This is a genomic window from Prevotella scopos JCM 17725, from assembly GCF_018127785.1.
Classification (GTDB): Bacteria; Bacteroidota; Bacteroidia; order Bacteroidales; family Bacteroidaceae; genus Prevotella; species Prevotella scopos.
Genome location: NZ_CP072390.1, coordinates 1,557,124 through 1,672,466, shown reverse-complemented (window position 1 = coordinate 1,672,466; position 115,343 = coordinate 1,557,124). Strand labels below are relative to the sequence as shown.

Sequence of the window (115,343 nt, the reverse complement as noted above, 5' to 3'; positions counted from 1 at the left end):
CAGGAGTGCGAAAAGTTAGGTGATTATGTTGTCAATGTTGTTGAGGCTCGTATGGGTGTTCGCCAACAGGGAGCATAAAATTGAGTATGATAAAACAAAATAAAGGCAGGGACATGAATGCGTGTCCCTGCCTTTAATATATCATGACTTCCTCTTCTTGAATGCTTATCGTTTTACCACTTGAACAATTCTAACATTCTTGAAAAGCTATTTACTCCTCGCTACTCAAAGCATAGAAACAGGAACGCCATGTGTGTTCTTTGTTTCGTCAATGACGAAGATACTATGTAAACTTCCTATACAATTAATTGTTCCAAGGGTATTGAGCATGAATTGTTGATAGCTTTTCATGTCGCGTGCATATACTTTAATTAGGAAATCATAGTCGCCACTGGTGTTGTAACATTCTGTGATTTCCTCAATATTCTGCACTACATCCATAAATTCTTGTATGAGTTCCTGAGAGTGTTGCTTGAGTCGGATATTACACATCACCATAATACCATTACCAACTTTATGTGGATTTACCACAGCCATATATCTTTCTATAAAGCCATCACGTTCTAATCGCTTCTGTCGTTCAAAGGTGGGAGAGGTGGAGAGATGGAGCTTTGCAGCTAGTTCTTTTACTGTTAAGTGTGAGTCACGTTGCAGAATACGCAGTATCTTGCGGTCTGTTTCATCTAAACTTTCAATATTGCTCATTTTGTTAAGTTCTAATTATGCAGAATGTTATTCTGCTAAATATTGTAAATATAGGGCAAAAGTAGCACATTTTTCTGAATATATCAGTATATTTTGTTAGTAAATTATATTGTTATAACTTTGCAATCGAATTCTATTGGTAATAAATATATAAGGATATGAAAAGAAATCTTGAAACTATATGTATTCATGGCGGATGGAAACCATCAAAGGGTGAGCCTCAGCAGCTACCTATTTATCAGAGTACTACATTCAAATATGAAACCAGTGAACAGATGGCACGTTTGTTCGACTTGGAGGATAGTGGTTATTTCTATACACGTTTGGCTAACCCTACGAATGATGCTGTTGCTAAGAAGATTGCTGCTCTTGAAGGTGGCGTTGGTGCTGTGCTAACGTCTTCGGGTCAAGCTGCCAACTTCTATGCAATCATAAACCTTTGTGGAGCAGGAGATCACTTCGTGACAACTAATAATATCTATGGTGGAACGTTCAATCTTTTTGGTGTAACGCTGAAGAAATTGGGGATTGAATGTACCTTTATTGACCCAGAATGGGATGATGATAAGATTGAAGCTGCTTTCCAGCCAAATACAAAATGTGTTTTTGGTGAAACTATATCAAATCCTGGGGGTAAAATCTTTGATATCGAACGCTTTGCAAGAATTGCACATAAACATGGTGTGCCATTGATTATTGACAACACGTTTGCTACTCCAATTAATTGCCGTCCTTTTGAATGGGGATGCGATATTGTAACCCATTCTACGACAAAATATATGGATGGTCATGCCACACAGGTGGGTGGTGCCGTCGTTGATTCTGGTAACTTTGATTGGGAAGCATATAGTGATAAGTTCCAAGGCTTGACAACTCCAGATGATAGTTATCATGGACTTATATATACAAAGTCATTCGGGAAACTGGCTTACATCACCAAACTTGTTACTCAGTTGATGAGAGACCTTGGTAGTATTCCTGCACCACAAAACTCTTTCTTGCTTAATATTGGGCTTGAAACCTTACATCTTCGTATGAAGCAGCATTGTGAGAATGCGCAGAAGGTGGCTGAGTGGTTAGAAAAGAATGATAAGGTGGCATGGGTGAATTATTGCGGACTTCCTTCTGATAAGTATTATGCTTTGGGTCAGAAGTATCTTCCAAATGGCTCGTGTGGTGTTATCTCCTTTGGCTTGAAAGGTTCACGAGAAGATGCTATCAAGTTTATGGATCGTCTTGACTTCGTTTCTATCGTAACGCACGTAGCAGATGCACGTACTTGTGTACTGCATCCAGCAAGCCACACTCATCGTCAGTTGACAGATGAACAACTTCGTAAGGCTGGTATTGCACCTGACTTAATCCGTCTTTCTGTTGGAATCGAAAACGTAGATGATATCATTGCCGACCTTGATCAAGCTTTGAAATAATCAACCTTAAGGACATAAAAAAGGACACTCTGCAATGGAGTGTCTTTTTTTGTTGTATAATTTTATGAAATATTCTTATCTCCTGAATAAAACTCAATTTGTGTTTCGAATAGTATTTTTTACATTGATAACTTTCTGTCTTTATTCTTTCTGGGGTATCTCAGTTATTACTTCCTTCTCCATTCCAGAGAGAGCGAGGGTAAGACTGGCTCTATAACGTATTGTATGGTTCTTGTGTTGATATTCCACTGGTTTGGTGCGGGTGCTTAGCACATGTGGTGCTGGTGCTTAACACTAGTGGTGCGGATGGTATGCACCATGTGTGCGAAGGGTTAACACCATTGCTATATGTGGAAGGGTAGGGATTTAATGTGAGTTAAGCGTATTGAGCCTAAGGTCAATTTAGAGTTGTGTTTAGTTGGAGGCTATACTTTTTGACAATATTTTAGGCTCTATGACGAATCACCCACATGATTCATTATAGAGCCGTGAGACGTTTTTCTTTTCTGTATGTTTTAGGGGTGAGGCTCTATCACCCTCATCACATTCACGGACCTATCAAGCCAATCTTCCATTTTCTTATAATCTTTCTTTTCCCATACATTCTTGAAGTCTATAAACTCGTGAGCCAGGCGACTCTCGTAAGCATTACGGCGATAACTGGTTAGCTTTCCTTGTTTCATTATCTCTACACTACCAAACTCGTTGGCTGGTGTTGGGATGTGTATCCATCCCTTTTCTCCTTGTATGAGAATGAATGATGAACTACTTGAATCCTTCGCTGCGGTACAGGTTGCCGTCATTGTAGGGTAGGAGAGTACCATTACGCCTGAGGTGTCAATGCCATTATGCCCACGGTTGGCAAAATACTGTGTAGCAGTGGGTTGTCCGAATAGTCCGATAACAACATTGATGTTATAGACATTGAGGTCATTCAGCGCACCACCCCCTAAGTCGGGATTGAAGGCAGGGGCAATATCTCCTTGTAAATAGCGTTCGTACTTACTTGAATATTGTGAGAAATTACACTGTACAAAGTGAATGGGACCAATCTTCTTTAGGCTATCTTTGACCATGTGAAAGTTGGGCGTATGTAGGGGAGAGATAGCTTCAAAGAGGTATAAATTTCGCTCTCGTGCCATCGCTGCTAATTTCTCAGCTTCGGCAACTGTGAGGGTAAAAGGTTTCTCAACAATCACGTTTCTACCTGCCTCTAATGCTTTACGAGTAAATTCGTAATGGATGCTATTGACTAAGGCTATATAAACGAAGTCGGCTTTGTCTTCCTTAAGTAGCTGATCATAATCGGTATAAATCCTGTCGATATGATTCATCTTTGCAAGGAATTCAGCTTTTTCCTGATTGCTATGTGAAAATATACTGGTGATTTCTATCCCTTTTACTTCTGTCTTTAGTAGCGTGATAACTTCAGTTGCTATCATTCCTGTTCCTATAATGCTAATCTTCATCTTTCTTATTGCTTTTTAAGCGTGTGCTCTATAGGCTGTTTTAATGGGTAACGACTATAGAATATGCTTTGTTACTTTCCTGATGCAACAAAAGTAGGGAATGTTTTGCAATTAAAGTAGGAAATGACTATTTTTGTTGTCTCTTAACAAGCATTAGACAGTATGAATAATAAAAGTTTTTTATTCCTTTTAGCATCTCTTTTATTTATTACTCTTATAGCTGGATGCAAAGTTGAGAAAGTATCAGCTGTCGATAAGGTGAAGGATTCTGTGGCTTCTTCTTCTGTTGTTTCTGACTCTGTTGTTTCTGACTCTGTTGTAGTGGAGAAAGATGTTCCCTTGGTAGTTGATTCTATTGGTAAATCTTATAGTACAAATAAGGGATTTGTTGATTTGGCTTGTTCTTTTCCGAAGTCTGGTCCGCAACCACTGGTTGATTCGATTCGTGCTTACCTCTCGTCTGAGATGAAAGGTGCTGCAGATAATTTTAGGAAAGAGGACTCACAGACTAAATCTTTTACTAAGCTTGCAGACGGTAAGGATATGATAAACTATTATGCGAAGCTTGCATATGAAAATTTGAAACGTTGTTTTGATGATATTGACTATTCCAATTCTGAATTCCCACCAGAACTTTCTATGTCGGTGTTGAAGAAAAATGAAACGGATCGTTATGTTACGTATCTTTCTTCTTTTTACACATATGCGGGTGGTGCGCATGGATTGTATTCTGAGCATGCGGTTAACTTTGACAAGAAGACAGGTGTTATATTGCGTGATATATTGAACCGCAAGGATGTAAAAGCGTTACAGTCTATCCTTAGAACAGGACTTGAAAGCTTTTTCAGAAAACCTTATGTTGCTGTTGGAGAAAAGAATGTAGAGGATGGTGTTAAGTCTGATATGAACGATCTCTTTATTGAGAATGGAATTATCCCACTACCAAAGAATGGCGTTTATCTTTCTTCAGAGGGTGTTGTCTTTATTTATGGACAATATGAGATTGCTCCTTATGCACTCGGAATGCCTACCTTTACTGTTCCTTATAAGGAGATCGGGAAGTTCCTTTCGCCTGAGGCACGACACCTTGCGGGGATTAAGTAATCTCTCTTAATTCTGTAAATTGGATTAAATTATATTTTGCTTTGAAGTTTGGATTTAATAGCTTTTTCACTGACTATTCTCTTTCTTGAAGGGAATAGTCAGTGTTTTTATTGGTGCATCAACCAAACAAAGCCTTTGGCAATTCTGACTCCGTTGTCTTGGAAATGGTTGCCTTCATTCCATTCCATCTTGCAGTTAACGTTTTTTTCTTTGAAGATTTGTTCTTGGCGTAGGATGTCTTTACTGATAGTTGATATCAATTTTGTTTTTGTTTTCTCTTCTTTGTCGCCAAGGCTGAGATATACGTGTTCTACTTGTGGTTGATGGGTGTCAGCATAGTCTAACCATCCTATATACCATGCAGAAGGGGATGCTGAGACGATTCCATGGAAAGGAACGTTCTGTTGATAGCCTGCCCAAAGGGAGAAAAGCCCTGCTAATGAATATCCGCCTAAGATAATATTGCTTTTATGGAGTTCCATAGCATATCGCATCTTTAAGGCGGGGATAAGTTGTTCTCTTATATATAATAAGGTGGAATGAGCACCATCTCCAAAAGGAATCTTTCCAAATACTGGGGGAGCAGGCCAAGGGGTAAGCTCGGCATTCCATTTGTTTACACGAATAGCAATATGGATGAAAGGTGTTTGCGAGTTTTCTTCTATATAGGTGATTTGTCTCTCCAACTCCTCTGTGTCATTACTATCAACGGGCTGAATGATGAAAAAAAATGCATTCTCTTCGCTATGTAGGATACATGTGTGTTCTCCTATCTCAACAATCTCCTTTTTATGTCTCATACTTTTTAAGTCTTATTTCAATGTGCAAAAATAATCATTTTTAAGCAAATTAGTTGATTTGAATCAATTTTAAGTAAAAAAGTTCATTTAGTTGAAAAATAATCTTCAAAACATTTGGTAGTATTCAAATTTCTCTATACCTTTGCATCCGCTTTACAAAACAAGCCATCTGGCAAGTTGATTAAAGCAATAAAGAAAGAGTTCTTTGAAAAGATTTACATAAACAGAGAAGTAGTACAAGAAGCGTCTGTTTGATTTTATATCAAATGGATGGGTAAAAGAAACGAACCGATCAATTCATTGTTCTTGCTTTTGAGGCACCGCCTCAAAACAATTAAGAAACAAGCGAAGAGGTGCTTTTTACTTGATACTTTTAGGATAAGCGTTCTGAAACAGAGATTACTCGGTGACGTGTTTGGAAGTAGTGGTATTTATTATCACCTATTATCCATCATTTATCACCAACAGATATTTTACAATGGAGAGTTTGATCCTGGCTCAGGATGAACGCTAGCTACAGGCTTAACACATGCAAGTCGAGGGGAAACGGCGGAGAGTGCTTGCACTCTTTGGACGTCGACCGGCGCACGGGTGAGTAACGCGTATCCAACCTTCCCATTACTGTGGGATAACCTGCCGAAAGGCAGACTAATACCGCATGGTCTTCGATGACGGCATCAGATTTGAAGTAAAGATTTATCGGTAATGGATGGGGATGCGTCTGATTAGCTTGTTGGCGGGGTAACGGCCCACCAAGGCAACGATCAGTAGGGGTTCTGAGAGGAAGGTCCCCCACATTGGAACTGAGACACGGTCCAAACTCCTACGGGAGGCAGCAGTGAGGAATATTGGTCAATGGACGTAAGTCTGAACCAGCCAAGTAGCGTGCAGGATGACGGCCCTATGGGTTGTAAACTGCTTTTTTATGGGAATAAAGTGAGGGACGTGTCCCTTTTTGCAGGTACCATACGAATAAGGACCGGCTAATTCCGTGCCAGCAGCCGCGGTAATACGGAAGGTCCAGGCGTTATCCGGATTTATTGGGTTTAAAGGGAGCGTAGGCCGGAGATTAAGTGTGTTGTGAAATGTAGACGCTCAACGTCTGACTTGCAGCGCATACTGGTTTCCTTGAGTACGCACAACGTTGGCGGAATTCGTCGTGTAGCGGTGAAATGCTTAGATATGACGAAGAACTCCGATTGCGAAGGCAGCTGACGGGAGCGCAACTGACGCTTAAGCTCGAAGGTGCGGGTATCAAACAGGATTAGATACCCTGGTAGTCCGCACAGTAAACGATGGATGCCCGCTGTTGGTACCTGGTATCAGCGGCTAAGCGAAAGCATTAAGCATCCCACCTGGGGAGTACGCCGGCAACGGTGAAACTCAAAGGAATTGACGGGGGCCCGCACAAGCGGAGGAACATGTGGTTTAATTCGATGATACGCGAGGAACCTTACCCGGGCTTGAATTGCAGGAGAACGATACAGAGATGTTGAGGTCCTTCGGGACTCCTGTGAAGGTGCTGCATGGTTGTCGTCAGCTCGTGCCGTGAGGTGTCGGCTTAAGTGCCATAACGAGCGCAACCCCTCTCTTCAGTTGCCATCAGGTGATGCTGGGCACTCTGGAGACACTGCCACCGTAAGGTGTGAGGAAGGTGGGGATGACGTCAAATCAGCACGGCCCTTACGTCCGGGGCTACACACGTGTTACAATGGCCGGTACAGAGGGATGGTGTAATGCAAATTGCATCAAATCTTGAAAGCCGGTCCCAGTTCGGACTGGGGTCTGCAACCCGACCCCACGAAGCTGGATTCGCTAGTAATCGCGCATCAGCCATGGCGCGGTGAATACGTTCCCGGGCCTTGTACACACCGCCCGTCAAGCCATGAAAGCCGGGGGTGCCTGAAGTCCGTGACCGCAAGGATCGGCCTAGGGCAAAACTGGTGATTGGGGCTAAGTCGTAACAAGGTAGCCGTACCGGAAGGTGCGGCTGGAACACCTCCTTTCTGGAGAGGATGCTTTTTAGTTGACAAGTTGACAAGTTAAAAGTATTGTAAAGATAAAAAGAACCTTGGTTCGTTTTTCTTCTTGTACTCACTGCACTCTGTATTATATAAATGTAGGAGTTTAGAGTTTAAGGCTCACATAAAGGTTCAAGTCCTTATTCTCCACTTAGCTGTCCACGCTTCTGAGGCACTGCCTCAGAACAATCAAAGTAACAGCATAAGATCTTTGACATATTGACACAAGCAAGACTGTAAAGTAGAACTATTCTTTCAATGATTGGAAGAATTAGTATTCTAAACAATGAGGTTTAAACTTCATTTTTTTAGAATCACACAACAGCTGAAAGTATGAGCTACATTTCTTGTTGTCAACAACGAGAAAGGCGAAGAAAGTAAGAAAGGGCGCATGGCGGATGCCTTGGCTCACGGAGGCGATGAAGGACGTGATAAGCTGCGATAAGCCTTGGGTAGGTGCAAATAACCTTTGATCCAAGGATTTCCGAATGGGACAACCCATCAGGTTGAAGACCTGTTATCACTACATAAGTAGTGAGGCGAACGGAGGGAACTGAAACATCTTAGTACCTCTAGGAAGAGAAAATAAATAATGATTCCCCTAGTAGTGGCGAGCGAACGGGGAATAGCCCAAACCTGCTTTGTGGCAACGCTTAGCAGGGGTTGTAGGACCACGCTGTCGTACTTAGATTGTGAGAAGAATGTTCTGGAAAGAACAATCATAGAGGGTGATAATCCCGTATTCGAAGCATGACGAGACGTAGTGGTATCCTGAGTAACGCGGAACACGTGAAATTCTGCGCGAATCAGCCGGGACCATCCGGTAAGGCTAAATACTCCCGTGAGACCGATAGTGAACGAGTACTGTGAAGGAAAGGTGAAAAGCACTCCAATAAGGAGAGTGAAATAGTTCCTGAAACCATGCGCCTACAAGCGGTCGGAGCTGCTTACGCAGTGACGGCGTGCCTTTTGCATAATGAACCTACGAGTTACCATGTCTGGCAAGGATAAGCGTCATGAGACGCGCATCCGCAGTGAAAGCGAGCCTGAATAGGGCGTCGAGTCAGATGGGGTAGACGCGAAACCAAGTGATCTACACTTGCCCAGGTTGAAGTCCGGGTAACACCGGATGGAGGACCGCACGGATAAGCGTTGAAAAGCTTCCCGATGAGGTGAGTGTAGGAGTGAAAGGCCAATCAAACTTGGAGATAGCTCGTACTCCCCGAAAGGCATTTAGGTGCCGCGTGCGATGATCTCCATAAGAGGTAGAGCGACCGATAGGTCAAGAGGGCTTCACCGCCTATCGAGACCTGACGAACTCCGAATGCTTATGGACCGCAATCGTGCAGTAAGGGGGCGGGTGCTAAGGTCCGTCCCCGAGAGGAGAAGAATCCAGACCGCCGTCTAAGGTCCCGAAATTCTGTCTAAGTTAGTCTAACGAAGTCTGGTCCCCGTGACAGCTAGGATGTTGGCTTGGAAGCAGCCATTCATTCAAAGAGTGCGTAACAGCTCACTAGTCGAGGGTCCGGGCATGGATAATAATCGGGTATAAGTCAGATACCGAAGGCGCGGGATAGTAATGTATATTAAAAGTATCGGTAGGGGAGCATTCCATTGGCGTTGAATGGTGAGGGTAACCGATCCTGGAGCTTATGGAAAAGCAAATGTAGGTATAAGTAACGATAAAAAGGGTGAGATTCCCTTTCGCCGAAAGACCGAGGTTTCCCGGGCGATGCCAATCAGCCCGGGGTTAGTCGGGTCCTAAGTCTCAGCCGAACGGCGAAGGCGATGGCAGATGCGGTTAATATTCCGCAACTCGCTATTACAGTGATGTGGAGACGGAGCAGTGACACTGCCGCGCCCTGACGGAATAGGGCGTTTAAGTGCGTAGGCTATGAGGAAGGCAGGCAAATCCACCTTCCGAGCTGAACCATGAAAGTACAGGTAATCCTTCGGGATAACTTGAGTGCAGGTAATCATACTTCCGAGAAAATCCGCTAAACTTAATGTAATAGCGACCCGTACCGCAAACGGACACACGTGGTCGGGTAGAATATACTAAGGCGTTGAGAGATTCATGGTTAAGGAACTAGGCAAATTGACCCCGTAACTTCGGAATAAGGGGTCCTCATAGCAATATGAGGCGCAGAGAATAGGTCCAGGCAACTGTTTAACAAAAACACAGGGCTGTGCTAACTCGAAAGATGATGTATACAGCCTGACACCTGCCCGGTGCCGGAAGGTTAAGAGGAGATGTCACCAGCAATGGGAAGCATTGAATTGAAGCCCCGGTAAACGGCGGCCGTAACTATAACGGTCCTAAGGTAGCGAAATTCCTTGTCGGGTAAGTTCCGACCTGCACGAATGGTGTAATGATCTGGACGCTGTCTCAACCATGAGCTCAGTGAAATTGTAGTATCGGTGAAGATGCCGATTACCCGCGATGGGACGAAAAGACCCCGTGAACCTTTACTACAGCTTAGCATTGACCTTGGTCATCCGATGTGTAGGATAGGCCGGAGGCTTCGAAGCGGGTGCGCCAGCATTCGTGGAGCCATCCTTGAAATACGGCCCTTTGGCTGTCTGAGGTCTAACGCGCCTGTGGTGCGGACACTGCTTGGTGGGTAGTTTGACTGGGGTGGTCGCCTCCAAAAGCGTAACGGAGGCTTCCAAAGGTGCCCTCGGGCCGATTGGTAACCGGCCTTATAGAGTGCAATGGCATAAGGGCGCTTGACTGGGAGGCAGACATGCCGAGCAGGCAGGAAACTGGGGCATAGTGATCCGGCGGATGTGTATGGAAACTCCGTCGCTCAAAGGATAAAAGGTACTCCGGGGATAACAGGCTGATCCCCCCCAAGAGCTCATATCGACGGGGTGGTTTGGCACCTCGATGTCGGCTCGTCACATCCTGGGGCTGGAGAAGGTCCCAAGGGTTGGGCTGTTCGCCCATTAAAGTGGCACGCGAGCTGGGTTCAGAACGTCGTGAGACAGTTCGGTCTCTATCTATCGTGGGCGTTGGAGTTTTGCGTGGTGCTGACACTAGTACGAGAGGACCGTGTTGGACAGACCTCCGGTTTACCAGTTGTGCCGCCAGGTGCACCGCTGGGTATCTGAGTCTGGATTGGATAAGCGCTGAAAGCATCTAAGTGCGAAGCCAGCCGCAAGATGAGAACTCCTCATAAGGGTCGTCATAGACGATGACGTTGATAGGGTGTAGGTGTAAAGACGGTGACGTCAAAGCCGAGCACTACTAATTGCCCGAAACTTTCTTCGGGTCTCCCGCCTCTAGATATTGGAGTGCGGGGACCAGTGACTCAGACTTTGAGCTGTGTATTCTTCTAAAGTAAGAAGAAAAGTTCTAATATGTTTTGCTTGTGGAAATACGTCACCTTATACGGCTGACAAGTCAGTAGACGAGTTGACAAGATAACGAGTTAACAAGTAAACAAGTTATTAGTTCTATGGACAATATTTAATAATGGATCTACTGATAAGAAGACAGAAAGAAGACAAGAATAATGACAAATAACTGGTCAACTTGTCAACTGTGAACTAGTCAACCGAGAGAAATATCAGGTGGTTATTGCGTCGGGGTCCCACCTCTTCCCATTCCGAACAGAGAAGTTAAGCCCGACTGCGCCGATGGTACTGCAATGCAATGCGGGAGAGTAGGTGGCCGCCTTCTTTTACGAGAGCCCTGAAGAGAAATCTTCAGGGCTTTTTGTGTTTATGGAGGTCAAGCTTATTTGGCTAATAAGCCTACTAGAGCTAATAAGGCTAATAGGAGTAATAAGGATAATTGGACTTAATAGGACAAATATTTATATTTAGAGACCAATGTCTTATGTTAATGATGAGTTTATTTTTTCTTAGACTATCGTTTTATAATTTGCTGTCACTACTGTCATCCATATTAGCTTGCTAATTAGTTTGGTTACAGGTACTTTTACGAAGTGTTAATAATGACAGCAACTAAATGTAAAACTAAAATTGATTATTTTAATAGGCTTTTATAACATTGTAATTTTATTTTAAAGGTAATAAGGAACTTAAATTGATGAAAGTTTTTATGATAATATTTTATGTGTTTAATCGTTATAGTGTTTAGATTATTATTGTTTGATTTTTAATTTATTGATTATGATGGAAGGAAAGAGCATAATAGAGAATGAGTCGTTTTTTAATGCTAATGATACTTTAATGGGGCAAGATGGAGGTATTGCTCATGACAACTCTAACTCTCTTAACGATGAAATAGTTTCTTTTGATAAAGGTAGTGATACATTTAATAGTAAAGATGAAGTACGCCGACAAAGAAGGGAGAATGAAATCCATGAATTAAAAGCATCGAAGGCTTACAAGTTTATTAGTACGGTAACAACTTTAGCAGATAGATATTTCTTAGATGCCCTTTTGGGTTTAGTTCCATCAGTGGGAGACCTTGTTTCATCAATTTTTGGTTTGCCGTTTATATATGTTACTTTATTTAAAGTCAAGTCTATTCCGCTTACATTGGCTGTTATCTATAACTATTTAGTAGATATTTTGTTGGGCAGCATCCCTTTTTTTATAGGTGATGCCATAGATTTTTTCAGCAAGGCGCATGTCAAGAACCTAGATTTAATTACACGCTATGTAGAAGGAGATAAGAAAACAATACGTAAGGTGAGATCGAAAGCATTGATAACAGCTTTACTTATCCTCATTCTTAGTGTAGTTATTTATTTTGTCTTTAGGTTATTGATAGGTGTCACGGCATGGACGTGGACTTTAATAATCGACATGTTTAAATGGTTGGCAGGACTATTCTAACTAATTAAGATAGTTTAGAAGGATAATATTTGAAATTCAATTATAAAAGTAGCCCCTACTAATGAGCATCTATTTGTCATTAGTAGGGGCTACTTATGCAACCTTGAAAAACGTGATTATTTACAATAGAAGTTTAAATCCTTTGGAATTTTTACCCACTTGTTATTGACAACAATCTTCATCGTGCTCCCTTCAAGTCGAGTCAGTGTATAAGTCCCATCCGAATTGCGTTTTAGTACGGCTTTCAGGTCTTCACTGCCATAGTCATTGATGATCGTTAGTAGTGCTTTTTTACCTTTTATGGTAGCATCAGAAATGATCCACTTGCGCGTATCACGTACTGCTCCAAAGTATCCTGGTACCTCTCCGAAGATTTCTTGGCGTGGCACGGTGATATTATTATGATAGAAATCAATATCCATCCATACTTGAAATTCATCATTGACGAGATGCGTCTTGAATATGGAGTCATTCGTATGTATAAGCTTACCATTTTTAGATGAGGATGTTTCATTCTTTGTAGTGGGTAAGTTGTCTTGCGCTAATATGTTGGTTGAAAAAGCCAACATAGCCATTATTGTCAGTATAATCTTACGTTTCATATCTATAAATATTTGTTATTTACAAAGTTAATGATTTTAATTAATTAATTCCATGTGTTCCTTAAAAATCTGCAGATTAAATTGTTCCTTTCCTTATTTTATATTACCTTTGTGCCGATATATATCAAATATTTAAAGGAGAAGATGTTGTTTCCAGATTATATTTTTGAGACCAGCTGGGAAGTTTGTAACAAGGTCGGAGGAATTTATACTGTACTTTCTACTCGTGCAAAGACATTACAAGATAAGATAAAGGATCGTATCATTTTCCTTGGTCCTGATTGCTGGCAAGAGAAACCGTCCCCTTATTTCAAGGAGGATAAGAAGTTGTTTGCTGCATGGCAGCAGAAAGCAGCCTCCGAGGGATTGTCTATAAAAGTAGGTCGTTGGGAGATTCCTGGCGAACCGATTGCTATACTTGTTGATTTTCAATTATTTTTTGCTCACAAGGATGAGTTTTATGGTAAGCTTTGGGAGTATTATCGTGTTGATAGTCTTCATGCTTACGGAGATTATGACGAGTCAGCAATGTTTGCTTATGCTGCGGCACTTGTCGTAGAGAGTTTCTATAGATTCTATCTTAGTGAGAAAGATAAGGTTGTCTTCCATGCAAACGAATGGCAGACAGGCTTTTCCGCCCTCGTATTGCAGCATCGTCTGCCACAGATAGCAACGATATTTACAACTCATGCAACCGGTATTGGTCGCAGTATAGCGGGCAATAACAAGCCATTGTACGAATATCTCTGGGCTTATAATGGTGACCAGATGGCTTCGGAACTCAACATGGAGAGCAAGCATTCTATTGAGAAACAGGCAGCACATCATGTTGATTGCTTTACAACTGTGAGCGATATTACTGCAACAGAGTGCAAAGAATTGCTAGATAAACCTGTCGATTTAGTTCTCCCAAACGGCTTTGAGAACGACTTTGTACCAAAGGGCGCAACCTTCACAAAAAAGCGTAAGGCAGCACGTAAGCGTTTGCTTGATGTAGCCAATGCACTGACAGGTGATGGTATACAAGATGATGTGTTAATCGTTTCAACTAGCGGACGATATGAGTTCCGCAATAAAGGTATTGATGTGTTCATAGAGTCAATGAACCGCTTGCGCTTTGATGAGAACCTGAAGAAGCAGGTTGTAGCTTTCATTGAGGTACCAGGATGGGTAGCAGGACCACGTCAAGACCTTATAGAGCGCCTCGATAGTGGCAAGCAATTTGACACTTCATTGGAGAAGCCTGTCCTTACACATTGGCTCCACAATATGGACCATGACAATGTACTCAATATGCTCAGTTCGCTTGGTATGAATAATGCAAAGGGCGATAAGGTAAAAGTCATATTCATTCCATGTTATCTGACAGGTGATGACGGCATAATGAACATGAGCTATTATGATCTTGTATTGGGCAATGACCTCTGTGTCTATCCGTCTTATTATGAGCCATGGGGCTATACCCCATTAGAGGCAGTAGCCTTTAAGGTTCCTTGTATTACAACCGACCTTGCAGGCTTCGGCTTGTGGGCAAATACAGAACGAGGAAAGTATAGTGAGATAGAAGATGGTGTAAAGGTATTACATCGTACAGATTATAATTATTCAGAGGTAGCTGATGGTATTAAGGATACCATAGCCCAATACTCTAGCTTTACAAAGGTGGAGGTGAACAAGTGTCGTTCAAATGCTGAAAAGCTCTCCCGTAAAGCCCTTTGGAGTGAGTTTATCAAGTATTATGAGCAGGCTTACGACATAGCATTAAAGAAAGCAGCTGCACGAAACAACCGATAACTGCTTTAGTTCCAAAATAAAGAAATAACAGTCAAACTATAATAAGTTATGAAAATTAAATCAGATTATTCCAACGAACCTCAGTGGAAAGAGGTAACTGTAAAGTCAACTCTGCCAAAGGAATTGGCATGTCTTGATGAGCTTGCTCACAATATGTGGTGGGCATGGAATTACGAAGCACGCAACATGTTCAAAGCTCTTGATGAGGAACTCTATGAAGAGGTTGGACATAATCCTGTTCAGCTCCTTGAGCGTCTTAGCTATGACCGCAAGGAAGCTATCGTAAAGGACAAGAAGCTGATGAAGCAGGTGAATGATGTCTATAAGAAGTTCCGTATTTATATGGACGTTAAGCCTAATAAGAAGCGTTCTTCTGTAGCTTATTTCTGTATGGAGTTTGGTCTTAACCAAGCTTTGAAGATTTATTCTGGTGGTCTTGGTATATTGGCAGGTGACTACATTAAGGAGGCTTCTGACTCTAATGTAGATTTCTGTGCTGTAGGTTTCCTCTATCGCTTTGGTTACTTCACACAGAGTCTTTCTATGGATGGACAGCAGATTGCTAAGTATGATGCACAGAACTTCAACTCTCTTCCTATTGAGCGTGAGCTTGATGAGAACGGAAATCAGGTTGTTGTTGATGTTCCTTACCGTAACTATATGGTACACGCACTTGTATGGCGTGTAAACGTTGGACGTATTAAGCTTTACTTGCTCGATACAGACAACGATATGAACTCAGAGTACGATCGCCCTATCACTCACTCACTCTATGGTGGTGACTGGGAGAACCGTTTGAAGCAAGAGATTCTGCTCGGTATCGGTGGTATTCTTACCTTGAAGAAATTGGGTATCAAGAAGGATATCTATCACTGCAATGAAGGTCACGCAGCTCTTTGTAATCTCCAGCGTCTTTGCGACTACATTGAGAGTGGCTTGACATTTAATCAGGCTATGGAGCTTGTACGTGCTTCATCACTTTATACCGTTCATACTCCTGTACCAGCAGGTCACGACTACTTCGATGAGGAACTCTTCGGTAAGTATATGGGTGATTATCCTGCAAAACTCGGTATTTCTTGGGATGAGTTCATCGGTATGGGTCGTACCAATCCTGATGATCACAGCGAGCGTTTCTGTATGAGTACCTTCGCTTGTAACACCTGTCAGGAGGTCAATGGTGTATCAAGACTTCATGGTTGGGTAAGCCAGAAGATGTTTGCTCCATTGTGGAAGGGTTATTTCCCAGAGGAGAATGCTGTAGGTTATGTTACCAATGGTGTACACCTCCCAACATGGACAGCAACAGAGTGGCGTAAGGTTTACGATAAGTACTTCGATGAAAGTTTCATGAGCGACCAGAGCAATGAGTCTATCTGGCACGCAATCTATAATGTTCCAGATTCAGAAATCTGGGAGACACGTATGGCATTGAAGCAGAAACTTATCAAGTATATCCGTGATAAGTTCACCAAGCAGTGGCTCCGCAATCAGGGTGATCCAGCTAAGGTTGTATCTATCCTTGAGCGTATTAACCCTAACGCATTGATGATTGGTTTCTGTCGTCGCTTTGCAACTTACAAGCGTGCACACTTGCTCTTCACCGACCTTGAGCGTTTGGAGAAAATAGTAAACAACCCAGAGCGCCCAGTTCTGTTCTTCTTCTCAGGTAAGGCACATCCTGCTGATGGTGCAGGTCAGGGACTTATCAAGCGTATCTTCGAGATTTCACGTATGCCACAGTTCCTCGGTAAGATTATCTTCCTTGAGGATTACGATATGCAGTTGGCTCGTCGTCTCGTATCAGGTGTTGACATCTGGATGAATACACCAACTCGTCCACTCGAGGCAAGTGGTACATCTGGTGAGAAGGCAGAGATGAACGGTGTTGTTAACCTCTCAGTACTTGATGGCTGGTGGGTTGAAGGCTACCGTGAGGGAGCTGGATGGGCATTGCCAGAGAAGCGTACCTATCAGAATCAGGGTTATCAGGACCAGCTTGATGCAGCTACTATCTACGGTCTGCTTGAGAATGAGATTGCTCCTCTCTACTTCAATAAGAATCAAGAAGGCTACTCAGAGGATTGGGTTAAGGTTGTAAAGAACTCTATTGCAACTATTGCCCCTCATTATACAATGAAGCGTCAGCTTGACGACTATTATGACAAGTTCTATGAGAGTCAGGCTAAGCGTTCTCATAAGCTTGAGGCTAATGACAATAAACTTGCTAAAGAGATTGCTCTTTGGAAGGAGTCTGTTGCTGAGCGTTGGGACAGCATCTATGTTGTATCTAAGGACGAGGATGCTTTGCAGGATATTTCTACAGGTCATAAGATTAAGGTTACTTACGTTATCGACGAGCAGGGCTTGAACAATGCTGTAGGTCTTGAGTTGGTATTCTTAAAGAATGCACCAGTTGATGACGTTAACATCCACAAGGTAATCCCATTCAAGATGGTGAAGACAGAGGGTAATCACTATACTTTCGAGGCTACTTTCGATGCAACAGAGGCAGGTGCTTATAAGTGCGCTGTTCGTATGTATCCTAAGAACGATCTCCTGCCACACCGTCAGGACTTCGCTTACGTGAAGTGGATTGGATAAAAATAGTCTGAGGACTAATCAATAATAAAAAGCCATTCCTAAACTCTGTAAAGGGTTGGGAATGGCTTTTTTGTGTTTATATGCTATTGAATTATCGCTGGACTTAATCTATTTTATAATGATAATGTGCCATTTTTGTTAATGTGTTTACCATTTGGTTACAGTCTTCTACTTACGCCTTTTTATACATCTTGCGATAACGTGAACCTATGTTGATGATTTTCTTCTCATGTTCTAACTGTGCTGTAAGTTGATAGGCGTAGGTTGTAGAAAGGTTCAGACGGCGACGGAGGTCGTTAACGGTGATTATCGGATTCTCTTCAAACAACTCTTTCAGTGCAGCGTTAACGGTTGATTTTATAGGAAGTGTGGATGTACCGTCTTTGTAGGTTTTGTTTTCAAAAATCATCTTTCCTAACGCTTCGTGAAAATCCTTATCGGGGCGGAATCTAATTTTGCGCACAGCAACATTACGGAGTTGGTGACGATGCGTCTTAGGGTCTTCGTACATGTCCCCTTTAAGGGCAAGTGAGAAGAATCCAATGCCCGGTAGATGAACTGTATTCCCACTTTTTAGCTCCTCTGCTAATTCTGTTTTTAATGCCGAGATAGTACCGAGAATGTCGGCTGTTGTAAGCGTTGTTGCTTGTTGGATATGCTGACAGATTCTCTCTATTCCCGTGACATCTTTCTTGATAGGTACGATTCTTAGTGCTTTACGTTGTGCGAGTTTACCGCTTGTTCTTAATAGTTTGTAATTTACAGTCATAGCTTTACGTTTGTAATAAGGGTTAATAATCATCTTTTCCGTGAGCCGTTAGTGTGTGAAACGAGTCTCTATAATCACATACTTTTAGCTTAGGCAGAATTCTTTTCACGAAAGAAAGAAATTATTTACGTGAAAATAAATATTTCTTTTCATGAAGAAAAATATTTTCTTTCATGAAAATAATTCGTAATTGCTGCTGCAAAGATACTGGTTCGTTGTCCGCTTTGCAAGGATGAGCTATGTAGTAATCTGTATATTTGTGCTATTTTGCGTGGGTGTAGTTTTGGGATGGGTAGGTAAAAGGGTAAAAGAAAAGCTCTCAGACCAATGAGGGGTATGGTCTGAGAGCTATGGTTTGAAAGTAACCCCCTATTGATTTACTTTCCGAGTGTACTTTATAGAAGGGGGATGATAAATATATGTAATGATATAAAATACTTTTTTACCACACGAACTTGTATTGATGGCTACCGCTTGTCATTGCAGTTGGGAAACCATTATTATTGACAGTCCACGTAAAGTTGTTTTTGTTGCCGTTCTTATCAATAAGCTGTACAGGCAAGTTCTTAGTTGCTTTTCCAAGCAATCCTGCATAGTAGGCGTATTTCATTGCGCCAATGTCAATACCAAACGTTGTATTGAAGAGCATAATGTTACCCTTGTTCACTATAGGAGTAGGGGTTGTATCTGAGGTATAAGCAACTTTATAAGTGTCTTTTTTTCTTGTTGTTGTTTGTGAAACGATAGTTTTTGTCTCTATTTCAGAGATGTTGCTATCTTTATAAGTCAAAGTAAATTCTTTGTAGTCATCTGCTGAATGGATTATATTAATTAGTTGGTCATTATCGTTATAAGTGAACCTCCATGTATCTTCCTTTGTATTTCCCTTTTGCTGTATCATGCATTCTCTAACAAAACCGTTGTAGTTCAGATACATTCTGTAGAACGTTGTATCTCCATTACATTCTACTTTCATGAAGACATTTGGGATTACAATAGCACGTGTTTTTGTGTTATTGTATTTGAAAGATACCGTTTCATCCTTAGTCTTAATGCCTGTAACCAATCCTCTGTCATCTGTTTGGATAGTCATACTATCCGCCTCTTTAGGTATGCCATTAGTGAATACCTTTGAAAGGTCAATTGTTACAGGATCTGGCCAGCCGTCAATAATCAAGTCATCATCGTTTTTGTTACTGCATGATGAAAAAAAAGATGTTGCACCTATTACTGCTGCAGTAAGAAGTGCGATTGTAATAGTTTTTTTCATTGTCCTTTTTTGTGTTATAATTAGTAATTGGCACGTTCTTGTCAACTCATTGGCTTGTGCTTTTGATCTCTGTTGCAAATATATAAAAAACTTTCTTCAATGACCCGTTTCTATACTATGATTTTATTAGTTTAGGGTGAAAAAGTCAGCAATTAGCTTTATATCATAGCTTCGCTTTTTTCTGTGTTTCTTTTAGAACATTTCCTTTCGATAGTCACCCGTCAATAATTCCTGTTGTAGAAAAGCGTATGTATAGCCCGGACTTTGATAATACAATCCTGTTGATTGGTCCTGAATACGGTTGTAAGTGTCAGAGTTATAGAGCATATCAATAGCTTCAGACATAGTACAATGTCTGTCTTTCATCAATAAGGCTATAAGTTCTGCACATACATCCTCTTTCATCATATTAATCTGTTCGTCAGTTAGTTTCATAATTTCTTTAGTTTTGATATTGCTAATTCAGTTCCGAAGTAATATTGAAATGTTATACCTTGTGAGTACTTCAGTTCGTTGACGAGTTGTTCCAGACTTATCATCCCTGTTTTATATCGTCGTAGTTGAAAGGTTACACCATCATCAGCGATAGGTCCATAAACAATATCATAGTTATGGCAAGGTTGTTCTATGTTGATGTCTCTGTTCTTAAGAACAAAATTAGCCCATTCCTTGCTGTATTTTCAAAGCGCAGAATCTTTAAGCTGTTATCATCAAGTATTGTCTCATCAAATTGGTATTTATTGAGTGTAGGCTTTCCTTCAAGTAAGATTGATGTTCTTTGTTCTGCCATGCGTTGTGCCTGCTGCTTATCGGCTGACAGATAAAAGCCTTTGCCAAAGTCCTTGTATGGTTGGGACTTTGTAAGATCAATCTTGTCAATATCAATATTAGAACCATGATAGAGAATCATAGGCTTTATCATTTTAGCGCACCACCATTCCTCTCACAGATGATAGTTATGTCATGAATAGCATCTTCGAAGGATTGTGTGTGTAGGACATCGTAAAAGGACATCAAGTAGTCTATTCCCTTAAAACGCTTAAGGTAATTGTATGCCTGTCGCTGACCAAGATTAAATTTCTTGGCAAACTCTGCTATTAAAGCAATGATGTAGCGTATTTGATTTGTTTCCTCTCTTGACATACTTTGTTCATTATATTCACGACAAATATATGAATTATTTTCCGAAATACTACTATCTGTCTACGAAAAGTTTATAGCAATGCGGGTTAATTGGCTTGGTTGATAAGGTTCACCACTACCTTTACCATTATATCCTTTTCCTCTGTCTTGCTCTCAGCAATCATTAGGGTGAGGGCAACGAGGGTGTTGTCAGCAATTCGCTTGGTGCCATCAGGACGATAGAGGATGGCATTGTTGTTCATAAACCATAGGAAGAGAGTGGCTGCAATGCGCTTGTTTCCATCACTGAACGAGTGATTCTTAGTGACAAGATAGAGAAGCATAGCTGCTTTCTCCTCCACACTTGGATAAAGTTCCGTACCATCAAAGGTCTGATAGATTTGTCCGATAGAACTTTTGAAGGACTCATCCTTCTCATTACCAAAGAGTACCGAACCACCAAACTTCTGTCGAAGAACATCTATCTCGTGCATAGCATTCTCGTATGTGGCATGGAATGGCTCTTCTTTGGTAGTCTTGGCGATATGTAATCGCTGGTAATCATAGTTGTCGAGTGTGTCGAGTGCGTAGGTATAGTCTACAACGACGTCAAAGAGTGCATTGCTTTCGTCCGTCGTCTTTGCAGGTTGTTGCTGGATGGCTCTGCCTAATACTTGTATGAGTTGGCGTAGTTCTGCAATCTGATGTTTGCGAATGTTCTCGTTGATAGCATAGCCTTTGACAAGATATTGCTTGAGAACTGAGTTTGCCCATTGGCGGAAACGAACGCCCCTTTGGCTATGTACTCGGTAGCCTACAGATATAATTACATCAAGAGTATAATATGGGACAGGCTTTTTTATACCATTAACGTGCAAAAAATGCACGTTATTCTCTCGTGTTAGTTCTGCTTCTTTAAAAACATTGTTTACGTGTCTTCGTATGTTTGACTCTTCTTTGTCAAAGAGTTCTGCCATTTGCTTTGTACTTAGCCACACGGTCTCTCCTTCCAACTTCACATCAAGTTGGGTTTTACCATCTTCACTTTGATAGATGATAATTTTGTCGTTTAGATTCTCAGTCATGTTATTTAGGTTTATAGTTGTTAGTCGATAGGCGAGGGATAGTTTAATCCCTCGTCAGTTTACGACTCATATAACGTACAGGATACCACACAGAAAGCCAGCCAACAAGGATAACTGTGAGGAAGATAGTGATGATATCTTCGGGGTGAACACTGATTGGATAAGCATTGACAACGAAGTTTCCTGCTTGATCACCGAGCTGTACAAGTCCGTATGTCTGTTGCAACCAGCAGAGTAATAAGCCGAGTGCAATACCGATAACAGCCCCCGCTGCAGATATCATTCGACCTTCAAAGAGGAAGATACGACGTATCTGACCATCTGTTGCACCGAGGTTGCGCAGGGTAATAACGTCATTCTTCTTGTCAATGATGAGCATAGAGAGCGAACCAATGATGTTAAAGCACGCCACCATAAGGATAAACGTGAGGAAGACGTAGGCAAAGAGTTTCTCAATACGCATGATATTAAACGTATCAGCCTGCTGTTCATAGCGGTCTAATACCTTGTAATTGTCACCGAGAAGGGTTTGTATTTCTTCCTTAGCTTTGTCAATATCGACACCCGGTTTCATGCGTAATTCAAGTGAGGTAATCTCTCCCTGTCGGTTGAAGACACGGCGTGCGAACTCGAGAGAGGTGATAATGTACCCCTTGTCATACTTCATCTGCTTCACTTGGAAAAGTACTCCAGGGGATATCAATGAATCCTTTACGAAGGCATCGGTAGGATTAGATGCATCGTACTGTCCCTCTCGTTGTGGTGCATAGATGTGTAGATAATCCTGCCATTCTACCCCAGTACCGAGGTCTTGTGCCAATCTGATACCAAGAACACCGTATTGCAGGTTGGCAGTGTGAAGTCTGAAGTCACCTTCACCATAGAGAATATTACTGATATGCGTCAGCGAGTCGAAGTTGTCTTCTACTCCCTTCACGTTCACCATCGCCTGTCTGTCATGATAGACAGCCAATGCTTGGTCTTCTACGCACTCTGTAGCAACTTCTACCATAGGCAGTTTCTTAACCTTTAAGAGCAATGGGTCGTTAGCTGACATAGCCTTACCCTTGGCTGCCTCAATCTTTATTTGTGGATCGAAGTTGGTGAAAAAGGATGCGACAAGGTCAGAGAAACCATTGAATCCGCTCAATACAACGACCAACGCCATTGTCGCCACAGCCACACCGAGTACGGAGATAAGACTGATAACGTTGATGGCATGTGTACTCTTCTTTGAGAAGAGGTAACGGCGGGCAATGTAAAAAGGGAAGTTCATGATGGATGTTGGGTGTTGGTTGTTGAATGTTGGGTGATGATGGGTAGGGGATAGGTGTTGAATGATGGGTGTTTAAGATTTGTGGGGTGTTAATACATTTTATAGAAATCATCAACACCCATCATTCAATACCCATCACCTAACAATCTACTTCTTTAGCAACTCATCAATGCGCTCCAAATAGTCGAGGGAGTCATCAATGAAGAAGCGAAGCTCGGGGATGATGCGTACTTGGTTGCGTATGCGTTGTCCTAAGTCGTAGCGGATAGTCTTCTCATTGGCATTGATGTTTTTTAGTATTTCGTCTCCCTTTTCAGATGGAAAGATACTGAGGTAGGCAGTACAGATACTGAGGTCTGGGCTTACCTTTACACGCGTTACACTGACCAAAACACCATGCATCATACGTGTCTGTGTTTGGAAAATACTTGCTAACTCCTTTTGAAGAAGTCGTGATATGCGGTTTTGTCTTGTCTCTTGCATTGTCTGTTCTATTTTGTTTTATATTGCAAAGGTACTGAAAGTTTGAGAAACCCACAAACATTTTTGCCCTTTGCCTTTTGTGTTGTTTTAGTAATTGCGCCCCTTTTTACCAAGATAGAGTAGGGCATGGTTTCTCGTTTCTCTTTTTGGTAATCACTGCTCTCTCTTCGGGGGAGGAGGTAGCATGGCACTATGTAGCTTTTATTTCTTTCTAATCAATGTCAATCCATCGCGTAAAGGGAGGATAACCTTCTCAATGCGGTCGTCTTTTGCAATAAAGTCATTGAAATGTCGGATGCCAATTGTTTGTTGGTCGTGATCGTAGGCAGGGTCAATGACGTGCCAGTCCCACAATGTGTTGTCAGCGAGGATATAACCACCGGGACGGATGATGGGCAATAACTTCTCATATACTTCTGTATAATTGCGTTTGTCACCATCAACGAAAGCCATGTCAAACATAATCCCTAACTTTGGTGCCTCCTCTGCAGCGTCACCGATACGGAAGTCAATCTTATCCGCAACAGGCGACCCTTCAATCCAAGGGCGGGTGAAATCCTCCATCTCGTCATTGATTTCAAAGGTATAGAGTTTGCCTCCTTCCTCTAATCCCTCAGCCATACAGATAGCCGAATAGCCACTGAAAGTACCCACTTCCAGAATATTCTTAGGACGTATCATTTGTACAAGCATCTTCAGGAGACGACCTTGCAGGTGTCCGCTTGTCATACGTCCGTGAATTGTATGAATATTTGTGGCACGATAAAGGCGGTAAAGATAATCGCCTTCTGGGTCGATATGCGAAGCAAGATAGGCATCGCAGCCTGCTTCATCGGTGAGAGAAGTATAGGTGTTGGTTGTAGGCATGGGTTATAATGGTGATGATGAGCGTTGAAAGGTTATAGGAGTGACAAAGCTTCCATAGCCAACCTGTAACTGTTAAGACCAAAGCCCTGAATAGTTCCCTTGCAGGCAGGGGCAATCATAGAGTGTCGACGGAAGTCCTCACGGTCGTTAACATTACTGATATGTACTTCAATCACTGGTGTTTGCAGAGAACGGATGCAATCCAAAAGCGCAATACTTGTATGCGTATAAGCCCCAGCATTGAGGATGATACCATCATACGAGAATCCGGTTTCCTGCAGTTTGTTGATGAGTTCGCCCTCAACATTACTTTGGTAATAGTCAATGGTACTGTTAGGATAGCTCTCACGCAGTTGTGAAAGAAACGTGTCCATAGACAAACTACCATATATTTCAGGTTCACGCACCCCTAAGAGGTTCAAGTTAGGACCATTAATAATGATTACTTTCATATCTCTTTCTTCTCAAATATCGTTTTTTGATGTATCTTTGCACGTAAATTGCAGTATGCAAAAATAAGAAATTAAATGGAAACAGGCAAGAATTCAAAGGATATTGTCAGCCGTTACCGTCGTTATCTGAAGTTAGAGAAAGGCTACTCGGCTAATACGTTGGATGCTTATATGCGTGATGTGGATAAGCTCTTGCGCTATCTTGCTGTTGAACAGGTTAATGTCTTGGATGTGAAGTTGGAAGACTTGGAACATTTTGCAGCCTTTATCTCCGATCTTGGCATTGGTCCTCGCTCTTTGGCTCGTATTCTTAGTGGTGTGCGGCAGTTCTATCGTTTCCTCGTTATTGATGGTTATTTAGAAGTTGACCCGACTGAGTTGTTAGAATCGCCAAAGCAACCTGACCACTTACCAGAGGTTCTTTCCACGGCAGAAGTAGACCTCTTAGAGCAGGCAATAGACCTTTCAAAGTGGGAAGGGCACCGCAATCGTGCCATTATCGAAGTCTTGTTCTCTTGTGGACTGCGTGTGTCAGAACTTATAAACCTCAAACTTTCCAACCTATATATTGAAGAGCAGTATGTCCGAGTGATGGGTAAAGGCTCGAAGGAACGTTTGGTTCCTATCTCACCACGTGCCTTGGACGAGCTAAGTTATTGGTTTGCGGATCGTAATGTGATGAAAATCAAACCCGGAGAGGAGGATTATGTCTTTCTCAATCGTCGTGGACAGCATCTTACTCGTACGATGATTCTTATCATGATTAAGCGTTATGCGGTTGAAGCTGGCATCAAGAAAACGATTTCTCCACATACACTTCGCCACTCCTTTGCCACCTCCTTGCTCGAAGGTGGTGCCGACTTACGTGCTATTCAGGCAATGTTAGGACACGAAAGTATCGGTACAACAGAGATTTATACCCATATAGATACCTCAACATTACGGCAAGAAATACTAGAACATCACCCCCGTAATATCCTATATACAGAGCGTCAGCAAATGGATTTATCAACAGAATAACCTTTATTGACGTTTTGACAACATATAAAAAAGAAAAAAATCGGATTGCGTAACGGATTTTTATGTATCTTTGCGCCATAAAACTAATATTAAAATTACAAACAACGTTTAAGATGAAAATCAAACATTTATTCTTAATCGTCTTACTTTTTGTTACTGGAATGGTCTCTGCACAGCAGATGGGACCTATCCCTGTGAATAAGAATGTAAGACAAGGTAAGCTCAGCAATGGCTTAACTTACTACATCCTTCACAATGAGTGGCCAGAGCACGTTGCTAACTTTTACATTGCGCAACGTGTTGGTTCTATTCAAGAGAACGATAACCAGCGTGGTTTGGCTCACTTCCTTGAGCACATGGCATTCAATGGTTCAGAGCATTTCCCTGACTCAACGCTCCTCGAATTCACCCGTTCACTCGGTGTTGAGTTCGGTAGTAACTTGAATGCTTACACCAGTATCGACCAGACGGTCTATCGTATCTGTGACGTGCCTACAGCCCGTCAGACTGCGCTCGACTCTTGTCTGTTGATTCTTAAGGACTGGTCAAATGGCTTGACATTGGCTGATAAGGAGATAGATAAGGAGCGTGGCGTTATTCATCAGGAGTGGCAGCTACGCCGGTCACCAGTGATGCGTATCTATGATGACGTGTTACCGAAGTTTTATCCTAATTCTAAGTATGGTCATCGTATGCCAATTGGCTTGATGAGCATTGTCGATAAGTTCCCTTATCAGGACCTTCGCGACTATTATAAGAAATGGTATCGTCCAGACAACCAGTGTATCATCGTTGTTGGTGATGTCGATGTAGACCATACTGAGAACGAGATTAAGAAGCTTTGGGCTAACGCTACTGTTCCTGCTAATGCTGCACAGGTTGTAGAAGAGGCTGTGCCTGACACGAAGGATGCTATCTACGTGTTTGGTAAGGACAAGGAGTTGCCTTACAGCCAGGTAGGTTTCAGCATGAAACATGATGCCTTCCCTGACGCACAGAAGGGCGATATGTACTACTATGTTGACTCTTATGCAAAGAACATCATCACTATGATGCTCAATCAGCGACTCGCTGAATTGGCACAGAAAGCCGACTGTCCTTTCACAGGTGCTTATTCAGAGGATGGCGATTACATGCTTTCAAAACCAAAGGCTGCCTTCAGTATGGCTGCAGATGCTAAGGAAGGTAAGGACCTCCAAGCTCTTGCTGCTATCTATCGTGAGGCACAGCGCGTTCGTCTTTATGGCTTTACAGCAGGCGAATACGACCGTATGAAGTCTGAATACCTCTCTCAAATTGAGTCGGCTTACGTCAACCGCAATAAGGTGAAGAACGCTCAGTATGGTGATGAACTTCGTGATCACTATCTTGCTAACGAACCAATCCCAAGCAAGGAGGACGATTATCAGATTATGAAGCAGTTGGTTGAGATGCCTGCATTGAACGTTGATGTTATCAATAAGTATGCACAAGAACTCATTACTGATAAGGACAGCAACTTCGTAGTATATATCTTCGCACAGGATAAAGCGGGTGCTACTTACCCAACAGAGGCTCAGATGGCACAGACAATCAATGCTGTACGTGCTGAGAAGATTGAACCTTACGTTGACAACGTAAAGCAGGAGCCGCTACTCGACGAGAAGAAGCTACCTAAGGCAGGTAAGATTGTTAGCGAGAAGGAGAATAAGGTGCTTGGTTATAAGGAGTTGACACTGAGCAATGGCGCACGTGTCATTCTGAAGAAGACCGACTTTAAGGATAATGAAATTCAGTTCCAGGCTTTAGCGAAGGGCGGTAAGGGGCTTTATGGCAAGGCCGATTTCAGTAACTTACAGCTTTTTGAGGCTGTCATCGGTTATAGTGGCTTGGGTAATTTCTCACGTCAGGAACTGCAGAAAGCACTCTCTGGTAAGCAGGCTTCAATGAGTTGTGGTTTGTCAAACTACTATCAGTCAGTAGGTGGCTCATGTGTTCCTAAGGACATAGAGACGATGATGCAGTTGCTTTACCTTAACTTTACGAATGTTGCAAAGGATGAGGCTTCTTACAAGGCAATGATGGCACAAATGGAGTTGGCACTTAAAAACAAGGACCTCTCACCTGAGAGCGTGTTCAGTGATTCGCTTAGTTTGACCATTTTTGGCCATGAGGCACGTTTCGCTCCAATGACGTTGAACACATTGAAGAACGTTAACTACGACCGTATCTTACAGATTTGGAAGGAGCGCTTTGCCAACCCGGGTCAGTTTGTTTACTACTTTGTAGGTAATTTCGATGAGTCTTCTCTGCGTCCATTGATAGAGAAGTACATTGCATCTCTGCCTAAGGGCAAGGCTGAGAACTGGAAGGACGTTCCAAGCTATGTGAATGGTAAGGTAGAAAATAAGTTCACTCGTAAGTCGGAAACACCTAAGGCGATTGCTTTTGAGTTCTGGCATGCGCCAATGGCTTATACCCTTGAGGGCGATGTTCTTACTGATGCTGCAGCTCAGGTTCTCTCTATGGTTTACCTGAAGAGTATTCGTGAAGACGCCAGTGCAGCTTATTCTGTAGGCGCAGGTGGTAAGTTACGTCGTCTTGGTAATAAGGCTGTGGCTATCGTTCAGAGCTACTGTCCAATGGATCCAGAGAAAGCTGACCTTGCTGTTAAACTCCTTGCTGAGGGCATGAAGGACAACACTGTCAAGATGGATGCCGATAAGGTTCAGAAAGTTAAGGACTTGATGCTGAAGAATGCAGAACTTTCTGCTAAGACTAACAGCTATTGGATGGGTATTCTCGACGACTATATCTGGTCAGGTGTAGACTTCCATACCAACTATAAGAAGACTGTTGAGGCAATCACCCCAGCTAAGCTTGCAGCTCATTTGAAGCAAATCTTGGCAGCAGGTAACCATGCAGAGGTGGTAATGACACCAGCAAAATAATAAGTATTCTATGTTTGAAAAAGGACTCTCATGGGTCCTTTTTCATTTAACAAACTACCAACAGCGAATTATTTTCATGAAAATAAATATTTTTTGTCGTGAAAATAAATATTTCTTTTCATGTAAATAAATCTTTTTCTTCATGAAAAGAATTTGTAGGAGATAGCTTTTTATCATTTAAAAGAAAGAGAGTCCATTTGTCATTTCTGGCAAATGGACTCTCTTTCTTTGGTCGATAAAATGCTTGTAGAACCTGTCGATTTTACGATGTCTACTTTTTATGCACACGGAACTATCATATTCCTTTGTATTCATATACTTTATTTGCATAGATAGAGAGTTATCACTCTTTATTGTCGGCAACCATATACGAACAGTATTTATTGAGTAAATCATTCAATAACAAATCACCTTTCTGATAACGATCAGCGTCAAGCTTTGTAACTCTTTCGCATATAGGCTTCTTAGTCTTAAATAAAGCATGAAGATATGGTACGCCATTTTCCTCTGTTATGTTCACGTCCGTGAAGAATTGAGTTAAATCTTCTTTGTCATAAACGATGGAATAGCTTGGTCGTTTTGCGCCAGGTATACTTTCTACAAGGATATTCTTGTCAACAAGATCTTGGATGTCACGAATGGCAGTGTCCTTCGAACATTTTGCTAACGTTGCCCATGTCTTTGATGTTATCTTTGCCTCATAGCCGTCAAGAAATAGATTGAGCATTTGTGTTTGTCGTTCTGTCAGTGGTATAGCCGATGCTTTCTGCCAGAAGAAACTCTTGTTTAAGATTGTTGTGATGGTGGCACCAGCTTCGTCAAGTGCATCCACCAATTTCTGCATATACCACACTAACCACTCCGTAACGTCTCCATCTCCACGTTGCATTCGTTCGAGAATGTCGTAGTAGTGCTTCTTATCCTTGTTTATCTGTGATGAAATATTGTAGAAACGGAACCTACTTTTCTCGCCACGTGCTAAGAGCATATCTGAAAGAATACGTGCTAATCGTCCGTTTCCATCCTCAAATGGATGAATGCTTACAAACCAGAAATGAGCAATGGCAGAACGTATGACACTACTTACAGGTTCTTCTTTATTAAACCATCTGAGGAACTTTTGCATTTCTTCTTCAATACAGTCTGGAGAAGGAGCAATATAGTGAATTTTCTCGCGTCCAAACATTCCACTGACTATATGCTCCTCGTTCGTTCGATACTGTCCAATTTCTATCTGACTACCTTCACTGTAGCCAGAAGGGAAGAATGCAGCTTGCCAAGCATATAATCTTTCTTTTGTGAGAATCATATCATAATGCTGTACTGCTTCGAGCATTACGTTGACAACAGAGTCAACATAGTGAGATGGTGCAGTATGTTTTACGTTCTCAATCCCAAGTTTTCTTGCTATGGAAGAACGGACCTGATCCACATTGAGGCGGATGCCTTCAACTTCTGAAGAATACACTATATCATAAGTAAGGTTCTCTGCCATAGCATGTATTTTGCTGTCAAAGCCCAATGAAGCCAATCTCCCGTAAAGCAAACCCTGTTTACGGAATATCTCTTCTTGGAGTAGTTCCACCTTTGAAGTGTCCCAACGGAAGTCAGTCCAATTGTCTCTTTCGTGTATATACATCATCCTTTTATATCATTTATGCGACAATTTGCGTCTTGTATCGTCGCAAATTATGCGACAAAAATACTTAAATAATGCCGAAACTCCAAATAATTTCTCAAATAACGCATATTTTGCGACGTTCTTGGAGAGTAAATGTAGGATAGCTATATCGTCATCCTCCATCATTTAACACCTAATATCTGCTGTTCATTACCACCCAATATTTGGCTCTTCCGTTAAATATGTAGATTGTTAATAGAATGAGATTAATCCACATACATGATAATCTTACCTCCAATTAGATGGTTTTATAAAGGGAGATAAACTACATGATAAATGTAATTAGGTGCGATGTCTATCTGTCATCTACAACCTGCTTATTCCCTTGTTAAATTATATTTGTAAATTATTTTCGTACAACTCAAATCCAACACATGCTCTTTTGGCTTCTAAAAGACGCCCTTTTGGGTTGCAAAAGATGCTCTTTAAGGCTCTTATTAACGCCCTTTTGAAGTCTTATTAAGCACCTTTTACTTTACTACTTGATAACTGCTTGACTTTCTGTTTATTGCAAACCTGCTTCTTATGTGTGTTTTTGCCGTTAGTTATAGATGTTTTCTTTGAAATTATGTAATGTTTTTTCAAAACTCTTGTCTGCACTAGAAAAAATCAAGGTGGTAGACATGATCCCTCAGACAATGCACGTGGAGACTGTAGTATTGATGTCAAGAAAATAGAATAACAAGCTATAAAACTTATAAAATCAATGGCTTATAGGATTTTAAAAGAAATCGGCTTATGTGACAAAAGTGTGCTTATTTTAGCGTCGTTTTCTCTTATGTGACAAAAATGTGCTTAAAATCTCCCATTCCCCTTTTATTTCTTAGGAGAATGGGACTTTATAAAGTCTTGGATGAAGATCTTTCTTCTTTCCATACTGATCCCCTTGTGTAGGTTCAATTTTGTCTTTAAATCTGCATTGAGTGATTCAATGGCATTGTTTGTATTTGGCATCTTCAATTCAGGGTAATCATAGTATGTCCACAATGACGACATATTCCTTTTAAGGCTCAAAAAAGCACTACGTAGAGCTTTATGAGTATAATGTGATTTTCCATCTTCTGTTGTTGTCCGTTCCTTAAGAAAATCCTCCCACTTGGTGTACCATTCCTTTAAAGCCCCAATAAAGGACTCCTTGTCCGTATGACATAACATCTTGGATAATTCAAGCAGTTCTTTTGAAGCCTCAAGCTTGGGTCTTGAAGTTAGTTTTGTCTTTATAGTCATTACTTGATGGAACTGGCATAATTGGAATTTATAATTGGGAAAAGCTTGCCTAAGTCCCTTAAAACCATCGCATACAAGCCCTTGAATGGTATACCCAAGTGACTCCAAGTAGCTTATGCCCTCCTTATAGTCTTCAAGACGTTCATGCCTATTGATAAACTTAAACCAAAGTACATCACCAGACAATGAATCCTTCATGATAACGACACCAAAATTACGTCCCCAATAGGTGGCATCCATTAAAACCACTACAGGGCGAACAAGAAGGTTGGGAAGTTCTTCTTTATAAGATTTGGTGAGTTTTCTATAAATTGTCCTGGTTGAAACTCCGTACTCCTCTGATAGATCTTTGACTGTTAGATTACCCTTGGAATAACGATTATTGACAATGGTATTGGTAAGGCGATTATGTCCAACAAAGCTCCTCTTACAGCACTTACAATACCAGCGTTGACTACCATTAAGATGACCACGTTTTATAGTCGATTTTGAGCCACAATAAAAGCAGATTTTTTGCCATAAAAATATAAATAAAACAAAGATAATGATTATTAGATAGTTACAAGGATTTTAAGCACATTTTTGTCATATAGGCCAAGAAATCAGTTTTATAATAAATTAAAAATCGTGTTGGTAGAAAAATCGTCTACTTCTACCAACACGATTTTACAAAGAGCCAGTACTTACATCTCTTTTTCTCCTGTAAAACTATTGTATATTGATACTTTAAGGAGTTTCAATCATTCGATCTGTTAACCGTTATTTTTTGGATCTAAACTTAATAACATAGCATTAATGGCGACGATGACTGTTGACACAGACATTAGGATTCCTCCTAATGCAGGGCTTAATGTGATACCAATAGGAGCCAAAATTCCTGCAGCTAGAGGGATAGCTATAACGTTATAACCAGCTCCCCAAAATAGGTTTTGTTTCATTTTACGAGTTGTTTTGTGTGCTAATTCAATGAATGATGCAATATCTCCTGGATCGGATTGAGTCAATATGACATCAGCTGAATCCAATGCAACTTGAGTTCCAGCACCTACAGCTATACCAACATCTGCTAAGGCAAGAGAAGGAGCATCATTTACACCATCACCTACCATGATAACTTTCTTTCCTTCATCTTTAAGTGTTTTAACTAACTCATATTTGTCTTGTGGAGATTGATTTGATCTATATTCAATCCCTAAAACTTCTGCCGCGCCTTGAGCCGCTTTTTCATTATCACCTGTTGCCATAATTGGTTGAATATTGTTCTTTTTAAGAGCTTTAATTAACTCTTTACTCGTTGGTTTTAATTCGTCCCCTAAAGCTACAGCACCAATGGCATCATCGTTTTCTACTAAGACACTAAGAGTTGCTCCTTTTGGAATATCCATATCAAGATTACGTCCATAGGCTTTTTGACTGATTAATTGGTAACGGTGCCCACCTGCTTTACCCTCTACTCCAGCACCGGAAATCACATCAATCGAATCAAAAGATGCTGGACGTATACCTTGCTGCTCGGCGAACCTTATAATTGATTGAGCAATTGGGTGGCTAGATCCTCCTTCAATACCTGCCAATAAGGCAATGATTTCCTCTTTTGTATATTTGTCATTAAGAAGTTTTACATCTAATACTTTAAATTCACCAGTTGTTAAAGTACCCGTTTTATCTAAAATTATCACATCTGCATCTTGAGCTATTTCTAAGGCTTGGCGGTCTTTTACTAGTAAGCCACGGCTAGCTCCTAAGCTTGTGCTACGGGCAGTTACCAATGGAATAGCCAGACCCAATGCGTGCGGACAAGCAATAACTAATGTAGTAATAGTAAATATAACTGCCGTTGGCACATCTTCTATAACCATCCATGTTACAAAAGCAATTAGCGCGACAATAACAGCAATATAGAAGAGCCATCCTGCAACCTTTTGAGCAATATTTTCTGCTCTGGAAGGCTGACTTTGAGCTTGGCTGATTAAATTCTGAACTTGAGATATAAAGGATTGATCACCTGTCTCATTCACTTTAATATAAAGAACCCCTTCTCCATTTGTTGAGCCTCCGATTACTTCATCGCCAGGACCTTTTTTAACTGCTTTTGATTCTCCAGTTAGAAGAGCTTCATTTAAACGTGATTCGCCACGCTCGATAGTTCCATCTGCTGGCACATTTTCTCCAGCTTGAACTCGAATTAAATCACCTACCTTTAAGTCAGCAACTGGTCGTGTTTCAATTGAATCGTCTTCTAATACAACGTGAGCATCTTTCGGCACTAATTTAGCCAATGCTGCTTGTGCGTCTCCTGCTTCTCCAATAGCTTTCATCTCAATCCAGTGACCTAATAGCATGATTAATAGTAATGAAGCAAATTCAAAGAAAAAGTCCATCACGTGTTCACCCGTTACGTAGGTAATGATCACAGCATAAATACTGTATAAATATGAAACACTTAAACCTAAAGAAACGAGTGCCATCATTCCAGGTTTTTTTTGTTTAAATTCGTTAACTGCACCTTGATAGAATGGACGTCCACCATAAATAATTAATATAGTAGATAAAATAGCTACTACAATATCATAATATGGAAAAGTAAACTGGAATGGTAGTTTAAATCCATGTATAGGGGATAAGAGCATAATAATGATTCCTAGTGGCAATGACTTTAAGAAAAGTTCCTTAAAGTTTCCGTGATGATGGTGATCATGCCCACTGTGCCCGCTGTGGTCATGCCCACTGTGCCCGCTGTGATCATGCCCAGCATGATGTTCTTGATGTTGATCCTTATAGTCTCCATGTTCTTCCGTGCTTCCGTGCTCATGTTTTGAATGATCCATGTCGCCATGATTATGGTGACTGTGGGATAAATGTTTGTTGTAATTGTTCATTTTAAATTTCTCCTTATACTTAATAATGATGTAAATGACATTTGCATTGTCTATGCGATTCCTGAAAAAAGTACACAGTTGATTGAATATTACTGGGACTATATACCGGTCATTGGATTAAGACCTGAGAGTGTACACACCCGAAACGGGTTAGGTGCCAACTCATATGCAAAGGTACATATATTCTCTCGTTTGGCAAAATCCGACTTTGCACAGAAACGATCTGTGGCGTCCCTTTCGGAGTTCTTATATTATATCCATTGCTGAGGTTTTTACTATATTTATTTACAAATGCAGCGGCATTTGTGTTGTCATATACATCTTTTGTTATGGAGAACACGGTTATACCTTTTTCTGCACTGATTTCCTCTGCAGCTAAGAATACTTTAAGATTAGGATAAGTTATCTTGCATTTAGGCAAATCAACAAGTCGAAAATCGCATATTCCTTCTATTCCGCTTAGATTTATTTCTTTAAGATTTTTCAAAGAAAGAAATTGTATTTTCGAAGTCTTAAAACGAAAAGATTTTAATGACAGAGAATAATAATAGGATAGATAGTAGACTGTCGTAGCCATGTTTTTGTTTAATGAGTAGCTATGGTTCTTCTGCTAAAGCAATACGAAAAGCGTCCACACATTTAACAGAAGAATCATTTTATGCTACGATTTAAGGTTTATATCGTCGCAAATTATGCGACAATAATACTAAAATAGTTCCGATGTAATTATTGACTTCTCAAATAAAGTGGATTTTGAAAGGGTAATCTTTGATTGTATTTTCTTCATCATTCATCTTTTAACACCGAATACTACTAATCATCACCACCCAACATTCACCACCCATCACCCATCATCTATCACCCAATAATGTATAAATCTTACTTATTTATTTTGTTATCCCGCTAAGTTGCAGTAACTTTGCATTCTTAAACAGAGAGTTAGTAATAAATACAAACATAAAAAGTAGATAAATATATGGCATATTTGTTTTCATCGGAATCAGTATCTGAGGGACACCCAGATAAGGTTGCCGATCAGATAAGCGACGCATTGCTCGACCAGTTCTTGGCATACGACGAGGATGCACGTTGCGCTATAGAAACCTTTAACACTACTGGACAGGTGGTGGTTATGGGTGAGGTAAGGTCTAAGGAATATGTTGACCTTCAGACAATTGCTCGTAGGACAATTAACAAAATCGGTTATACAAAGGCTGAGTATCAATTTGATGGTAATAGCTGTGGCGTGCTTACCGCTATTCATGAGCAGAGTGATGACATCAATCGTGGTGTTGATAATGGTGATACAGAGAACCAGGGAGCTGGTGATCAAGGTATGATGTTTGGTTATGCATGTAATGAGACAGACAATTATATGCCTGTGACACTTGACTTGGCTCACCTTCTTATGACCACTCTTGCTGATATTCGTAAGGAGGGTAAGCAGATGACTTATCTCCGTCCAGACTCAAAGAGTCAGGTGACAGTAGAGTACAGCGATGACAATATCCCACAACGAATTGACACTATCGTTGTTTCAACACAGCACGACGACTTTATCAAGCCTGCTGACGACTCACGTGAGGCACAGTTGAAGGCTGATAAGGAGATGGTAGAGCAGATTCATAAGGATGTACTTGAAATCCTTATGCCACGTGTAAAGGCACAGATAACATCGGAGAAAGTACTTGCCTTGTTCAACGACAATATCAAGTATCTTGTCAATCCAACGGGTAAGTTTGTGATTGGTGGTCCTCATGGTGATACAGGTTTGACTGGTCGTAAGATTATTGTTGATACTTACGGTGGTAAAGGCGGTCATGGTGGTGGTGCCTTCTCTGGTAAGGATTCAAGTAAGGTAGACCGTTCTGCAGCCTATGCTACACGCTATATCGCAAAGAATATGGTGGCAGCTGGTGTGAGTGATGAGATTCTCGTACAGTTGGCTTATGCCATTGGTGTTGCCGAGCCTATTAGTGTTTATGTGAATACCTATGGTCGTTCACACGTGAAGGCTACTGATGGTGAGATTGCAGAGATGGTGAAGAAACTGTTTGATCTTCGTCCAAAGGCTATTGAGAAGACACTGAAGCTTCGTCAGCCAATGTATCTGGAGACAGCTGCTTATGGTCACATGGGGCGTCAGAATGAGGTTGTTAAGAAAACCTTCGAAAGCCGTTATCATGAGACAAAGACGATTGATGTTGAACTCTTCACTTGGGAAAAGCTCGACAGAGTAGAGGATATTAAAAAGATATTCGGACTCTAATAGATAATGCCGACAACTGATTCTATTGTTCGCCCTTCTCTACTGCTAAAGTCAACATTGGCAGCAGGGAAGAAGACGAGTGTAAATTCTGTGGCAAAGGCGGGTCAGAAAACTGACTCGTCTATCTTGTTGCGCCCTAAAAAACAGAAGAAGTTTCAGCTGACGGACTTCAAATTTGCAGAAGAAGGCTACTTTAAAGGGAATAAGTTTTTCAAGTTAGAACGAGGAAACAATTATGCTGATGGAGTTTCGGGCGTTCTTGCTCCTTATGCTGTAAGCAATGATAATGTTATTGCAGCAATGCTCTTAGGTTGTTTTGTGATGGCGATGGTGGCGTTTTCTCTATCGAGAAACTTCATAGAACGGCAGGTAAAGAGTTTCTTTCATGTAAGTCGTAGCAAGGAGTCGATGGTTGAGGCAGATGGTGAGTTGCGTTTTCAAACAATCTTGGTTGCACAAACCTCTTTACTATTCAGTATTCTCTATTATTTCTTCGTGCATGAATTGAGAACCGGAAAGCTTTCTAGTGGGTCGCAACTTGGAGCGATAGGATGCTTTTTTGGTGTTTTTATTGCTTATTTCCTGTTTAAGAATCTCATCTATGGATTTGTAAATTGGGTGTTCTTTGATAGGAAAAATAATGGACAATGGCGGCGCATGCAGGTCTTCCTTTCTTCTCTTGAAGGGGTGCTTTTGTTCCCTATAGTACTCTTACAGGTTTATTTCTCTTTATCACTTCAAGCAGCAATGATTTATACACTATTTGTTATATTATTTATCAAAATGCTTGCTTTTTATAAGAGTTATACCATCTTTTTTAAGAGAATGGGTGCCAGTCTGCAAATAATTTTGTACTTTTGTGCGCTCGAATTGATGCCGCTGATGGTATTGTGGGGCGTTTTGTTCATAACAGATAACTATTTGATTATAAACTTTTAGGACACGATGATAAAAAAGATCTTGGTTTCACAGCCAAAGCCGTCAAGCGAAAAGTCGCCTTATTACGACATCGCAGAAGACTTAGGGGTGGAGCTGGTTTTCAGACCTTTCTTTAAAGTGGAAGGACTCTCAGCGAAAGAGTTCCGTCAGCAGAAGATAAACTTGTTGGATTATACAGCTGTGGTATTTACTTCTCGTCATGCTGTAGATAATTATTTTAATCTCGCTAAAGAAATGCGTATCACTATCCCAGAGGATATGAAGTATTTCTGTGTGATTGAAACGATTGCACTCTATATCCAGAAGTATGTACAGTACCGCAAACGTAAGGTGTTCTTTGGTAATACGGGAAAAATAGATAGTCTTATCCCTACAATGACAAAGCATAAGACAGAGAAGTACCTTGTTCCGCAAAGTTCTGTTCATACGGATGCACTGACAAAGCTGTTGGATGCTAATAAGCTCAAGCATAAGGAATGTGTGATGTATCGCACAGTGAGCAATGGACTGACTGAGGAAGAGGTTAAGAACTTTGATTATGATATGCTTGTCTTCTTCAGCCCAACAGGTGTGAAGGCTTTGAAGGAGAATATCCCTAACTTCGAACAAGGTGATATCAAGATAGCAGCCTTTGGTCCTGCTACTGCGAAGGAAATTGAGGCACAAGGTTTAAGACTTGACTTGCAAGCTCCGTCTCAGGAATACCCTTCTATGACAGGTGCTTTGCGTGCTTTCTTGGAGAAAGAGAAAAATAAATAAGAATAACGGCTTCTTCCTCATCTAAAAGGATGGGGGAGGAGCCGACATCAGTACCGGATATACGGTAAATAGACCAATAAGGAATGGGAAAGCATGAAGAAAGATTCAGCAAGAGAGAACGTCTATGTAGTAAGAAACTCATAGATACGCTCTTTGGACCTGGTAGAAGTCATGCGATGACAGCATTCCCTTTGAAGGTTGTTTATAGACTGGTTGATAACGTTACTGAGACTACTGCATCGGCAGGAGCCGTTACGGAGACGAATGTACAGGTGTTAATCAGTGTTCCAAAAAAGCATTTCAAACGTGCTGTGAAGCGCAATAGGGTGAAACGGCAGGTGCGTGAGGCTTATCGAAAACACAAGAGTTATGTGACTCTTCGTGTGAAAGAGTTAACAGATAAGCAGTTACTGATAGCTTTTATATGGCTTTCAAATGAATTGACAGACTCTGTTACTGTTGATCAGCGGGTTTATAACCTGCTTCAAAGAATAGGAGAACGGATATGATGGAAGAGAAGGGGAGAAACAAACTTGTGTCAAATGAGCAACATTCTCAAAATGTTTTTGCTAAATTGTGGCGACTTTTCACTCGTGGTTTATCGTGGTTGTTGATACTCCCGATACTCTTTTATCGCCAGTTTATCTCACCTTTTACGCCACCCTCATGTCGCTTTACCCCTACCTGCTCGGAGTATGGTAGGCAAGCAATCCTGAAGCATGGTCCGTTTAAGGGACTTGCACTTACAATTTGGCGTATATTAAGATGTAATCCGTGGGGTGGAAGTGGTTATGACCCTGTACCCTAACGATGCTCACAATAGAATATTAATACAGAGTTGAGGCTTATGAAGAAAGGATGCAATGCCTTTAAGGTCTTCAATCCCTTGACTCCTTAAAGTATAAAGACATAGATGAAGAACTTTGTAGAAGAACTCCGTTGGCGTGGTATGTTGGCACAGATAATGCCAGGTACTGAGGAATTGCTTCAGAAAGAGATGGTTTCAGCTTACTTGGGTACTGACCCAACAGCTGACTCACTGCACATCGGACACCTCTGTGGTATCATGATGTTGCGTCATTTGCAGCGTTGCGGACATAAGCCTTATCTCCTCGTTGGTGGCGCTACAGGTATGATTGGTGACCCTTCTGGCAAGAGTCAGGAACGTAATCTCCTTGATGCTGAAACGCTCTATCATAACCAGGAGGCTATCAAGAAGCAGGTAAGTAAGTTCCTTGACTTTGATGGCAATGAGCCTAACAAGGCGGAGATGGTTAACAACTATGACTGGATGAAGGACTTCACCTTCCTCGACTTTGCTCGTTTGGTTGGTAAGCACATCACCGTCAACTATATGATGGCCAAGGATAGCGTGAAGAAGCGTTTGAATGGTGAGGCTCGCGATGGGCTTAGCTTTACGGAGTTTACCTATCAGCTTCTGCAGGGTTACGACTTCCTCTATCAATATGAGAAGTATGGTGTAAAGTTGCAATTGGGTGGTAATGATCAATGGGGTAACATGACTACTGGTACCGAACTTATTCGTCGTACGCTTGGTAGTGAGGCAGAGGCATACTGTCTTACTTGTCCATTGATAACTAAGGCTGATGGTAAGAAGTTTGGTAAGACTGAAAGTGGTAATATTTGGCTTGATCGCAACCGAACAACACCATACGCCTTCTATCAGTTCTGGTTGAATGTTAGTGATGATGATGCCGAGAAATATATCAAAATCTTCACCTCTTTGGAGAAGGATGTCATTGATAGTCTTATTGAAGAACATCGTCAAGACCCAGGTCGTCGTCTGCTCCAGTATCGTCTTGCTGAAGAAGTTACGCGTATGGTTCATTCACAGGAAGACCTCGATATGGCTATTGCAGCCTCTAACATCCTCTTCGGTAAGAGTACAAAGGAGAACTTGTTGCAGTTAGACGAGCAGACTTTCACTGACGTTTTCAAGGATGTACCACACTATGAGGTGTCAAAAGATGTACTTGGTCAGCCTGCTGTTGATGTTTTCAATCAGGAAGGAATGCAGATCTTCCCAAGTAAGAGTGAGATGCGTAAACTCGTTAAGGGCGGTGGTGTAGCACTTAACAAGGAGAAGCTTGCAGCTTTTGACCAGCCTGTAACAGTCGATGACCTTATCGATGGTAAGTATCTCCTCGTTCAGAAGGGTAAGAAAAACTATTCTTTGATCATCGTAAAGTAAGTATCTACAAATTATAATACGTAAACTATGAAAGGTCTTTCTTCGCCCATTGTGACGTTGTAAGGCCTTTTATTTAACCACTTCCCATAGTATTCTTACTGAATATTTATGGGCATAAAAAGTTTCATTATGAAGAAAATTGTATTTTTCTTGCAACTGACAATCTTTGTGCTCTTTGCCTCTTGTAGTGGTGAAGACCCAGACCCAATTCCTGAGCCAACACCTTCAACGGGAGAGGTTGAGCAGACTATCTTTGTTTATATGCCTTGGTCAGGTGTAACAAATGACGGAGTAGTTAGAAATAATCTCTATAATTTCTTTAATGGTAATCTCGATGATATTAAACAAGCAGTGGAGCAACAAGGAGGCTTGGGGAATAAGCAGCTGATTGTGTTCATTTCAGATTCGATATCAAAAGGTTATCTATATAAAATTAAGTATAAGAACAGGAAGTGTATAAACGATACCCTTGCTGTCTATAACAATACATTGTCAGGTTTGCGCTTAAATACGTCAGGATGGATAACAAGCATTTTGAAGCGTGTTAAGCAGGAAGCTCCAGCTAAGAACTACTCATTGATTGTGGGATGTCATGGTATGGGTTGGATTCCTGGTAAGCCGAGTACACGTCTTACCCGTTCTGTCGCTTCTCCTATTGAACGTGATATAGAGACAGATTTGGTGGGTCCTCCAATGCGTTGGTTTGGTGGTGGAGATTATCAAACTGATATCTCGACCTTCACTAAAGGTATTGAAGATTCTGGTATCGGTAAGTTCCAGTACATTCTCTTTGACGATTGTAATATGACAGGTATTGAAGTTGCTTATGAACTTCGTAATGTAACAAACCATATTATTGGTAGTCCAACAGAGATTATGGCTTATGGTATGCCTTATAAGCTCTTGTGGGGGGAACTGTCAAAGGTGAATCCAGATTATCATAGAATCTGTAATGACTTCATCAACTTTTATAGTAATTACACTTATAAAGGCTCTTCTTATCCTTATGGTACAATCAGTGTAATTGATTGTTCGCAGGTTGAAAATATGGTGAATTTGATGAAGGATGTTAATAGGTCTGCTTCGCTCTCTCCATTTGTTGAAAGTAACCTTCAAAGTATGGATGGTTATAATCCTTCAAAGTTCTATGATATGGGCGATTATGTACGTACAATCTTACATAATGACCCACTTTTATTGGCAAGGTTCAACCAGCAGCTGAACCTTCTTGTACCTGAAAAGGGAAATACAAGTTCGTATTATACTACTTTTAATAAGGACAGTTTTGGACATGTAGTTCCCATTCGTACCTATTCGGGTATCACTATTTCTGATCCTTCAAGTAATCCTGAGGTTAGACAGTCATTAAACAAGAATCTGTATTATAAGGCTACCCATTAGGATTAAAAGGTAAATATAAAAATAGCATCTATAGAAAAGTAACCTTCTATAGATGCTATTTCTTTAGATATAAAGCACAGACGCATCGAATGAACGGGTATCTTTCACGCAGGTGTACATCATCAGCTCTGAAAGTTGTTCGTTCATTTTTTGTACCTTCTCTTCAACTCCTTCTGCTCCTTGTTGTAGCAATGGCTTGAGGATTCCTCTCCCAACAGCTATTGCATCAGCACCTAATGCAAGTGCTTTGTAAGCATCGTAGCCTGTATCAATGCCACAGTCAACGAAGATGGCGATACCGCTTCCCTCCAATGCTGCCTTAATCTTAGGTAGAACCATCAGCGGAGCAACGCCAAAAGGAATACGTCCGTGGTGATGAGAGATAACAATCGCAGCACAGCCTGCCTCCTTACACTTCAAAGCATCCTGCACAGAGAGTACGCCCTTAGCAATGAATGGTACGTTGTCAGCGGCTTTCACGTATTCTTTGAGGTCGGAAAGCATGACAGGACCGAGTGGAATACCGTCTACAACATCATACCGCCCGTCTGTACCAGGTACATGGTCAATGTCTACACCGACAGCTATAGCACCGTGTTTGATAGCAAACTGAATCTCATCTAAAATAATATTATGGTCAGCGAACGGCTTAATGATTCTCACTGTCCTTGCTCCTTCAGCTGCGATTTCAGCATACTCCTCGTTAGGTTCCATACCCACCCAGTTGACTGTGTTCAGTTTTTTGGCAGCACGTGCATACTCTAACATTGGTTTCTTGCCATCTTTCAGCACCTTATTTAGATGCGAGAAGGCTGGCATCATAATTGGTGAATCGAACTCTTCACCGAAGATAACTGTCTTCAATGTTGGCTCAACAGCATCAATAACACGCATCTCAACATGGATAGAATCCAAGTAGTTGCGGTTAAAAACATTTGCATCATCTGCTTTGCCACTTGTTACGGGTATCATTCCCGCTGGTCCTGGCCATGGACTCTTTACGTTATCGTTCATATTCTTTCACTCCTTAACTCCTTAAAATTATATCAATAATAATGTTATCAACGTATATACTACCATTGCCACCACGATAAAGATAGAGATAAAAGCCGACATAAAGCTTTCGTCATCCTCGTCTTTGCAAAGACTTTCTATCTGTAGCGGTACGGGAAAACCTGTTGGACAAGCAAAGTAAAGTAGTACGCCAACAAGGAATATCTTTACTGCCATCAATTCTGGGAACAGCAAGAAGAAGGCTCCTACGATAGCCCCACACAGCACAAGGCGCACCACTGTCAATGCCAAAAGTGGCTTAATCTGTGCTGCACGCAGGTGGAAACCATAGCCGAGGGTGAAGAGGATAATACTCGCAATAGGTGTCATTGCCATATCCATCGTACCATCATAGATTCTGTGAAGTTCGTTCTCCATCAGCCATTGGTACAAGCCCGACATATTGACGAGAATACCCACGATAACGGCAATGATGAAAGGGGCTGTAATAATTCGTTTTGCCATAGGCAAGAAAGCCACATCCTTTGATGTTTGGCGGGTGACGAGTGCTGGCACAAGTCCAAAGTTGATAAGGATACCAGCAACGTCAAAGGTAATGATATTCACTGCGTGTTCTGCTCCTACAAGTGCGATGTAAAGGGGTAGGGCAACGCTACCTCCTTCGCAAGTCATCAGTAGGAAGGGTGCCAAACGGGCGTAACGACCGCTAATGGGCTTTGCTATGCTCTTACCTATCAGATAGACAAGAATCCAAGCGGCATCTAAAAAGAGAATCTCATAAATGAAATTCGTCGATAACTCTGCTTTTACAAGTACGTGAAAGACGAGCAGCGGGAAAAGAATATTAAATACTAATGACTTTGCTCCTTCGTTCTGTCCTGCTGTTACCCAACCTCTTCTGTGACTCAACCAGCCGAGGAACATCATAAAGAAGACAGGGAAGAGGATTTCTATTGCTTTCATTTATTTGCTGAATTTATCTAATTTGTATTTGTTACAACGTACAAATATAGATAAAATGCACGATATTGGCAAATGAATAGGAGAATTTAAATAAGAAGCCTCACCCCCGACCCTTACCAAACGAAAGATAGCCTCACCCCCGACCCCTCTCCGAAAGGAGAGGGGAGTGATTACTGAAAAGGGTAATTGTAGCTTGATTTAGGCGTGAGTTGTTTCTATCCTAACAATAGATAGTAAGGTGTTTTATTCTCCGCACCATTGGTGCTAAGCATCCGCACCATTGGTGTTTGCCGTTCGCACCATTGGTGCGGACCAACAGCACGATGTGAAATAATAGCTTAGAATGATAATAAAAGGATGTTTTTGGAATACAAAACTGGCACAGCAGGAACATGCTGTGCCAGTTGTTGGGGATAAAAAAATGTTATCTTTTAATTCTTTTCTTTACAAAATAATATGCGGATTATCGTGTTGTAACCGTAAATACCTTTGTTTCATGAGGTTGTAAGGTTCCTTGCCAAGCCTTACGTTGACGTGTTGTCTTGTGCTCCCATACGTCTCTGAAATTGTATTCCTTTGCATTGCCGAGGATAGAAAGTGGCAACTGAACACGCTGAGGAGCGTCTGAAGGATTCATGATGGCAATTGCCTGACGATTACCACTTAGTTTTCGGAGATAGACACGGCATGCACTGGGGAAGTCAACTCTGTGAGCAGCCTCGCCAAGCGCATCTTGATTGATAGCAATAATCTCCTTATTGAGGAGGATGCGACGTGTTTCTGCGTTCTCGTTCAAGATGTCGTGGCTCACCGCTAAAGGTGAAGCGAACATGCACCACATTGACATCTGGGTCTGATACTCAGTATAAGTACAGCCTACACCACCTAAATCGCTTGATGGTCCACCTTTTCCGTCAAGTCCAACGACGAGCATATCCATGTCGAGCCAGTAGCCTGGACCTGCGTATTTATAAAGTGGTTCGGTAATGTTGATGATATCAATGATACCCATACCTCCCTGCTTCACGATGTCTTTCCACATATCACGCACGTCATAGCTCACACGCCAGAGTGAACCACCAGCCTGACGAGCCCACATCTCTGGGTTCAGCTGTCCCCATTCACAGACACCCAAGGCAATCTTACGACCTGAATTCTGTAGTGCATCAGCCATCTTCTTATAGCGTTTATGGGCAACGGCACTGTCAGAAGGTGCGTGGCAGTAGTCGTATTTCAGATAATCTATTCCCCATTCTGCAAAGGTCTTGGCATCTTGTTCCTCAAAACCATAGCTTGCTGTGTAGCCCGCACAAGTGAGCTGAGCGGCATCAGAGTAAATGCCGAGTAACAAACCCTTTGAGTGAACATAGTCTGCGAGTGCCTTCATTCCGCTTGGGAACTTCTTAGGGTCAGGGATAATGTTATTGCGTTTGTCGCGTCCTCCCTGCCATGCATCATCGATGAAGATGTATTTATATCCAGCTTCAGCATAGCCATCAGCCGCCATCTTGTCGGCAATTTGTCGAATAAGTTGTTCGTTGATGTCCTCCTTATATTTGTTCCAGGTCATAAAACCCATTGGAGGAGTCAGTGCTAATGAATCACGATTAGCAGCGGTCGTGTGCAATGATGCCAGTAGAAAGGCTGTAATCAACAAAAATGATTTACGAAGTTTAGGTAGTTGCTCAATCATTATAATTATAATTTAGGAATTATCAGATACTAAAAAATCCGCAGACTCATAAAGAATCCGCGGATTTTCTGTGTTGTCCCAGGCGGATTCGAACCACCACTGACAGAACCAAAAACTGTAGTGCTACCATTACACCATAGGACAATCGTGGGTGCAAAGGTAATGTTTTTTAGTTTAATGCCCAAATTTTACTGTATAATTTTGCGTATCTACTGTGTTTGTGCAGCAAATATACGCAAATTACTCCCATTTTATCTGATATTTCTTCTATGCTGTTTGGTGTTTATAAGATAAAAGATTATCTTTGTAGCATACTATAGCTCGGAACATTCTATCACTTTTTATTATACAAATCTATGAAACCTATATCGTCAGTTATCATATTTTTACTACTCGTTTGCTCGGCAGTATGGGCAAGTATTGACAGCTATCACTGTGCGGAAACATCTATTGTACAGGATATGAATCAGGCTTTATTGAAGACTCTTACTGGGAAACGTGAGGCGTGGATAACACCTGATACTATACAAAGTTATCGGCAACATTTACAGATAGCCGACCTCAAAAGTCGTTCGTTTGTGTCATACGCATTGGGTGATGATAGTCATTCGCTGCATAGTAAACAGATGAAATGGCAGTCGGGTAACCATATACTTACCTTCCAAAGTTATGCCGATTGTTCCTTTGCTACGGTATGGGGATTATCCGATCAGCGTCTACCGCTTTCATTCTTATTGTTATCATTGGTTTGGATGGCTGCCTCTATCGTCTATTTTCGTCGTCATCGTACTGACAGATTAGTGTTGGGAAAGATGGTATATGCCGCTTCTGATCATAGTTTTCGTGACTGGCATGGGGAGAAAATAGCCTTTACTCCGATGCAACAGCAACTGATGGAACTATTTATCAATACAGTAGATTGTAAGCTGTCGAAGGCTGTTATCTGCGAAACGCTTTGGCCAAAGAAACCCGATGCAAGCGAAACGCTCTATACGCTTATCCGTCGTTTGAAGCCTATTGTCAGTGAGCGTTGCGGATTAAAGATTGTGGCTGACAGGGGTGATGGCTACCGATTGGCTTCTGATTCATCTTCAAAGAAAATGTCAGATCGTCTTTCTAAATGGAATAGGTGTCATCTTTAAAATATATATCTTAGGCATTCTTTATTGGAATATTATGCCTAATAGGGGGATATTGAGTAGTTTTTGTTGTACTTTTTCTTGTTAACCAGACCTCAATTAGCTATTGTCAGGTAGTTGTCAGTGTTTATTTTTGCCCTAATAGTAGGTGGATTCTATCTTTGTAGCAAAAAACAAAGACTATGGAAAAAGGTTTATGGATGCTGTTGTTATGCTTTCTTGCACTTCCTGTTGGTGCCCAGAATGAGAAAGGAAACAGTGAGACGGCAAAGAGTGTAGAGATGAAAGAGGTGACAGTTGAGGCTGCACGAGTGACGAAAAAGCTTGATGGTCTGCTGATTATACCGTCTGATGCACAGCGAGAAGCGGCAACGGATGGATATAGTCTGCTTGCAAAGCTATCTCTTCCACGTATCAGAGTAGATGAGGTGATGCGTACCATTGTGCCTTTATCGAACAATGGAACAGTTCAACTTAGGCTGAATGGAACCTTGGCAAGTAAAGAAGACCTGCTTTCACTGGACCCAAAACTTGTAAAAAACATCGATTTCATCGATAATCCGGGAGTTAGATATGGTGACGGAATAGGCTATGTCATTGACATTCGGACGAAGCGTAACACCACTGGTTACGTTCTCGGAGCAGATTTATCGAACTCTGTTACGACAGTAAATGGCGGTAATACGCTCTATGCAAAGTACAATCATAAGAATTCAGAACTGGCTTTTACCTTTACTTCCCTTTATAAAGACCAGCGTGGTTTTCGGTCTTCGGAATCGGCTGACTATACCTTGAACAACGGTAGTCATTATCTGGTTTCACGCAATCAGACCGATGGCAGGAGTCGTCATTTTGGTAATCAGTTTGAGATAAAGTATAGTCTTGCCGACTCGGCTACGTATGTTTTCCAAGCGAATCTGTCAGTGGGAGGAGGCAATACGCCTGGTAATTATGCTGATTTTGTGTATCGAGATGGAACGATAGAACAGACTTATCGGACGATTGATGTATCAAGTGATTTCTCTCCAACTCTTGATCTTTATTTTTTTCATCAGCTTGGTAAGCATCAGAGTGTTACGGCTAACGTTGTTGGTTCGGGTATTTACACGGACAAGCGGGGATATAATGGAGAAGGGAGAACTTATGCCTATGATGTTGATGGTCGTACTTGGTCGCTGGAGAGTGAAGCTATTTATGAGAATAAACTCAAACCTTTCACCCTTTCTGCAGGTTTGGAACACTCGGTGTCGTTTACAAATAATGAATATACTGGTGATGTATCTGCTCTTAACAAGATGCGAAGAGGAGAACTTTATCTATTCTCTGAGGTGAAAGGACGGTGGAAGCGATTAGGCTATTCGGCTGGCGTTGGTATGGCTAACAAAACCTATTCTCAGGAAGATTACAACTTTGATTATTGGACTTTTCGCCCAAAGTTGACGTTAAGTTACGAGATTTTGACAGGATTAAATGCACGTTACACCTTTGAGACCTATCGTCGTGTGTCCTCATACGCTATGGTGAGCGATGCAAGAATCAGGGAAAACAGCCGGGAATGGAAGGTTGGAAATCCTAATTTGCAACCTTCAAGAGTCATTAAGAATATTATTGATGTCAGTTATAATGGTAGGCGTGTGAGCGGTGGTATGAATATGGAATACCGACGTGACCTTGGGAGCAATATGAGCGTGTATGAACGTACGGCAACAGATGAGTTCCTTTATTCGCAGCAGAACATTGGTAATATCATGATGTTTGTTGTACAGAATTATGTGAGGTATGATGTAGTGCCAGAGCGTCTGTCTGTAACACTTTTCGGAGGTATCAATCGTTTTTTTAATATCAGTAGTCTGTATCGTCATCATCTTACAAGTTACAACTATGGTGGTAACATTCAGGCTTATCTCGGGCGATGGACATTGACAGGATATGCCGATAATGGATGGCGGTTTGTTGAAGGCGAGCATGAAGGAAGGAATGGTGCTGCTGTCTATTTAGGTGTTAGTTACAGATGGAAGAAGTGTAATGTGTCGCTCTTTTTGCAGCATCCTTTCCAACAGCATCCCGCTATACAGCGTGGTAAGGTACTGAATGAAAACCTCCATAAAGAGTATATTTATCGTAGCAGAGACTTGGGTAATATGATAACTCTTAGGTTTAGTTGGAAGTTGTCAAAGGGTAAGGACTATAAGGAGATTGATAAGAAAGTGCAGCATGAGAGGAATAAACAGACGGGAATAATGTAGCATATAGCTGCATAACCATTATTCTTAGTCATTTATGGAATAAAGACTACGAAAAGTATTGGGAACAAGTCTTTTGTAATTGTCTTTATCCATCGTCTTATGGTGTGACTTTATAATTTCATTATTAATGTATTATGGTAGGGGAAAGTCTTCTTTTCTATCCTTGGATATAGCATCGCAAAGGGTAGAGAAGAAGGTCTTTCCCTACTTTCTTTATTGTTGCCATTGCGTAAAAAGATTGACGTCTCCGAATTCTTTTCATGAAGAAAAATATTTTTTTTCATGAAAAGAAATATTTATGTTCGTGAAAATAATTATTTCTTTTCATGAAAGTAATTTGGATTAGATGGTTTGTTGGGGTAGTAGATTAAGGCTTGGAGGGGCTTGATTCAGCTATAATTTGAGGTTGTAAGAGGCTATTATAAAACAAAGAAGGCAAGCGAAAAGCTTGCCTTAATATATTATGTAATATCTTTACATATTATTTGTTTACTGCATCTGCCAACTCAGCACCAGCCTTGAACTTAGCAACCTTCTTAGCAGCAATCGTAATCTTCTCCTTTGATCTTGGGTTAATACCCTCGTGAGCTGGGCGCTCAGTTGTAGCGAAAGTACCAAAACCTACGAGTTGTACCTTATCACCAGCAGCGAGTGCTTCCTTAATAGCTTCTGTAGTAGCATCCAAAGCTTTCTTAGCGACAGCCTTGCTTACCTCTGCATTAGCTGCAATCTTCTCAATCAGTTCTGTTTTGTTCATAATTTTGATTTATTTATTGATTAATTTTATGAGTAATATACAAGATTATGCTGCAAATATAGTTGTTTCCTTTTATAAAACAAATAAATTCATGGGAAAAGTGTAGAATTTTATAAAAAAAAGTCGTTATCTCGCTTGTTTTCTGCTTAATAACGATAGAAATTCGTATTTTTGCAGTGTTTAAAATGATATATTGTAAAGATTAAGACATAAAGCAAATGCGAAATATACCTGTAGTAACAAAGAATCTTCTTATAATCAATATTCTAGTGTTCATAGCTACTTATGTTTTAAGAGGCGTGAATATTGATTTGAATGATATTCTTGGTTTACATTTCTTTTTAGCAAAAGACTTCCGTATTTGGCAGTTTTTCACTTATATGTTCATGCATGGTGGTTTTACCCACATCTTGATGAATATGTTTATGCTGTGGATGTTTGGTATGGTTGTTGAGAATGTATGGGGACCCAAAAAGTTTCTTTTTTATTACATTGTCTGTGGCCTTGGGGCCGGACTTTGTCAAGAATTAGCACAATATGGCACCTATATAGTTGATGGGTTGGCACAATATGACTCTGTCAGATTAGGCATCAATATTGTTCCAATGGATGTTTATCTGAACATGATGAACACCGTTGGTGCTTCTGGAGCCATCTATGGTGTACTTCTTGCCTTTGGAATGTTATTCCCCAATGAGCGTATGTTCATCATTCCAATCCCTATTCCAATTAAGGCAAAGTGGATAGTCATGGGTTCGATTCTCGTAGAATTGTTCTCTGCAATCGGTACAAGTAATGACGGAGTGGCACATTTGGCACATTTAGGTGGTATGCTCTTTGGCTTCATTCTCATTCGTTATTGGAAAAAACATCCCTATTCTGGCTATGGTGATTTTGGTATGAATAAGGGGCACCAGTTCTTTGATCGCATGAAGAATTCTTGGGAACAGCGTGGAGGTCATGACAATCGTAACACGACGACGGGAGCGAGCGATTCGTGGACAAACACTTCTCATCACAATACTGCTGATAGTAAGAGTGACTGGGACTACAATGCGCAGAAGAAACAACAGCAAGAGGAGGTAGATCGCATCCTCGACAAGATTCGTAAGAGTGGTTACGATAGTCTGACAAAAGACGAGAAACAGAAACTCTTTGATAGTAGTAAGAATTAAGCTGTTGTCGGTTGACAAATACATGAGTTGTTGGTTTATAGCGGATAAGTTATCAACCAACAACTTGTGAATATAGGCGTTGACAATTGCTTGTCATTCTTGCTAATTATCAGCTTACTAAAATAACTACTTGCTAACGATTAATACTATTCGTAAAGTATAAAAATAACAGAGGTAGGGAGTACCTGAGCATTTGAAATTAAGATGTTTAGTAAATTCAAGAAACTTACATTTAGAGGATTGTTGATAGGCAATATCATCGTGATTCTACTGATGTTGTTTGTCGGAAATATTGGTAGGTTTAATCCTGTTGATTACCCAATGTTGGCTAATTTAGGACTCGGCTTTCCGATACTCCTTGCGTTTAATTTGCTCTTTCTTGTTATCTGGTGTTTTTTCCGTCTGCGTTTTATATGGATTCCATTACTTGGTTTTTTGCTCTGTTATGGTCCTATCCGCACTTATTCACCCTTCAATCTCCCTGAGGATAAACCACATGGATCGATAAAAGTATTGTCTTACAATGTCTTTATGTTCTCATCGTGGAGTGAACCTGAAGCCAGGAAGAATCCTATTGTTGACTATATTGTTAAGAGTAAGGCAGACATCGTTTGTTTGCAAGAAGCACAGGCAGCTTTGGATAACAGCGATCATATTTATTCAACGTTGAAGGAACACTACCCATACTTCAAGTTGATGATAAAAAAGAAGCCCGGTGCTGATTACATTGTGTTGCTGAGTAAGTATCCTGTCCTTTGGCAAGATTCAATCCCTTACGGCTCTAGTAGTAATCAGAGCGTAGCTTATATGCTTGATATTAAGGGAACTAAGACGCTCGTTGTGAATAATCATTTTGAAAGTAATGGGTTGTCATCTGGCGACAAAGAGGGATTTAAGACACTTGTGAAAGGTGAGATGAAAACGGGGGAAGCTAAGCGACAATCAGTCCATCTGCTTAGAAAGTTAGGCGACGTGTCATCACGACGTGCACCACAAGCGGAGGCTGTAGCGCGATATGTTAAGAAATATCTAGATCGGAATGTGCCTGTCATTCTCTGTGGCGACTTCAATGACAACCCATTGAGCTATACGCATAGAGTCATGTCAAAGATGCTAAACGACTGTTACGTTGAGAGTGGAAACGGACCAGGGATAAGCTATCATAAGAGTGGAATGTACTTCCGTATCGACCATATATTCTGTTCAGATAGCTTTGAGTCTTATGAGGCTAAGGTTGACAATAGTGTGACTACTTCCGACCATTATCCCATCTATTGTTGGCTTAAATACCGCCCAAAACCTTAAAAAACACACATTTATAAGGTATAAATTTCACAAAGTGTGAATTTTTGATTATCTTTGCACGTCTATCAAGTGTAGCGAAACAATAATTAAAAACAATCAAATAAAATGCAAAACAAAGGATTAGTAATTTGCGTAGCCATTCTCTTGACGCTCGCAAGTATCTTCTACCTGTCATTTTCAGTAGCGACAAGCTTCTATGATGGTCAGGCAGCAACGATTAAAGACCCTATTGCACGACAGGATTATAAGGATTCTGTAAAGTATTTGGGTATCTATTCTTACCAGAAATGCCTTGAAACACAGATCGGTCTTGGTCTTGACTTGAAGGGCGGTATGAACGTTGTTCTTGAGATTTCAGTACCTGATGTAGTTGATTTCTTGGCAGATCACAAGCAGGATGCTGCTTATCAAAAGGCATTAGAGACTGCTAAGCAGGAAGAGATGAAAAGTCAGAAGGACTTTATCACTCTCTTTGTAGATGCTTATCACAAGGATGCTCCAGGTCATAAACTTGCAGAGATCTTCGCTACACAGCAACTCAAGGGAAAAGTTAGTACACAGAGTACTGATGAAGAGGTTGAGAAAGCACTTCGTCAGGAGGTTTCTGCAGCCATCGACAATTCGTATAATGTCGTAACAAATCGTATCGACCAGTATGGCGTTGTACAGCCAAATATCCAGAAGTTGGAAGGCCAGGAGGGTCGCCTCATGGTTGAAATGCCTGGTATTCGTGAGCCAGAGCGTATGCGTAAACTCCTTCAGGGTTCGGCTAACCTTGAGTTCTGGGAGACTTATAACAATCAGGAGGTAAATCCTTACCTTGTACAGTTGGATCAGCGTTTGGCTAATGGTGAAACAAAGACTGACACTACAGCAACTGATTCTACGAAGAAGGTAAATGCTAAGGATGCATCTGCTAATAAGTTAATACTCAATGCAAGTAATGAGACAAAGGCTGAGAATGCTCAGACGGATGCAATGAAGAAGATGCACCCATTGCTCTCTATGTTACAGACTATGCCTGGTGATGCACTTAGCCTTGTTGGTTATGCTAGCGTACGTGATACAGCTGCTATCAATAAGCTTATTCACAGCCAGCTTGCAAAGCAGATTTTGCCAAGCGACTTGAAGCTCCTTTGGGGTGCTAAGCCTGCAGATGGACTTAATAAGAAGAATGTATTTGAACTTTATGCTTTGAAGGTGACTACTTCTGATGGTCGTGCTCCATTGGAGGGTGACGTTGTTACTGATGCTAAGGATAATTTTGACCAGCACGGTCGTCCTGAGGTTAGCATGACAATGAACTCTGAAGGTGCGCGTGAGTGGGCTGCTTTGACAAAGGCTAACGTGGGTAAGGCTATCGCAATCGTATTGGATGGCGTCGTTTATTCAGCTCCACGCGTAAATGGTGAGATTACTGGTGGCCAGTCATCTATCTCTGGTAACTTCACAATTGAAGATACAAAGGACTTGGCTAACACATTGATGTCTGGTCGTATGCCTGCTCCTGCAAAGATTGTACAGGAGGAAGTCGTAGGTCCTACACTTGGTGCACAGTCTATTGAGCAGGGTCTTATCTCTTTTGCTATCGCTTTCGTCCTCTTGATGCTTTACATGATTGTCATGTACAACTTCATTCCAGGTATGATGGCTAACCTTGCTTTGATAGCCAACCTCTTCTTCACGTTGGGTGTCTTAGCGTCCTTCCAGTCGGCATTGACTATGCCAGGTATTGCCGGTATCGTGTTGACCTTAGGTACAGCTGTAGATGCTAACGTGCTTATCTACGAGCGTATTAAGGAGGAGTTGAAGCTCGGTAAGGGTATGAAGCAGGCATTGAAGGAAGGTTATGGAAATGCCTTCTCAGCTATCTTCGACTCTAACTTGACATCACTCATCACCGGTGTTATCCTTCTTGTGACAGGTACAGGTCCTATCCGTGGTTTCGCTACTACTTGGATCATTGGTATCGTTATCTCATTCTTCACAGCAGTATTCCTCACACGTCTCGTATTCGAGAACCGTGTTGGTAAGGATAAGTGGATGAATTTGACCTTCACAACAGCGTTCTCAAAGAACTTCATGCAGAATAAGAACTATCACTTCCTCAGTATGTATAAGACAACCTTTACTGTTTGGGGTGTTGCTGTCTTGGTATGTATTGTAAGTTTCGCAGTTCGTGGTTTGAGTCGCAGTATTGACTTCACTGGTGGTCGCAACTATGTTGTCACATTAAACAAGCCTACCCATGTAGAGGACGTTCGTAAGGTGATGAATGGTGCCTTCGTAAATACTGTTGGTGAGAATGCTGGTAAGCCTGCTACAACAACTGTTATTGCATTAGGTACGGATGGTAAGACAATCCGTGTATCAACAAACTACAATATTGATTCTAACAATCCTGCAGAGGATGACAAGGCTGAGACAATCCTTTACAATGCATTGAAGAAGGGTGGCTTTGTTAGTCAGGCAAGTGTACAGAACTTCAAGAATCCAGATATTCGTGAGGGCGGCTCTATTATTCAGAGTGCAAAGGTTGGTCCTTCAATCGCTAAGAACATTACTTATAATGCTATCATGAGCGTATTGTTGGCTATCTTCTTCATCTTCTTGTATATCCTCTTGCGTTTCCGCAACATTGGTTTCTCTGTTGGTTCAATCGTTGGACTTGTTCTTGACACGACAATCGTTATCGGTTGCTTCTCATTATGCTATGGTTGGATAGGCTTCTCACTTGAGATTGACCAGACCTTCATCGGTGCTATCTTGACTGTAATCGGTTATGATATCAACGATACTGTGGTTGTTTACGATCGTATCCGTGAGAACTTGGCTAAGCACAAGCACAATCTTGCAAAGGCTGATATCCAGAAGATCTTCAATGATTCTATCAACCAGACCCTCTCACGTACTATCAACACCTCAGTATCAACATTGATTGTACTCGTATCTATCTTTGTTCTTGGTGGTGATAGCATCCGTAGCTTCTCATTTGCAATGATTATCGGTATTATTATCGGTACTTTGAGTTCAATCTTCATCGCATCTCCTGTTGCTTACCTCGTATTGGGTAAGAAGATTGAGAAGCGTTCAAAGGAACTTGCAGAGGCACCTGTTGAGGCTTAATCAATAGATAGTCAGAACTGAGGTTTTACACCTTATTATATATAACAGCCCGTTATCAGCAATGGTAGCGGGCTGTTTTCATATAGCTAATGCTGTTTGAAGTTAGTCTCTATAAAGCCATCATATAAGCCGTAATACAGGATTAATAAAAAGTGTTGGAGAGTATGTTATACCCTTTTAAGCCGTAAAAAGTACCTCTTAAAGTGATGTTTGCGAATGTTCGTGCCAATTTATCGGTTTTTATTTTGCTGTTCATGCGGTTTACACTACCTTTGTATTCCAATAAAGATTGATAGAATGAGTAAGAAACATATACTTCTTGTAAATGACATAGCAGGATACGGAAAGGTAGCAACGGCAGCGATGCTTCCTATCTTGTCTTATTTGGGCCATCCGGTTTATAATCTTCCTACGGCGTTGGTTTCTAATACGCTTGATTATGGTAAGTTTAAGATTCTTGAAACGACAGACTATATCAAAGATGTGTTCCCTGTGTGGAAGGAACTTGGTTTTACCTTTGATGCCATAGCGACGGGTTTTATTGCTTCAGAACGACAGGCGAAACTAGTGGCTGACTTTTGTCGTGAGCAGGCAGAGCGGGGTACGACAATCTTTGTTGACCCTATCATGGGCGATGAAGGAAAACTCTATAATGGTGTGACACCAGCAACAATCAACTCAATGCGTGAGATGATTAGCGTTGCCGACCTTACCTTCCCTAATTATACCGAGGCTTGTTATCTTACTTCAAGTAAGTATGACGAGAAAGGTGTTAACTTTGAGGAAGCTAAACGATTGCTTGATGCTTTGCGTTTGATAGGAACGAAGTCGGCTATGATAACTTCTATCCTCATTGATGGTACACCTTCTGTGGTTGGGTATAACCATGTGACGGATAAGTATTTTAGTCTTCCTTATACAGAGATTCCTGTTCATTTCCCAGGTACAGGCGATATCTTCTCGGCAATACTCATTGGTCATCTGTTGGATGGCGAGCTACTGATTCCAAGTACGCAGAAGGCTATTGATGGCGTTTATAAACTGATTGATCTCAATAAAGATAACAAAGACAAAAATAGGGGAATCCCTTTGGAGAAATATCTTCAGGTATTGTAATAATAAGATATGAACTGGATTGACGGACTATTTAACATCCCTTCTGCCTTACAGGCAGTCGTGGTCCTCTCGCTGGTTTGTACAGTGGGATTGGGCTTAGGCAAGATTAGAGTAGCAGGCATATCACTTGGTATTGCCTTTGTATTCTTTTTTGGTATCGCTGCGGGTAGTTTTGGCTTGCAGGTAGATGAGCAGATGCTTAACTACTGTGAGACTTTCGGATTGGTTATCTTCGTCTATACACTCGGACTGAGTGTAGGACCAACCTTCTTTGGCTCCTTCCGACATGAAGGAACCTTGTTTAATCTGTGGAGTTTAGGCGTTATCTTCTTGGGAACCATAATGTCTGTCGTGCTCTCATATGCAATGAATGTACCGATGTCAAGCATGGTTGGTATCCTTTGTGGTGCTACAACGAATACGCCAGCACTTGGTGCTGCACAGCAAGCATTGCAACATGCGGGGCATAGTGGTGGTCCGGCAGCATTGGCAACAGCCGTTACTTATCCATTAGGTGTTGTCGGTGTTATCTTTGCTATGATATTTCTTCGTAAGTTCTTTGTGAGGCCTTCCGACTTAGTAGTACATTCGGGAGCAGAAGACGACCATACTTATATCGGACAGTTTGTTGTTCTTAATCCAGCCGTTAATGGTAAAACAATCGCTGAGATAGCACAAGGAACACATAGAAAGTTTATTATCTCACGTATTTGGCGTGGTGATGAAGTCATCGTTCCGATGAGTACAACGGTCCTACAAGCTAATGATAATCTGCTTGTAGCGTCAAAACGCGAAGAAGTTCCAGCCATGGAGATACTATTCGGAAAGCAGGTTAATCGCGACTTGAATAAAGAACAGGTAGATTGGAATCATCTTGACACAAAGGTGGAGAGCCGTGTTATTATCTTGTCAAACGGTGTGTTAAATGGCAAAAAGCTTGGTCAGCTTCATTTGCGAGATGCTTATAATGTCAATGTGAGCCGTGTTATCCGTGCTGATATCAAGCTGTTGGCAACGCAAGACCTTGTTCTTCGTTATGGCGACCGCCTTACCTTGGTGGGTCAACCAGAGGCTATTGATCATGCAGAGACCTTCTTGGGCAACTCTGTTAAGACGCTTAACGAACCTAATCTTGCTGTCATCTTCCTCGGAATGCTTCTTGGTTTGGCTTTAGGAACAATCCCTCTCAACATCCCTGGTATGGATTCTCCAATCCGATTGGGTATTGCTGGTGGTCCAATCATCATGGGTATATTGGCTGGAGCCTTTGGTCCTCGTTTACATTTCATTGCTTATACGACGCGTAGTGCCTCACTCATGCTTCGTAAGTTGGGCTTATCACTCTATCTGGCGTGCTTAGGATTGGATGCAGGTAAGGACTTTCTTACCACTGTAGTACGTCCAGAAGGTTTGCTGTGGATAGGCTTGGGTTTTGTTCTTACTGTTGTTCCTGTGATTATTGTCGGCTTGATAGCTTTACGATTGAAGAAGTTTGATTTCGGTACTATCTGTGGTATCCTTTGCGGTTCGATGGCTAATCCGATGGCTTTGGGTTATGCAAACGATACGATAAAGGGTGAAACCAGCAACATCAGTTATGCTTCGGTTTATCCTTTAGGAATGTTTGCCAGGGTTATTATTGCACAGATATTAGTCATGTTCTTTGTCTGACAGAACCTTTGTGTTGATATGGTTATCCACTTGTCTCATTTATCAGTAGGCTATTCGCCTTCCCATCCTGTTATCTCTGATATCGATTTGGAGTTAAAGAGTGGGCAACTGTCATGTCTGATAGGGGAGAATGGAATTGGTAAATCAACCCTTCTGAAAACGCTGACGGGTTTCCTGCCTAAGTTGAAAGGTAGCCTTTTGTTTGATAATCGTGACATAGCATCGTTCTCTCAGCGAGAACTGGCTCGAATGGTGAGCATCGTTTTGACGCAGAAGCCTGATGTGCAAAACCTATCAGTAGAGGAGATAATAGGCTTGGGAAGGTCGCCTTATACAGGCTTCTTTGGTCGGTTGCGTATAGAAGACCGCATGGTTGTCAATGATGCAATCGCTACGATGGGTATTGAAAAGTTGAGAGGACGCATGATTCAGACCCTTTCTGATGGTGAAAGACAGAAGGTGATGATTGCCAAAGCAATTGCGCAAGAGACACCCATCATCTTACTTGATGAGCCTACAGCTTTCCTCGACTTTCCTTCTAAGGCCGAGACCTTTCAGTCTTTACAGCGTATGGCACATGAAAGGGATAAGCTTATCCTCCTTTCCACCCATGACTTAGAACTCGCTGTACGGTTTGCTGATGGCTTATTGGAGGTAAAGAATGGTACTTTACAAGCAGTGTCTGTGACGGAAGTAAAGGCTTCTATCAATGCAATCATAGATAGTTAGTCCTTGTGCTTGTCAATGTCTTAATAGCATCTGCAACCCAATACTTAATAAATAAAACATTAATTTAAATAGAAATAATTTATGAAAAAGAATGTATGGATAGTTTCTATCGTCTTTGTGCTTGCCTTAATTTTGAATAGTTGTGGTACACCACAGAAAGCAACAGCGCCAGTAACGACTTCTGCTGTTAAAGATACTATTGCGGCTGTTGAGCCTTTGAAGGAGGTTATCAGTATTGCAGATGCTTTGTATATGTATCAGAATCCAGATAAGGTTGAGGCTATTACGAAGAAGTATGGTTATAAGTTGAAAACCAATTATGAGGTCTATCGCTTGGATAAGTTCAATAAGATGTACTATAAAAACTGTGTTCTGGCGAAGCTCCTTACAGCTGATAAGTATGAGGATTATCCAAAACCTATGCGCAAAGGTGTGTCAAGTTACGTAGCTTTTAAGGATGGAGCAATCATCATTGCCGTCTTCAATCAGCCTGCTTACGACAACCTTGTTGCCCAGGTTAAAGCTGCTGGCTTCACCTTGGATATGCCTGGTAGTGAGGATATCTATACTAACGGCAGTCGTACCATTGCTTGTTATAAGGATGGAAAGAGTGTGAGAATTCAGTAAACGATACTCTGCTATTACCGCTCTCCTACTTAAGAGCATAAAACATAACCCTCTCATCACTTCGCTTTTGCCCTTAATTGTGGACTAAAAGGAGGTTGAGAGGGTTTTTATTTTTACTTTTCTTTTCGTTTCATTTGCTTTTCTCAGTTGTAAGGACTATATTTGTTGTCTTAATACTTTAAGTCTAACTGAATGAAACATCTACTATTGACCTGCTTTATGGGACTTATAAGCCTTACTTCTATTGCACAACAAACCTATGATTGGGAGGATTTGTTTGAAGAACTCTATGCAAGTAGTGAAGAGAATATAGATACTAAGGAAGAAGCCTTTGAACTATTAACCGAGCTTGCAGAGCATCCTCTGAACCTTAATACGGCCAGTCGGGAAGAGTTGGAACGTATTCCTTTCCTTACGGCAGAACAGGTTGAGGACTTACAAGCCTATGTCTATCAATATCATGGTATGCAGTCATTAGGCGAATTGGCAATGATTGAATCCTTAGATGCCCTTCGCCGGAAGCTTCTGCCTTATTTTGTCTATGTCGCTCCAGTAGATGAACAACGAAAGTTTCCCACACTTAAAACGATTGTGAAAGGAGGAAAGCACACTTTTTTATTTACTTCACATCTTCCTTTCTATCAGCGAAAAGGCGACCGCAATGGCTATCTTGGCTATCCTTATGCCCATTCATTCCGTTATTCCTTCCGTTATGGCGATTATGTTCTAGCAGGATTGGTTGGCGCACAAGATGCTGGTGAACCTTTCTTTGCGTATGGGAATAGTCTGGGTTATGACCATTATAGTTTTTATTTGCTGTTAAGAAAGATGGGACGGTTGAAGGCGCTGGTCATAGGACGATATAAGGTGAACTTCGGGCAAGGATTGGTTATCAACAACTCCTTTGGTTTTGGAAAACTTGCTGTTCTCTCAACACTTGGCAGACAGACAACAGGTATTCATGCACACTCCTCCCGTTCGGCAGCTAACTATCTGCAAGGAGTAGCTGCAACGACAGCGTTAACACGGCAGCTCGACCTTACTACTTTTCTTTCTTACCGCAGTATCGATGCTTCACTTACGGATAGCGGAACGATTAAGACGATTCTCAAAACTGGTTATCACCGCATCGTGCGTGAGATGAATAACAAAGATGCTGCCACGCAGTTTGCTGCTGGGAGTCATTTAGCTTGGTCATTGGGTGCTTTTCGTGTAGGATTGTCGGGCGTTTATTCTTGTTTTAATAAGGAGTTAACACCCAATACGTCTTTATATTATCACCAATATGCACCCGCTGGCAACAACTTTTGGAACGTGAGTGCAGATTATAGCTACCAACACCCGCACTGGTCGTTGGCTGGTGAGACGGCAATGGATAGCAAGGGAAATATTGCTATGCTGAATAACCTCTCCTTTCAGCCTACTTCTAATCTCTCTTTACTTGCCGTTCAGCGTTATTATGGCTATCAATATACAGCACTCTTTGCACGTAGTTTCGGTGATAATGGGATGGTGCAGAACGAGAGCGGAGTCCTCATCGGTGCAAATTGGAATATTAGGCGTGGCTTGTCGCTCATGGCTTACACCGATATTGCCTATTTCTCACATCCTCGTTTTGGCGCACATGCAGCCAGTAAGGCGTGGGATAACCTACTGATGCTTACCTATAATCGTCAACGCTGGTCGCTCTTGGCCCGCTATCGCTTTAGAATACGTGAGAAAGATAATGCCGATAAGACTGCGCTGATAAACGAACTTACGCAGCGTGGCCGTCTATCCTTGACTTATTCAACGACTGCTTGGAGCAGTAAAAGTCAGTTGGACATTGCGGTAAGCAATTATCTCAAACGTAGTTTTGGTTACATGGTCAGTGAGACAGGAACATGTAAACTCCTGTCGTGGTTTGCGCTCAATGCCGCGATAGGCTATTTCCATACGACCGATTTCGCTTCCCGTATCTATACCTACGAGCGTGGCCCACTCTATTCTTTCAGCTTTCCAGCCTTCTTTGGTAAGGGAATGCACTACAGTCTGTTTGCTCGGGCAGATCTATCTCGCCATCTCATGTGTATTCTTCGCAGTTCAACCACGCATTATTTCGACCGTGATACAATATCATCAGGGCTTCAGCAAGTCAACTCCTCAACGCTAAGTGGGCTCGATATTCAACTGCGTTGGCGGTTTTAAGTGCTGATGCTTTATGTGATTACGATTTATGGGGCAGATAGCGTAGGCTGCTATTCACAAAAGACTTCATAGTTTCCCATCCGTAATAGCATTGGAAAATGGCGTCGATAACGATAAAGAGAGAAGTCACCTTCGTCGTCAAACGCCGTAAAATCGAATTGATGTGTGGCTTGATACTTTGCAGTAGAATTGTATTCGTCAACGTAGATGTTCGTCAAACAGGGTTGTCCATCAGACATATTGATAAGGAGTTGATAGTCATATTTGTATCCTTGTCCACCCACATAACTCAGTTCTATACCCTCTTTTCCTGTCCTAATCTCCTCAAAACTTAGCATTGTATCCGCCTCCGTGTTACGGATAACATTGCTATAAACCCATCGTCTTCCCTTGTATTCAATGGCAAGAAGACGGTCGGTAAAAATTGAATCTGTGATGCTGTCTATACTTGTCGTCATCGTTGTCGGAGATAAAATAGCGGCATTCATTCCCTTGAAAGATGCTTCACCCGTCTTCACATAGAAGTTAGATATCTTAAAGCCTTTCCATGTATAAAAGCCCTTCCAACGGTTTGGTGTAGGACAATTAAGCGTTATGGTGTTATTCGTAAAGCTTGTCAGGTGTTGAATTGGCTTTCCATAATATCCCATAACCGTGTCGGCATCAACATCATATCCGTCCTCTATCAGTGGATTATCAACCTTTTTACTTGTCTTTGTGGTGTCGGCAGAAAGGTTGCAAGCCATGCAATTAACAGCAAACAGCGTAAATAATAAAAAGTAGAAAACCTTTCTTCTCATATTCCTAACCCTCTTTTGTTTTATTATTAACTATCGATTCTATTCTTTCCTATGGTTGCAAAAGTAATTAAAAGTAGCGACATAAACAAGTTGAGACCATGCTTGCCGAATTATTTTCATGAAAATAAATATTTTTTGTCGTGAAAATAAATATTTATCTTCATGAAAATAAATTCTTCTTGTCATGAAAATAATTCGCAGGAGAGAATTGTTGTGCTATTGATCTACCTTCTTTTTGATTAGTAAACACATACACTTTGGTGATAATAAAAGGTGTTTTCTGTCGTTTGTTATCCTTTTTTTTATCTATATTTGCAGATGAAAGCAATACTATATACGACATGAAACAAGTCAGTAAGATAACTCTTTGTTTGCTCTGTGTGGCAATGGCGTTGACAGGTTGCCGTGATAAGGTGCGGTCAAAAGCCGATACTGCCAACCATCAAGCCGCAGCAAGGCAGTCAATGAAGCGTATATCAAAGGTGGAAAAACAAGGAGATATGCGTCAGTATGATGTTGCTGACAAGCAGCGAATAACTGATTTCATTCCCAAAGGTTATAAACTATTTGAGAAGATTTCGGGTGACTTGAACAAAGATGGGCTTGATGACTGTGTGTTAATCATCAAGGCAACACGCAAGGATGGCTTCATAAAAAACAGTTTTGATAAAGTGGTAGATCGTAATCGTAGGGGTATTATTGTGCTGTTCTCTGAAGAGAAAGGCTATAAAGTTGCTGTAAAGAATTACAACTGCTTCTCGTCAGAGAATGAGGATGGTGGAGTTTATTTTGCTCCTTACCTGAGTATAGATATTAGGAATAGTAAGCTTTTTGTACATTATGCCCATGGTCGGTATGGCTATTGGGAGTATTGCTTCCGTTATCAAGACTCTGACTTTATGTTGATAGGTTATGAATCATTTGGTAGTCAGGGTCCAACAGCGCTTGGAAAAGTGAGTATTAACTTCCTTACAGGGGTTAAGTATGATGATGATAATGTCAATAAGTATGATGATGATGCGGAAGAAAAGTTTGTACGGAAAGTTATAAAGCTGAAGAAAGAACCATTAAAGAAACTCTCGGAGATAGATGATTTTGATGAACTTGAAATAGAGAGATTGAATACAGATGATTAATAGATAAGATATAAGCTTTAAAACAAATGAACAAGACGACTGTAGTAGGGCTGTTATTAGCAGTCTTTATGTTAGTTGGCTGTTGCGATAAGACATGGTGTATAGGTTTTGCGGCTGACTTTTTAGTTGTGACTTCACAACCTATGAAGAAGAATTCAGGCTCCATGATAATAGATAAAGGAAGTCACATATCTGTTACTGGTCAGCAACAGATAATGGGTTTTATCCCTAAGGGTTATAAGCTATTTGACAAGGTTTATGGTGACTTGAATAAAGATGGGCTTATGGATTGCGTGTTAATCATCAAGGCTACACGCAAGGATAGCTTTGTGAACGATCGTGATGGTCATAAGGTTGATCGTAATAGGCGTGGGATTATAATATTGTTTACGCATGGTAATGGTTATAAGTTAGCTTTGAAAAATGAAAGTTGTTTCTCTTCAGAGAATGAGGATGGAGGATGTTACGATCCTCCTGAGTTGAACGTTAGCATAAAAGACAGCAAACTTTATCTACACTATAATTATGGTAGATATGGTTTTTGGGAGTATTGCTTTCGCTATCATTCATCTGACTTTATGCTGATAGGTTATGAAAAGTCGCGTAATTATGGTGCAAAGGTCTTTGCGCGATTAAGCATCAACTTTCTGACAGGCATTAAATTTGTGGATAAGAACATCCATGGAGATGACTATGAAAAGGAAACTGAACTTAAACGCGCCATCTATAAACTGCCGAGAAAGCCGCTGATGAGACTTTCAAAGATACGTGATTTGGATGAAGTTAGCTTTGCTGAATAGTTTAATCTGCAATAAAATAAAGGCAATTAGAAGGTCTGATAAACCTTATAATTGCCTTTATAGTTGTTATGTCGTGATAAACTTGGTAGTCTGATAACTCACTACGCCTATCATATTCTATCTCTTTTAGTCAGAGTTAGAGGTGGGTATTATCCCACCTGACTACCCGGTTTCACCTCACCCATGGTTGTAGTAACGGTGAGTGAACCATCGAAGTTAACGGCAGAGAGAATCATTCCTTGGCTCTCGATGCCCATCATCTTGCGAGGAGCAAAGTTAGCAACGAAGAGAACATCCTTACCAGTGAGTTGCTCTGGCTCATAGTAGGCAGCAATACCACTAAGGATAGTGCGCTCAACACCCGAACCATCGTCGATAGTGAACTGCAAGAGTTTCTTACTCTTCTTCACCTTCTCGCACTTGATGATATGTCCAACACGGATATCAAGCTTCTCGAAGTCTTCGAAAGGAATGTCCTTCTTGATTGGTTCAGCCTTGTAGGAAGCGGCTTCGTTAGCCTTCTTAGTCTCTTCCAACTTACGCAACTGAGCCTCGATAGCCTCATCCTCAATCTTCTCGAAGAGCAACTCAGGCTCTGCCAACTGCTTACCAGCTGGGAGAAGGTCGGTAGAACCAAGTTCACTCCAGTCATACTCCGTCATGTTAATCATCTCACGAAGTTTCTTACTGCTGAACGGCAAGAATGGTTCGAAGGCAATACTGAGGTTGGCAACGAGCTGCAGTGAGATGTAGAGAATGGTCTCAACGCGCTTAGGGTCGGTCTTCCAGAGTTTCCAAGGTTCTGTCTCTGCTATGTATTTATTACCGATGCGAGCGAGGTTCATAGCCTCCTTCTGTGCCTCACGGAACTTAAAGATATCGAGGTAAGCCTCTACCTTTGCCTTAACATCCTTGAACTCTTGGATAGTCTGCCGGTCAATCTCTTCCAATTCGCCACAAGCCGGAACCACACCATTCCAATACTTCTTTGTCAACTGCAGTGCACGGTTAACGAAGTTACCATATACAGCAACGAGTTCAGAGTTGTTACGCTCCTGGAAGTCTTTCCATGTAAAGTTGTTATCTTTGGTTTCTGGTGCGTTAGCAGTCAGTACATAACGTAGTACATCCTGCTTTCCTTCAAAGTCGCGGAGATACTCGTGGAGCCATACAGCCCAGTTCTTACTTGTAGAAATCTTATCGTCTTCAAGGTTGAGGAACTCATTTGATGGTACGTTATCAGGCAAAGTATAGTCGCCATGCGCCTTCAACATAGTTGGGAAGATAAGACAGTGGAACACGATATTGTCCTTTCCAATGAAGTGAACGATACGTGTCTCTGGGTCTTGCCACCACTTCTGCCAGTTGCCGAAGTGCTCTGGATCCTTTTCGCAAAGCTCCTTTGTGTTTGAAATATAGCCGATAGGTGCATCGAACCATACGTAAAGAACCTTGCCCTCGGCTCCCTCTACTGGTACAGGAATACCCCAATCAAGGTCGCGGGTCATAGCACGTGGCTGGAGATCCATGTCTAACCAGCTCTTACACTGACCATAAACGTTTGGTCGCCACTCCTTATGATCCTCCAAAATCCACTGCTTCAGCCACTCTTGATAGTCATTCAAAGGCAGGTACCAGTTCTTAGTACGCTTGATGACAGGATGTGAACCAGAGATGGTTGAGTGAGGATTCTTCAGCTCCATAGGGCTAAGGTCACTACCACACTTCTCGCATTGGTCGCCATAAGCATTTGGATTGCCACAGTGAGGACACTCACCCATGATATAACGGTCGGCAAGGAACTGGTGAGCTTCCTCATCATAGTACTGCTCACTCTCCTTCTCGACGAGCTTACCATCATCATATAGCTTACGGAAGAAGTCTGAAGCAAACTTGTGGTGAGTCTCACTTGTTGTGCGACTGTAGATGTCGAAGGAGATACCAAACTCTTCAAAAGAGTCCTTTATCAACTTATGATAACGGTCACATACGTCCTGTGGGGTGATACCTTCCTTCTTAGCACGGATGGTGATAGGCACACCATGCTCGTCACTACCACCAATGAAAGCAACTTCACGCTTCTTCAATCGGAGATAACGAACGTAGATATCGGCAGGAACATATACACCAGCAAGGTGTCCTATATGTACACCTCCATTCGCATAAGGCAATGCTGCGGTAACAGTGGTGCGCTTAAATTTCTTTTCTTCCATATCTGTTTGATTATTTATTATCTACTGCAAAGTTACAGTAAATAAGAGAAACGACAAAAGAAATATAGATAAAAGCCTTAAGAGGGTTATGCAGTTATCATGATTTTGTTTACCTTTGCATCCGTTTTAAGATATAATAAGAATGACACGGGATAACAATTATAGTATTTCTGCACGCCATAAACTAAGTTTAATGGGCGTTATTGTAACCTTAGGTATTGTTTTCGGAGATATAGGTACATCTCCTTTGTATGTGATGAAGGCTATTGTTAGGGCTGGAAACCCTGTTAATGCTGAATATATCATCGGTGCAGTGTCGTGTATTATATGGACATTAACCCTTCAAACGACTGTTAAATATGTCTTAATAGCCCTCCGTGCGGATAATAAAGGAGAGGGTGGAATACTCGCTTTGTATGCTTTAATACGTCGACATAGTCGTAAATGGTTTTACTTCTTAGCGATTATTGGTGCCAGTACGCTGATAGCTGATGGTGTAATAACGCCTTCTATTACGGTTCTCTCTGCTATAGAGGGATTGAAGGTCTATGAACCAGAGACCCCAGTTGTACCTATTGCCCTTTGTATTGTTACTGTTTTGTTCTTCATTCAGCAATTCGGAACGAATATGATTGGCAAGTTGTTTGGTCCATTAATGCTCTTATGGTTTTCAATGTTGGGAGTGTTAGGAGCTATGCATATCGGTGATTATATTCCTATTCTGCAAGCTTTTAATCCCTTACATGCCATCCGCTTGCTGACGAGTAACCCAGAGTGGTTCTTAATCTTGGGTGCAGTGTTCCTCTGTACGACAGGTGCTGAGGCCTTATATTCCGACTTAGGGCATTGTGGTATTAATAACATCCGCACGAGTTGGGCCTTTGTCAAGGTCATGTTAATCCTCAACTATCTTGGTCAAGGGGCTTGGATAATTGTACATGTCAATAATCTTACCTCTGACTTGAACCCTTTTTATGCCATTATGCCCCACGGTATGCTCTTTTTCGGTATTGTCATGGCAACGATAGCAGCCATCATTGCGAGTCAAGCATTGATTAGTGGGTCGTTTACTATCTTCAGTGAAGCAATGAACTTGAAGTTTTGGCCACGTCAGAAGATTAAGTATCCGACCGATGTTAAGGGACAACTTTATATCCCATTTGTCAATATGTCGCTCTTCGTCTTATGTGTGATTGTGATACTTTTCTTCAAGAGTTCGGAACGAATGGAGGCTGCTTACGGCTTGTCAATCACGATAACCATGCTCATGACTACCTTCCTCTTGAGTGCTTATCTTACTATTCGTCGAGTAAATCGTTGGCTAACACTCCTGTTCCTTATTGTCTTTGTCGGTTTGGAGAGTATCTTCTTCGTCGCAAACATGGCAAAGTTTATGAATGGAGGTTGGGTAACCATGCTTCTTGCCAGTGTGATGATAGCAATCATGTATGTGTGGTATAATGCCACAACCATTCGTAATTCGCAGATACAGATACGTGATGTTCGTGAATCGTTCAGTATTATTTCCGATATTAAGAACGATGATTCAATCCCTAAGTATGCGACAAATATTGTCTATCTCACCAAACTTGGGGGTAAATACGACATTGAACAGAAGATTCTCTATTCAATCATTAACAAGCATCCAATGCGTGCTGACCATTATTTCTTGCTACATATAGACTATCAAGACAGTCCATCAACGCTGGAATATGACGTTACCACGCTTGTTCCCGATACTCTTTATCGTATCAATCTACGGTTAGGATTCCGCATCCACCCACTTGTCAATCGTTATTTTAGGCAGATAATCGAGGATATGGTAGCTAAGAATGAGTTCTCTCTTGCGTCATCTTATCCGTCATTGGCTAAGCATAATGTGATGGGAAACTTCGTATTTGTGCTTATTAATAGGATTTATTCAACCTTCGCTTCTTTCTCTTTTAAGGAGCGACTTATCATGGATGCCTATGAATGGATTGACCATTTGAAATTGAGTATGACACGTTCTTTAGGTCTGAATACGAGTAATGTCTTGATAGAGAACGTACCACTCACATTAAAGTCACATGCTAAAAAGGTAGGAAATAGTATTCCAAGGGTTGAAAGAATAGAAGAAGAGGAAGATTAGAAGGCTTCGGTACTTATAAAGGAGTATCGAAACTCATTCGCTTCTGAGTGATAGGATGAGTGAATTCAAGGTGTTCTGCGTGTAGCCAAAGGCGTTCTGCTCGCTGCCCATAGAGGTTGTCGCCAATAATAGGGGAGCCCAATCCATCTGGATGAGCACAATGAATGCGCAGTTGGTGGGTACGACCTGTCAGCGGATAGAGCTCAATCTTCACAGCTTCCAATGCTTCTTTGCCGTATGTAGTCTTACCGATAAAGCGATACTCGGTGGTTGCAGGCTTCCCATTAGTTCTATCAACACGCTGCCGAGGACGGTCGTCTGGGTCGGGAGAGAGTGGAAGTTCTATCCGTCCCTCTGCTGGTAACTGCTTTTCGAGGACAGAGAGAGGAAGCAGAGCAACATACTTCTTCTTTACAGAACGCCCAATAAACTGCGCCTGTAAAGCCTTATAAACCTCCGTATTGCGGGCAACAACGAGTAAGCCACTTGTATCCATGTCTAATCGATGCACCATGAATACATCGCTCTTCCCCTTCCATCGCTCCTTTAGAATACTATAAACTGATGGCTGACAGCCTTTCCCTGGGACCGAAAGTAAGCCTGATGGCTTGACAACGACAGCAAGATAATCATCTTCATAGCGTATTTTTAGTCTTTCAGAAAGTGCTAATTCGGTTTCATAATCTGTCCTATTGCAATCCTTATAGTCAACGTCTATCCCGTCTAACATCCACTCCAAGATGGGTTTACACTTTCCATTACAAGCAGGATAGTAGTTTCCATGCTGTCTAATCTCAGTCTTTGGCGGTGGTCCCCACCAAAACATTGCCATGCTAATAGGCTTATAACCATGAAGAAAGGCATATTGTAAGAGTTTTGGTTCACAGCATTCACCTGCGCCAGAAGGCGGAAGTAGCGAAGCTGCAAGATTCTCCTTGGTAGTGCGTTCAGCAGTATTTACACTTGTTATATGGGCAGCCTTCGTACGTGCAGGACTGTTCTTCAAATAGTAATCACGGAAGATATCGAGTAAGTTCTTACGCTCTCTGCGTGCATTGAGCAATGAGAACTGAGAGAAAAGCCAATGTTGCAGATGGTCAGACTTCATTTTCCGCTCTCGTTTCCATGCTGTTATTTGTTTCTGATAGCCGTTTACGATGGTCTGTGCAGCGGTAATCTGCTCTGCATAAGCCTTTTTCTTACGTTGCAATTCGGCTTTAAGAAACTGGCTCTGACGTGTCATCTCGTTTCGTTCTGCCTCTGAAATAAAAGCCTCTTTACGTCGTTTGTCACGTAAGAACTTAGCTCCTTGCATCACTTTCCGTGCTTCCTCGATATCCTTTTCTGCTTTCTGCTGAATCATTTTTAGGCTATTCGATGCCTGTTGGTAGGCTGTTGAGGCTTTTAGTTGGGTTATCTGTTGATTCAATTGGGTAATCTCAGCCTCGTGAATCTTGAAGTAACCATCGGACTGAAGATAATCGAAAACAGCTGGTACAAAGTCTTCTCCCTCGTCTGCTATCTGCCCTGAATAGGCTTGCAAGTAACCAATCTCCCCATTTCGCTCAACAATCAGAACGCCATACATCTTTCCTTCGATAGGTGTTATAGGGAGATTTGCCTGCAACTGCTTGACTGCTGCACGGCAAAGGGCGTCCGGTTCGTAATCGAAAGGATTATTAAACCGCACGGGTAGGGAGTGCTCTGATACGACAGGGTGAAACTTCATAGTGCAAAGATAAGGAATAGTTGACGAGTTGACAAGTTTACGGGTAAACAAGTTATTTGTTTTGGAGTTTACGAATAGACAAGTTTACAAGTGAACAAGTTACTTGCTTTTGAGAAATATGAAGATTGTTGGAGAAATGAGAAGTAACAATAAAAAGAAAAAAATACGCTTTTCTCTTAGAAAAATACTACTTTTGTCGTTATGAAAAAATACTTATTTGTATTTCTGCTACTGATATGCTGTGGTCTATCTTTGATGGCACAGCAACAAAGTCAAGGTGAAGTGACCCGCCCAAAGGTGGGACTTGTGCTTGGTGGTGGTGGTGCGAAAGGTGCTGCAGCCATAGGAATACTAAAGGAGTTGGAGCGAGAAAAGATTCCTATTGACTATATTGCTGGAACAAGTATAGGAGCGATTATTGGCGGATTATACGCGCAAGGCTATCGTGCAGATGACCTCGAAAAACTCTTCCGTTCGCAGAATTGGTTAGCACTCTTGGCTGATAGAGATACCACATTGGTTGGAAAAGTCTATAAAGAAGAAAATGGAATAATCTATGTTTTCGGCTTTCCTGTGCGTAGAAAGGCTGATGCTAATAATAAGGTGGGGTTTGGAATGTTGCATGGCGACCATGTCTATAATTTCCTTGACTCACTCGTCAGTCGTTCTCCCGTACAACGTCGTGTCGTCAAACAAGCTATTCCCTTCTCATGTGTAGCCTTTGACATCCGTCGTCAACAAGAAATAGTCCTCGATACTGGTTCCATGGCGCGTAATATGCGTGCCAGTATGGCTATTCCCGGTGCATTCAAACCAGTGCAGATAGACACGCTGATGCTGGTGGATGGCGGTATGGGAAATAATCTTCCTGTGGATGTTGTACGAAAGATGGGAGCAGACATTGTTATTGCCGTCGATCTACAGCAGCGCAAACACGATGATTATCATTCACCTTTTAGCTTTCTGAAAGGTCTGGGTGGTATTCTAGATTGGTTGGCAGAACGTCCTGATATAAAGAAATATAACGTCAATCGCACAAAAGCCGACCTCTATATTAATCCCGATTTAGGTACTTATGGTGTCACCGACTTCAATGTAAAGGCGATAAGGGATATCCTTAAAATAGGTGAGGATACTGGTATAAAGTATCGAAAGCAGTTGGAAACATTCATGAAAGACCATCAACGATGAATTACTTTCATGAAAATAAATATTTTTCTTCACGTAAATAAATATTTCTTTTCACGTAAATAAATCTTTTTGTTCATGAAAAGAACTTGCGAAATGCTGTTTTAAGGTTTTCAAAACGGCATTGTTAGACTCGAAAAATCGTATTTCTTTAAGGCTTAAAGTTATTCTTTCTTAGTCCCACAGCTGTCTTGTATGCGCTCATAAAACTGTCCGAGGATTATGAGCATATCATCGGGTAAGTAGCTGATAGCCTTTTCTATCATCCATTCTGGTATCTGATAATAAGCTTCAGCAACAGCCCCAGCAATACAAGCCTTCGTGTCAGTATCGCCATCACATAGCACAGCGAGGCGGATGGTCTCCTCAAAGCTATTGGCATCAATGAAACAACGTAATGCCATTGGTACGGTTTCTTGGCAGGTACCATCAAAGTGTCCCTCAGAACCAATCTTTTTTATGTCTCGCATGGAGGGAAGTTCATAACCGAAAAACTTCTCTACTTTTCGTTCGACATCGGATTTTGAAAAGCGCATTAGGCGTAGCCAGCAGATGGCTTCAGCAATACATTGTGCACCTTTGACGCCTTCAGGATGGTTATGCGTTACAATGGCACTCTTCTCAGCTTCCTCAATCACTTCTTCCCACTCGTCAAAAAGCCATCCAATAGGACTAACCCGCATTGCAGAGCCATTGCCACATGAATCCGTAGGCTGTGGGTCGTCAGCGTTAAACCATTGATAAAATCGTCTTCCATATCCACCTATTGGGTCAGGATAGCGACGACACCAATCAAGCAAACTCTCCTTGTAATCACGCTCATTCAATACAGCATCAGCAATGGCAATGGTACAAATTGTATCATCGGTATAAGAACAATCGGGTGTGAAAAGTTCAAAACTCTTCTGTGGAACTGGTCCAAATTCAAAGCGTGAGCCTACAATATCTCCTATAATAGCACCAATCATAATGTTTCTTCTTTAATCTCTCCGTAGCTTGAGAGAGGAATAAAATACTATGGGGGTATATGTTTTCTCTTTATTGTTAGTAGTAAGTCTATACGACAATGATAATCAAAGTTTTACCCATTAAATAGAGAGGGATAATAGTTGCTGTTTAGTACTCCGACCGGGAATCGAACCCGGATCAAAGGTTTAGGAAACCTACGTTCTATCCATTGAACTATCAGAGCGAATTTTTCGCATATTGCTTTGCTCCCGTAGAACAGATGTGCAATAGCTATTGTCTGCAAAGATAGGAAAAAAAAGTTATATACGTTGTGAAACGACAGATTTTTTACCTTTACTTTACCAGATGACTATATAATAACATAAGGCTTTTGTACCCTCACCTAACTCTATTACAAAAAAGAAAAAGCCCATCAAATTTCTTGATATTGAAATATTGATGGGCAGTTATAAACGTTTTCTTTATTTTTGTAGGAATTGTTTGAATGAATTAGTTTACAAACTTCACGGTAGATTTTTTACCATTTCCAAAGTATGCTGTAGCCATGAAAAGCCCATGACCGAGTGAGATTGTTGTCGCAACATCTGCTGTAAGGCTTAATCGAGTTACAACACTACCGTTTATATCGGTAATACCTACAGGACAAGCAACTGAACTTTTTATTGAAAGATTATTAGAAACATGACTTATCACCAATGATGGTGTATTTGTTGTGGTTTTACTAACACCATCAGACTCACCATTATTATCAGGTTGTACATTGAGTGGGTAGAAACAAGGTTTACCATCGATATAAGATCTACCTACCATACCATAAATAATGAAATACTTTGTTCCAGCTTCGAGGAATTGAGAGACTTGGAAGTTATCTGGATAAATATTTTGTAGTATGAACTGGTTGCCTTTTAAGTCTTCTATCTCTATTCTGCCATTAGGCGAATGGTCTATTTGGTTGAACGGCTTAACAAGTTTTACGCCTGTAAGTGCCAATGGATAAGCCATGTAACTTTCAGGGTTGCTGGTAATAATACTAAGATTATCACATTCATAGTTTCGGAAATGGAATTTTGTATTAGCTACATCTTCAATCTCTGGTTTACTATCTAATCGGAACACAAGATTATTGTCAATCTTAAGGAGTTGTCCACGCATTTTCTTTACAATCTGATCATTAGGTGATAAGGTAGGAGAAAAATCAATATAGTTAGGATCATCTACTAAGATTCCAGCCTTACCATCAAAGAGCCACTTTTGTGCTCGTGTTTTCTTAATCCAGTTTACAAAAATACTATCGTTATCATTTGGTACTAAGTCGTAGAACTTACCAATTTCTCCATGTCGTAATGCAGAAATACCTTTCTTGGTCCCGCTCACTGGTCGCACGTAGAAATCAAAGTTGGTCTGCAATGCTCCGCTCCAAGGCTGATCGTCGGAAGTACGCATAAACTTTATGGCGAAGTGATGTTTCCCTTCCGTTAGATTTTTCGCCTTAAACTGGATGCCCTCGGGCATGGTGTAATAATTAATAGGTTCGTTTTCGTCAATACATGTTTGTATATAAGTATCGGCGTACGGACTGTCTTTCTCACCAAAGAAGAATGTAGAGCCACTCATTAATGGGGTAAACGTTATATTATCTTGAGAGGTTTCAATCCCATCAAAGAAACGTCCTGGCTGTATATACCAAGGTGCTTCTATATTTTCTCCTTGTGTGACAAAAATATTATCTATTAGAATACGCCAATTACTTCCATATCCTAATTTATCTGTAAAACGTATTCTAAATCTAAAAGGTTCTCCATAGTAAGGTGAATCAAAAGATAACATTGGAGTGACGTCAGTGTCATCGAAAATGAGTGGTTTTGAAAGCCAATCTTTTCCATCATTATTTGTTACTTCGACAAACCAAGCCTCACTACTTTTGCTAATGGTTCTGTCCATCCCTGAATGACCAAAACAAAAAGCGACAGAAGCTCCACGAATGGTGTCAAGAAGTTCAAGATACGATGGCTTGTTGTTATGCGTACCCGCAAGTATTTCTGCAGCACGCTTCCCTTGTGGGATACCATTGATTGCAGAATCAGTAATTCTGGCATTATGGAATCTCCAACGTTTTCCATTAATTGTGATAACTTGGTCACCAAAATCTGTTGTTCCCGTGTTCTCAAAATCACAAGTATAAGCTGGTCTTGGAGCAATAGTACCAGTGTCTTGTGAATAGATTGCTTGTACATTCACAGAAAGTACGGCAATGGCAAGTAGAATATTTTTTCTCATAATGTAATTATTTCTATCTCTATTCCTTTAAGAAGCAGAGGAATGAGATAATTAGTATGTAAATTGGTTATAGATTTCTTTGTTCTTCTCTTTATTTTTTCATGGGTGAAAACTTCGGTATTAGTTTAAAATTTAAGTGTTGCCATGGTATTAAAGGTTGACAACGTTCGGCTTTTAAGCTTCTTCAGCTATTTTATGTTCCATAACGTAACTATTTAGTTATAAGGATGTATAGGTGTCTCATATACTTCTCCCATAGAACTTAGTCATTGTTGTCTTACAATATAGTAATAATGACAATGCCCTCTTGTTGTCTTCTTTTATTAAAGTGCCTGTGCCCAGCACGCATGGTACTATATTGGTAATAAACATGCATACTGAGGCTCAGCACAATGTATGATTACGTGGAGATGGAATCTACTTATGGTCAGAAAAGAGCTCTGTTACTCAAAACAAAATTCTTTTGGTTAATAGACTCTATCTCCAAGTTTAACACTAATGATAGTTCCGATATAACATATCCCATGTTTTCATGTAGAAAGTCATTTCTAATTTTGCTCTGTATAGAGCGAAGGGGGGAACCATTATCCTCATTAATTCCAACAATAGCTTTTTTAAAGCTGGGTGTTTTAACCAACTATTATGCTCCGTGGAAGAGATATTCTTGCTGGATGTCTTGCGTCATCAGCGTAAAGAGTTTCTCTTGGAGACGGTCGGCAAGGTCGAGTGCACTGTTAAGAATCTTGTCAGAGAAAGCCTGCAACATATCCTTTGCATGAAGAGGTTGTGTTTTATAGATGCGAAGGTATTCCTCTTCCATCTCACGTTGACGCTGGTCGGTCTCAGCTTCAAACTTTGCATACGCCTCCTTGATGATAGGAGCATATTTGTTATAGTTAGTCATACCCAATACCATCACCTTACGGAACTTCCAGTAAGCAGAGTCAGCACTTGACTCATCATTACCCTTTGTGTAAGCCTCTGGATAGGACGTGATGCCCTGATAGAGTGGTAGGAACACACCGAGGTCAGCCATACCCATAGCAACATAATTCACACAACCTATAGCTTGTGGCAGTTCAGGGCGTACCTGTATGAGGTGGGTCTGAGTGGTACGGAAGATAGAAACTGGGCGGTAAGGTTCCTTAGGATTGCTATTTAGGTAAGGGTCGTGCTCTGTATTGTCGTAGTGGAAGCGGAAGGCCGTGCGGAGTTCGGTCAGTGTGACCTTATGAGCAGCCTTAGCAAAGACAGGGAAGGTGTTCTTTGTTACGTCATTCTTGATTTCTGGAGAGAATAACTGCTGCAAGCCCCATACACGTGGGTAGTTATAGGTGGTGTCGAGTTCGATATCACGTGCGTAAGTCTCATGGAAGTCGAAGGCACCATGTGCTGGGTTGTAGAGTCCGTGCTTCTCTGCAAACTCAATTAAGTCGGCTGATGCGAGGTAATTCTCCTTGTCGTTAGGATCGTAAGTGCGGAAACGACTTTGGTTACCAGTTACGAAATACTTATCCTTTGGCATACGGCAAGCCAACCAACGATGACCGCAAGCTGTCTCCAAGTACCATATTTCCTTGCTATCTACGAAGCCAATACCGAAACCTTCAGCGATACCATATTTCTCGATGAGCATACCCAAACGCTCAACACCTTCACGTGCGGTGTGGACGTAAGGTAGGGTAATGTTGAAGACAGAGTTCTCTGCCACACCATTCTCTACCAATGGGTCGTGTTTCAATACCTCGTCATTGCTAAAGATACTCTCCGTGGCACTCATGCCGACACCTGCTGTGTTGAAACCAGCACTGCCCCAATGGCCGTGAAGATTATACGGAGAAAGGGCAGAATAGCCCAAAGCCTTCTCTGGAAGTTCGCAACGGAAAGGGCTATCCTTTGCAACGAACTCACGTGGACCATTGTCTGTAGCCTCAAAAATCTCGTAGTTCTTTGCTTCCATAGCGTCCCAGTCCTCTGAACGCGCTACTATCATTGATCCATCGGCAGTCTGATCTTGACCAACGATGATGGTTGTACACTCTGAAGGAAGTTTGTGTTCTGTTTGCATTTTGTTTGTTTTCATAAGCTTTAAAGTCTTGTTTTTGCTGTTAATTATTGATGACAAAAATAGCAAATATTTGCGATAGTAGGGTTAGAATTAAAGAAAAAAAAATATAAAATGGTGTCGATAAAGTTGCAAAATACCCATATATAATTATTGCTACATAGTCTTTTATACAGTTTAAGGTTGGAATATAAAGGGAAAAGTGTTATTTTTGCAGAGTGTGGTATATAATAATAGTGTTTACTGATAGGCAATAAAAACGTGATTATGAAGAAAGTTAAGTTCCTTTTCTTTTTGTTGAGTCTTTGCATGATACTTCTATCTTGTACTGATAAGAAACCTGTTAGTCAGGTGCAGGAGTCGTCTGTACAGCAGGAAGATAGTTTGTTTGTAAAGAAGGTTGATAGTGTTAAGGTTGTGAAGAAGAAGCCTCTCACGTATAAGATTCTTGTTCCTTTTAATTATCGTTTATGTAATCCAGATACGATAATCAACCGAAATTGGGTTGAACTCTATAAAGATGGGAAGGATTATTATGTTGGTAAAGCTCGGTATAGTATTGAGATGCGAGAGGATGCGTGCTCAAGTACCATTCCAACATATCTATCAGAAAAACGAAACACGATATTGTTTGTCAATCAGTTGCCAATAAAGAAGGGGAAAGTTAAGATTGCTGATGTTGCATTTTCAGATAGTACTTATCTGGAACCAGGCTCTGTAAGGAATTTTACTTTTGCTGGGAAGCATTACAAGTTAGAGGCAAAGGCGCAGGGAGAAAGTCAATTAAAGAACTATACATTATTGCTGAATGGCGAACGAGTCGTTAGAGAGGCAAGGGTCGATGGTGCAAGTTTTGCACTTCTGTTTGCTGGTGACTTGGATGGAGATGGGAAGTTAGACCTCGTTCTTTCCTTACCTACAGATTATGAGGAGCTCCGTGTTGCCTTGTTCTTATCATCTTGTGCGCCCCCTGGTTTGCAAATGGGTAAAGCCGCAGAGATAGAGGATGACTTCAGTTGTTAAGCCCTTTCTGTTTTTTATTCGTTGTAGAATGGATATTAGATAAAAAGTGCTATATTTGTAACGTGTTTGAAACAGAGATAAAAAGATATGATGAGTTGGTAGCAGAGTATCAAGAAAAGATAGTGCTGCCAATGGGAAAGAAGGCGTTTAGAGAGTATTCTGAAATCCTTTTTTCCTGCCATAGCTGTGGTATAGAAGGGTCTTCTTTCTCAGTGGATGATACACGTTGTCTGTTTGAAGAGCAGTTAGGTTATCATCCAGTTGGTAAGTCATTGCTGGAGTGTCAGGAGATGGCAGACCACTTTGCAGCATACGAATGGATGCATAATCATTTAGATCACCCTTTTGATGTCGAACTAATGAAGACTATCAATAGGTTGGTAACACTTCGTACACTTCCTTATAAGCAGGCAGATGCTGTACCTGGGGAGTTTACAATGGTGGATATGGCAGCTGGTGATACGGTTTTTGGCGAACATGAAGGATTGGTAGCACAGGTGCCACGACTGATGTCTTCAACAGCAGGGATGATGAAGCGTGGAGAACTTCACCCTATGGTGCTTTCTGCTCGGTTCCATGGTTTCTTCGAATACTTACACCCTTTCCGTGATGGGAATGGGAGAACAGGCAGGCTGTTGTCCAACTTCATCTTGCTACGTCATGGTTATCCTGAATTGATTATCCAGAAAGAAGATCGCCAAGAGTATATTGCTGCTTTGCGAACCATACGAACGGAAGGGACGGATGAACACCTAATTGCGTTCTTCTTTAAGGCAGCTACAAAGCAAATGGAAAATGCTTTGGCGCAGAAAAAGCAGAATAGTCGTACAATGTTCTTCTTTTAGTGATCTACTTTCTTTTATACTTAGTGTGCAAAGTGTGCTTTTATTTATAAATAATACCGTTTTAATTATTTACAAGCAACTTGTTTACTCGTCTACTCGTTAACTTGTCAACTATAAAAAGATATGCTTCAGGAAAGTCCAATACAACTCTTACAACGTCAGCGTTTACTGCTTCAAATGGAGTATTATGCCGAGAAAGAAGCCTTTAGAAAGCAGACTGAGGCTGCTGGTATGCAGCGGAAAGTGAAGCGAGGTGACGCTTGGTTCCCATTAAGAGTGGGAAAACGGTTTTATAATGGACTCAACCAACTGTGTGTTGAGGTGTTTCGTACACAGGATGGGGATATCGAACATAACTTTGAAAGTGGTCGTCCGCTCCTTTTCTTTAAGTTTGTTGAGACGGAGAAGGGGACTCCTAATAAGTCTGCTCAGCTGAAATACTATGGTTTTACAGGTATGGTATCTTATGTAGAGTGCGACAGAATGGTTGTTGCTGTCCCTGACTCAGCTCCGTTGTTAGACCTTCAATCAGCTTCCGAGCAGATTGGATGTCAATTAGGTTTTGATGAAACGAGCTATCAAATGATGTTTGATGCGTTAGACCATACCATGAAAGCAAAGGGAAATAGATTGGCTCATCTTCGTGACTTGTTTTATTCACGACAAAAGGTAGAGAAGTTCTCCTTTGCTCCTATTCGATTACCTTGGCTGAATCCAACACAAGAAAAGGCTGTCAACGAGGTGTTATGGGCAAAGGATGTGGCGGTAGTTCATGGTCCACCGGGAACAGGTAAGACGACAACATTGGTCGAAGCGATCAACGAAACACTGATGCGAGAGAGTCAGGTGATGGTTTGTGCGCAGAGTAATATGGCTGTTGACTGGATTTGTGAGAAGCTTGTCGACCGTGGTATTAATGTTCTTCGCATTGGCAATCCTACCCGAGTGAATGATAAGATGTTAGGTTTCACATACGAACGAAAGTTTGAAGCGCATCCTGATTATCCTCAATTATGGTCGATTCGGAAGGCTATTCGTGAATTGAGAAACAATAGAAAGAAAGGTTCTGAAAGCTATCATCAGAAGATGGATAGACTGAAGAGCCGTGCTACTGAGCTTGAAATACGTATTAATGCAGAACTGTTTGGAGAGGCACGTGTCGTTGCTTCCACCCTCGTTGGTGCAAACAGTAGGATAATGGAAGGTCAGAAGTTTACGACTTTATTCATCGATGAGGCTGCACAAGCCCTTGAAGCAGCTTGCTGGATAGCCATTCGTAGAGCGTCAAGAGTCATCTTTGCGGGTGATCATTGTCAACTTCCACCGACTGTAAAAAGCATTGCTGCCCTGCGTGGAGGCTTAGGTAAGACCTTGATGGAACGAATTGTAGAGAACAAACCAGAGGTAGTTACACTCCTGAAGGTGCAGTATCGAATGAACGAAGAGATTATGCGCTTCTCATCCGATTGGTTCTATGGTGGACAGGTAGAAACTGCTCCGCAGATAAAATATCGTGGCATCCTTGATTATGACAATCCGATGGTATGGGTTGATACGTCCGATGAAGCTGTCGTTGCATCGTATGATTTAACGGAAAGTGAGGCTAATTCAGGTCCTTCTCAGTCAAATAACGAAAAGGAAAACGCCTTCCATGAGCAGTTTGTTGGTTCTTCTTTTGGACGTATTAATAAAGGAGAAGCAGAGCTAACACTCAAGACTTTAAAAGATTACTTCACAAAGATAGGAAAGCAACGTGTGTTAGATGAGCGAATAGATGTGGGCGTTATCTCCCCTTATCGTGCTCAAGTGCAGTATCTTCGCAGTCTGATTAAGAAGCGGGAGTTCTTTAAGCCCTATCGAAGTCTTATCAGTGTGAACACCGTTGACGGCTTCCAAGGACAGGAACGTGACGTGATTCTCATTTCTCTTGTGCGTTCCAACGATGATGGTCAGATAGGTTTCTTGCGTGATTTACGCCGTATGAACGTTGCTATAACACGTGCCAGAATGAAGCTAATCATCCTTGGTAATGCCCAAACAATGACCCAACACAAATTCTATAAGAAGCTGTGGGAAAGTCTTCCGCAGTCCTAACAGTTATTAGGTTTGTTAGCCCAATTGGTCTTATTTGGCTAATTGGGCTAATTCTTTATAACCCCAATCCTAAAATATTTTTTATTTAATTACACACTGAAAAGTGGATTTATATCAATTTTTTATTTACTTTTGTGTCATAAAAGGAAATCTACTATGTTACAACGAGATTATTTTATTCGTTTGATAGAGGAATTCAATGCTGCTATTTCGCACTTTCTAACAAAGAAAGACGATGACTTGAAGCGAGATAAGGACTTGAAAGACCTTTACAGACAGTATGTTGGAGAGTATGACGTCTTACGTAATCTCTCTGTAGACGAGTTGTTGAAATACGCTAAGGAGCAGTGGGATGAGACTGAGCGAATAGATAAAATCAATATGGTTGCAGAGTTGCTACATGCTGAAGCAAACTGTAAAGGGCAACCTTTGCGCCAAATGCTGTTGGAAAAGGCATACGTTTTATTCGACTATGTTGAGGCGAATGGCTCTACATTCTCTATCGACCGTCGTCAAAAGATGGAGGCTATGCGACAAGAGTTAGGTAACGCACTCTCGCAGACAAATTAATGTCAGAGAGTGAAAAAATAAAGTAAAAGCTTTTATTAGGTCATAATATCAGGCTAAACCTAAACCAAATCATTATGCTTGAGAAGAACATTAGAGAACAGATTATCGAATTGATACACCAGCAGGTGGTACCTGCTGTGGGGTGTACAGAACCAATGGCGGTGGCATTATGTACTGCACGTGCCACGGAGTTATTAGGTAGAAGACCAGAGCATATTAGCGTGTTGCTCTCTGCTAATATTCTGAAGAATGCGATGGGAGTCGGTATTCCTGGCACGGGAATGATAGGATTGCCTATTGCCATTGCCCTCGGTGCTTTGGTGGGTAAGTCAGAGTATCAGTTGGAGGTTATCAAAAACCTCACACCTGACACCTTAGAAGCTGGTAAGACATTTATCAGTGAGAATCGTATTGACGTCAAGTTAAAGGAAGGTATCACTGAGAAACTATACATCGAAATCACTTGTGAGGCTGAGGGACATCGTGCCACAGCTATTATCTCTTGTGCTCATACGAATATTGTCTTTGAAGAGAAAGACGGGAATGTACAGCTTGATAATATGCAACCCAGCAATGCTACGGAAGAGAAAGCACCGCTTTGTCTGAGTCTGAAGAGGGTTTGGGAGTTTGCAACGACCTCCCCTGTCGAAGAAATAGACTTTATCCTTGAGGCGAAGCGATATAACCTCCGTGCTGCTGCTGAGGCTTTGAAAGGAAATTATGGACATTGTTTGGGTAAGATAATGGACCGTCCTTTGAGTCGTGGAATCTTTGGTAATAGCATCTTCTCGCACGTTATTGCGAAGACCGCTTCAGCCTGCGATGCTCGTATGGGTGGCGCTTTGATTCCAGTGATGAGCAACAGTGGTTCTGGTAATCAGGGTATCTGTGCAACGAACCCAGTAGCCGTTTTTGCCAAGGAGAATGAGAATACACGTGAAGAACTTATCCGTGCACTTATCTTAAGTCACCTCACTGCCATTTACATCAAGCAGAGTCTCGGTGCACTGTCAGCCCTTTGCGGTTGTGTGGTGGCGAGTATTGGTTCCAGTTGTGGTATCACATATCTGATGGGAGGTGATTATGTCAATATTTGTCATTCAGTAAAGAACATGATAGCCAACCTTACGGGTATGATTTGCGATGGTGCGAAGCCAAGTTGTTCACTGAAGATATCATCGGGCGTATCGACTGCCATCCTCTCTGCCACGCTCTCTATGGAGGGCAAACATGTGACGGCTGCAGAGGGAATCATCGATGAAGACGTTGATAAGTCTATCCGAAACCTAACAAGCATAGGGAAGGAAGCGATGTGCAACACCGACGATATGGTGCTTAACATCATGACTCATAAGTGTAATTAGAAGGTTGTTATACCCTAACTCAGCTTTTTTTTTGAATTATTTTCATGAAAAGAAATATTTTTTGTCGTGAAAATAAATATTTATCTTCATGAAAAGAATTTCTTTTTTTCATGAAGATAAATTGTTTTTAGCCATTTAGTATTATTGGAAGGATGTCGTTTCATCCTATGCTCGCTCGTAGGTTATAATCGTATTTACATACTTTTCTACCTTTGTTACACGTATATTCTCTGGGAGTTTTGGTGCTTCGATACCTTCGTTAACCGTGAAAGGAGCCGATTCTATGCGTATCTCGTCCCATAGTCCTGCATCCAAAAAACTCTGTAAGGTTTTTGCACCACCTTCCACAATGAGACTTTGCTTCTTTTCAGCATAGAGATGCGACAGCACTTCAGTAGGTGTTGCGTATTCTCCTGCTTTTGTCGGTTGACTTGTCAATACCAACTTTTCTGGACTTGGGCCGCTCCATTCTCTCACCATCAGCTGTGGTTGTTCTAGTTCTTCCGTTGTTTTCCCAACGAGTATCGCATCATTCTCCGCCCTCATCTTATGTACTAACATCTTTGTAAAGGGTGTAGAGATAATCAATGGCTGATAATCTTTACCCGGCAAGTTGCCAATGTAAGCCACAGAAGGTTTTTTAGTACAAGTAGTTACACCATCTTTACTACCATTTATAATACTCGCATCATCAGAGGAATCTCGGTGATTACTCCCCTCCCTATGGGGGAGGGGTAAGGGGGAGGGGCCAGTTGTTGTGTTGAATGGCGTGTTGGTTAGTCTACTTTCTGTTTCTGCCCACTTCAATATCACATAAGGTCGTTTATGTGTGTTATAAGTAATAAACCGTTTGTTCAGTTCTAAGCACTCTTTCTCCAATACACCCACGGTCACTTCTATCCCAGCTTCGCGAATCTTCTTTACTCCACGTCCTTGCACTTCGGCAAAAGGATCGATGCAACCACACACAACACGGCGCACACCCTTACTGATAATCAAGTCGGCACAAGGAGGTGTCTTTCCATGATGAGAGCAAGGCTCAAGACTGACATACACCGTTGCTTCACGTAGCAAAGCCTCGTCCTCTTTCCTTACAGATGCAAAAGCGTTCACCTCTGCGTGTCCTTTGCCACAGCGTACGTGGTAACCCTCACCGATAATCCTGCCCTCCTTGCTCACAATAACCGCACCAACCATTGGGTTAGGCTTGGCAAGCTGTTGTCCATTACGAGCTAATTGCAGGCAGCGACGCATATATTTTTCGTCAGTTTTTTCTTGTTTCATTTCATTAAAATTCCTATCTTTGCAGCTATGACATACCAAGATTTATGGCACAGACTCACTCCTTTATATGATGAAGGTGAGGCACAAGCTATCGTTCGGCTTGTGTTAGAGGTGCAGTTTGGCATTACGCTGACCGATATATATACGGGCAAAGTTAATGAATTATCCCGAGAAGCGGAGGAGGAATTAGAGAAAATCATCCTTCGTTTGGAGCGTTCGGAGCCTGTACAATATGTTTTAGGACGTGAAACCTTTTGTGGGCGCACATTTCATGTGGCTCCGGGCGTATTGATTCCACGTCCAGAGACTGAGGTGCTATGCCGTTGGGTAGAGGAAGACTATAACCGACCTTATTGCGCTTTGCAACCTCCTATGCCTCTACAGGTCTTAGATGTTGGAACAGGTAGTGGCTGTATTGCTGTTACATTGGCTGCCGACCTACGCAACTCGGCGGTTACAGCGTGGGATATATCGGGTGATGCACTACTTATTGCACGTGAGAATGTACATCAATGGCAGGTTCGTGTTGAACTAAAGATGGAGGATGCGCTTCATCCTTCAGCAGCAGCTATGCAGCAGCAATTTGATATTATAGTGAGTAATCCACCTTACATCTGCGACAAAGAACGGACAGCGATGGAGGGGAATGTGCTTGCGTATGAACCTGAAACGGCTCTTTTTGTTCCTGATGATGACCCACTACGCTTCTATCGGGCAATCGCTGAGTATGGCGTGCAGGCTTTGTCAGCTGATGGTGCACTTTATTTCGAGACCAACCCATTATATATTGATAATGTAAAGCAGATGTTAAGCGAATTGGGTTATAAGCAGATAAAACTGCGAGAAGACCAGTTTGGTAAGCTCCGATTCACGAAAGCCATCCTACCATGATACAGAAACGACCTATATTAGAGCCGCAAGCCCTGAAGAAACTTGCCGATTTATGTGCGAAAGGCGAACATTGCTCTGGTGAGATGTTAGAGAAGATGCGCAAATGGGGACTATCAGAAGATGCGCAAGCACGTATTATGGAGAAGTTAATAACGCTGCATTACGTTGATGATAGCCGTTATACGGAGTCTTTCGTACATGACAAAATCCGCTATAACAAATGGGGACGACGGAAGATTGAACAAGCTCTGTGGATGAAAAAGGTCGATAATGCAATTTCTTCGCCTATCCTCGATGCCGTGGAAGATGAAGAATATCTTGAAGTATTAAGACCATTATTGGCAAGTAAGTATCCTACCATCAAGGCCGAGAGTGATTACGAACGTTCAATGAAGTTGATTAAGTTTGCCATGGGACGTGGCTTCACGATGGATTTAATACACCGGTGCATAGATGAAGGTGTAGTCACAGCTGATGATGAGATTGATTTTGTAGAGGATGAAGCCGACGATTAGCTTACTTGCTCGTCTGATAGACACCCTTGCACCACGTTCATGTACCATTTGTGGTAGTCGCCTGACTGTTACGGAAGAGGTGATGTGCGCTTGTTGTAACCAATGTCTTCCTCGTACGGGTTATTCTAAGTCTGCTTTTGACAACAGACTTTCACGCCTTTTTTGGGGACGAATTCCCATTGAGAAGGGTGCAGCCTTATTTTTCTATAAAGCCCATTCTGACACTAGTCGTTTGCTTTATCAACTGAAGTATGGTGGTCATCCTGAACTTGGTGAGCGTCTGGGACAAATTGTTGCAGCAGAGTTTGCACAGGATGGCTTCTTCGATGGAATCACAGCTGTGCTTCCCGTGCCACTTGCTCGGCAGCGTGAGAGAGAACGAGGGTATAATCAAAGTGTGGAAATAGCACGTGGCGTCTGTGAGGAAACGGGTCTGCCCCTTTTACTTAATGCTTTGGAGCGTATAACCTTCCATGGTAGTCAGACGCAGAAAGATCGTTGGGAACGCAATGAAAATGTAGATAAAGCCTTTCACTTGCTTGATGCTTCCGCCGTAAGCAATCAACATATCTTACTCATTGATGATGTCATCACCTCAGGTGCCACCCTTGTTGCTGTTGCCAAAGAAGTACTCAAGGGGAACAATGTTAAGGTCAGTGTCCTCTCATTGGGCTTTGCGAATAATGGTTAACTATTCAATTAGCAAAGAGATTGCATTTGAAGATACAATCCATTTATTAGTGGGACATCGCTTGTAATCGTGGTTTAGAATTCTTTTTCCCTTACAAGCAGATTCTGTTTCTACCTTGTTTTATTTGATGTTAAGTATCCGCACGCATGGTGTTTATCAATAGCTCTACTTATACTAAGGATAAGCTCATTGTTTGTTGGACGTGAGCGGGTTTGTTGGCAATGAAAAGTTCAATTGTAAGACACAAATGACAAAACCAAACGAAAAGTTTAATAAGTACCATCATTATTGTTTGCGGCATAGTTGCAGCGGATGATTTTACCTGTTATTTTTTTATTTTTATAAATTTTTATTACCTTTGCAAAAGATATATTGTATCAATTATACCTAAATAAGTTGGTCTTGTGGCCATCTAAAAACCGAATAGATTACCTAACAAAAACGTTGTCCAATGTGGATGTACGTATTAAATCTTTTTGATGTTATAAGCAGTCGGAGCTATGCAATTAAGTCTTGAATGGATTTACCCTCAACTACTTTGTACTGTTAATAAAAGAAAAGCATTTTACTGAACGAAAGTTGAGTATGTAAATAAGACGCTGACATGACATAGATACATATTGATAGCACTTAAAGACATCCTAAGATTTGAAAAGCTCTGTCCTCTGAATTAAACAAATAACAAATAATAAATTCTTAAAACTAAAAACTAAGTCTGAATGAGTAACATGAGAAATGGTCTGTATTTGACTGCATTCCTGTTATGTCTTCATCTAAGCATGGACGCTCATGATGTTGCTGGTAATAAGAAGAACGCAACATCGAATGATGCCATGGCTATTTTGAGACAAAAAATGGAAATTCAGTTTCTGTTTCGTCAACCCAGATTTCGCAAAAGGCGCAAGATGCTGGCGAAAAGAAGAAAGTTGTCGGAGTTGTGAAGGATGAGAATGGTGAGCCGGTAATCGGTGCAACGATTCGTCTGAAAGGAACCCAAGGAGGCGCTGTGACTGACATAGATGGTCAGTTTACGCTGATGGCAGAAGAAGGTGCTGAACTTGAAATCTCTTACATTGGCTACACAACAAAGATGGTGCGTATTGGTAAAGCTGATAAATACGATATCATTCTTTCTATGGGTAGTGCCAAGGAGTTGAACGAGGTTGTAGTGACCGCTCTTGGTATAAAGCGTGAGCAAAAGGCATTGAGTTATAACGTACAGCAGGTGAATAGTGATGCGTTAGGAACAAATAAGGATGCTAACTTCATCAATTCTCTTAGTGGAAAGGTTGCTGGTGTGAATATCAATGCTAGTTCATCTGGTGCCGGTGGAGCTTCAAAGGTTGTTATGCGTGGTACACGTAGTATTGAGCAGTCAAGTAATGTTTTGTATGTTATTGATGGCGTACCAATGTTCAATCTCGGTGGTGGCGGCGATTCTTCCTTTGGATCTAATGGTACGACAGAGGCAATCGCTGATATCAACCCTGAAGACATTGAGAGTATGTCAGTCTTGACAGGTGCAGCTGCCGCAGCTCTTTATGGTAACCGTGCGTCTAATGGTGCGATTGTCATCACGACAAAGAAAGGAAAGGTTGGACATACAGAGTTTACTGTTAGTCAGAGCACAGAACTATCTTCTGCTTTCCGTTTGCCAGAGTTTCAGAATCGTTATGGAACGGGTAGTAGCCTGCGTGATGCTGGTGGTGATAGCTATAGCTGGGGACGTCGGTTGAATAATGCCAATTTCATGGGTTATGATCCTAAAAAAGATTATCTCAAGACAGGTATCATGACTACTGAGACTTTCACCCTTTCAACAGGTTCGGAAAAGAATCAGAGTTATTTCTCTGCAAGTGCATTGAATTCAGGCGGTATTATTCCTAACAATGGTTATAATCGTTATAACTTTACGTTTCGCAATACATCTAGTATGCTGGGCGACAAGTTATTGTTAGATGTTGGCGCAAGTTATATCATCCAGAATGATCGCAATATGACCAACCAGGGAGTTTATGCCAATCCATTGGTGACAGCTTACCTCTATCCACGTGGTAATGACTACAACGACATGGCTATGTTTGAATATTTCGATACGACACGTGATATTTACACACAGAATTGGAATAACCTTATTAGTGAGTTTGTTGGTCAGAACCCTTATTGGATTAACTATCGTAACATTCGTACCAATAAAAAGTATCGTTATATGATGAATGCTGGTCTTACTTATAAGGTAACAGATTGGTTGAATGTTGTTGGTCGCATCCGTATAGACAATGCAACAAATACTTTCGAGAAGAAGTATTATGCTAGTACTAACACAACGATAGCAGGTGCTAATGGTCAGTATGCAAAGATGAAGACTGATGACAAGCAGGTGTATGGTGATGTTATGTTGAATATCAATAAGCACTTCTTAGAGAATAAGTTGTCGTTTGTAGCTAATGTCGGTGCAAGTCTCTCTGATATCAAGCAGGACCAGACTGGTCTTGATGGTCCGATAGCTGATAACCTGATTCCAAATGTATTCAATGAATATCAGGTTGATGCGGCTCGTGAGAAGCGTTTGCCAAATGGTTATCATGAGCAGACGAAGTCACTTCTTGGTAGTTTAGAGTTTGGATGGAAGAGCCAGCTGTATCTGACGGTTACTGGACGTAATGACTGGCCTTCAATGTTGGCAGGTCCTCACTCTAACAAGAGCTCATTCTTCTACCCTTCTGTTGGTGGATCATGGATTATTTCAGAGTCAGTGAAGATGCCACAGGCTATCAACTATCTGAAGGTACGTGGTTCGTTTGCTTCTGTAGGTATCCCATTCCTTCGCAATATTGCAAATCCAAAGTATGAGTGGGATAACACAACAAAGCAGTGGAAGAGTCAGACTATCTATCCTATCTATGACTTGAAACCAGAGACAACAAACTCTTGGGAAATTGGTTTACAAGCTCGTTTCCTCAAGCACTTCAACTTGGATGCAACACTTTATTGGACAAAGACTTTCAACCAGACATTCAACCCTGATATTTCGGTATCATCTGGTTATTCTGCACTTTATATCCAGACTGGTAATGTGTCAAACAATGGTCTTGAGGTAGCTTTGGGTTACAGCAACAATTGGGGCGGCTTTGGATGGTCAAGTAACTATACTTTGAGTTCTAATCGCAACCGTATCAATGAGTTGGTTCGTAACTACGTTCACCCAGAAACAGGTACTGTTATCAATAAAGACCGTCTTGATGTAGGAGGATTAGGCAATGCACACTTCATTTTAAAGGAAGGCGGCACTTTAGGTGACCTCTATTCTTTGACTGATTTGATGCGTGACGATAAGGGACGTGTTTATATCGATAAGAATGGTAAGGTATATCGTAATAATAATGTAGGCGATGTGAAGTTGGGTTCAGTATTCCCTAAGGCAAACATGGCATGGCGCAATGATTTCTCTTATAAGGGCTTTAACCTTAGTGTGATGGTAAGTGCACGTTTCGGTGGTATTGTTTACTCTGCAACGCAGGCAGCACTCGATCTTTACGGAGTATCAGAAGCAAGTGCAAAGGTACGTGATAAGGGATATATGGAGGTAAATGGCAATGACCATCTTAACCCAGAATCATGGTACTCAACAGTTGGTGGAAGTGATGGTATCCCACAGTTCTATACCTATAGTGCAACGAATGTTCGTTTGCAGGAGGCTAGTCTTAGTTATACCTTCAAGAAGAATCACTTCTTCGGTCTTGGCGATTTGACCCTCTCTGTGACTGGTCGTAACTTATTAATGTTCTATTGTAAGGCTCCTTTCGATCCTGAGACAACAGCTACGACAGGCAACTATTATCAGGGTATTGATAAGTTTATGACACCAAGTACGAGAAATATTGGTTTCAACATCAAACTTAAATTCTAAATCAAAGTTATGAAACAGTTAAGAAATATCATATTGTCAACTATATCTGCGGGCTTGGTTGTGAGTCTGGTTGGATGTACCAATGGTTATGAGGAATATAACCAAGATCCATATGGTGTGTCAAAAAATGAAACAAAACGTGATGCTTACTCTTTGGGTGCAGCCATGGTGAACCTCCAGAGTTGGGTGGTTCCTACGGATGTCAATACCAATCAGTTTACAGAGTGTCTGTGTGGTGGCTCCTATGGTGGTTATCTCTCAGATTCTAATGCTGGTTTTTCAGGTAAGAACTTTGCGCAATATAGTCCAGAGAATGGTTGGAGCCGAGTATTGTTTAGAGACTTCCTTCCAAAACTCTTTATCTATTTCAATGAGGTGAAGAGTGCTACGGATGAACCTGTCCCATTGGCTGTAGCACAGATTATAAAGGTTGCTGGTATCCATCGTGTTACCGATGCTTATGGTCCGATACCTTATTCTAAAGTAGGACAGAATGGTGAAATCACTGCACCTTATGATTCTCAACAGGATGTTTATAAGCTGATGTTCAAGCAGCTTGATGAGGCGATTACCACACTGACAGCTAATCGCACATTGAACTTCTCGCCAAAGGCTGACAAGGTATATGGTGGTAATGTTGAGAAGTGGATTAAGTTTGGCAATTCTCTTCGTCTTCGTTTGGCTATTCGCATATCAAAGGCTGATCCAGCGTTGGCAAAACATGAGGCTGAGGCTTCGATTGCTAATGAAGTTGGTGTGATGACTTCCAATGATGATAATGCTTTCATGACTTTATCAAATACCAATCCTTTCCGAGTTGTGATGTATGAGTATAATGGTGGTGACTCACGTGTTGGCGCAGATATTACCACTTATATGAATGGTTATAACGACCCACGTCGTGATGTGATGTTCACAAAGTCAAGTTTTGCAAGCGGTACAAATGGTTATTATGGATTACGTTCTGGTATCCAGATTCCTGGTGCAGAGGTTGCTCATGCTTATAGTAACTATAATGTAAATACCGATAGCAAACTCATGTGGATGAATGCAGCTGAGGTAGCTTTCCTCCGTGCAGAAGGTGCTTTGAAGAACTGGAACATGGGCGGAACAGCTGGTGACTTCTATAAGACAGGTGTAGAACTATCGTTTGAACAGTGGGGCGCAAAGGGTGCAACAGCTTATTTGGCTGATAACAGCAGTACACCTGCAGTCTATACAGACCCTGCCGGACTCAACTCATACTCTGGATCGGTCTCAACGATTACAATTGCTTGGGATGATAGTAATAGTGAAGAGCAGAAGTTAGAACGTATTATCACTCAGAAATGGTTAGCTATGTTCCCTCTTGGCTTGGAAGCATGGGCTGACTATCGTCGTACAGGTTTCCCTAAGTTGATGCCTGTGAAGGTAAACAATAGTGGTGGTATAGTAAACAGCGAGCGTGGTGCACGTCGTTTGTCTTATCCACAGGAGGAACGCAGAGACAACACTGTAAACTACAATGCAGCTTTAGGTATGCTTGGTGGTGCAGATAATATGGCTACAGATGTTTGGTGGGCAAAGTAATGATTATCGATTAAAAAGAAAGAAAATGAAACATATCATTAAATATATAGCATATTCAACGCTCTGTGCAGTGGCTTTGCTTGTGTCAAGCTGTGATACAGATGTTGAACCTGTTAAAATCAATCAGTCAGGTATAGAGCATCAGAACCCTGAACTCTATAAGAATTACCTTGTTGGTATTCGTGCTTACAAAGCAAGCAATCATAAGGTTATGATGGCATGGTTTGATAATAGTCAGACCGTTCCGTTTACACAAGCGCAGCATATCAATGCCGTTCCTGATAGTGTTGACTATGTTGTACTGACGAATCCAGGAATGGTTACTGAACAGATGATGCAGGAAATAGCCGAGGTAAGAAGTCGGAAAGGAACGAAAGTTGTGTTTCAGATAAGTTTTGATGCGCTCAAAATGGCTTATGAAACACAGAAGAAAGCCTTTATGGCAAAGCCTGAGAATGCAAATAAGAAGTTCCGTGATTTCAATGGTTTCTTGGTTGATACGGTCAATACACAGTTACATTTTATTGACAAGTATAACTATGACGGAGTCATCATGGACTTCAATGCAAAGTTAACATATTATCTCACGGATGCTGAAAAGGCTGAGGCTATCGCTTTAGAGAATGATTTCTTAGGAATTTCTAAGGACTGGAAAGAGCGTCATAAGGATAAGGAATTGATTATGATGGGTCGTCCACAGCATGTTACAGATAAGAGCCTGTTTGCTCAAGCACGTTATCTCGTGATTCCAACACAGGACGAGAAGTCGGTGTCAGGAGTTGATTATTTGGTTCGCAGGGCTTTGGTAGAAGGTGTTCCAACAGATAAGTTCGTTGTGTTAGCAAATAATAAATCTATCGATGAGACCGATACCAAGACTGGCTACTGGGGTAAATCTTTGGCAATGTATGGTATTGCAAAGTATGTAGCGTCAGACCATACTGGCTATACTTGTGCTGGAATGGGGTTGTTGAGTGCGAATGTTGACTATTACAATGCCTCTTTCACTTACCCTAACTTACGTAAGGTAATCTCAATTATCAATCCAACCGTTAAAGAGTAAAAGGAAATGAAGAAGCTATTTAAATATGTTCCTGTACTGGTAGCAGCCCTATTGATGGGTGCATGCCAGAATAATGATGAAGCTGACTTTGTAAGTAGGGCGTTCATAGATGGAAAGACATTTACTAATGAGACCATCATCAAAGATGCAACTACTTTCGTGAAGTCTTTGAAACTCTCTACACCTCGCCCTGCAGAAAAGGAGATTAGGGCTACTTTTGTTGCTGCAAAGCAACTTGTTGATACCTATAATAAGGCTTATTATAGCAATGCAGTGTTGTTACCTGATACTTGTTATAAGTTCCTCGAGAGTGAAGTGAAGATCAATCAGGGTAGTGTAAAGAGTAATGAGGCCCAGATTGAGTTCTCTAAGCTCGATAAATTGGACCGCTCAACAATATACGTATTGCCTGTAACTGTAGAATGTAATGACATTGAAGTCCTACAGTCTGCAAAGAATTATTACTTTGTGTTCCGTGCAGGCGCACTTATCAATGTTGTTGCAGACATGAGCAAGAACTATCTACAGGTAGATTGGAAGACTCCAGACATGGTTACTGATATGCATCAGATTACTATGGAGGCCCTCATCTATCCACGTGAGTTCGGTAAGCTTATTTCTACTGTGATGGGTATTGAGGGCAAGTTCCTTATGCGTATTGGTGATGCAGGCTTCCCAGATAATCAGATTCAGATAGCAACAAGTAGTGGGAACTTCCCTGATGCAGATTCTAACAAGGGCCTGCAGACAAAGCGTTGGCAGCATGTGGCAATGACTTACAATGCGGATACACGTGAAGTGAAGGTTTATGTCAATGGACTTTTGCAGTCAGCAGGTACGCTTCGTATGGGTACGGTTACTATCAAGGGCGATTCACCTGATCGTATGTTCCTTATCGGAAAGTCTTATGATGATGCTCGCTGGTTTGAGGGTAATATGTCTGAAGTACGTGTTTGGAATGTTGTCCGTACACAAGAGGAGATAGCAGGACATATCTATGGTGTTGATCCGAAGACTCCTGGCTTGGTAGGCTATTGGAAGATGGACAACTCTAATAGTCCTAATATTGTAAAGGATGCTACTGGTAATGGTAATGATGCTAAGGCAAACAAACCTCTTTCTTGGCACAATGTTTCATTACCGGAGAAATAATCTATTAAACGCTTTTAATCAAAATGACATTTATGAATATCAATAATATAAAAACACTCGTACTCTCAATGCTCGGTATAGCTCTGGTCGTATCCTGCTCTGAGAGCATCGAAGTGCCTCTTGTTTCTGAAAGCGGTTACAAGACATTGGAAAATAATCTTGCTTTCATTACTGACAAGTATGGCTGTAGCAACCAAGATTCCCTTGTCTTTAATGAAAAAGGTTCTACTGATTTCTACGTGAATCTTGTTGAGGCAGCCAAGGCTAATGAGGAATACACGCTGTCTTATGATGCCAAAGCACTTGAGAATTACAACCAGGCACATGGTACAACCTTCGAAGCATTGCCTGAATCTCTTGTCAAGGTGAGTGGTACTGCTATGGTAAATGCGGGTGCAAAGCAGTCGTCTAAGGTGGCGGTCAGCTATACTACAGCTACCGATTTGAAGGAAAATGGAGTTTATGCTATCCCTTTGAGTGTAAAGGGTGCCAGCCAGACTTCAAAGGAAAAAGGCGAGTTTGTCCTTTTTGTACGCGATATTACTAAGATGCCAAACTGCCATAAGGACAATGGCTTGCAGGTAATCAGCTGTATGGAGGTCAACGACGCCAATCCGCTTCACAACCTCTGTTACACCTTGAAGGAATCAAAGAAATATGTTTTCGACCAAGTGATACTTTTCTCTGGTAACATCAATTACAATGCAGAGACAGGTGAAGTGTATAATTATAACAACGAGAATGTACAGCACTTACTCGATTACAAGGAAAAATATCTTAAGCCTTTGCAGGAAAAGGGTATGAAGGTTATCCTCGGTATCCTTGGAAACCATGATCGCTCGGGTGTGGCAAACCTTACTAAGGAGGGTGCAATCAAGTTTGCACAGGAGTTGAAAGCTGTTGTTGATGCTTATGAACTCGATGGTATATTCTTTGATGATGAGTATTCAAGTTATGGCAATTACCCAGGCTTCGCTTCTCCTTCTAATGAGGCAGCATCTCGTCTTTGTTATGAATGTAAGCGAATCATGCCTGACAAACTTATTGAGGTGTATGTCTATAGCCGTACGGGTAGCTTATCGTCAGTTGATGGTCATAAGCCGGGCGAATTTATCGACTATGCTTTGCAGGATTATGGACGCTATGGCGATCTGTCTAGCAACTATGAAGGATTGTTACCTAAGGGTATGATACAAGGTTCATCAGAGTTTGGACAGGGACGTATTATTTCTTTTAATACTGCAACTGCTATCAAGACTGATGGCTATGGCGGTACGATGGTTTTTGGTTTAACCCCACGGAATGGTTATGTGTCTCGTCTGAACAACATCACACGTGCCTTCTACGGAGAAGAGACTGTACTGACAGGTAGTTATGCAAAGGATTGGTAACATACTAAATATTTGAAATAATGAAACTTAAATATTTCTTTTCAGCCGTACTAACGGCATGTCTTGCTTTGGCTTTTACTGCCTGTAGCAATGAGGAAGATAGCCCAGAAGTAAAACCGGAACCTAAGGTTGAGACAGCTCTCACTTTCGATACCGATACAGTGAGTGTAGGTGTGGGCGAAACAACTACGTTCAATATCACTGCAGGTGGTGGTGAATACAAGGCTTTCAGTGAGAATCCAGATGTGGCAACGATGAACATTGATGGGAATAAGATAAGTGTTACTGCTGTAAAAAGTGGTTTTACGGGTATTGTTGTTTCTGATGCAGCTGGCAATTACAAGCGAGTGTTGGTCAAAGCTATGTATAAGACGTTATTGCTCGATAAGGATGAAGTCAACATGACTATCAAGGTTGGTCATACTGATGGCTATGCTCTGTTGACTATTACTGGTGGTAATGGTGGATATGAAGCAGTCAGCGACCATAATGATATTGTAGATATCTATTCTATTGAAAATGGCGTAATTACCATCAAAGCCCTCAGTAATGGTACGGCTATGATTACGATTACTGACAAGATGGGTGTCAGCAAGGTTGTGAAAGTGACTGTTACAACAACCGATATTCCTTATTCAGATGAGGAGAAGGCTGATATAATGGCTTCTACAAGTGAGACTATTGTCTTTGATAATACTCAATCAAGGGGGTATGGAAGCAAGTCAATAGGCGAAAAGGATGGTAAGCAGCTTGCACAATGGAACTATTACGATGGTATCTATATCAAGTGCTGGTTCAGTGGCGATCTTACAATAGGCATGAAGACTGATGGTAAGGTTGAAGTTAAATCCGATTATTGGGGCACTTCTGTAACTCAGTATGAAGGAGTTAATGTTGAAATACTCAAGGTTTCAGATACGCATGTATGGGGAATCATGTGGGTATTGAAGGACAACTACCTGCACTACGGTTATTTTGTTTTGCCAAAGGGGGAAGCTGAGGATTAATCCTTGAATTAATATGATTTTATTGAAGAAATAAAGATTAATAGTTCTCGGACTTATTTTTTATCGCAAAGAGGGATACATCTTTCTATAGGTGTATCCCTTTTTCTTTGCTGTAAATGAAAAGGGAAGGCTGTGACTCGTTATTTTCTTTTATCATATTTTTGTCCCTTAATCTCAGAAAAAATGCGTAAGTTTGCAATTAGTATATAACCATAAACTATCAAGATGGAAGATTTAAAGAAAGTCTTTGCAGGCAAACTGCTCGGAATTAAAGCTATTAAGTTGCAGCCTAACGACCCATTTACATGGGCAAGTGGTTGGAAGTCACCATTCTATTGTGATAATCGTAAGACGTTGTCGTTCCACGATGTGCGTTCGTTTGTGAAACTAGAGTTGGTGCATGCTATCCTTGAGAACTTCCCTGAGGCTACAGCTGTGGCAGGTGTTGCTACGGGTGCTATAGCACAGGGTATGCTTGTTGCTGATGAGTTGGCATTGCCATACGCATACGTTCGTCCGAAACCAAAGGATCATGGTATGAAGAACCAGATTGAGGGTGAACTGCCTGCAGGTTCGAAGGTTGTTGTTGTAGAAGACCTCATCTCTACTGGTGGTTCTTCCTTGAAGGCTGTTGCTGCACTTCGTGAAGCAGGTTTTGAGGTTGTGGGTATGGTTGCTTCTTATACCTATGGTTTCCCTGTTGCTGAAGAGGCATTCCGTGAGGCTGATGTGAAACTCGTGACACTCACGGATTATGAACATGTCGTAGAAAAAGCACTCGAGACAGGTTATATCAAAGAGTCTGAGGTTACTATGTTACACGACTGGCGTAAAGACCCAGCGAATTGGAAAAAGTAATCTTCTGACATCCCATTGGAAGTAAAGAACCTTTTTGCATAGGAAATGTTTGAAAAGGATTCGATGTAGCGGGCGCATAATTCGTGCGTCCCCGCCATCCGAAACATCCTTCTATAGCGAACAGTTCTCTTCTTTCCAATCCTCCTCTCTTTAACTTCGCAATAAAAATTATCAATGACAAAGTTTGAAAGTAGCGTAAAGCAAATTCCACATTCTCAACAAAGTGTTTACAACACGTTGAGTGATTTAAATAACGTACAGCGTCTGAAAGAACGTCTTCCGGAAGGTTCTATAGGTAACGATGAGATGGACAAGGTGAAAGAAAGATTACAGAATATCACCTTTGATCAAGACTCATTGTCTATGAATGTTGACCCAGTGGGCCAGATTTCTATGCGTATCATAGAACGTGAAGAACCAAAGACAATCAAGTTTAAAAGTGATAACTCTCCGTTGTCATTCAATTTTTGGATTCAGATACTTCCTGTCACGGAGATTTCTTCAAAGATGAAACTCACGATTGACGCTGATATTCCTTTCTTTGCAAAGGGCATGGTGTCAAAGCCTTTGCAAGAGGGCATTGAGAAGATTGCCGATGCACTGGCAATGATTCCGTTTGAATAATATCATTACATGTGGAAACTAAAATTATGATGAGACGTTGTGTTCAATCTGTTCTCTTACTGTTTCTCATCCTATTATCATCATGTGGTGATAGGGTGGACTATGAATACAGTAGCCGTCGTATCTTTTTTACTTTCCATAACGATACGCATCAAGACCCTATCCTTGCCTCTGCGCTCAACTCAATGTCGCCTGGAGTATATTGTATCATACGATATTCATACGTTAGTGGGCGTCATAGCTTCTCTTTTGAGAATAATCAAGGACTGCGGTCGGGCTCTCCTGTGTGGTTTGATGGTATCGATCTTAAACTGGAGAGTTGGAAGCATGTGGGACAGAACAACGGACTTATAGTCGGGTATGGTAATCTTGATGTTCCTGCTCCATTGTATGCATATGACCTACAATGTCCTAATTGCTTTCAGCCGAATGTACTTCCTTTGCGCTCTTATGAATTAAAATTAAGTGGTGATGGCTTTGCCTTTTGTACTAACTGCCATCGTAAGTATAACCTTAATACTGGGGGTAACATCGTGAGTGGCGAGGGGGGTAAGAAACTTATCCGTTATCGTGCTAATTGTACGGGACCAACTGGCGTTTTGGGCGTTAATTAATACTGTGACTTTTATTGTCACTTTCATGGTTGCACACGTGTTTTATATATGTGTGGTACGTTCACCTTCCATCGTAATTAACCCTTTAATCTATAGCCTGAAACGATGTTAAATAGCGAAGGAAATGCACTTTTTTGACTTAAACGATTTGTTGAAGCATAGAACACGTAGGAAGTTTATTGTCAAGCATTGGACGAAATGCAGGAGGCTGAGAAGCGTTTACGTTGGATTTGGTTTGTTCTCCCACGATTGAAAGGATTTGGTCACAGCTATCGGCCGTTGTGTTATGGTATTGTAGAAGCCAATGAATCACGTGTCTACTTGATTCATTCTTCTACTGAGCGAATGGCTGCGAGAGATTACGAATGACGTCTTGCAACATTCTGCTAAGGAAGTGAAAGAGGTGATGGGGCGTAGAATTGAAGCCTTAAAGTTCTGTCTCTTTATGACTCTCTTTGATGCTGTCGGCCCAAGTGATACCTTCGAAAAGATGCTCGAAACCTTCTTTGACGGAGCTCGAGATAGTCTGACCTTACAAAGGAGAGGAAATAAGGGTTGGAGCTCTTCTACCTCTAATAATCAGTCTGCTTAAGAGAATAGCCTAATCTTCCTTTCCCAAATAACGTGATGTGGGTTAACATGTATGGAACGAAGGTTAGACACCACTTGTGCATAACATGAATACGTGTTGTGTGGTGCATGTGCACTAAATGTGTTGATGGTAGAATGTATTGCAACTTGGATACAGGTGGAACACAGTAAAGTCTTGCGAAAAGGATCTGGCTAAAGTCGCACATGCGTATTGAACTCTCTTTTAATGCCTAAAAATATGTTCTTTTGTTCTTATTAATATATGTTATTAGCGAATAAAATCGTACCTTTGCAGACAATAAATATAAATTGAGTATAAAATTTGGTAATTTGTATGTACATCTTACCAGTATTATCACTAAGAATGAATAAGAAAAATACAACTTTCTGGCTGCTGCCATTGCTCTTGTCTTTGGTAGTTACCATGTTTTCAGGGTGTAACAATACCGAAAATTCAGTTATTAACGATGATGATGCACCAGCTGACGCAAAGGGTAGTCTGGTGTCGTTTGGGTTGAGTACAAGTCAATATTCAGAAGGAAGTCCTGCCTCACGTGCTGCAGGAAGCAATGAAGGTCGGGTAGTGTCATCTTCTACCGAAAATCTTGGAAATGGCTTAGAAGCTCTTGTAGAAGTTATAGAAACTGGCCTATATGACAAAAATGTGCTTAAAATCCTTGTAACTATCTAATAATCATTATCTTTGTTTTATTTATATTTTTATGGCAAAAAATCTGCTTTTATTGTGGCTCAAAATCGACTATAAAACGTGGTCATCTTAATGGTAGTCAACGCTGGTATTGTAAGTGCTGTAAGAGGAGCTTTGTTGGACATAATCGCCTTACCAATACCATTGTCAATAATCGTTATTCCAAGGGTAATCTAACAGTCAAAGATCTATCAGAGGAGTACGGAGTTTCAACCAGGACAATTTATAGAAAACTCACCAAATCTTATAAAGAAGAACTTCCCAACCTTCTTGTTCGCCCTGTAGTGGTTTTAATGGATGCCACCTATTGGGGACGTAATTTTGGTGTCGTTATCATGAAGGATTCATTGTCTGGTGATGTACTTTGGTTTAAGTTTATCAATAGGCATGAACGTCTTGAAGACTATAAGGAGGGCATAAGCTACTTGGAGTCACTTGGGTATACCATTCAAGGGCTTGTATGCGATGGTTTTAAGGGACTTAGGCAAGCTTTTCCCAATTATAAATTCCAATTATGCCAGTTCCATCAAGTAATGACTATAAAGACAAAACTAACTTCAAGACCCAAGCTTGAGGCTTCAAAAGAACTGCTTGAATTATCCAAGATGTTATGTCATACGGACAAGGAGTCCTTTATTGGGGCTTTAAAGGAATGGTACACCAAGTGGGAGGATTTTCTTAAGGAACGGACAACAACAGAAGATGGAAAATCACATTATACTCATAAAGCTCTACGTAGTGCTTTTTTGAGCCTTAAAAGGAATATGTCGTCATTGTGGACATACTATGATTACCCTGAATTGAAGATGCCAAATACAAACAATGCCATTGAATCACTCAATGCAGATTTAAAGACAAAATTGAACCTACACAAGGGGATCAGTATGGAAAGAAGAAAGATCTTCATCCAAGACTTTATAAAGTCCCATTCTCCTAAGAAATAAAAGGGGAATGGGAGATTTTAAGCACATTTTTGTCACATAAGAGAAAACGACGCTAAAATAAGCACACTTTTGTCACATAAGCCTAGAAACTCCTACAAAAGCTGCAAAAACGCGTGCTGTGGGTCAAGCTCCTGCAGGAGATTATACTATACTTGCATATCAAGGTACTGAATTGAAGCAAAAATGGGAGATAAACTATACATCAAGCGGCACCTACACAATGAAAGATGGCTCTAATCCAGAGAAATATCTTGCACCAGGTAGTTATAAATTCTATGTCTTTAAGAACCAAGATTTCGAGTTAGAAAATGGTAATTACGTAGCTAAACTTAAGAATGGTGAGAATGAACCTTATTTGTATGAGGATAATGTAACAATTAATAATCAGCTTAAAACAAAACTTACATTTACTCTTAAACCATACTTTGCGAAAGTAAAATTTAAGGTTAAAGCTTTTTCAGCTAAGTTTGATAGAGCTTCTAAAACAGCAAACGGGATGCCATATACAGAACAGACTCCATTTGAAGGTCCAACTAATGGACATTTTGTATATGATGCCAATTCTATCCCTTCAACTATGACACTTAATGCAACAAATGGTACAATAACACCTACAAATAATAGTGCTGCTGGACAAACAAACGACTTTGTTAGCTTTACTGGAAATGTAGTTGATGGTGATAATTCTTATATTTTAAGCAATAATGCAATGTTTTTCTTGCCAGGAACTGATATTACAAAGTTGAAATTCCAATTTAAGACTGGTATTGCTGGTACTATATACAAAAAATCAATTGCAGGTAAATCGCTAAAAATAAGTAAACCTATTACAGGTGGACTAAAAAGCGGTTATGAATATATAGTTTCAACCACAGTTTATTATACTGCTACCTATCTTTTCAGCGATGGTACGGAAGGAACAATGGGAAATAAAGGAAATCGCACACCAATAGCATTATATGTTGGTACACATAATGGTCATAAATTTGCAATTGCTTTGAATGATGCGAAATATCCTGAAAAAGGAGGAGATGGTAGTTGGTATCTTGGTCCTTGGTCAAGAAATAATTCCAATAATGCGACATATTTATATAATATAAATACCCAAACTCCAAAATATGATGGCTATGAAACTACATATGAATCAAATACAACTTGGGCTAATCCATCAGGAGGAAAAGTAAAGGCTAATAATCCAAACTTTGATGCTTTTTATGCTGCAGCACACTATTCTCCAGGTGTAAATTTGACAGGTAGTATTGCAGGTGCTAAATGGTATTTACCAAGTTGGGGAGAATGGGACGATGCTTATAGAACATTTGGCTTTGAATCTATTATAGGTAAAAAAGAAAAAAATGACGAAGTATGGTATTCAAGTGATTTACAATATCAACTTGTACAAATTTTATTCTTACAAGCTGGTGGAAGTCCTGCTGCTGGTTTCTATTGGACAGCCGATACACACGGAAAATCTTATACTATAATGATTCGTACAAAGATTACTAAAAAGCTCGATTGGCCACAAATTAACGATGCAAATAAAACTGATCAATGGGGAGCTACCCGAGCTTTCATTAGGTACTAATAGATAAAACAGACAAACAAGAAATAGAAAATGAGCAAACTTCCCATAGTTTGCTCATTTTTTTATTATTAGTTTTAAAAGCTCTATACTAAACATGGTTATAAATGCTATATAACACAATAGAGATGTACCAAATAAGTACATCTCTATTGTGTTATTTCTGTTTCTTTATAACTCGTAATTATAAATCGTTTCCTTCTCCACCTCCATTATGCTCACCGCCATTGCCGTAATTATTATCTGTTTGGATAGGACTACTTGGATTTGGTTGAACACTACTACAAATCATGCCTACATTCTCAACAGAGAGCACTGTAGTGTTTGGTTGCAAATATTTTTTCTTATTGACTTTCATACCTATCTTGTTAATTAATATTTAAATTACATCCGGTCCTCGGTGTAATTTCGTTGCAAAGTTAATAAAAATAAATGGGATAATCTGTAACCTATCCAATATTTTTATATCTTTTGATTAAGATAATGTTTGGGGTCAATTTCTTATCAGTCCCCTTGTCGTTTTTTGCAGATACTCCGCACATGTAGAGTGTATGGCCTGCATGAGTGATGAGGATGGTAGATATACGTGGTGCGGAGCATTCACACAAGTCTCTCTTTTAGAGCTTTTAGAAATTGGAGTGATATTTTATTTTTTTATCTACCTATTGATAGACAAGTATTATAAACCCTTAAATATAAGTTCTTTGTAATATGGGTAGCTCTTGTAAACTAAGTATTGTTTGAGTAGTCTTTGTTTTACACATTTATATTCCTTAATATTCAGTAAATAAAGGGGTATGAAAGAATAGAACACATAATAGTTATTGATAATCAGATGTTAAACGATATCAATCCGTATTTAGGAAGACTTACCATAGTTCGAAGGTCAAGAAGTAAGTCAAGGAATAAGTATAGAATACTCTCATGATTTATGAGCTTTGTGCGCAGAGTTATTTTTGTCTAAAGCTAATTATGACATAACAAATGTAACATATTATATAGGTGTATTTTGATAAAGTCAAGTAGAAGAAAATCTTAAATAGCGATACCAATCAACCTAATAACTTCAAAAAAGCATGAAAAATTTTGTTAGTTCGGAGATTTAGCCTTATCTTTGCAAGCGGTTTGCCGCAATGGTGGAATTGGTAGACACGAGGGACTTAAAATCCCTTGGCCAGTAATGGCTGTGCGGGTTCGAGTCCCGCTCGCGGCACTTCTTTCTTAAATCTCTATGCGCATGAAGCGAATAGCATACATAATTTTATTCTCCCTGCTGTTAGTTTCTTGTGGTACCCGTAGCGGTTACTTCAAGATGGAGGGACGCTTCTTGCACATGAATCAAGGTGAACTTTATGTTTATAGTCCTGATGGTGGTATTGCTGGTTTGGATACCATCAAGATTGAAGCAGGACGCTTTTCTTACGAGAAGCCTTGTAATAAACCTTCTACATTGATTATTATCTTCCCAAATTATTCCACGCAACCTATCTTTGCCGAGCCTGGTGAAGCGGTTGAGGTGAAAGCGGATGCTTCTCACTTAAAAGAGATGGAAGTGGATGGGACAAAGGATAATAAGTTGATGACTAAGTTTCGTAAGCAGATAGCAAGTGTATCTCCTCCAGAGGAACTCAAGTATGCAATACAATTTATCAACGACCATCCAGAGTCTGTTGTAAGTGTCTATCTGCTCAATCACTATCTTGTTCAAACGGAAGCTCCTGACTACAAACAGGCTGCAAAACTTTTACCACTATTGATAAAAGAACAGCCTGATAATGCCAGCTTGGGACGTCTTCAACGACAATTAACTGAACTTGGTTCTTTACCAATAGGTAGTAAGCTACCAACGTTTTCGGTTAAGGATGTCAATGGGAAGATGGTTAATAATGCGTCATTTCAAGGAAAGAATGTCATTATTATCAATACCTGGGCAGCATGGAGTTATGAGAGTCTTGATATTCAACGTGCGCTGAATGATGCTGTGAAAGCAGGAAAGATAGCTGCGTTGGGTATCTGTGTTGATGCTAATCTTAAGGAAGTAAAACAAACATTAGAGCGCGACGAGATAGAGTTTTCGAATGTTTGTGATGGAAAACTTCTTAATACTCCTTTGCTCAAAACCTTTGGACTTAATACCATACCAGATAATATCGTCATTCGGAACGGAAAAGTTGTGGAAAGAAATATCACTGCTAATACCATCCGTCAGCGTTATAGTACTGATTAAAAACTAATATTGTGCTTGTAAAGACATTCTGTGCAGCTGTCAACGGAATGGAAGTTACCACCGTAACAGTTGAAGTTAGTATAACACGGGGCGTTTTGTTCCATCTTACCGGTCTTGCTGATGGGGCGGTAAAGGAAAGCCATGACCGTATTGCTGCAGCTCTTCTTAATACTGGTTATAAATTTCCTGTAGCCGATATCACCGCCAACCTTGCTCCAGCCGACCTTAAAAAGGAAGGCTCCAGTTTTGATCTCCCACTGGCCATTGCTATCCTTGCTGCCAATGAGAAGATGAACTGTGATCATCTGCGTGAGTTTATGCTTGTGGGAGAGTTAAGCCTTGATGGGACGTTGCAGCCTGTTAAAGGCGTGTTACCCATTGCCATTAAGGCGCGTGCAGAGAAGTTCAAAGGTATCATCGTTCCGAAAGCTAATGAACATGAGGCGGCTGTTGTTGACACCTTAGAGGTCTATGGAATGGATAATATTCTGCAGGTTATTGATTTCCTTAATGGAACATCTTCACCAGAACCTTGTTTCGTAGATACCCGTAAGGAGTTTTATGAGCATCAATACGCTTTCGATCTTGACTTTGCTGATGTGCGTGGACAAGAGAATGTGAAGCGTGCGTTAGAGGTTGCAGCGGCTGGTGGACACAATCTTATCATGGTTGGACCACCCGGAAGTGGTAAGAGTATGATGGCGAAGCGTCTCCCTTCTATTCTTCCCCCCTTATCTCTTTCTGAGAGTTTAGAAACAACTCAGATTCATTCTATCGCAGGAAAGTTGCATCGTGACACAGGATTGATTACACAGCGACCTTTTCGAAGTCCGCATCATACGATTTCTGAGGTTGCACTCGTGGGTGGTGGAGCTAATCCGATGCCGGGTGAGATAACGCTTGCACATAATGGCGTGTTATTCTGTGACGAGCTACCTGAGTTTAATAAACATACCTTAGAGGTGCTTCGTCAGCCTTTGGAGGATCGTCAGATAACCATTTCACGTGCCAAATATACGGTTACTTACCCTTGTAGCTTTATGTTCGTTGCAAGCATGAACCCATGCCCGTGTGGTTATTTTGCTGATCCTACACATCATTGTGTTTGTACGCCAGGGCAGATTCAGAAGTATCTTGCGAAGATTTCTGGTCCACTGATGGACAGAATCGATATTCAATGTGAGATAGCTCCTCTCCCCTTCAAGGATATATCACAAGCAACACCGGGCGAGCCGAGTGCTGCCATCCGTGAGCGTGTTATCCGTGCACGTGCAATCCAGACCGACCGATTCTGCAGTTATCGTAATATTCATTGTAATGCACAGATGACTGAGCGTATGATTCATGAGTTTGCTGAGCCTGATGAGGCTTCAATCAAGTTACTTCGTGATGCGATGGAGCGGCTAAAGCTCTCGGCTCGCGCCTATAATAGAATCTTAAAGGTGGCGCGTTCCATTGCCGATTTGGATGAGTCGGAGAATGTGCAGGTGCAACATATTGCAGAAGCTATTGGGTACAGAAACCTCGATAGAAGTGATTGGGCAGAGCGATGAGACTTGTTCTATGCAACTCGAAATAGGGAATGGCTCATGAATGAGGGGAAAAAGTGAAGGAGGTATTGGTATTCGAAGGATAAATAAAAAGATAGTTGTAAAGAAATCTTTGCGCATCTAATCATTTAGATACGCTAAACTAATAAATAAGAAAAGAAATGCTATTAACGATTAAAAAAATGAGAAAGCACATGAGACAGGTATTTGCTTTTGTATTAATGCTGTTTGTTCAGACAGTAATAGCACAGACTGGTACGGGTTTGATGCCAGTAAATTGGGATAAAATAAGGGCAGAGGTGGAAACTAATCCGCAACATATAAAGCTATTAATAGATTCTTTATTAAATGTCGATGTTGACACGACACTGACTGCAGACGACAAAATGTTGATTGTGTACGGAAATACTTACCTAACTAAAGGACGTGATTTGAGTTTGGAACATGAGATGCAGCAGATACGTGACAAAGGACAATTTCGTAAGGCAGCTGACATCGCAGATAAAATTCTCGCTATCAACCCACTTAATACAAATGCCATTGTGTCTAAGATTTATAACTTAAGGACCCAATCTTATGTCGATCCGGATTCGGCACAGATGGTAACTGATAGTCTTCGGGTTTATACTGTCCGTTTATTGCGTATCCTTGATACCCTATTTATGACTGGTGATGGCAGCAAAGAACATCCTTTCTCTGTAACATCGAAAGGTGATGAGTATAATCTTGTGGAATTCTTCTTTGGTATTCATAAAATCGATGATAAGATGGTTGAAGGAAATAGTGACCATTTTGTCTTAGGTGAAACAAATGCGTCTTATCCTACACCTGATATCTATTTTGATGTGAGCCGAATTACTGAAATGGAGAATTCTTTGTCGGAACCGAAAAAGGAGGAATGAGCGAGAAGAAAAAGTAAAAGAGCACTTCGAAAAGTAAAAATATTAAAGTTCCAAGTTTCAAGGATAATTAAGTTTCCTGTCACTCCTGTCATTTATATAGATGCGTAACTTGTTATATTCTAGTGAGGTGCATGAAATGTTAAAAGTGACAGCAAACAGAAATAAAACTTTTCTTTAGAATCTGTAAGCGTATTACGCCCATTTAAGAATACTTCTCACGTCAAAGTTTAGAGCAATTTATTCGCTCTTCGTTCACTTCTCGCTACCTATTCCTACTGAGCTGAAGAATGGCTTATTCAACCACAATCATTCCATCCTTGTTTATTTTCAGATGAGGCTTTTTCTTAGGTGTAATTGTTTGCTTCTTTGTTGAGTTGGCAGGCGTTGTTTTGCGACTTGCAGTTTTCTTATTGTTTGCAGAAACAGGTCGATTAGGATGTGTGACAGCAACTTTCTTCTGTTCAATAATATAAAAAGCAATAAAACTTCAATTATTGCCCATTTCATCGATAAATTTCACGGTTATTGAAGTCATATTTTAATATAGAGCAAAAGCTTATTTGCTTATTTCTAAACAGATTAATGCAAGGTATAAACTGCTGTAGAAAAGCGTGATAAGGACTCTTTTCTTAGACGCTTAAAGTTTTTTAGATGTTAATACTTGTTGTTAAAGCTTATAATGGTTATTGTATTTATTTGTATATTACGTGTTCTAACTTCTTGATAATCAGTAAAGAGTATTTGTAATTTCTTCTCATATCCTTTTATTATCTATTATAAAGCCTTATTTTCGTGTATCTTTGCATACATCTTTTAGAAAAGATGTTTCTGCTTACATAGACAAGAATAATTTTAAAAACATAAATCAAATTAACAATCATGAAACCATTGCAAACTGAGAGCAGTTCATGGCACAAAGTTCTTGCCGTATTGGTGGGACTCATCTGCACATTGAACGTAGCAGCTCAAAAAATCAATGTAAAAGGTTCGGTAACTGACCCGCATGGTGAGCCCGTCATCGGTGCAACCATTATGGAGGAGGGTACCAAGAATGGTGTGGTGACAGATATCGATGGAAACTTCACGCTATCTGTTGCAAGTCCTAAATCGCGACTTCGTGTGACCTATATCGGTTATAAGACACAGGAGTTGCCTGTGAATAATCAGACCGATTTCAAAATCAAGTTGCAGGAAGATGCTGCCAATCTTGATGAGGTCGTTGTCGTTGGTTACGGTACGATGGATAAGAAGGAGTTGACTTCAGCTGTATCTCACGTATCAGCACGTAACTTCACACAGGTAGCAAGTGTAGACCCATCAATGATGATTCAAGGTAAGGTCGCTGGTGTTAGTATTACCAATACAGGCTCTGGTGACCCTAATAATCAGGCAAGTATTCAGATTCGTGGTGTCTCATCCCGCGCAGCAGGCTTGGGTCCATTGATTGTTATTGATGGTGTACCAGGTGGTAACCTTACTAATATTAACCCAAATGATATCGAAAGCTATGACGTCCTCAAGGATGGTGCAGCTTCTGCTATCTATGGTACACGTGGTTCTAATGGTGTTATCCTCGTGACAACAAAGAAGGGATCGCGCGACGGTAATCTTCATACAACTTATAATGGTACAGTAGCTTTCGACGTTATCAAGAAAGACCTCGATATGCTTGATGCTGCAGAGTATCGTGCTAATCGCTTGGCATCTGGTACAGGTTACGACCTTGGAGGTGCAACTGATTGGATGAAGGAAGTAAGCCGAGTAGGTGTACGTACGGTTCACACGCTGACTTTCAGTGGTGGTAATATTAAGTCTAATTACCGTGCATCTGTTGATTATCGTGATGCAAAAGGTATTGATAAATATTCTGGACGTCGTGAGTATGGTGCACGTGTCTCTTTGAATCATACAAATAAGAGTGGTCTTATTACTTTCGGTTTAAATGTTGCACCTCGTATTGCTTATCGTAAGAATGCAACTTGGGATGTATTCCGTAACGCAATGGAAGCCAATCCTACCACTCCTGTATTCGATCCACAGAACCCTACATTGTATTATAATTTCAAGGGACAGCCTGCAGAATGGAACCCAGTAGAGCAGGAGAAGAGACGTAAAGATACTGGTACAACAAAGTTGATTGACTGGGATGGTACCGTTAAGTTGAATCTCTTCCCATTGTTATTGACTAATCCTGGAAAGCAGGTGTTGACTACACAGTTGACATTCGCTGACCATCAGTATGATAACTATAACCAGTGGTTTAGCCCATCAACCAACACCCGTACTATTAATGCAGGTCGTGATGGTGAAGCTTCACAGAACTATAAAAAGGAGTCTCTCCAAAGTTTGGAGTGGATTAATAACTATAGCAACTCTTTTGGTAATCACAACATTAAGGCTATGTTTGGTTACTCTTATCAAGAGGCATTGTACTCTGGCTTCAATGCTGAGAACAAGGACTTCCCTAATGATGCCTTAGAGGATAATAACCTTGGTACGGGTGCTTACATGAAGGATAAGGACGAGTTGGGTATGGGTTCTTATAAGAATGGTAATAAGCTGATAGCTTTCTTCGGTCGTATAAGCTATGACTGGAAGAGTCGTTATATGGTTACTGCTTCTTTGCGTCATGAGGGTTCAACAAAGTTTGGTGAGGATTATAAGTGGGGTAACTTCCCTGCTGTATCAGCTGGTTGGCGCATCTCTGACGAAGCATTTATGGCAGGAACAAAGAGTTGGTTGACCGACCTAAAACTTCGTGCAGACTATGGTGTTACTGGTAACCAGAACTTTGATAGCTATAAATCGCTTGACACAATGCAGGGTTTCGGCTACTATATGTATAATGGTAAGTCTTATCAGGTATGGGGTCCTGGAAAGAATCCTAATAAAAAACTCCATTGGGAGAAGGGTAAGAACTGGAATATCGGACTTGACTGGGCATTGTTTAATGGTAATCTCTATGGTTCATTTAACTATTACAGCCGTAAGCAGCAAGACCTCCTTGGTGATTATACAGTACAAGTTCCTCCTTACTTGTTTACAACAACATTCGTGAACGTAGGTACAATGCGTAACTATGGTTTCGAGTTTGATATTACATGGAATGCTATTAAGACAAAGGATTTCTCTTATACTGTGAATGTGGTTGGCTCTACAATGGGTAATAAGTTTGTGAGTTTCAGCAACGAACAGTATGAAGGAAGAAGCTATGAAGACCGTGTAAGTACGCAGGAGCCTTATCCATTCCATTATTTGCAACGCCTTGAAGAGGGTAAGCGTGTTGGTAACTTCTATATGTTGAAGTATGCTGGTATCGACCCACAGGGCCGTTGGATTGTCTACGATAAGGATGGTGATAAGATCTTGGCAGATAACGCAACCGAGGAAGATCGTCAGTATGTGGGTAATGGCTTGCCAAAGTTCACGGGTTCAATGACTCACAGTTTCCGTTATAAGAACTTCGATGCAACACTGTTTTTCCAAACAGCACTTGGCTTCGATATCTTTAATATTCATGACTTCTACTATGGAATCAAGAACTTCCAAGGTAATGTAATGGATAAGGCATATAGCAAGAACCTCGCAGTAACACAGAATCCAATTGTTAGCGACTACTTCCTTGAGCCTGGTGACTACCTGAAACTGTCTTCTTTTAGCCTCGGTTACACACTGAATCTGAACAAGAAGTACATCGATGCAATTCGTATCAACTTGACAGCAACCAACCTCTTTACGATTACTAAGTTCTCTGGAATTGACCCATCAACCTATCAGGTGAATGGTCTTGAGCCAGGTGCAACAGGTTCTCGCTCTTACTACCCATCAACTCGACAGTTTATGCTGGGTCTGCAGGTTGACTTCTAAATAATAAGAAAACTTTTTTAGACATTGAAAGAACAATGAATAAGATATATAAATATGCTGCTTTGCTAATGATGCCAGCAGCATTGATGACAACTTCCAGCTGTACAGACTTAACGGAAACACTGTACGATCAGGTTGCTTCAAAGAACTATTACAATACAAAGGATGATGTTATCCGTGCGGTACTTCGTCCGTTTGAGCATGGATTCTGGAGTATCCAGAGCCGTCAGGTACTGAATGAAGAAACTGCTGACCAGCTGATTACCCCTACTCGTGAGGACTGGTGGGATGACGGTGGACGCTGGGCAGACCTTCATCAACACAAGTGGGACAATAAGACTGGTGAAGCACAGTCTGAGTTCAATGGCTGTTATCAGGGCATTGGGCAGGCTAATAAGGTAATTGAAGACCTTAATAACCTTACTGCTTCAAAGTTTGGTTTCTCAGAGGAAGAGTTCAATAACTTGAAAGCACAGAACCATGTATTGCGTGCTTGGTTCTATCTTCGCCTCTTAGATGCCTTCCGTAACGTTTATTTATCTACCAGTTTCTACGACCAATCAAAGAACTCTAAAGAGCAGGTTCAGCCTAAGGAAATCTTTGATTTTATAGAGAAAGACTTAAAAGAAGCGCTTCCGTTGTTGACAAAGAAGACTTCTTTGGGTGGTAATCAGAAGTTAGAAGGGCAGTGGACACAGGCTGGTGCGGCTGCATTGTTGGTTCGTCTGTATATGAATGCTAAGGTTTATGTTGGCGAAGACCACTTTGCTGATGCCGAGAGATATGCTCAGGCAATCGTAGATGGTACGTATGGAACATACGCTGTTGCGGACCGTTGGGATGCAGCTTTCGACTGGGATAATGAGACTTGTGATGAAGTTATCTTCGCATTCCCTGGTTCTGCGGGTGAAACTCACTGGCACTATAAGGGTGATTTGTACTGGTGGTCAGTTCCATCTAAAGCAAATGAGTGGCTGAACGATACAAAGAACAAGGAGGGGTCACATAATATTAAGTACTCTGCTTCACCAAGTTATAACCCTAAGGGTGAGAAATATACTTTCGAGTTGGGTATGCCTATCGCACAGTTCAAGAAGTATCCATCTGATGTTCGCTTGAAGATGTATACCAATCTTGGTAATGGTCGTCGTGAAGGTATGTTCATCTATGGTAAAATTAAGTACACTGATGCTGATGGTAACCAGCAGTATCTAAAGGATCACCACGGAACTTATGTACTTGATATCCGCGATGCAGTAGGTGTCTTTGGTGCAACAGACGGTAGTAAGTGGTTGTCAACAAGCGAAAGTAGCATCAAGCATGGTGATGATAACTCTGGCTGGATGTTTGCTAAATATCCACTCTACTCTGATAACGAGAAGGCTCAGCAGCTTGAAGCAGACTATTGCGAGATTCGTTTGCCAGAGATTATCTATAGCCTTGCCGAGTGTAAGCTCCGCAGTGGAGATGCTACAACGGCAGCAAAACTGCTGAATACGGTTCGTAAGCGTAACTATCCATCATCTGACTGGTCAACAGTTCTCTATGCTCCAGAGGGTTCTGCAAGTCTCGATATGAAAGAGATGTTGGCAGAATGGGGCCGTGAGTTCTTCGCAGAAGGTCGCCGTCGTGTTGACTTGATTCGCTTTGGCAAGTTCCAGGATGCATGGTGGGACAAGGAAGCTGATGCTGACAAGCACACCGAGATATTCCCATTCCACCCAGAAATCATTGGTGCTCATAAGGGAATGAAGCAGAATCTGGGTTACTAATGATGTTTAACGACTAAAAGCTATTATGGATATGAAAAAGTTAATGAAATATGGAATGTATCTGTTGTTAGTGCTTCTTGCGCCAGCCTCATTCCAGTCATGCAACGATGATAAGGATATTGTGGTCATAACAGAAGAACTTCCACTGAAAGTTGACCATCTCTATATGGTGGGTGATGCTACTCCAGCTGGTTGGAACATCGGTGATCCATACGAGATGACACGCGATACAGAGAATAAATATCTCTTTACTTATCATGGTAAACTAAAGACTGGCGAGATTAAGTTGCCACTCTCAAAGGGTGATTGGGGTGCTACATTCGTTTACGCTCCTGCTGCTAATACTGAAATCAGCGATAAAGGTGTTGCCAGTGATGCGATTGATATTCGTAAGGGTGGTGCTGATAATAAGTGGAAGGTGACAAAGACAGGTATCTATACCTTCGCTGTAGATCTCCGCACACGTAAGCTTACTGTTACTTATGAAGGCGAAGAACCTGCAGGTCCAATCCTTCCTATCGAGTCTGAATGGTTGTCATTCATCGGTAATGCAACGCCATACGGCTGGGATATTGATGGCTTGAAAGCAAAGGTACAGGATGGTTCTGCTAAGTTTGCTAAGACCTCATCTAATCCATTACAGTTCACTTATGAGGGTCATCTTAACTTAGGTGAGTTCAAATTGTCATTTGACAAGTCAGATGGATGGAACAACTTGATTCAGGCACCTGTAGCTGATTGTGAGTTCAACCATGATGGTCCTGCAAAGCAGGGAATGGTTGTTGGTGGCGATGACAATAAGTGGAAAGTGACAGAAGCTGGTACTTATACCATTGTATTCGACCTCACAAAGCATGAAATCAAGGTAACGAAGTTTGTCGCTGATGCTCCTGCTCCAGCTGCACCAACACCTTGGGACACTGAAAGCGTCTATATGATTGGTAGCGCAACTCCTGCTGGTTGGGTAACTGATAATGGCGTTGCTTTCACGAAGTCAGGCGATCATATCTTCTCTATTGAAGTTCAGTTGGCTGAGGGTGAAATGAAGTTTATGCTCGATAAGTCTGGTTTCTCAGGTGATAAGCCTTATTTCTTTGCTCCAGAAGAGAATACTATAATCAATGAAACGGGTGTAGCTAAGGATGCACTTGTTTATGGTACAGAAAGTTCTTATGGTGACAAGAAGTGGAAAGTTACTAAGGCTGGAAAGTATAAGCTGACACTTGACTTGAAGAACAAGAAGTTCAAGGCAGAATACATAAGCGCATAACAGAGTTTAAAAACATAAATAACCGGTTAGCTGGTGCTCCAATGCATGGGTTTTGTAAGTATAATGCATGGATTTTATTAGGCTAAAGGCACACAGCTACCGGTTAAAACTACTTATGATAGAATAAAACAATGAAGAAATATATTTTAGCAAGCTTGGCTTTCGCTGCTCTTCTGACAAGTTGTAACAGCAATGAATGGGACGTAACCAGCGATCTGAGCGTTGATAAGACTGACCCAACAGTAGGTCTTACACCTGTTGCAGAGGCTGAAGGTATGGACTATGCGCCACTTTACTGGAGTGTATATGGTCATCTTCGTGCACAAGAAAAGGCTGGATCATTCCCAAATATCTTTACTGAGCAAGATTGGGATGAGGCTGCAGACTATGTAGCAACCAATCTCAAATCGCATGGTTATGACATGCTTGTTACTGATGGTTTTGCTTCGATGAGTGGTGATGATGGTTACATGACACGTTATAGCCGCACAGCGAAAGATGAGCGTTCGCCAGAGGTCCCATTGACTACTATTGTTGCTAAGTTGAAGGCAAAGGGGCTGAAACTCGGTGTTTACGATAGTCCATTCTGGTATCATTATACCAATCCTGATGCTGTTATTCCAGGAACAGATGGTATTAAGGTGAGCAGTCTGGCTTATGATCCAACAAAAGATAAAGATATCAAGCATCCAAACTCAAGGGATCAGTTTGGTTGGGTAGTAACAGATCACCCAGGTGCAGAGCAGTATTTTGAAGGATTCTTCAAGCACTATTCTGATTTAGGTGTGAAGTTTGTACGTATGGACTTCCTCTCTTGGTATGAAGATGGTATGAACTATACTGACGTTATCGATAAAGGTTATGGTCGTGAGCGTTATGTAAAGGGTATGCAGTGGATTAACAAGTATGCACAGAAGTATGGCGTATATGTTTCTCTCGTAATGCCTCACCTCCGCAATAATGCTATTATCGAGAAATATGCGGGTAATATGGTACGTATTGACGCCGATGCACTTGAGGGTTCTTGGTATCGTTTCTCTGATAATAATCGCGGTAACCTTCGTGGTGGATGGCCAAACTCTGAGAATGCTTTCGACGGTTTCATCAATTGGTCAAAGATTTCTGGCCGTAAGAAGATTCGTCTTGACGGCGACTTTATTCGTATCGGAAGCTATGCTGATGATAATGAGAAGATGTCGGTTATCTCTCTTCCTTTGATGGCAGGTGGACCAATCTCTATCACAGATATGCCTACAGGCAACGACTTGAAGTTCTTCCAGAATGATGAGATGCTTGCTTTGCAGAAGGATGGTTTCGTTGGTCAGCCATTAGAGCGTAACCTCTGGAATACTGATGGAGAGGTATGGTATGGTCAGATGAGGGATGGCTCTTGGGTTATCGGTCTCTTCAACCGTGATCAAGCAGC

Annotated in this window: 85 protein-coding genes, 3 tRNA genes, 3 rRNA genes and 2 pseudogenes (2 of these 93 only partly in view); 62 read left to right on the top strand and 31 right to left on the bottom strand. The window is 41.2% G+C overall.

What is annotated here, in order from left to right; genetic code table 11:
• A protein-coding gene (locus J4856_RS12305; protein ID WP_025838996.1) for a Na/Pi cotransporter family protein crosses the window boundary here: on the top strand, positions 1-78 show its 3' portion. Its footprint begins 1,632 nt before the window's first position; 78 of the gene's 1,710 nt are visible here — the last part of the coding sequence; its start codon lies off the left edge, out of view; it ends in the stop codon at positions 76-78.
• Positions 79-225: 147 nt separating this feature from the next.
• On the opposite strand, the gene J4856_RS12300 is transcribed toward J4856_RS12305, so the two are convergent.
• On the bottom strand, positions 226-705 hold the full coding sequence (locus J4856_RS12300) for an Lrp/AsnC family transcriptional regulator (protein ID WP_065367669.1): 480 nt from the start codon (positions 703-705) through the stop codon (positions 226-228).
• A 158-nt stretch (positions 706-863) separates the two neighbouring features.
• Between J4856_RS12300 and J4856_RS12295 the strand changes: the two genes are divergently transcribed.
• A complete protein-coding gene (locus tag J4856_RS12295; RefSeq protein WP_065367670.1) occupies positions 864-2,135 on the top strand; it encodes an O-acetylhomoserine aminocarboxypropyltransferase/cysteine synthase family protein in 1,272 nt (423 codons plus the stop codon).
• A 515-nt stretch (positions 2,136-2,650) separates the two neighbouring features.
• Here the strand turns inward: J4856_RS12295 and J4856_RS12290 are convergent.
• On the bottom strand, positions 2,651-3,604 hold the full coding sequence (locus tag J4856_RS12290) for a Gfo/Idh/MocA family protein (RefSeq protein WP_025838992.1): 954 nt from the start codon (positions 3,602-3,604) through the stop codon (positions 2,651-2,653).
• A gap of 162 nt (positions 3,605-3,766) precedes the next feature.
• On the opposite strand from J4856_RS12290, the gene J4856_RS12285 reads away from it, so the two are divergent.
• Positions 3,767-4,708 carry a DUF3298 and DUF4163 domain-containing protein gene (locus J4856_RS12285; protein ID WP_025838990.1) on the top strand — a complete coding sequence of 314 codons (942 nt, stop codon included), beginning with the start codon at positions 3,767-3,769 and terminating at the stop codon, positions 4,706-4,708.
• 107 nt (positions 4,709-4,815) lie between these two features.
• On the opposite strand, the gene J4856_RS12280 is transcribed toward J4856_RS12285, so the two are convergent.
• Positions 4,816-5,508 (bottom strand): alpha/beta hydrolase, encoded by a 693-nt coding sequence (locus tag J4856_RS12280; protein ID WP_025838988.1) that lies wholly within the window; start codon positions 5,506-5,508, stop codon positions 4,816-4,818.
• 475 nt (positions 5,509-5,983) lie between these two features.
• Here J4856_RS12280 and J4856_RS12275 point away from each other — a divergent pair.
• The 4 genes from J4856_RS12275 (at position 5,984) to J4856_RS12260 (ending at position 12,341) form a co-directional block, all read left to right on the top strand.
• Positions 5,984-7,514: ribosomal RNA gene (locus J4856_RS12275) — 16S ribosomal RNA — on the top strand.
• A gap of 386 nt (positions 7,515-7,900) precedes the next feature.
• A 23S ribosomal RNA gene (locus J4856_RS12270) occupies positions 7,901-10,802 on the top strand.
• 299 nt (positions 10,803-11,101) lie between these two features.
• Positions 11,102-11,214, top strand: a 5S ribosomal RNA gene (rrf, locus tag J4856_RS12265).
• The 16S, 23S and 5S rRNA genes sit together here, the layout of an rRNA operon.
• Before the next feature lie 455 nt (positions 11,215-11,669).
• Positions 11,670-12,341, top strand: a complete 672-nt coding sequence (locus J4856_RS12260; protein WP_025839757.1) for a DUF4112 domain-containing protein — start codon at positions 11,670-11,672, stop codon at positions 12,339-12,341.
• Between the two features lie 116 nt (positions 12,342-12,457).
• Here J4856_RS12260 and J4856_RS12255 read toward each other — a convergent pair whose 3' ends face one another.
• On the bottom strand, positions 12,458-12,943 hold the full coding sequence (locus tag J4856_RS12255; protein WP_025839758.1) for a hypothetical protein: 486 nt from the start codon (positions 12,941-12,943) through the stop codon (positions 12,458-12,460).
• Positions 12,944-13,087: 144 nt separating this feature from the next.
• On the opposite strand from J4856_RS12255, the gene J4856_RS12250 reads away from it, so the two are divergent.
• Both J4856_RS12250 and glgP read left to right on the top strand, forming a co-directional pair.
• Positions 13,088-14,737: a glycogen/starch synthase gene (locus tag J4856_RS12250; RefSeq protein ID WP_025839759.1), complete on the top strand. Its 1,650-nt coding sequence runs from the start codon at positions 13,088-13,090 to the stop codon at positions 14,735-14,737.
• A 48-nt stretch (positions 14,738-14,785) separates the two neighbouring features.
• On the top strand, positions 14,786-17,341 hold the full coding sequence (glgP, locus tag J4856_RS12245; protein ID WP_065367671.1) for an alpha-glucan family phosphorylase: 2,556 nt from the start codon (positions 14,786-14,788) through the stop codon (positions 17,339-17,341).
• Positions 17,342-17,513: 172 nt separating this feature from the next.
• Here glgP and J4856_RS12240 read toward each other — a convergent pair whose 3' ends face one another.
• From J4856_RS12240 to aroQ, 10 genes and pseudogenes are all read right to left on the bottom strand, one after another.
• The gene (locus J4856_RS12240) at positions 17,514-18,110 is read right to left on the bottom strand and encodes an HU family DNA-binding protein (RefSeq protein WP_025839760.1); all 597 of its coding nucleotides are present in this window, start codon (positions 18,108-18,110) and stop codon (positions 17,514-17,516) included.
• A 442-nt stretch (positions 18,111-18,552) separates the two neighbouring features.
• Entirely contained in the window at positions 18,553-19,380 is an 828-nt protein-coding gene (locus J4856_RS12235; protein ID WP_025839761.1) for a DUF4595 domain-containing protein, read from the bottom strand.
• Between the two features lie 192 nt (positions 19,381-19,572).
• Complete coding sequence (locus J4856_RS12230) at positions 19,573-19,815, bottom strand: hypothetical protein (protein WP_025839762.1); 243 nt, start codon at positions 19,813-19,815, stop codon at positions 19,573-19,575.
• Positions 19,812-20,290: pseudogene (locus tag J4856_RS12225) on the bottom strand (DUF3990 domain-containing protein). The gene J4856_RS12230 and the pseudogene J4856_RS12225 overlap by 4 nt, the downstream one beginning before the upstream one ends.
• Positions 20,291-20,298: 8 nt before the next feature.
• Positions 20,299-20,523, bottom strand: coding sequence for a DUF3791 domain-containing protein (locus J4856_RS12220; protein ID WP_025839763.1), 225 nt, complete (start codon positions 20,521-20,523; stop codon positions 20,299-20,301).
• Between the two features lie 86 nt (positions 20,524-20,609).
• Positions 20,610-21,587, bottom strand: coding sequence for a virulence RhuM family protein/type II toxin-antitoxin system death-on-curing family toxin (locus tag J4856_RS12215; RefSeq protein ID WP_025839764.1), 978 nt, complete (start codon positions 21,585-21,587; stop codon positions 20,610-20,612).
• A 43-nt stretch (positions 21,588-21,630) separates the two neighbouring features.
• Positions 21,631-22,863 carry an FtsX-like permease family protein gene (locus tag J4856_RS12210; RefSeq protein ID WP_065367672.1) on the bottom strand — a complete coding sequence of 411 codons (1,233 nt, stop codon included), beginning with the start codon at positions 22,861-22,863 and terminating at the stop codon, positions 21,631-21,633.
• A 147-nt stretch (positions 22,864-23,010) separates the two neighbouring features.
• Entirely contained in the window at positions 23,011-23,346 is a 336-nt protein-coding gene (gene rbfA / locus J4856_RS12205) for a 30S ribosome-binding factor RbfA (RefSeq protein ID WP_025839765.1), read from the bottom strand.
• Positions 23,347-23,547: 201 nt separating this feature from the next.
• Complete coding sequence (locus J4856_RS12200; RefSeq protein WP_065367673.1) at positions 23,548-24,213, bottom strand: O-methyltransferase; 666 nt, start codon at positions 24,211-24,213, stop codon at positions 23,548-23,550.
• 32 nt (positions 24,214-24,245) lie between these two features.
• Entirely contained in the window at positions 24,246-24,665 is a 420-nt protein-coding gene (aroQ, locus tag J4856_RS12195; protein WP_025839766.1) for a type II 3-dehydroquinate dehydratase, read from the bottom strand.
• Positions 24,666-24,740: 75 nt separating this feature from the next.
• Between aroQ and xerA the strand changes: the two genes are divergently transcribed.
• Complete coding sequence (gene xerA, locus J4856_RS12190) at positions 24,741-25,685, top strand: site-specific tyrosine recombinase/integron integrase (RefSeq protein WP_025839767.1); 945 nt, start codon at positions 24,741-24,743, stop codon at positions 25,683-25,685.
• Between the two features lie 113 nt (positions 25,686-25,798).
• Complete coding sequence (locus J4856_RS12185) at positions 25,799-28,615, top strand: M16 family metallopeptidase (RefSeq protein WP_065367674.1); 2,817 nt, start codon at positions 25,799-25,801, stop codon at positions 28,613-28,615.
• A 343-nt stretch (positions 28,616-28,958) separates the two neighbouring features.
• Here J4856_RS12185 and J4856_RS12180 read toward each other — a convergent pair whose 3' ends face one another.
• The 3 genes from J4856_RS12180 to J4856_RS12170 all read right to left on the bottom strand — a co-directional run bounded on the left by J4856_RS12180 (position 28,959) and on the right by J4856_RS12170 (position 34,402).
• Positions 28,959-30,254, bottom strand: coding sequence for a Fic family protein (locus J4856_RS12180; RefSeq protein WP_025839768.1), 1,296 nt, complete (start codon positions 30,252-30,254; stop codon positions 28,959-28,961).
• Between the two features lie 858 nt (positions 30,255-31,112).
• Complete coding sequence (locus J4856_RS12175; protein WP_428842426.1) at positions 31,113-32,033, bottom strand: IS256 family transposase, variant Zn-binding type; 921 nt, start codon at positions 32,031-32,033, stop codon at positions 31,113-31,115.
• A gap of 242 nt (positions 32,034-32,275) precedes the next feature.
• On the bottom strand, positions 32,276-34,402 hold the full coding sequence (locus J4856_RS12170; RefSeq protein ID WP_025837659.1) for a heavy metal translocating P-type ATPase: 2,127 nt from the start codon (positions 34,400-34,402) through the stop codon (positions 32,276-32,278).
• Positions 34,403-35,378: 976 nt separating this feature from the next.
• Between J4856_RS12170 and metK the strand changes: the two genes are divergently transcribed.
• The 7 genes from metK (at position 35,379) to J4856_RS12135 (ending at position 41,982) form a co-directional block, all read left to right on the top strand.
• Positions 35,379-36,671 (top strand): methionine adenosyltransferase, encoded by a 1,293-nt coding sequence (metK, locus tag J4856_RS12165; RefSeq protein WP_025837662.1) that lies wholly within the window; start codon positions 35,379-35,381, stop codon positions 36,669-36,671.
• A 6-nt stretch (positions 36,672-36,677) separates the two neighbouring features.
• The gene (locus J4856_RS12160; RefSeq protein WP_025837664.1) at positions 36,678-37,610 is read left to right on the top strand and encodes a DUF4271 domain-containing protein; all 933 of its coding nucleotides are present in this window, start codon (positions 36,678-36,680) and stop codon (positions 37,608-37,610) included.
• Between the two features lie 6 nt (positions 37,611-37,616).
• Positions 37,617-38,369: a uroporphyrinogen-III synthase gene (locus tag J4856_RS12155; RefSeq protein WP_025837665.1), complete on the top strand. Its 753-nt coding sequence runs from the start codon at positions 37,617-37,619 to the stop codon at positions 38,367-38,369.
• Positions 38,370-38,452: 83 nt separating this feature from the next.
• Positions 38,453-38,878 (top strand): ribonuclease P protein component, encoded by a 426-nt coding sequence (rnpA, locus tag J4856_RS12150; RefSeq protein ID WP_025837667.1) that lies wholly within the window; start codon positions 38,453-38,455, stop codon positions 38,876-38,878.
• Entirely contained in the window at positions 38,878-39,177 is a 300-nt protein-coding gene (gene yidD, locus J4856_RS12145) for a membrane protein insertion efficiency factor YidD (RefSeq protein ID WP_025837669.1), read from the top strand. Before rnpA ends, yidD begins: the two co-directional genes overlap by 1 nt.
• A 105-nt stretch (positions 39,178-39,282) precedes the next feature.
• Entirely contained in the window at positions 39,283-40,581 is a 1,299-nt protein-coding gene (tyrS, locus tag J4856_RS12140) for a tyrosine--tRNA ligase (protein WP_065367675.1), read from the top strand.
• Positions 40,582-40,710: 129 nt separating this feature from the next.
• Positions 40,711-41,982 carry a clostripain-related cysteine peptidase gene (locus tag J4856_RS12135; RefSeq protein WP_025837671.1) on the top strand — a complete coding sequence of 424 codons (1,272 nt, stop codon included), beginning with the start codon at positions 40,711-40,713 and terminating at the stop codon, positions 41,980-41,982.
• A gap of 63 nt (positions 41,983-42,045) precedes the next feature.
• Here J4856_RS12135 and J4856_RS12130 read toward each other — a convergent pair whose 3' ends face one another.
• From J4856_RS12130 to J4856_RS12115, 4 genes are all read right to left on the bottom strand, one after another.
• On the bottom strand, positions 42,046-42,996 hold the full coding sequence (locus tag J4856_RS12130) for an alpha-hydroxy-acid oxidizing protein (protein WP_025837673.1): 951 nt from the start codon (positions 42,994-42,996) through the stop codon (positions 42,046-42,048).
• A gap of 27 nt (positions 42,997-43,023) precedes the next feature.
• Entirely contained in the window at positions 43,024-43,959 is a 936-nt protein-coding gene (locus J4856_RS12125) for an AEC family transporter (protein WP_025837675.1), read from the bottom strand.
• Positions 43,960-44,422: 463 nt separating this feature from the next.
• The gene (locus J4856_RS12120) at positions 44,423-45,652 is read right to left on the bottom strand and encodes a glycoside hydrolase family 27 protein (RefSeq protein WP_025837677.1); all 1,230 of its coding nucleotides are present in this window, start codon (positions 45,650-45,652) and stop codon (positions 44,423-44,425) included.
• A 73-nt stretch (positions 45,653-45,725) separates the two neighbouring features.
• Positions 45,726-45,796, bottom strand: a tRNA-Gln gene (locus J4856_RS12115).
• A 212-nt stretch (positions 45,797-46,008) separates the two neighbouring features.
• Here J4856_RS12115 and J4856_RS12110 point away from each other — a divergent pair.
• Positions 46,009-46,794 (top strand): winged helix-turn-helix domain-containing protein, encoded by a 786-nt coding sequence (locus J4856_RS12110; RefSeq protein ID WP_065367676.1) that lies wholly within the window; start codon positions 46,009-46,011, stop codon positions 46,792-46,794.
• 179 nt (positions 46,795-46,973) lie between these two features.
• The gene (locus tag J4856_RS12105; RefSeq protein WP_025837680.1) at positions 46,974-49,037 is read left to right on the top strand and encodes a TonB-dependent receptor; all 2,064 of its coding nucleotides are present in this window, start codon (positions 46,974-46,976) and stop codon (positions 49,035-49,037) included.
• A gap of 481 nt (positions 49,038-49,518) precedes the next feature.
• On the opposite strand, the gene J4856_RS12100 is transcribed toward J4856_RS12105, so the two are convergent.
• Entirely contained in the window at positions 49,519-49,794 is a 276-nt protein-coding gene (locus J4856_RS12100; protein WP_025837682.1) for an HU family DNA-binding protein, read from the bottom strand.
• A 218-nt stretch (positions 49,795-50,012) separates the two neighbouring features.
• On the opposite strand from J4856_RS12100, the gene J4856_RS12095 reads away from it, so the two are divergent.
• From J4856_RS12095 to J4856_RS12060, 8 genes are all read left to right on the top strand, one after another.
• The gene (locus tag J4856_RS12095; RefSeq protein ID WP_025837684.1) at positions 50,013-50,969 is read left to right on the top strand and encodes a rhomboid family intramembrane serine protease; all 957 of its coding nucleotides are present in this window, start codon (positions 50,013-50,015) and stop codon (positions 50,967-50,969) included.
• Between the two features lie 204 nt (positions 50,970-51,173).
• A complete protein-coding gene (locus tag J4856_RS12090; protein WP_025837686.1) occupies positions 51,174-52,274 on the top strand; it encodes an endonuclease/exonuclease/phosphatase family protein in 1,101 nt (366 codons plus the stop codon).
• 105 nt (positions 52,275-52,379) lie between these two features.
• On the top strand, positions 52,380-55,400 hold the full coding sequence (gene secDF / locus J4856_RS12085; protein ID WP_065367677.1) for a protein translocase subunit SecDF: 3,021 nt from the start codon (positions 52,380-52,382) through the stop codon (positions 55,398-55,400).
• 297 nt (positions 55,401-55,697) lie between these two features.
• Entirely contained in the window at positions 55,698-56,516 is an 819-nt protein-coding gene (locus tag J4856_RS12080; protein WP_025837688.1) for a pyridoxamine kinase, read from the top strand.
• 9 nt (positions 56,517-56,525) lie between these two features.
• Positions 56,526-58,187: a putative transporter gene (locus tag J4856_RS12075; protein ID WP_025837690.1), complete on the top strand. Its 1,662-nt coding sequence runs from the start codon at positions 56,526-56,528 to the stop codon at positions 58,185-58,187.
• Positions 58,188-58,205: 18 nt separating this feature from the next.
• Positions 58,206-58,916, top strand: a complete 711-nt coding sequence (locus J4856_RS12070) for an ABC transporter ATP-binding protein (protein ID WP_025837691.1) — start codon at positions 58,206-58,208, stop codon at positions 58,914-58,916.
• 81 nt (positions 58,917-58,997) lie between these two features.
• Positions 58,998-59,543 (top strand): hypothetical protein, encoded by a 546-nt coding sequence (locus J4856_RS12065; RefSeq protein WP_025837693.1) that lies wholly within the window; start codon positions 58,998-59,000, stop codon positions 59,541-59,543.
• A 192-nt stretch (positions 59,544-59,735) separates the two neighbouring features.
• On the top strand, positions 59,736-61,730 hold the full coding sequence (locus J4856_RS12060; protein WP_025837694.1) for a ComEA family DNA-binding protein: 1,995 nt from the start codon (positions 59,736-59,738) through the stop codon (positions 61,728-61,730).
• A 50-nt stretch (positions 61,731-61,780) separates the two neighbouring features.
• On the opposite strand, the gene J4856_RS12055 is transcribed toward J4856_RS12060, so the two are convergent.
• The gene (locus J4856_RS12055) at positions 61,781-62,530 is read right to left on the bottom strand and encodes a hypothetical protein (RefSeq protein WP_025837695.1); all 750 of its coding nucleotides are present in this window, start codon (positions 62,528-62,530) and stop codon (positions 61,781-61,783) included.
• Between the two features lie 341 nt (positions 62,531-62,871).
• On the opposite strand from J4856_RS12055, the gene J4856_RS12050 reads away from it, so the two are divergent.
• Both J4856_RS12050 and J4856_RS12045 read left to right on the top strand, forming a co-directional pair.
• Positions 62,872-63,666 (top strand): hypothetical protein, encoded by a 795-nt coding sequence (locus tag J4856_RS12050; protein WP_025837697.1) that lies wholly within the window; start codon positions 62,872-62,874, stop codon positions 63,664-63,666.
• 26 nt (positions 63,667-63,692) lie between these two features.
• Positions 63,693-64,466, top strand: coding sequence for a hypothetical protein (locus tag J4856_RS12045; protein ID WP_025837698.1), 774 nt, complete (start codon positions 63,693-63,695; stop codon positions 64,464-64,466).
• A gap of 149 nt (positions 64,467-64,615) precedes the next feature.
• Here the strand turns inward: J4856_RS12045 and metG are convergent, their stop codons facing one another.
• A complete protein-coding gene (metG, locus tag J4856_RS12040) occupies positions 64,616-66,679 on the bottom strand; it encodes a methionine--tRNA ligase (protein WP_025837699.1) in 2,064 nt (687 codons plus the stop codon).
• A 142-nt stretch (positions 66,680-66,821) separates the two neighbouring features.
• On the opposite strand from metG, the gene J4856_RS12035 reads away from it, so the two are divergent.
• Positions 66,822-68,810: a KUP/HAK/KT family potassium transporter gene (locus tag J4856_RS12035; RefSeq protein ID WP_065367678.1), complete on the top strand. Its 1,989-nt coding sequence runs from the start codon at positions 66,822-66,824 to the stop codon at positions 68,808-68,810.
• Between the two features lie 13 nt (positions 68,811-68,823).
• On the opposite strand, the gene J4856_RS12030 is transcribed toward J4856_RS12035, so the two are convergent.
• Complete coding sequence (locus J4856_RS12030) at positions 68,824-70,539, bottom strand: RluA family pseudouridine synthase (protein ID WP_025837700.1); 1,716 nt, start codon at positions 70,537-70,539, stop codon at positions 68,824-68,826.
• A gap of 201 nt (positions 70,540-70,740) precedes the next feature.
• Here J4856_RS12030 and J4856_RS12025 point away from each other — a divergent pair, with 201 nt between their 5' ends.
• A complete protein-coding gene (locus J4856_RS12025; protein ID WP_025837701.1) occupies positions 70,741-71,730 on the top strand; it encodes a patatin-like phospholipase family protein in 990 nt (329 codons plus the stop codon).
• Positions 71,731-71,891: 161 nt separating this feature from the next.
• Here J4856_RS12025 and J4856_RS12020 read toward each other — a convergent pair whose 3' ends face one another.
• The 4 genes from J4856_RS12020 to J4856_RS12005 all read right to left on the bottom strand — a co-directional run bounded on the left by J4856_RS12020 (position 71,892) and on the right by J4856_RS12005 (position 77,041).
• Positions 71,892-72,695 (bottom strand): ADP-ribosylglycohydrolase family protein, encoded by an 804-nt coding sequence (locus tag J4856_RS12020; protein WP_025837703.1) that lies wholly within the window; start codon positions 72,693-72,695, stop codon positions 71,892-71,894.
• 152 nt (positions 72,696-72,847) lie between these two features.
• Positions 72,848-72,919: transfer RNA gene (locus J4856_RS12015), tRNA-Arg, on the bottom strand.
• 266 nt (positions 72,920-73,185) lie between these two features.
• Positions 73,186-74,973 carry a hypothetical protein gene (locus J4856_RS12010; protein ID WP_065367679.1) on the bottom strand — a complete coding sequence of 596 codons (1,788 nt, stop codon included), beginning with the start codon at positions 74,971-74,973 and terminating at the stop codon, positions 73,186-73,188.
• Between the two features lie 640 nt (positions 74,974-75,613).
• Positions 75,614-77,041 (bottom strand): C69 family dipeptidase, encoded by a 1,428-nt coding sequence (locus J4856_RS12005; protein WP_373274243.1) that lies wholly within the window; start codon positions 77,039-77,041, stop codon positions 75,614-75,616.
• 264 nt (positions 77,042-77,305) lie between these two features.
• Between J4856_RS12005 and J4856_RS12000 the strand changes: the two genes are divergently transcribed.
• The 5 genes from J4856_RS12000 (at position 77,306) to J4856_RS11980 (ending at position 82,934) form a co-directional block, all read left to right on the top strand.
• Positions 77,306-78,061: an FG-GAP repeat protein gene (locus J4856_RS12000; protein ID WP_025837712.1), complete on the top strand. Its 756-nt coding sequence runs from the start codon at positions 77,306-77,308 to the stop codon at positions 78,059-78,061.
• Positions 78,062-78,123: 62 nt separating this feature from the next.
• Entirely contained in the window at positions 78,124-78,906 is a 783-nt protein-coding gene (locus J4856_RS11995; protein ID WP_025837714.1) for a Fic family protein, read from the top strand.
• Positions 78,907-79,029: 123 nt separating this feature from the next.
• Complete coding sequence (locus J4856_RS11990; protein WP_025837715.1) at positions 79,030-81,000, top strand: AAA domain-containing protein; 1,971 nt, start codon at positions 79,030-79,032, stop codon at positions 80,998-81,000.
• A 156-nt stretch (positions 81,001-81,156) separates the two neighbouring features.
• A complete protein-coding gene (locus J4856_RS11985) occupies positions 81,157-81,570 on the top strand; it encodes a hypothetical protein (protein WP_025837717.1) in 414 nt (137 codons plus the stop codon).
• Positions 81,571-81,644: 74 nt separating this feature from the next.
• Positions 81,645-82,934, top strand: coding sequence for an L-cysteine desulfidase family protein (locus J4856_RS11980; RefSeq protein WP_025837720.1), 1,290 nt, complete (start codon positions 81,645-81,647; stop codon positions 82,932-82,934).
• 165 nt (positions 82,935-83,099) lie between these two features.
• Here J4856_RS11980 and ribD read toward each other — a convergent pair whose 3' ends face one another.
• A complete protein-coding gene (gene ribD / locus J4856_RS11975; protein ID WP_065367680.1) occupies positions 83,100-84,218 on the bottom strand; it encodes a bifunctional diaminohydroxyphosphoribosylaminopyrimidine deaminase/5-amino-6-(5-phosphoribosylamino)uracil reductase RibD in 1,119 nt (372 codons plus the stop codon).
• A 27-nt stretch (positions 84,219-84,245) separates the two neighbouring features.
• Here ribD and prmC point away from each other — a divergent pair, with 27 nt between their 5' ends.
• The 17 genes and pseudogenes from prmC to J4856_RS11890 all read left to right on the top strand — a co-directional run bounded on the left by prmC (position 84,246) and on the right by J4856_RS11890 (position 102,332).
• Positions 84,246-85,109 carry a peptide chain release factor N(5)-glutamine methyltransferase gene (prmC, locus tag J4856_RS11970; RefSeq protein WP_025837722.1) on the top strand — a complete coding sequence of 288 codons (864 nt, stop codon included), beginning with the start codon at positions 84,246-84,248 and terminating at the stop codon, positions 85,107-85,109.
• Positions 85,106-85,624, top strand: a complete 519-nt coding sequence (locus J4856_RS11965) for a regulatory protein RecX (RefSeq protein WP_025837724.1) — start codon at positions 85,106-85,108, stop codon at positions 85,622-85,624. Before prmC ends, J4856_RS11965 begins: the two co-directional genes overlap by 4 nt.
• Complete coding sequence (locus J4856_RS11960; protein ID WP_025837726.1) at positions 85,608-86,315, top strand: ComF family protein; 708 nt, start codon at positions 85,608-85,610, stop codon at positions 86,313-86,315. Before J4856_RS11965 ends, J4856_RS11960 begins: the two co-directional genes overlap by 17 nt.
• 937 nt (positions 86,316-87,252) lie before the next feature.
• Positions 87,253-90,225, top strand: a complete 2,973-nt coding sequence (locus tag J4856_RS11955) for a SusC/RagA family TonB-linked outer membrane protein (RefSeq protein ID WP_249117983.1) — start codon at positions 87,253-87,255, stop codon at positions 90,223-90,225.
• Positions 90,226-90,234: 9 nt separating this feature from the next.
• A complete protein-coding gene (locus tag J4856_RS11950) occupies positions 90,235-91,794 on the top strand; it encodes a RagB/SusD family nutrient uptake outer membrane protein (RefSeq protein WP_025837730.1) in 1,560 nt (519 codons plus the stop codon).
• A 25-nt stretch (positions 91,795-91,819) separates the two neighbouring features.
• On the top strand, positions 91,820-92,857 hold the full coding sequence (locus J4856_RS11945; protein WP_025837732.1) for a glycoside hydrolase family 18: 1,038 nt from the start codon (positions 91,820-91,822) through the stop codon (positions 92,855-92,857).
• Between the two features lie 6 nt (positions 92,858-92,863).
• Positions 92,864-94,009, top strand: coding sequence for a DUF1735 and LamG domain-containing protein (locus J4856_RS11940; protein ID WP_025837734.1), 1,146 nt, complete (start codon positions 92,864-92,866; stop codon positions 94,007-94,009).
• Between the two features lie 32 nt (positions 94,010-94,041).
• Complete coding sequence (locus tag J4856_RS11935; protein ID WP_083130781.1) at positions 94,042-95,400, top strand: BT_3987 domain-containing protein; 1,359 nt, start codon at positions 94,042-94,044, stop codon at positions 95,398-95,400.
• A gap of 20 nt (positions 95,401-95,420) precedes the next feature.
• Positions 95,421-96,407 carry a hypothetical protein gene (locus tag J4856_RS11930; protein ID WP_065367683.1) on the top strand — a complete coding sequence of 329 codons (987 nt, stop codon included), beginning with the start codon at positions 95,421-95,423 and terminating at the stop codon, positions 96,405-96,407.
• Positions 96,408-96,632: 225 nt separating this feature from the next.
• Positions 96,633-97,265 carry an orotate phosphoribosyltransferase gene (pyrE, locus tag J4856_RS11925; RefSeq protein WP_025837737.1) on the top strand — a complete coding sequence of 211 codons (633 nt, stop codon included), beginning with the start codon at positions 96,633-96,635 and terminating at the stop codon, positions 97,263-97,265.
• 174 nt (positions 97,266-97,439) lie between these two features.
• On the top strand, positions 97,440-97,889 hold the full coding sequence (locus tag J4856_RS11920) for a hypothetical protein (RefSeq protein ID WP_025837739.1): 450 nt from the start codon (positions 97,440-97,442) through the stop codon (positions 97,887-97,889).
• Between the two features lie 29 nt (positions 97,890-97,918).
• Positions 97,919-98,503, top strand: coding sequence for a hypothetical protein (locus J4856_RS11915; protein ID WP_025837740.1), 585 nt, complete (start codon positions 97,919-97,921; stop codon positions 98,501-98,503).
• Between the two features lie 186 nt (positions 98,504-98,689).
• Positions 98,690-98,872: pseudogene (locus J4856_RS13365) on the top strand (DUF1810 family protein); the annotation flags it as partial.
• A gap of 4 nt (positions 98,873-98,876) precedes the next feature.
• Entirely contained in the window at positions 98,877-99,095 is a 219-nt protein-coding gene (locus J4856_RS13360; protein ID WP_072904667.1) for a DUF1810 family protein, read from the top strand.
• A 363-nt stretch (positions 99,096-99,458) separates the two neighbouring features.
• Positions 99,459-99,785, top strand: coding sequence for a hypothetical protein (locus J4856_RS11900; RefSeq protein WP_065367684.1), 327 nt, complete (start codon positions 99,459-99,461; stop codon positions 99,783-99,785).
• A complete protein-coding gene (locus tag J4856_RS11895) occupies positions 99,785-100,747 on the top strand; it encodes an IS256 family transposase, variant Zn-binding type (RefSeq protein WP_428842430.1) in 963 nt (320 codons plus the stop codon). The genes J4856_RS11900 and J4856_RS11895 overlap by 1 nt, the downstream gene beginning before the upstream one ends.
• Positions 100,748-100,865: 118 nt before the next feature.
• Positions 100,866-102,332, top strand: coding sequence for a hypothetical protein (locus J4856_RS11890; RefSeq protein ID WP_065367685.1), 1,467 nt, complete (start codon positions 100,866-100,868; stop codon positions 102,330-102,332).
• A 181-nt stretch (positions 102,333-102,513) separates the two neighbouring features.
• Here J4856_RS11890 and J4856_RS11885 read toward each other — a convergent pair whose 3' ends face one another.
• Entirely contained in the window at positions 102,514-102,687 is a 174-nt protein-coding gene (locus J4856_RS11885; RefSeq protein ID WP_156766839.1) for a hypothetical protein, read from the bottom strand.
• A 769-nt stretch (positions 102,688-103,456) separates the two neighbouring features.
• Here J4856_RS11885 and J4856_RS11880 point away from each other — a divergent pair.
• The 8 genes from J4856_RS11880 to J4856_RS11845 all read left to right on the top strand — a co-directional run.
• A tRNA-Leu gene (locus J4856_RS11880) sits at positions 103,457-103,542 on the top strand.
• Positions 103,543-103,560: 18 nt separating this feature from the next.
• Positions 103,561-104,556 (top strand): DUF4369 domain-containing protein, encoded by a 996-nt coding sequence (locus tag J4856_RS11875; protein WP_065367686.1) that lies wholly within the window; start codon positions 103,561-103,563, stop codon positions 104,554-104,556.
• A gap of 11 nt (positions 104,557-104,567) precedes the next feature.
• Positions 104,568-106,109 (top strand): YifB family Mg chelatase-like AAA ATPase, encoded by a 1,542-nt coding sequence (locus J4856_RS11870; protein WP_065367687.1) that lies wholly within the window; start codon positions 104,568-104,570, stop codon positions 106,107-106,109.
• A gap of 191 nt (positions 106,110-106,300) precedes the next feature.
• Positions 106,301-107,008 (top strand): DUF4919 domain-containing protein, encoded by a 708-nt coding sequence (locus tag J4856_RS11865; protein ID WP_025839262.1) that lies wholly within the window; start codon positions 106,301-106,303, stop codon positions 107,006-107,008.
• Between the two features lie 879 nt (positions 107,009-107,887).
• Positions 107,888-110,875, top strand: coding sequence for a SusC/RagA family TonB-linked outer membrane protein (locus J4856_RS11860; protein ID WP_065367688.1), 2,988 nt, complete (start codon positions 107,888-107,890; stop codon positions 110,873-110,875).
• Between the two features lie 35 nt (positions 110,876-110,910).
• The gene (locus J4856_RS11855) at positions 110,911-112,647 is read left to right on the top strand and encodes a RagB/SusD family nutrient uptake outer membrane protein (protein WP_025839260.1); all 1,737 of its coding nucleotides are present in this window, start codon (positions 110,911-110,913) and stop codon (positions 112,645-112,647) included.
• 31 nt (positions 112,648-112,678) lie between these two features.
• A complete protein-coding gene (locus J4856_RS11850) occupies positions 112,679-113,917 on the top strand; it encodes a SusF/SusE family carbohydrate-binding protein (protein WP_025839258.1) in 1,239 nt (412 codons plus the stop codon).
• Between the two features lie 131 nt (positions 113,918-114,048).
• On the top strand, positions 114,049-115,343 hold the 5' portion of the coding sequence (locus J4856_RS11845; RefSeq protein ID WP_025839256.1) for an alpha-galactosidase. Its footprint extends 154 nt past the window's final position; only the first 1,295 of its 1,449 coding nucleotides appear in the window; the start codon lies at positions 114,049-114,051; its stop codon lies off the right edge, out of view.

What these genes read in the sequence shown, in the direction of transcription:
- J4856_RS12005 (WP_373274243.1), bottom strand. Translation starts at nt 77,041, where the DNA reads ATGCAAACAGAACACAAACTTCCTTCAGAGTGTACAACCATCATCGTT.
- J4856_RS12025 (WP_025837701.1), top strand. Translation starts at nt 70,741, where the DNA reads ATGAAAAAATACTTATTTGTATTTCTGCTACTGATATGCTGTGGTCTA.
- J4856_RS11945 (WP_025837732.1), top strand. Translation starts at nt 91,820, where the DNA reads ATGAAACATATCATTAAATATATAGCATATTCAACGCTCTGTGCAGTG.
- xerA (WP_025839767.1), top strand. Translation starts at nt 24,741, where the DNA reads ATGGAAACAGGCAAGAATTCAAAGGATATTGTCAGCCGTTACCGTCGT.
- J4856_RS12080 (WP_025837688.1), top strand. Translation starts at nt 55,698, where the DNA reads ATGAGTAAGAAACATATACTTCTTGTAAATGACATAGCAGGATACGGA.
- J4856_RS12215 (WP_025839764.1), bottom strand. Translation starts at nt 21,587, where the DNA reads ATGACTGAGAATCTAAACGACAAAATTATCATCTATCAAAGTGAAGAT.
- rbfA (WP_025839765.1), bottom strand. Translation starts at nt 23,346, where the DNA reads ATGCAAGAGACAAGACAAAACCGCATATCACGACTTCTTCAAAAGGAG.
- J4856_RS12185 (WP_065367674.1), top strand. Translation starts at nt 25,799, where the DNA reads ATGAAAATCAAACATTTATTCTTAATCGTCTTACTTTTTGTTACTGGA.
- J4856_RS12070 (WP_025837691.1), top strand. Translation starts at nt 58,206, where the DNA reads ATGGTTATCCACTTGTCTCATTTATCAGTAGGCTATTCGCCTTCCCAT.
- J4856_RS12240 (WP_025839760.1), bottom strand. Translation starts at nt 18,110, where the DNA reads ATGACTGTAAATTACAAACTATTAAGAACAAGCGGTAAACTCGCACAA.
- J4856_RS12295 (WP_065367670.1), top strand. Translation starts at nt 864, where the DNA reads ATGAAAAGAAATCTTGAAACTATATGTATTCATGGCGGATGGAAACCA.
- J4856_RS12065 (WP_025837693.1), top strand. Translation starts at nt 58,998, where the DNA reads ATGAAAAAGAATGTATGGATAGTTTCTATCGTCTTTGTGCTTGCCTTA.
- J4856_RS11875 (WP_065367686.1), top strand. Translation starts at nt 103,561, where the DNA reads ATGCGCATGAAGCGAATAGCATACATAATTTTATTCTCCCTGCTGTTA.
- J4856_RS11865 (WP_025839262.1), top strand. Translation starts at nt 106,301, where the DNA reads ATGAGACAGGTATTTGCTTTTGTATTAATGCTGTTTGTTCAGACAGTA.
- ribD (WP_065367680.1), bottom strand. Translation starts at nt 84,218, where the DNA reads ATGAAACAAGAAAAAACTGACGAAAAATATATGCGTCGCTGCCTGCAA.
- J4856_RS11855 (WP_025839260.1), top strand. Translation starts at nt 110,911, where the DNA reads ATGAATAAGATATATAAATATGCTGCTTTGCTAATGATGCCAGCAGCA.
- J4856_RS11860 (WP_065367688.1), top strand. Translation starts at nt 107,888, where the DNA reads ATGAAACCATTGCAAACTGAGAGCAGTTCATGGCACAAAGTTCTTGCC.
- J4856_RS11950 (WP_025837730.1), top strand. Translation starts at nt 90,235, where the DNA reads ATGAAACAGTTAAGAAATATCATATTGTCAACTATATCTGCGGGCTTG.
- J4856_RS12090 (WP_025837686.1), top strand. Translation starts at nt 51,174, where the DNA reads ATGTTTAGTAAATTCAAGAAACTTACATTTAGAGGATTGTTGATAGGC.
- J4856_RS12105 (WP_025837680.1), top strand. Translation starts at nt 46,974, where the DNA reads ATGGAAAAAGGTTTATGGATGCTGTTGTTATGCTTTCTTGCACTTCCT.
- J4856_RS12110 (WP_065367676.1), top strand. Translation starts at nt 46,009, where the DNA reads ATGAAACCTATATCGTCAGTTATCATATTTTTACTACTCGTTTGCTCG.
- J4856_RS12180 (WP_025839768.1), bottom strand. Translation starts at nt 30,254, where the DNA reads ATGTATATACACGAAAGAGACAATTGGACTGACTTCCGTTGGGACACT.
- J4856_RS12210 (WP_065367672.1), bottom strand. Translation starts at nt 22,863, where the DNA reads ATGAACTTCCCTTTTTACATTGCCCGCCGTTACCTCTTCTCAAAGAAG.
- J4856_RS12100 (WP_025837682.1), bottom strand. Translation starts at nt 49,794, where the DNA reads ATGAACAAAACAGAACTGATTGAGAAGATTGCAGCTAATGCAGAGGTA.
- glgP (WP_065367671.1), top strand. Translation starts at nt 14,786, where the DNA reads ATGAAAATTAAATCAGATTATTCCAACGAACCTCAGTGGAAAGAGGTA.
- J4856_RS12075 (WP_025837690.1), top strand. Translation starts at nt 56,526, where the DNA reads ATGAACTGGATTGACGGACTATTTAACATCCCTTCTGCCTTACAGGCA.
- J4856_RS12220 (WP_025839763.1), bottom strand. Translation starts at nt 20,523, where the DNA reads ATGTCAAGAGAGGAAACAAATCAAATACGCTACATCATTGCTTTAATA.
- J4856_RS12060 (WP_025837694.1), top strand. Translation starts at nt 59,736, where the DNA reads ATGAAACATCTACTATTGACCTGCTTTATGGGACTTATAAGCCTTACT.
- J4856_RS12050 (WP_025837697.1), top strand. Translation starts at nt 62,872, where the DNA reads ATGAAACAAGTCAGTAAGATAACTCTTTGTTTGCTCTGTGTGGCAATG.
- J4856_RS11985 (WP_025837717.1), top strand. Translation starts at nt 81,157, where the DNA reads ATGTTACAACGAGATTATTTTATTCGTTTGATAGAGGAATTCAATGCT.
- J4856_RS11965 (WP_025837724.1), top strand. Translation starts at nt 85,106, where the DNA reads ATGATACAGAAACGACCTATATTAGAGCCGCAAGCCCTGAAGAAACTT.
- J4856_RS12230 (WP_025839762.1), bottom strand. Translation starts at nt 19,815, where the DNA reads ATGAAACTAACTGACGAACAGATTAATATGATGAAAGAGGATGTATGT.
- aroQ (WP_025839766.1), bottom strand. Translation starts at nt 24,665, where the DNA reads ATGAAAGTAATCATTATTAATGGTCCTAACTTGAACCTCTTAGGGGTG.
- J4856_RS12125 (WP_025837675.1), bottom strand. Translation starts at nt 43,959, where the DNA reads ATGAAAGCAATAGAAATCCTCTTCCCTGTCTTCTTTATGATGTTCCTC.
- J4856_RS11900 (WP_065367684.1), top strand. Translation starts at nt 99,459, where the DNA reads ATGAATAAGAAAAATACAACTTTCTGGCTGCTGCCATTGCTCTTGTCT.
- J4856_RS11930 (WP_065367683.1), top strand. Translation starts at nt 95,421, where the DNA reads ATGAAACTTAAATATTTCTTTTCAGCCGTACTAACGGCATGTCTTGCT.
- J4856_RS11940 (WP_025837734.1), top strand. Translation starts at nt 92,864, where the DNA reads ATGAAGAAGCTATTTAAATATGTTCCTGTACTGGTAGCAGCCCTATTG.
- J4856_RS11960 (WP_025837726.1), top strand. Translation starts at nt 85,608, where the DNA reads ATGAAGCCGACGATTAGCTTACTTGCTCGTCTGATAGACACCCTTGCA.
- J4856_RS12010 (WP_065367679.1), bottom strand. Translation starts at nt 74,973, where the DNA reads ATGAGAAAAAATATTCTACTTGCCATTGCCGTACTTTCTGTGAATGTA.
- J4856_RS12155 (WP_025837665.1), top strand. Translation starts at nt 37,617, where the DNA reads ATGATAAAAAAGATCTTGGTTTCACAGCCAAAGCCGTCAAGCGAAAAG.
- metG (WP_025837699.1), bottom strand. Translation starts at nt 66,679, where the DNA reads ATGGAAGAAAAGAAATTTAAGCGCACCACTGTTACCGCAGCATTGCCT.
- J4856_RS11915 (WP_025837740.1), top strand. Translation starts at nt 97,919, where the DNA reads ATGAGACGTTGTGTTCAATCTGTTCTCTTACTGTTTCTCATCCTATTA.
- J4856_RS12290 (WP_025838992.1), bottom strand. Translation starts at nt 3,604, where the DNA reads ATGAAGATTAGCATTATAGGAACAGGAATGATAGCAACTGAAGTTATC.
- J4856_RS12170 (WP_025837659.1), bottom strand. Translation starts at nt 34,402, where the DNA reads ATGAACAATTACAACAAACATTTATCCCACAGTCACCATAATCATGGC.
- J4856_RS12120 (WP_025837677.1), bottom strand. Translation starts at nt 45,652, where the DNA reads ATGATTGAGCAACTACCTAAACTTCGTAAATCATTTTTGTTGATTACA.
- yidD (WP_025837669.1), top strand. Translation starts at nt 38,878, where the DNA reads ATGGAAGAGAAGGGGAGAAACAAACTTGTGTCAAATGAGCAACATTCT.
- J4856_RS12035 (WP_065367678.1), top strand. Translation starts at nt 66,822, where the DNA reads ATGACACGGGATAACAATTATAGTATTTCTGCACGCCATAAACTAAGT.
- J4856_RS12280 (WP_025838988.1), bottom strand. Translation starts at nt 5,508, where the DNA reads ATGAGACATAAAAAGGAGATTGTTGAGATAGGAGAACACACATGTATC.
- J4856_RS12260 (WP_025839757.1), top strand. Translation starts at nt 11,670, where the DNA reads ATGATGGAAGGAAAGAGCATAATAGAGAATGAGTCGTTTTTTAATGCT.
- J4856_RS12285 (WP_025838990.1), top strand. Translation starts at nt 3,767, where the DNA reads ATGAATAATAAAAGTTTTTTATTCCTTTTAGCATCTCTTTTATTTATT.
- tyrS (WP_065367675.1), top strand. Translation starts at nt 39,283, where the DNA reads ATGAAGAACTTTGTAGAAGAACTCCGTTGGCGTGGTATGTTGGCACAG.
- J4856_RS12130 (WP_025837673.1), bottom strand. Translation starts at nt 42,996, where the DNA reads ATGAACGATAACGTAAAGAGTCCATGGCCAGGACCAGCGGGAATGATA.
- J4856_RS12055 (WP_025837695.1), bottom strand. Translation starts at nt 62,530, where the DNA reads ATGAGAAGAAAGGTTTTCTACTTTTTATTATTTACGCTGTTTGCTGTT.
- pyrE (WP_025837737.1), top strand. Translation starts at nt 96,633, where the DNA reads ATGGAAGATTTAAAGAAAGTCTTTGCAGGCAAACTGCTCGGAATTAAA.
- J4856_RS12255 (WP_025839758.1), bottom strand. Translation starts at nt 12,943, where the DNA reads ATGAAACGTAAGATTATACTGACAATAATGGCTATGTTGGCTTTTTCA.
- J4856_RS12135 (WP_025837671.1), top strand. Translation starts at nt 40,711, where the DNA reads ATGAAGAAAATTGTATTTTTCTTGCAACTGACAATCTTTGTGCTCTTT.
- J4856_RS12045 (WP_025837698.1), top strand. Translation starts at nt 63,693, where the DNA reads ATGAACAAGACGACTGTAGTAGGGCTGTTATTAGCAGTCTTTATGTTA.
- J4856_RS12160 (WP_025837664.1), top strand. Translation starts at nt 36,678, where the DNA reads ATGCCGACAACTGATTCTATTGTTCGCCCTTCTCTACTGCTAAAGTCA.
- J4856_RS11990 (WP_025837715.1), top strand. Translation starts at nt 79,030, where the DNA reads ATGCTTCAGGAAAGTCCAATACAACTCTTACAACGTCAGCGTTTACTG.
- J4856_RS12000 (WP_025837712.1), top strand. Translation starts at nt 77,306, where the DNA reads ATGAAGAAAGTTAAGTTCCTTTTCTTTTTGTTGAGTCTTTGCATGATA.
- J4856_RS12250 (WP_025839759.1), top strand. Translation starts at nt 13,088, where the DNA reads ATGTTGTTTCCAGATTATATTTTTGAGACCAGCTGGGAAGTTTGTAAC.
- J4856_RS12200 (WP_065367673.1), bottom strand. Translation starts at nt 24,213, where the DNA reads ATGCCTACAACCAACACCTATACTTCTCTCACCGATGAAGCAGGCTGC.
- J4856_RS11885 (WP_156766839.1), bottom strand. Translation starts at nt 102,687, where the DNA reads ATGAAAGTCAATAAGAAAAAATATTTGCAACCAAACACTACAGTGCTC.
- J4856_RS12300 (WP_065367669.1), bottom strand. Translation starts at nt 705, where the DNA reads ATGAGCAATATTGAAAGTTTAGATGAAACAGACCGCAAGATACTGCGT.
- J4856_RS12030 (WP_025837700.1), bottom strand. Translation starts at nt 70,539, where the DNA reads ATGAAGTTTCACCCTGTCGTATCAGAGCACTCCCTACCCGTGCGGTTT.
- J4856_RS11850 (WP_025839258.1), top strand. Translation starts at nt 112,679, where the DNA reads ATGAAAAAGTTAATGAAATATGGAATGTATCTGTTGTTAGTGCTTCTT.
- J4856_RS12095 (WP_025837684.1), top strand. Translation starts at nt 50,013, where the DNA reads ATGCGAAATATACCTGTAGTAACAAAGAATCTTCTTATAATCAATATT.
- secDF (WP_065367677.1), top strand. Translation starts at nt 52,380, where the DNA reads ATGCAAAACAAAGGATTAGTAATTTGCGTAGCCATTCTCTTGACGCTC.
- J4856_RS11935 (WP_083130781.1), top strand. Translation starts at nt 94,042, where the DNA reads ATGAATATCAATAATATAAAAACACTCGTACTCTCAATGCTCGGTATA.
- J4856_RS11920 (WP_025837739.1), top strand. Translation starts at nt 97,440, where the DNA reads ATGACAAAGTTTGAAAGTAGCGTAAAGCAAATTCCACATTCTCAACAA.
- J4856_RS12020 (WP_025837703.1), bottom strand. Translation starts at nt 72,695, where the DNA reads ATGATTGGTGCTATTATAGGAGATATTGTAGGCTCACGCTTTGAATTT.
- prmC (WP_025837722.1), top strand. Translation starts at nt 84,246, where the DNA reads ATGACATACCAAGATTTATGGCACAGACTCACTCCTTTATATGATGAA.
- metK (WP_025837662.1), top strand. Translation starts at nt 35,379, where the DNA reads ATGGCATATTTGTTTTCATCGGAATCAGTATCTGAGGGACACCCAGAT.
- J4856_RS12235 (WP_025839761.1), bottom strand. Translation starts at nt 19,380, where the DNA reads ATGAAAAAAACTATTACAATCGCACTTCTTACTGCAGCAGTAATAGGT.
- rnpA (WP_025837667.1), top strand. Translation starts at nt 38,453, where the DNA reads ATGGGAAAGCATGAAGAAAGATTCAGCAAGAGAGAACGTCTATGTAGT.
- J4856_RS11980 (WP_025837720.1), top strand. Translation starts at nt 81,645, where the DNA reads ATGCTTGAGAAGAACATTAGAGAACAGATTATCGAATTGATACACCAG.